Origin of the sequence: Paenibacillus segetis, from assembly GCF_014639155.1 — a bacterium.
Lineage (GTDB): Bacteria > Bacillota > Bacilli > Paenibacillales > Paenibacillaceae > Fontibacillus > Fontibacillus segetis.
Genome location: NZ_BMFT01000001.1, coordinates 519,044 through 634,386 on the forward strand (window position 1 = coordinate 519,044; position 115,343 = coordinate 634,386).

The 115,343-nt window shown below is 42.8% G+C and carries 101 protein-coding genes and 2 riboswitches (2 of these 103 running past the window's edge); of the genes, 71 read left to right on the forward strand and 30 right to left on the reverse strand.

Annotation, left to right across the window (positions count from 1 at the left end; genetic code table 11):
• Window positions 1–711, forward strand: partial view of a response regulator gene (locus IEW05_RS02180; protein WP_188535379.1) — the final stretch only. 948 nt of this gene lie to the left of the window's left edge; 711 of the gene's 1,659 nt are visible here — the last part of the coding sequence; the start codon falls outside the window, past its left edge; its stop codon occupies window positions 709–711.
• A gap of 107 nt (window positions 712–818) precedes the next feature.
• Complete coding sequence (locus IEW05_RS02185; RefSeq protein WP_188535381.1) at window positions 819–2,105, forward strand: Gfo/Idh/MocA family protein; 1,287 nt, start codon at window positions 819–821, stop codon at window positions 2,103–2,105.
• A gap of 27 nt (window positions 2,106–2,132) precedes the next feature.
• Here IEW05_RS02185 and IEW05_RS02190 read toward each other — a convergent pair whose 3' ends face one another.
• Window positions 2,133–2,750, reverse strand: coding sequence for a histidine phosphatase family protein (locus IEW05_RS02190; protein ID WP_188535383.1), 618 nt, complete (start codon window positions 2,748–2,750; stop codon window positions 2,133–2,135).
• 109 nt (window positions 2,751–2,859) lie between these two features.
• Between IEW05_RS02190 and IEW05_RS02195 the strand changes: the two genes are divergently transcribed.
• Window positions 2,860–3,777 carry a LysR family transcriptional regulator gene (locus IEW05_RS02195; RefSeq protein WP_188535385.1) on the forward strand — a complete coding sequence of 306 codons (918 nt, stop codon included), beginning with the start codon at window positions 2,860–2,862 and terminating at the stop codon, window positions 3,775–3,777.
• Between the two features lie 18 nt (window positions 3,778–3,795).
• Window positions 3,796–4,308: an NAD(+) diphosphatase gene (locus tag IEW05_RS02200; RefSeq protein WP_188535387.1), complete on the forward strand. Its 513-nt coding sequence runs from the start codon at window positions 3,796–3,798 to the stop codon at window positions 4,306–4,308.
• A 19-nt stretch (window positions 4,309–4,327) separates the two neighbouring features.
• On the opposite strand, the gene IEW05_RS02205 is transcribed toward IEW05_RS02200, so the two are convergent.
• Genes IEW05_RS02205 through IEW05_RS02215 form a run of 3 tightly spaced genes read right to left on the reverse strand, consistent with a single transcriptional unit; the run spans window position 4,328 to window position 8,708 of the window.
• Window positions 4,328–5,287, reverse strand: coding sequence for a sugar ABC transporter substrate-binding protein (locus tag IEW05_RS02205; protein ID WP_188535389.1), 960 nt, complete (start codon window positions 5,285–5,287; stop codon window positions 4,328–4,330).
• Window positions 5,262–6,905, reverse strand: a complete 1,644-nt coding sequence (locus tag IEW05_RS02210) for a response regulator (RefSeq protein WP_188535391.1) — start codon at window positions 6,903–6,905, stop codon at window positions 5,262–5,264. Before IEW05_RS02210 ends, IEW05_RS02205 begins: the two co-directional genes overlap by 26 nt.
• Window positions 6,906–6,908: 3 nt before the next feature.
• The gene (locus tag IEW05_RS02215; RefSeq protein WP_188535393.1) at window positions 6,909–8,708 is read right to left on the reverse strand and encodes a sensor histidine kinase; all 1,800 of its coding nucleotides are present in this window, start codon (window positions 8,706–8,708) and stop codon (window positions 6,909–6,911) included.
• A 245-nt stretch (window positions 8,709–8,953) separates the two neighbouring features.
• On the opposite strand from IEW05_RS02215, the gene IEW05_RS02220 reads away from it, so the two are divergent.
• The 11 genes from IEW05_RS02220 (at window position 8,954) to IEW05_RS02270 (ending at window position 25,208) form a co-directional block, all read left to right on the forward strand.
• Window positions 8,954–9,988, forward strand: a complete 1,035-nt coding sequence (locus IEW05_RS02220) for an ABC transporter substrate-binding protein (protein WP_188535404.1) — start codon at window positions 8,954–8,956, stop codon at window positions 9,986–9,988.
• 93 nt (window positions 9,989–10,081) lie between these two features.
• Window positions 10,082–11,593, forward strand: a complete 1,512-nt coding sequence (locus IEW05_RS02225; RefSeq protein ID WP_188535406.1) for a sugar ABC transporter ATP-binding protein — start codon at window positions 10,082–10,084, stop codon at window positions 11,591–11,593.
• A 2-nt stretch (window positions 11,594–11,595) separates the two neighbouring features.
• Window positions 11,596–12,624 (forward strand): ABC transporter permease, encoded by a 1,029-nt coding sequence (locus IEW05_RS02230; RefSeq protein ID WP_188535408.1) that lies wholly within the window; start codon window positions 11,596–11,598, stop codon window positions 12,622–12,624.
• The gene (gene yjfF / locus IEW05_RS02235; RefSeq protein ID WP_188535411.1) at window positions 12,617–13,579 is read left to right on the forward strand and encodes a galactofuranose ABC transporter, permease protein YjfF; all 963 of its coding nucleotides are present in this window, start codon (window positions 12,617–12,619) and stop codon (window positions 13,577–13,579) included. Before IEW05_RS02230 ends, yjfF begins: the two co-directional genes overlap by 8 nt.
• A gap of 160 nt (window positions 13,580–13,739) precedes the next feature.
• Complete coding sequence (locus tag IEW05_RS02240; RefSeq protein ID WP_188535413.1) at window positions 13,740–14,789, forward strand: ABC transporter substrate-binding protein; 1,050 nt, start codon at window positions 13,740–13,742, stop codon at window positions 14,787–14,789.
• Window positions 14,790–14,899: 110 nt separating this feature from the next.
• The gene (locus IEW05_RS02245; RefSeq protein ID WP_188535414.1) at window positions 14,900–15,904 is read left to right on the forward strand and encodes a LacI family DNA-binding transcriptional regulator; all 1,005 of its coding nucleotides are present in this window, start codon (window positions 14,900–14,902) and stop codon (window positions 15,902–15,904) included.
• 346 nt (window positions 15,905–16,250) lie between these two features.
• Entirely contained in the window at window positions 16,251–17,663 is a 1,413-nt protein-coding gene (locus tag IEW05_RS02250) for an ABC transporter substrate-binding protein (protein WP_188535416.1), read from the forward strand.
• 136 nt (window positions 17,664–17,799) lie between these two features.
• Window positions 17,800–18,882: a carbohydrate ABC transporter permease gene (locus IEW05_RS02255; RefSeq protein WP_188535418.1), complete on the forward strand. Its 1,083-nt coding sequence runs from the start codon at window positions 17,800–17,802 to the stop codon at window positions 18,880–18,882.
• Window positions 18,882–19,973, forward strand: coding sequence for a carbohydrate ABC transporter permease (locus tag IEW05_RS02260; RefSeq protein WP_188535420.1), 1,092 nt, complete (start codon window positions 18,882–18,884; stop codon window positions 19,971–19,973). The genes IEW05_RS02255 and IEW05_RS02260 overlap by 1 nt, the downstream gene beginning before the upstream one ends.
• Before the next feature lie 57 nt (window positions 19,974–20,030).
• Entirely contained in the window at window positions 20,031–22,406 is a 2,376-nt protein-coding gene (locus IEW05_RS02265) for a glycoside hydrolase family 65 protein (protein WP_229753227.1), read from the forward strand.
• Window positions 22,407–22,628: 222 nt separating this feature from the next.
• The gene (locus tag IEW05_RS02270) at window positions 22,629–25,208 is read left to right on the forward strand and encodes an ABC transporter substrate binding protein (protein ID WP_188535422.1); all 2,580 of its coding nucleotides are present in this window, start codon (window positions 22,629–22,631) and stop codon (window positions 25,206–25,208) included.
• Window positions 25,209–25,601: 393 nt separating this feature from the next.
• Here the strand turns inward: IEW05_RS02270 and IEW05_RS02275 are convergent, their stop codons facing one another.
• Window positions 25,602–26,747, reverse strand: coding sequence for an amidohydrolase (locus IEW05_RS02275; RefSeq protein ID WP_229753228.1), 1,146 nt, complete (start codon window positions 26,745–26,747; stop codon window positions 25,602–25,604).
• A gap of 179 nt (window positions 26,748–26,926) precedes the next feature.
• Between IEW05_RS02275 and IEW05_RS02280 the strand changes: the two genes are divergently transcribed.
• Both IEW05_RS02280 and IEW05_RS02285 read left to right on the forward strand, forming a co-directional pair.
• The gene (locus tag IEW05_RS02280; RefSeq protein ID WP_188535426.1) at window positions 26,927–27,214 is read left to right on the forward strand and encodes an ArsR/SmtB family transcription factor; all 288 of its coding nucleotides are present in this window, start codon (window positions 26,927–26,929) and stop codon (window positions 27,212–27,214) included.
• A complete protein-coding gene (locus IEW05_RS02285; RefSeq protein ID WP_188535428.1) occupies window positions 27,215–29,725 on the forward strand; it encodes an FAD-dependent oxidoreductase in 2,511 nt (836 codons plus the stop codon).
• A 71-nt stretch (window positions 29,726–29,796) separates the two neighbouring features.
• Here IEW05_RS02285 and mgtA read toward each other — a convergent pair whose 3' ends face one another.
• Both mgtA and IEW05_RS02295 read right to left on the reverse strand, forming a co-directional pair.
• Window positions 29,797–32,451 (reverse strand): magnesium-translocating P-type ATPase, encoded by a 2,655-nt coding sequence (gene mgtA, locus IEW05_RS02290; protein WP_188535430.1) that lies wholly within the window; start codon window positions 32,449–32,451, stop codon window positions 29,797–29,799.
• A 345-nt stretch (window positions 32,452–32,796) separates the two neighbouring features.
• Window positions 32,797–32,976: riboswitch (M-box (ykoK) riboswitch) on the reverse strand.
• 70 nt (window positions 32,977–33,046) lie between these two features.
• Window positions 33,047–33,700, reverse strand: coding sequence for an S-layer homology domain-containing protein (locus IEW05_RS02295; protein WP_229753229.1), 654 nt, complete (start codon window positions 33,698–33,700; stop codon window positions 33,047–33,049).
• A 271-nt stretch (window positions 33,701–33,971) separates the two neighbouring features.
• Here IEW05_RS02295 and IEW05_RS02300 point away from each other — a divergent pair, with 271 nt between their 5' ends.
• From IEW05_RS02300 to IEW05_RS02400, 21 genes are all read left to right on the forward strand, one after another.
• Window positions 33,972–34,727 carry a methionine ABC transporter ATP-binding protein gene (locus IEW05_RS02300; RefSeq protein ID WP_188540685.1) on the forward strand — a complete coding sequence of 252 codons (756 nt, stop codon included), beginning with the start codon at window positions 33,972–33,974 and terminating at the stop codon, window positions 34,725–34,727.
• Entirely contained in the window at window positions 34,727–35,407 is a 681-nt protein-coding gene (locus IEW05_RS02305; protein ID WP_188535434.1) for a methionine ABC transporter permease, read from the forward strand. The genes IEW05_RS02300 and IEW05_RS02305 overlap by 1 nt, the downstream gene beginning before the upstream one ends.
• 24 nt (window positions 35,408–35,431) lie before the next feature.
• Window positions 35,432–36,271 carry a MetQ/NlpA family ABC transporter substrate-binding protein gene (locus tag IEW05_RS02310; RefSeq protein ID WP_188535436.1) on the forward strand — a complete coding sequence of 280 codons (840 nt, stop codon included), beginning with the start codon at window positions 35,432–35,434 and terminating at the stop codon, window positions 36,269–36,271.
• Between the two features lie 178 nt (window positions 36,272–36,449).
• Window positions 36,450–36,601: riboswitch (FMN riboswitch) on the forward strand.
• 124 nt (window positions 36,602–36,725) lie between these two features.
• Window positions 36,726–37,700 (forward strand): DMT family transporter, encoded by a 975-nt coding sequence (locus IEW05_RS02315; protein ID WP_188535438.1) that lies wholly within the window; start codon window positions 36,726–36,728, stop codon window positions 37,698–37,700.
• 142 nt (window positions 37,701–37,842) lie between these two features.
• A complete protein-coding gene (locus tag IEW05_RS02320) occupies window positions 37,843–38,637 on the forward strand; it encodes a YwaF family protein (RefSeq protein WP_229753230.1) in 795 nt (264 codons plus the stop codon).
• A complete protein-coding gene (gene yfcE / locus IEW05_RS02325; RefSeq protein ID WP_188535442.1) occupies window positions 38,637–39,188 on the forward strand; it encodes a phosphodiesterase in 552 nt (183 codons plus the stop codon). Before IEW05_RS02320 ends, yfcE begins: the two co-directional genes overlap by 1 nt.
• Window positions 39,189–39,252: 64 nt before the next feature.
• Window positions 39,253–40,077 (forward strand): sugar phosphate isomerase/epimerase family protein, encoded by an 825-nt coding sequence (locus IEW05_RS02330; protein WP_188535444.1) that lies wholly within the window; start codon window positions 39,253–39,255, stop codon window positions 40,075–40,077.
• Window positions 40,078–40,272: 195 nt separating this feature from the next.
• Window positions 40,273–41,049, forward strand: a complete 777-nt coding sequence (locus tag IEW05_RS02335) for an ABC transporter permease (protein WP_188535446.1) — start codon at window positions 40,273–40,275, stop codon at window positions 41,047–41,049.
• Entirely contained in the window at window positions 41,046–41,846 is an 801-nt protein-coding gene (locus IEW05_RS02340) for an ABC transporter permease (RefSeq protein WP_188535448.1), read from the forward strand. Before IEW05_RS02335 ends, IEW05_RS02340 begins: the two co-directional genes overlap by 4 nt.
• A 30-nt stretch (window positions 41,847–41,876) precedes the next feature.
• Window positions 41,877–42,854: an ABC transporter ATP-binding protein gene (locus IEW05_RS02345; RefSeq protein ID WP_188535450.1), complete on the forward strand. Its 978-nt coding sequence runs from the start codon at window positions 41,877–41,879 to the stop codon at window positions 42,852–42,854.
• A gap of 207 nt (window positions 42,855–43,061) precedes the next feature.
• Window positions 43,062–43,607 carry a MarR family winged helix-turn-helix transcriptional regulator gene (locus tag IEW05_RS02350; RefSeq protein WP_188535452.1) on the forward strand — a complete coding sequence of 182 codons (546 nt, stop codon included), beginning with the start codon at window positions 43,062–43,064 and terminating at the stop codon, window positions 43,605–43,607.
• Window positions 43,608–43,637: 30 nt separating this feature from the next.
• Window positions 43,638–45,098 carry an aryl-sulfate sulfotransferase gene (locus tag IEW05_RS02355; RefSeq protein ID WP_188535454.1) on the forward strand — a complete coding sequence of 487 codons (1,461 nt, stop codon included), beginning with the start codon at window positions 43,638–43,640 and terminating at the stop codon, window positions 45,096–45,098.
• Window positions 45,095–46,099, forward strand: a complete 1,005-nt coding sequence (locus IEW05_RS02360; protein ID WP_188535456.1) for an ABC transporter substrate-binding protein — start codon at window positions 45,095–45,097, stop codon at window positions 46,097–46,099. Before IEW05_RS02355 ends, IEW05_RS02360 begins: the two co-directional genes overlap by 4 nt.
• 12 nt (window positions 46,100–46,111) lie before the next feature.
• Window positions 46,112–46,888 (forward strand): ABC transporter ATP-binding protein, encoded by a 777-nt coding sequence (locus IEW05_RS02365; protein ID WP_188535459.1) that lies wholly within the window; start codon window positions 46,112–46,114, stop codon window positions 46,886–46,888.
• Window positions 46,889–46,902: 14 nt separating this feature from the next.
• Window positions 46,903–47,679: an ABC transporter permease gene (locus IEW05_RS02370; protein ID WP_188535461.1), complete on the forward strand. Its 777-nt coding sequence runs from the start codon at window positions 46,903–46,905 to the stop codon at window positions 47,677–47,679.
• 85 nt (window positions 47,680–47,764) lie between these two features.
• Window positions 47,765–48,283, forward strand: a complete 519-nt coding sequence (locus IEW05_RS02375; protein WP_188535463.1) for a mismatch-specific DNA-glycosylase — start codon at window positions 47,765–47,767, stop codon at window positions 48,281–48,283.
• 142 nt (window positions 48,284–48,425) lie between these two features.
• Complete coding sequence (locus IEW05_RS02380; protein ID WP_188535465.1) at window positions 48,426–49,196, forward strand: amino acid ABC transporter substrate-binding protein; 771 nt, start codon at window positions 48,426–48,428, stop codon at window positions 49,194–49,196.
• Between the two features lie 79 nt (window positions 49,197–49,275).
• Window positions 49,276–49,935, forward strand: a complete 660-nt coding sequence (locus IEW05_RS02385) for an amino acid ABC transporter permease (RefSeq protein WP_188535467.1) — start codon at window positions 49,276–49,278, stop codon at window positions 49,933–49,935.
• 15 nt (window positions 49,936–49,950) lie between these two features.
• A complete protein-coding gene (locus IEW05_RS02390) occupies window positions 49,951–50,694 on the forward strand; it encodes an amino acid ABC transporter ATP-binding protein (RefSeq protein WP_308420365.1) in 744 nt (247 codons plus the stop codon).
• A gap of 57 nt (window positions 50,695–50,751) precedes the next feature.
• Window positions 50,752–50,985, forward strand: a complete 234-nt coding sequence (locus IEW05_RS02395) for a hypothetical protein (RefSeq protein WP_188535469.1) — start codon at window positions 50,752–50,754, stop codon at window positions 50,983–50,985.
• A gap of 115 nt (window positions 50,986–51,100) precedes the next feature.
• Window positions 51,101–52,300, forward strand: a complete 1,200-nt coding sequence (locus IEW05_RS02400) for an SGNH/GDSL hydrolase family protein (protein ID WP_229753231.1) — start codon at window positions 51,101–51,103, stop codon at window positions 52,298–52,300.
• On the opposite strand, the gene IEW05_RS02405 is transcribed toward IEW05_RS02400, so the two are convergent.
• Together IEW05_RS02405 and IEW05_RS02410 are read right to left on the reverse strand one after the other, a co-directional pair.
• Window positions 52,301–53,923: a response regulator transcription factor gene (locus tag IEW05_RS02405; protein WP_188535471.1), complete on the reverse strand. Its 1,623-nt coding sequence runs from the start codon at window positions 53,921–53,923 to the stop codon at window positions 52,301–52,303.
• A gap of 8 nt (window positions 53,924–53,931) precedes the next feature.
• Window positions 53,932–55,740, reverse strand: a complete 1,809-nt coding sequence (locus IEW05_RS02410; protein WP_188535473.1) for a cache domain-containing sensor histidine kinase — start codon at window positions 55,738–55,740, stop codon at window positions 53,932–53,934.
• Window positions 55,741–55,863: 123 nt separating this feature from the next.
• Between IEW05_RS02410 and IEW05_RS02415 the strand changes: the two genes are divergently transcribed.
• From IEW05_RS02415 to IEW05_RS02430, 4 genes are all read left to right on the forward strand, one after another.
• Window positions 55,864–56,745 (forward strand): carbohydrate ABC transporter permease, encoded by an 882-nt coding sequence (locus IEW05_RS02415; protein ID WP_188535475.1) that lies wholly within the window; start codon window positions 55,864–55,866, stop codon window positions 56,743–56,745.
• Window positions 56,745–57,578: a carbohydrate ABC transporter permease gene (locus IEW05_RS02420; RefSeq protein WP_188535477.1), complete on the forward strand. Its 834-nt coding sequence runs from the start codon at window positions 56,745–56,747 to the stop codon at window positions 57,576–57,578. Before IEW05_RS02415 ends, IEW05_RS02420 begins: the two co-directional genes overlap by 1 nt.
• 69 nt (window positions 57,579–57,647) lie before the next feature.
• Complete coding sequence (locus IEW05_RS02425) at window positions 57,648–58,952, forward strand: ABC transporter substrate-binding protein (RefSeq protein WP_188535479.1); 1,305 nt, start codon at window positions 57,648–57,650, stop codon at window positions 58,950–58,952.
• Between the two features lie 354 nt (window positions 58,953–59,306).
• Window positions 59,307–61,283, forward strand: a complete 1,977-nt coding sequence (locus IEW05_RS02430; RefSeq protein ID WP_188535481.1) for a GTP-binding protein — start codon at window positions 59,307–59,309, stop codon at window positions 61,281–61,283.
• A gap of 95 nt (window positions 61,284–61,378) precedes the next feature.
• Here the strand turns inward: IEW05_RS02430 and IEW05_RS02435 are convergent, their stop codons facing one another.
• The 3 genes from IEW05_RS02435 to IEW05_RS02445 form a co-directional block, all read right to left on the reverse strand.
• On the reverse strand, window positions 61,379–62,104 hold the full coding sequence (locus IEW05_RS02435; RefSeq protein WP_188535483.1) for an HAD family hydrolase: 726 nt from the start codon (window positions 62,102–62,104) through the stop codon (window positions 61,379–61,381).
• A gap of 101 nt (window positions 62,105–62,205) precedes the next feature.
• The gene (locus tag IEW05_RS02440; RefSeq protein ID WP_188535485.1) at window positions 62,206–63,033 is read right to left on the reverse strand and encodes a TPM domain-containing protein; all 828 of its coding nucleotides are present in this window, start codon (window positions 63,031–63,033) and stop codon (window positions 62,206–62,208) included.
• Complete coding sequence (locus tag IEW05_RS02445; RefSeq protein WP_188535487.1) at window positions 63,030–63,668, reverse strand: LemA family protein; 639 nt, start codon at window positions 63,666–63,668, stop codon at window positions 63,030–63,032. Before IEW05_RS02445 ends, IEW05_RS02440 begins: the two co-directional genes overlap by 4 nt.
• Window positions 63,669–64,116: 448 nt before the next feature.
• Between IEW05_RS02445 and IEW05_RS02450 the strand changes: the two genes are divergently transcribed.
• A complete protein-coding gene (locus IEW05_RS02450) occupies window positions 64,117–64,308 on the forward strand; it encodes a hypothetical protein (protein WP_188540910.1) in 192 nt (63 codons plus the stop codon).
• A gap of 92 nt (window positions 64,309–64,400) precedes the next feature.
• Here the strand turns inward: IEW05_RS02450 and IEW05_RS02455 are convergent, their stop codons facing one another.
• From IEW05_RS02455 to IEW05_RS02470, 4 genes are all read right to left on the reverse strand, one after another.
• A complete protein-coding gene (locus IEW05_RS02455; RefSeq protein ID WP_188535489.1) occupies window positions 64,401–65,324 on the reverse strand; it encodes an AEC family transporter in 924 nt (307 codons plus the stop codon).
• On the reverse strand, window positions 65,302–65,823 hold the full coding sequence (locus IEW05_RS02460; RefSeq protein ID WP_188535491.1) for a threonine/serine exporter family protein: 522 nt from the start codon (window positions 65,821–65,823) through the stop codon (window positions 65,302–65,304). Before IEW05_RS02460 ends, IEW05_RS02455 begins: the two co-directional genes overlap by 23 nt.
• Window positions 65,824–65,850: 27 nt before the next feature.
• Window positions 65,851–66,609 carry a threonine/serine exporter family protein gene (locus IEW05_RS02465; RefSeq protein ID WP_188535493.1) on the reverse strand — a complete coding sequence of 253 codons (759 nt, stop codon included), beginning with the start codon at window positions 66,607–66,609 and terminating at the stop codon, window positions 65,851–65,853.
• Between the two features lie 65 nt (window positions 66,610–66,674).
• Window positions 66,675–67,013 carry a L,D-transpeptidase gene (locus IEW05_RS02470; protein WP_188540692.1) on the reverse strand — a complete coding sequence of 113 codons (339 nt, stop codon included), beginning with the start codon at window positions 67,011–67,013 and terminating at the stop codon, window positions 66,675–66,677.
• A gap of 214 nt (window positions 67,014–67,227) precedes the next feature.
• On the opposite strand from IEW05_RS02470, the gene IEW05_RS02475 reads away from it, so the two are divergent.
• Together IEW05_RS02475 and IEW05_RS02480 are read left to right on the forward strand one after the other, a co-directional pair.
• Entirely contained in the window at window positions 67,228–68,295 is a 1,068-nt protein-coding gene (locus IEW05_RS02475) for a GGDEF domain-containing protein (protein ID WP_188535496.1), read from the forward strand.
• A gap of 204 nt (window positions 68,296–68,499) precedes the next feature.
• Window positions 68,500–70,488, forward strand: coding sequence for a methyl-accepting chemotaxis protein (locus IEW05_RS02480; protein ID WP_188535498.1), 1,989 nt, complete (start codon window positions 68,500–68,502; stop codon window positions 70,486–70,488).
• A 78-nt stretch (window positions 70,489–70,566) separates the two neighbouring features.
• Here IEW05_RS02480 and IEW05_RS02485 read toward each other — a convergent pair whose 3' ends face one another.
• Window positions 70,567–70,881, reverse strand: a complete 315-nt coding sequence (locus IEW05_RS02485) for a hypothetical protein (protein ID WP_188535500.1) — start codon at window positions 70,879–70,881, stop codon at window positions 70,567–70,569.
• A 360-nt stretch (window positions 70,882–71,241) separates the two neighbouring features.
• On the opposite strand from IEW05_RS02485, the gene IEW05_RS02490 reads away from it, so the two are divergent.
• The gene (locus tag IEW05_RS02490; RefSeq protein ID WP_188535502.1) at window positions 71,242–73,176 is read left to right on the forward strand and encodes a sensor histidine kinase; all 1,935 of its coding nucleotides are present in this window, start codon (window positions 71,242–71,244) and stop codon (window positions 73,174–73,176) included.
• Between the two features lie 15 nt (window positions 73,177–73,191).
• Here the strand turns inward: IEW05_RS02490 and IEW05_RS02495 are convergent, their stop codons facing one another.
• The 3 genes from IEW05_RS02495 to ytaF form a co-directional block, all read right to left on the reverse strand.
• A complete protein-coding gene (locus IEW05_RS02495) occupies window positions 73,192–73,434 on the reverse strand; it encodes an NHLP leader peptide family RiPP precursor (protein ID WP_188535504.1) in 243 nt (80 codons plus the stop codon).
• A 121-nt stretch (window positions 73,435–73,555) separates the two neighbouring features.
• Window positions 73,556–74,494: a hypothetical protein gene (locus IEW05_RS02500; RefSeq protein WP_188535506.1), complete on the reverse strand. Its 939-nt coding sequence runs from the start codon at window positions 74,492–74,494 to the stop codon at window positions 73,556–73,558.
• Window positions 74,495–74,638: 144 nt separating this feature from the next.
• A complete protein-coding gene (ytaF, locus tag IEW05_RS02505) occupies window positions 74,639–75,250 on the reverse strand; it encodes a sporulation membrane protein YtaF (protein ID WP_188535508.1) in 612 nt (203 codons plus the stop codon).
• Between the two features lie 146 nt (window positions 75,251–75,396).
• On the opposite strand from ytaF, the gene tatA reads away from it, so the two are divergent.
• From tatA to IEW05_RS02520, 3 genes are all read left to right on the forward strand, one after another.
• Window positions 75,397–75,594 carry a twin-arginine translocase TatA/TatE family subunit gene (gene tatA, locus IEW05_RS02510; protein ID WP_229753232.1) on the forward strand — a complete coding sequence of 66 codons (198 nt, stop codon included), beginning with the start codon at window positions 75,397–75,399 and terminating at the stop codon, window positions 75,592–75,594.
• A gap of 218 nt (window positions 75,595–75,812) precedes the next feature.
• Window positions 75,813–76,196, forward strand: coding sequence for a DivIVA domain-containing protein (locus IEW05_RS02515; protein ID WP_188535510.1), 384 nt, complete (start codon window positions 75,813–75,815; stop codon window positions 76,194–76,196).
• Window positions 76,197–76,466: 270 nt separating this feature from the next.
• Window positions 76,467–76,931 carry a Dps family protein gene (locus IEW05_RS02520; protein WP_188535513.1) on the forward strand — a complete coding sequence of 155 codons (465 nt, stop codon included), beginning with the start codon at window positions 76,467–76,469 and terminating at the stop codon, window positions 76,929–76,931.
• Between the two features lie 72 nt (window positions 76,932–77,003).
• Here the strand turns inward: IEW05_RS02520 and IEW05_RS02525 are convergent, their stop codons facing one another.
• Both IEW05_RS02525 and IEW05_RS02530 read right to left on the reverse strand, forming a co-directional pair.
• Window positions 77,004–78,698, reverse strand: a complete 1,695-nt coding sequence (locus tag IEW05_RS02525; RefSeq protein ID WP_188535515.1) for a methyl-accepting chemotaxis protein — start codon at window positions 78,696–78,698, stop codon at window positions 77,004–77,006.
• 169 nt (window positions 78,699–78,867) lie between these two features.
• Window positions 78,868–80,034, reverse strand: a complete 1,167-nt coding sequence (locus tag IEW05_RS02530) for an MGDG synthase family glycosyltransferase (RefSeq protein WP_188535517.1) — start codon at window positions 80,032–80,034, stop codon at window positions 78,868–78,870.
• A 327-nt stretch (window positions 80,035–80,361) separates the two neighbouring features.
• On the opposite strand from IEW05_RS02530, the gene IEW05_RS02535 reads away from it, so the two are divergent.
• The 15 genes from IEW05_RS02535 to IEW05_RS02605 all read left to right on the forward strand — a co-directional run bounded on the left by IEW05_RS02535 (window position 80,362) and on the right by IEW05_RS02605 (window position 102,071).
• Complete coding sequence (locus tag IEW05_RS02535) at window positions 80,362–80,940, forward strand: TetR/AcrR family transcriptional regulator (RefSeq protein WP_188535519.1); 579 nt, start codon at window positions 80,362–80,364, stop codon at window positions 80,938–80,940.
• Between the two features lie 71 nt (window positions 80,941–81,011).
• Complete coding sequence (locus IEW05_RS02540; RefSeq protein ID WP_188535521.1) at window positions 81,012–83,192, forward strand: YhgE/Pip domain-containing protein; 2,181 nt, start codon at window positions 81,012–81,014, stop codon at window positions 83,190–83,192.
• A gap of 281 nt (window positions 83,193–83,473) precedes the next feature.
• Entirely contained in the window at window positions 83,474–88,069 is a 4,596-nt protein-coding gene (gene gltB / locus IEW05_RS02545) for a glutamate synthase large subunit (RefSeq protein WP_188535523.1), read from the forward strand.
• 171 nt (window positions 88,070–88,240) lie between these two features.
• The gene (locus IEW05_RS02550) at window positions 88,241–88,912 is read left to right on the forward strand and encodes a helix-turn-helix transcriptional regulator (protein WP_188535525.1); all 672 of its coding nucleotides are present in this window, start codon (window positions 88,241–88,243) and stop codon (window positions 88,910–88,912) included.
• Window positions 88,913–88,959: 47 nt separating this feature from the next.
• Window positions 88,960–90,123: a MalY/PatB family protein gene (locus IEW05_RS02555; RefSeq protein WP_188535527.1), complete on the forward strand. Its 1,164-nt coding sequence runs from the start codon at window positions 88,960–88,962 to the stop codon at window positions 90,121–90,123.
• A gap of 40 nt (window positions 90,124–90,163) precedes the next feature.
• Window positions 90,164–90,553, forward strand: coding sequence for a RidA family protein (locus IEW05_RS02560; RefSeq protein ID WP_188535529.1), 390 nt, complete (start codon window positions 90,164–90,166; stop codon window positions 90,551–90,553).
• 129 nt (window positions 90,554–90,682) lie between these two features.
• Window positions 90,683–92,449: a sensor histidine kinase gene (locus IEW05_RS02565; RefSeq protein WP_188535531.1), complete on the forward strand. Its 1,767-nt coding sequence runs from the start codon at window positions 90,683–90,685 to the stop codon at window positions 92,447–92,449.
• A complete protein-coding gene (locus tag IEW05_RS02570) occupies window positions 92,446–93,996 on the forward strand; it encodes a response regulator transcription factor (protein ID WP_188535533.1) in 1,551 nt (516 codons plus the stop codon). Before IEW05_RS02565 ends, IEW05_RS02570 begins: the two co-directional genes overlap by 4 nt.
• A 91-nt stretch (window positions 93,997–94,087) precedes the next feature.
• Window positions 94,088–95,368, forward strand: a complete 1,281-nt coding sequence (locus IEW05_RS02575; RefSeq protein ID WP_188535535.1) for an ABC transporter substrate-binding protein — start codon at window positions 94,088–94,090, stop codon at window positions 95,366–95,368.
• Between the two features lie 12 nt (window positions 95,369–95,380).
• On the forward strand, window positions 95,381–96,256 hold the full coding sequence (locus IEW05_RS02580; protein WP_188535537.1) for a carbohydrate ABC transporter permease: 876 nt from the start codon (window positions 95,381–95,383) through the stop codon (window positions 96,254–96,256).
• Window positions 96,256–97,086, forward strand: coding sequence for a carbohydrate ABC transporter permease (locus IEW05_RS02585; RefSeq protein WP_188535539.1), 831 nt, complete (start codon window positions 96,256–96,258; stop codon window positions 97,084–97,086). The genes IEW05_RS02580 and IEW05_RS02585 overlap by 1 nt, the downstream gene beginning before the upstream one ends.
• A 138-nt stretch (window positions 97,087–97,224) precedes the next feature.
• On the forward strand, window positions 97,225–99,570 hold the full coding sequence (locus IEW05_RS02590) for a glycoside hydrolase family 65 protein (RefSeq protein WP_188540695.1): 2,346 nt from the start codon (window positions 97,225–97,227) through the stop codon (window positions 99,568–99,570).
• 1 nt (window position 99,571) lies between these two features.
• Complete coding sequence (gene pgmB, locus IEW05_RS02595; protein ID WP_188535541.1) at window positions 99,572–100,240, forward strand: beta-phosphoglucomutase; 669 nt, start codon at window positions 99,572–99,574, stop codon at window positions 100,238–100,240.
• Between the two features lie 153 nt (window positions 100,241–100,393).
• Window positions 100,394–101,302, forward strand: coding sequence for an ABC transporter ATP-binding protein (locus IEW05_RS02600; RefSeq protein ID WP_188535543.1), 909 nt, complete (start codon window positions 100,394–100,396; stop codon window positions 101,300–101,302).
• Window positions 101,286–102,071 carry an ABC transporter permease gene (locus IEW05_RS02605; RefSeq protein ID WP_308420366.1) on the forward strand — a complete coding sequence of 262 codons (786 nt, stop codon included), beginning with the start codon at window positions 101,286–101,288 and terminating at the stop codon, window positions 102,069–102,071. Before IEW05_RS02600 ends, IEW05_RS02605 begins: the two co-directional genes overlap by 17 nt.
• A 55-nt stretch (window positions 102,072–102,126) precedes the next feature.
• Here the strand turns inward: IEW05_RS02605 and IEW05_RS02610 are convergent, their stop codons facing one another.
• On the reverse strand, window positions 102,127–102,528 hold the full coding sequence (locus IEW05_RS02610) for a bactofilin family protein (protein ID WP_188535545.1): 402 nt from the start codon (window positions 102,526–102,528) through the stop codon (window positions 102,127–102,129).
• A 30-nt stretch (window positions 102,529–102,558) separates the two neighbouring features.
• A complete protein-coding gene (locus IEW05_RS02615; RefSeq protein ID WP_188535547.1) occupies window positions 102,559–103,548 on the reverse strand; it encodes a M23 family metallopeptidase in 990 nt (329 codons plus the stop codon).
• 159 nt (window positions 103,549–103,707) lie between these two features.
• Here IEW05_RS02615 and cls point away from each other — a divergent pair, with 159 nt between their 5' ends.
• Window positions 103,708–105,138 (forward strand): cardiolipin synthase, encoded by a 1,431-nt coding sequence (gene cls, locus IEW05_RS02620; RefSeq protein WP_188535549.1) that lies wholly within the window; start codon window positions 103,708–103,710, stop codon window positions 105,136–105,138.
• On the opposite strand, the gene ligD is transcribed toward cls, so the two are convergent.
• Window positions 105,130–106,032: a non-homologous end-joining DNA ligase gene (gene ligD / locus IEW05_RS02625; protein ID WP_188535552.1), complete on the reverse strand. Its 903-nt coding sequence runs from the start codon at window positions 106,030–106,032 to the stop codon at window positions 105,130–105,132. The two genes, cls and ligD, sit on opposite strands and share 9 nt — an antisense overlap.
• Window positions 106,033–106,183: 151 nt before the next feature.
• Here ligD and IEW05_RS02630 point away from each other — a divergent pair, with 151 nt between their 5' ends.
• A complete protein-coding gene (locus IEW05_RS02630) occupies window positions 106,184–107,131 on the forward strand; it encodes an ATP-dependent DNA ligase (RefSeq protein ID WP_188535554.1) in 948 nt (315 codons plus the stop codon).
• On the opposite strand, the gene ku is transcribed toward IEW05_RS02630, so the two are convergent.
• On the reverse strand, window positions 107,132–108,058 hold the full coding sequence (gene ku, locus IEW05_RS02635) for a non-homologous end joining protein Ku (RefSeq protein WP_188535557.1): 927 nt from the start codon (window positions 108,056–108,058) through the stop codon (window positions 107,132–107,134).
• Between the two features lie 285 nt (window positions 108,059–108,343).
• Between ku and tsaE the strand changes: the two genes are divergently transcribed.
• The 4 genes from tsaE to tsaD are packed head-to-tail and all read left to right on the forward strand — an operon-like array spanning window position 108,344 to window position 111,276.
• The gene (gene tsaE, locus IEW05_RS02640) at window positions 108,344–108,832 is read left to right on the forward strand and encodes a tRNA (adenosine(37)-N6)-threonylcarbamoyltransferase complex ATPase subunit type 1 TsaE (protein ID WP_188535559.1); all 489 of its coding nucleotides are present in this window, start codon (window positions 108,344–108,346) and stop codon (window positions 108,830–108,832) included.
• A 6-nt stretch (window positions 108,833–108,838) separates the two neighbouring features.
• Window positions 108,839–109,669 carry a tRNA (adenosine(37)-N6)-threonylcarbamoyltransferase complex dimerization subunit type 1 TsaB gene (gene tsaB, locus IEW05_RS02645; protein WP_188535562.1) on the forward strand — a complete coding sequence of 277 codons (831 nt, stop codon included), beginning with the start codon at window positions 108,839–108,841 and terminating at the stop codon, window positions 109,667–109,669.
• Window positions 109,670–109,681: 12 nt separating this feature from the next.
• On the forward strand, window positions 109,682–110,206 hold the full coding sequence (rimI, locus tag IEW05_RS02650; protein ID WP_268238717.1) for a ribosomal protein S18-alanine N-acetyltransferase: 525 nt from the start codon (window positions 109,682–109,684) through the stop codon (window positions 110,204–110,206).
• Window positions 110,206–111,276, forward strand: coding sequence for a tRNA (adenosine(37)-N6)-threonylcarbamoyltransferase complex transferase subunit TsaD (gene tsaD / locus IEW05_RS02655; protein ID WP_188535564.1), 1,071 nt, complete (start codon window positions 110,206–110,208; stop codon window positions 111,274–111,276). Before rimI ends, tsaD begins: the two co-directional genes overlap by 1 nt.
• Window positions 111,277–111,365: 89 nt before the next feature.
• Here the strand turns inward: tsaD and IEW05_RS02660 are convergent, their stop codons facing one another.
• Entirely contained in the window at window positions 111,366–111,830 is a 465-nt protein-coding gene (locus IEW05_RS02660; protein WP_188535566.1) for a bactofilin family protein, read from the reverse strand.
• Window positions 111,830–112,855: a M23 family metallopeptidase gene (locus IEW05_RS02665; RefSeq protein WP_188535568.1), complete on the reverse strand. Its 1,026-nt coding sequence runs from the start codon at window positions 112,853–112,855 to the stop codon at window positions 111,830–111,832. The genes IEW05_RS02660 and IEW05_RS02665 overlap by 1 nt, the downstream gene beginning before the upstream one ends.
• Window positions 112,856–113,115: 260 nt before the next feature.
• Here IEW05_RS02665 and IEW05_RS02670 point away from each other — a divergent pair, with 260 nt between their 5' ends.
• Window positions 113,116–114,204 carry a ParM/StbA family protein gene (locus tag IEW05_RS02670; protein WP_188535570.1) on the forward strand — a complete coding sequence of 363 codons (1,089 nt, stop codon included), beginning with the start codon at window positions 113,116–113,118 and terminating at the stop codon, window positions 114,202–114,204.
• Between the two features lie 55 nt (window positions 114,205–114,259).
• On the opposite strand, the gene IEW05_RS02675 is transcribed toward IEW05_RS02670, so the two are convergent.
• On the reverse strand, window positions 114,260–114,640 hold the full coding sequence (locus IEW05_RS02675) for a rhodanese-like domain-containing protein (RefSeq protein ID WP_188535572.1): 381 nt from the start codon (window positions 114,638–114,640) through the stop codon (window positions 114,260–114,262).
• A gap of 36 nt (window positions 114,641–114,676) precedes the next feature.
• A protein-coding gene (gene cysK / locus IEW05_RS02680; RefSeq protein WP_188535574.1) for a cysteine synthase A crosses the window boundary here: on the reverse strand, window positions 114,677–115,343 show its 3' portion. 254 nt of this gene lie beyond the right edge of the window; 667 of the gene's 921 nt are visible here — the last part of the coding sequence; the start codon falls outside the window, past its right edge; it ends in the stop codon at window positions 114,677–114,679.

A 115,343-nucleotide genomic window follows, 5' to 3' on the forward strand; every position in this document is an offset into this window, starting at 1 on the left:
ATGACGGATAAAGATATTCATGAGCATGATAGCCATGAGATGGGGAATCATCATGATTTTTTCTATCATACCCGAGTACAATTGCTTATGACTTGTCTGGAAAATAATCACCGGGAACAATTCTCCAAGCTATATGTCGAGTTGACGGCCATATGGGGTGATTCCCTGACTCCTTATGAGCGCAAAATAGAATTGTATCATTCTCTTTCTGCTGTGTTTCTGTCGCACATGAATAAAAATCGTGAGATTCGTGATTACATGAATACGCTGCTTGACTTGGATAAATTGTTTCAGCAAAGTGATTCGACTTCATGGTCGGATTTGACTCAATATTTTTGGCAAATGGCAGAGATTCTGTTCGATTGGAATGCTTCACATGGCATGCAATTGCCAGATGAAGTTATTACAAAAGTCCACCGGTATATCGAAGAACATATATCCAACGATATTTCATTAACTGCATTGGCGGATTATGTAGGGTTAAATCCGTCTTATTTATCCAGATTATATAAGCAAATTACCGGGGTTGGGTTATCTAAATATGTAAACGATTATCGTAACCTGTTGGCTAAGGAAATGCTGTTGAATACATCGATGAAAGTCAACGAAATTGCGGGTGTCTTAGGTTACAATTCGGCACTTGCTTTTATTCGCTTTTTCAAGAAGCAAAACGAAAAGACACCTCAAGAATATAGAATGTTGCGTTCATAGAATGTAGGTCAATAAATGTATATGTATGTCAGTAACAATCTCTTTCATGTTGAACATCATTCCTATTAAATTGAAATAGGAGCCGAACATGATGAGGAGGAGAAGTATTGAAGAGGATAACGGCGGTTTTATTAGGTGCTGGCAGTAGAGGACGATATATTTATGGGCCTTATGCAGAAAAGTTTCCAAATGAATTAAAAATTATTGCGGTAGCGGAACCTGACGATGAACGAAGAAAGCGGTTTGCGGATATTCACCAGATTGCTTCGGAGTATGTCTATGACTCGTGGGAGCAAGCATTCGATCAAGGGCGTATTGCGGATGTAATGATTATCAGCACGCTCGACCAGATGCATTATGTACCGGCAATGAAAGCGATGGAGCTAGGTTACCATGTCTTGTTGGAAAAGCCGATGTCACCTTCCAAGGATGAATGCGTCCGTCTTGCGCAAGCTTCGCAAACCTATAAACGTCTGCTCGTTGTCAGCCACGTCTTGCGATATTCCCCTTTTTGGGCGGGGATTAAAAAATATATCGAACAGGGAGAATTGGGGACAGTTGCGACGATCCAATTAACCGAAAACGTTGGTTTTCTACACATGGCACACAGCTACGTGCGTGGTAATTGGCGTAAATCGGAAGATACAAGTCCAATGATTCTGGCGAAGTCATGTCATGACCTGGATATTATATCTTGGCTCATGGGGCAGTCCTGTACAAGTGTAAGCTCATACGGATCGCTGCTTCATTTCAGAGCGGAGAATGCCCCGGAGGGCTCAACCGACCGCTGCATCGATGGCTGCGAGGTGGAGAAGGAATGTCCTTTCTCTGCAATGAAGATGTACATCCAGCCTCCACACCACCCCTGGGCCCGTTATATGACAAATGATTTATCGCCGGAAGGGATTCTGAAGGCGATTAAGGAGAGCCCGTTCGGGCGTTGTGTTTATCGGTGCGATAACAATGTTGTCGATCATCAAGTCGTCAATATGGAATTTACCAACGGAGCGAACGCATCGTTTATCATGTCGGGACTAACGCAAACCGGTGGCCGCAGGGTGCAGATTATGGGCACGCAAGGTGAGATATTAGGGAATATGGATGAAGGAAAGTTCACGCTATACCGATATGCAACAGGGGAGAAACTTGATATTCATTGCTCTATTGGTGGAGATGGTCAAGGAGGTGCTGATGGTCATGGAGGTGGTGATGAGCGAATGGTGGGTTCGTTTCTGCAGAACGTCAATCGATTCGACAGTAATCCGTCGTACGGTTTGACTTCTGCGACCGCTTCTCTCCAGAGTCATCTGATGGCGTTTGCAGCGGAACATTCCAGATTGCACGGCGGTCAAGCAGTAAAAATTACGGATATGCAGCAAGAAATCTCAGTTTAACATGTAGGCATTATTACACGGCATGTGTTATTCCCGATAATGGGCAGTATCACCATACAAATCAATATTCGCGACTTCATCATGAAAAGTAATCTTACACAGAGCAGTTGGGTGAATATCGGGCATGGACCCGATTTCATGCAGCTGTTTTTTCATGAAATAGCTCATTATAGCTTTGAGTGTGATCCGGTGAGTTACAATAAGAACTTGTTTACCTTTATGTTTAGTTAAGATATTTTGAATCGTGGGAAGTGTTCTTGTCATTAATTGACTATAGCTTTCTCCCTGACCCGTAGGTTGGTATAAATGAGGTTCGCTGAAAAATTGATTGAATTGAGTAGGGTAATCTTGTGTAATTTGCTCTATGTTTTGGCCTTCCCAAAGTCCCATGTTAATTTCTTGTAGCGCATCAAGCTTCAGGATCTCAGTTAACCGATTACCTGAGATAATGCATGCTGTTGTAATCGCTCTGGGACTGGAACTGCAATATATAGCATCAAATGAAACCGTGGACAAGCGCTCTCCTAACCACTGCGCTTGCTGAACACCGGTTTGTGTAAGAGGAGAGTCTTTATGTCCCTGCATTTTCTTTGCCAGATTCCATTGAGTTTGTCCGTGACGAGTCAAATATAAAGTTGTTTCCATCCAGTAATTCCTCCTAGTCGTAAAGTAAGTCTAGTATAAAGTGCAGACACATAAATTAATAATATATAATATCTAATATGTATAAAAAAAATATATAGGTGGGATGCAGTTGAACCTTCATGTGCTGAGATTATTTTATTATGTTGCGTTAACCGGCAGTGTAACTAAGGCCTCAGAAAAGCTGCATATTAGCCAACCAGCTATTTCGGCGCAAATACGCAAATTTGAAAAAGACAACGATATTAAATTATTACAAGTTCAGGGTAGAGGCCTTGTTCTTACTTCATTAGGAAACAAGTTGATTAAGCCGTTGGAGAAATTATTTACTATCGAGGAACAGGTAAGGAATCTAATCGAAGACTATCATAACTATCCCGAAGGAAAACTAAGGATTGTGGGAAATTATCTTGCAACAAGTGTACTCATTCCGAAGTGGGCTTCTTTATTTAAGCAACAATTTAGTGGAGTTGAAGTACATATTTCAACGGTTAACTCGCTCAATGCTATTGAAAAATTAATCAACTTTGAGGCAGATGTAGCAATTTATAGTGATATTGGGGTGCCCTTAGCTGATTCGGACTTATTCGAATGCAGAGAGTTGTTTAGGGATGAGTATTTGTTCGTAGTAGCCCCCGGACATAAGTATTCATCGCAAGTGGTTTCACTTGAAGAAATTATAGCTGAACCTTTTATTATGAGAGAAGAAGGAAGCGCCGCGAGAGAAAGATTATTTCAGCAATGCCGGGAGCTGAAGGTCTCACCTCCAAAAATTGAATTGCAATTTAATGGACTTAATGAGACGATTCAAGCTGTCATGGCAGGGTATGGGGTAAGTTTTGTTTCCTCTCTGATAGCTGAACCATCATTGAAGCGGGGAGTACTTACTAAAGTGGATGTGCCGGGGGTTTCTTCAGCGAACTCCATATTGTTAGGCACGAGAATAAGGGAGCATCAAGAGGAATTTGTTAATGAATTTGTCTCTTTAGTCTATAATAATTTGAATATCAATAAGTTATTTATTTCATAGAATGCAGGTGGATTCGTGATGAAGTATTGTTATGCTTGTGGAACGGAGTTACATATCAATGAATGTGAAGGAGAGGGATTGATCCCCTATTGTGATTCATGTCAGGTATTCCGTTTTCCTATCTTTAGTACGGCGATTAGCACAGCTGTGTTGAACAAAGAAAGGAACAAGGTACTGCTAATAAGGCAATATAATATGAAAGATTATATCTTGCTAGCAGGATATATCAATCGTGGGGAAACAGCAGAAGAGACGCTAATTCGCGAAGTACAAGAAGAGGTAGGCCTGCATGTGGATGAATACAAGTACATGAGAAGTAAGTATTTCGAGCGTTCCAATACGCTGATGCTGAATTATGTTGCTGTTGCACATGATGAGACACTACTGAGAACTAATCAAGAAGTTGAGCATGCTGAGTGGTTCACCTTTGATGAAGCCAGAAAGGTTATTATGAAACAAAGCTTAGCGGAGTCTTTTTTACTGACGATTCTTGAACAAGCGGAAGCGATGAAATTAGAACTGACAATCTAACCCTCACTTGGTTAGATTGTCAGTTCTTTATCTCAATAATCCCCGTATCAATAAATGAAGGAATGGCTTCCTTTTTGGCTGCTTTCAACAGATTGTCGATCAGTAAATGCCCCCAATTTTGTTCGTTTTGGGAAATGACAGATGTGATTTGGCCATTGTGAATCGCTTCATTCATCTCGGGGGTCATATTGAAAGAAACGGCATAGCGGTTAAGTCCTTTGGCTTTCCAAACGAGCACGGATGTTGAACTAGAGATCAAGTCCACAGATACCAAAGTGTCGAAATGAGGGTGACGATCGATCATACCCTCCATATCAGATAAGGCTTTGTCGCTGCTTCCTTCATTATATTGAATTTCTAATACCTGAATATTCGTATTGTGATTCAGATATTGAAGCAAACCATTCAGTCTTTCCTCATGGATTTTCATTTCTTTTATCCCGGATTGGATCAGAATCATGCCTTTATTCTTCTGTAACTGCTTAATGACATCGCCCATTCGTGTGCCGGCTTCGAAATTGTCCGTGCCGATAAAGGAAAGACGCTGGCTGTCCGGTGAATCCGATTCGAAGCAGATGACAGGTATTCCGGCTTGAATAGCCTTATTGATAACTGGAAGAAGCGCGGAGGCATCAATGGGATCTATGGCGATACCGTCGACTTTTTGATTAATCATCGTTTCCATCATATGAATCTGTTGTTCTGAATTAATTCCTTCTGGCGCTTTAACGATGAGTTTAATCGAATAGGGATGCGCAGCTTCTTCCGCAAGTCGAGTAATCTCCTCATAGAATGAATGTGCCATCGGATAGATAATTCCAAAGGTAAAGAGAGGTGTTTGCTCTTTGCTTGGATCCGTAGATGCTTCTAGAGATAACGTAACTTCAGAACGAGATGAGGTACAACCAGTTAAGGTAAGAAACACTAGAAGAACAAAGGCAAGGGACCAAATTTTAGTGAATAGAGTGTTTGATCTCATAGTGCTCCTTATCAGTTTTTGACGTTCCCTTTTTACGAAACTCTGTAGTCGTCATACCTGTGATCCGTTTGAATAAATTGGAGAAGTAATGGGCGTCGTTGTAACCAACTTGAAAGGCAACTTCGTATGTCCTTGCTTGAGTCGATTGAAGCAGTTCCATCGCTCTACGTATCCGTTTTTGTGTTAAGTAGTCAATGAACGTTTGACCCGTTTCTTGACTAAATATTTTACTTAGATGGCTAGGACTCACATTTACATACTCGGCTGCATCTTGAAGTGAAATGTAGTTCTTATTGTAATTTGCTTGGATGTATTCTTTAACCTTAATCAATAGATCGGCGTACCGATCAGAGGATTTAGAGCGCCACAACCAAAATTGTTCTACAAGCTTGATTAAGTAAGTACAGACTTCTTCCCAAGTTCGAATGGATTCGATGGACTTTTGAAAATCATGGAGTATTGCTTCAGTCCCTTCGGGGCTCCTATATAATTCTTCAGCTGTTCTGAACACTCCTAATGTAATATCGTTCAATATATAATAGCCTGTTAGCGATGAATTCCAATCAATCTGCTCTAATCCAGCCGCAAAATTTCTGATGAAGCTTTGGGTTTGTGAGGGTGAACCCACCTTTAAAAACCCGATAATCACATTGCGGTCCAAGAAGATATTCTGATTCATTGAACTGCGATTAGCCTCCCATAGATTCTGGCTATTCTGTCTGGATAATCGCTGCCAGTACATATCTTCTTCGGCATCTAAGAACGAGATGTGTATCCCCTGAATTCGATCCTGAATGGATCCGATCCCAACTGATATAGTGAAGTTACGTGATTGTTTATAAGAGTTCTCTTGAATGACGTGTAAAGATTCTAAGTAACCCTCAAGAGCTTCCTGACTATCTCCTTTTATAATCCAAACGCTCTTGGTTCGGCTTGGTTTAAACTCCAATACATCTGCATGATTGGTTGTGAAGGTTTGTTGCAAAATCAAGGATTCTTCCGCGATAGTATCTGAAACTTGCGGATCGAAGGGGGACAGGTCTTCCGAACAACGGATGTCGATAACTGCTACGGCATAATAGCGGGCAATCAATGGAATGGAAAGTATCGATGCGGCATGGATCGCCTCTGTCGTTGTCAAGAAGCCACTGCATAAGTCATTCAGCAATTTATCAAAAGTGAGACTTTTTCGCTCATTTTCGCTTTGTTTCAGTTGTTCAATGTGTTCCTTTTCGCTACGCTCCCTGTCAATTTTCTCGCTTACCCTATGAAGTAAGCCTATGAGGTCGGAAGAGCTAATGGGTTTAAGGCAATATTCTTCAATATCCATACTAAGTGCAGCCCTGGCATACTCGAATTCACCATGTCCACTCAAGATAATAATCTTAATCTCAGGCATTGCCCTACGGACAATAGTACATAATTCTAGACCATTCATAAAAGGCATCTTAATATCCGTAATTAAGATATCTGGTTTCATCTGTTCGATCATAGGTAATGCAACTTCTCCATCAGATGCATCCCCGCAATATAGAAATCCTTCCTTCTCCCAATGTATACAATCTCGAATTGTTTCCCGAATGAGAATTTCGTCGTCGACTAATAGCACCTTTTTCATCGGTTATTCACTCGCCTTCATTGGAATTGTAATCTTCACAGTAGTTCCTTCCTGCTCGATACTGTCCACCTGAACTCCGTATTGTTCGCCATAGTATAGTCTAATTCGCTGATGTACATTGTGCAGCCCAAATCCACCTGAGACTTCTTCACCAGTCTCTTCAGGAATGTGATAATTCTTTAAATTCCTATGAAGTTGTTCAAGTTTTGACGGTGGTATTCCGTAGCCGTTATCTTGAACGATCAGCTCAATTTCTGTGTTATTTATCGCACGTCCAGTGATACAAATAAGTCCTTTACCTCGCTTATTCTTTATTCCATGATATAGAGCATTCTCAACGATCGGCTGCAACATCATTTTTAATGTCGGTATGGCAAGGATTTCTGACTCCACTTCAATTTTATATTCCAAAATATCGCGATATCGCATTTGTTGGATGACTAAGTAGCTGTGAACATGTTCAATTTCCTTCTCGAGGCTAATCCAATCGCGTCCTTTACTTAAGCTAATCCGAAATAAACGAGAGAGTGATTCGACCAAGGAGATTACCTTATCCTTCTTCCCGGCTTCCGCCATCCAGAGGATGGAGTCCAGCGTATTATATAGAAAATGAGGATTGATCTGGGCTTGTAATGCCCTGAGCTCGGCCTTTTTCATTTCTTCTTGTTCTCTAGTATTTTGCTCAAGTAAAGTCTTGATTTTTCCAAGCATGATATTAAAGCTCTTGCCGAGATCAGCAATTTCATCCTTGCCTGTAGGTGTTACTTTTGATTCCAAGAAACCAGAAGCAGCCAGTCTCATCTTGTTCTTGAGTAATTGGAGAGGGCGTGTGATCCGAGTTGAAAGATAGAAATGGAGTGCAACGGTAAAAAGGATACTTAGAACCACACTGGCGATGATTAATTGTCGAATAGAATTTGCTTCTTTAATGATCTCTTGTAAGGGCACTTGCCCAATAATTCTCCACCCCGTGGCATCGGAGGTAGATGTGAAGATGAATTTGGGACTGCCTTTGGAATGATCCACATAGCTGGATAGAGTGCCTTGAGCTAAGTCTATGAGAACATTTTGATCTGGGAGTAAGCCGTTTCGATCCAGTCCAGAAGGTGTGAAGATAGGTTGGCCATTATGATCTAGTACATAGAAGAATCCAGTTTCCCCAATGGTGACATGATCGCAGAACTGATTGACTACGGAATCGTCTAAGTCAATTACGATGAATCCAATCACTTCATGTGTGATTCTTTGTTTGACGGCAGCCATGATAGAGATGATATGTTCATCTTGGAATCCATCTAGTCGATCTAGGGGTATAGCTTCTAATGGAGGAATGTTAAGCACAGTGTCTGGGTTATGGAGTAAATATGTAAGGTGTGGGTTTCGCAGCGGATTCTTGTCTAATTGGAACACACCTCTACGTTCGCTAATCCCTCTTCCATACAAATTAATCATGGTAATGTTAAGCACACTCTCATATTTGTAGGTTTGTCGATAGGAATCCATCAGCTTCAATATTTCTTTAGCATCGTCGTAGGTGTCGCTCTGTGAAGATAGGAAATGAAGCACGTTAGGATGATTTCCGAGTTCCAATAATTTTCCCGAATCAGTAAAAAGTGTTTCCAGATTCTGAGCGAGTTGCTCAGCTATCAATACCGCACTAGCTTTACTGTTCTCATATACCGTGTTGTATGACTTCTGATAAGAGACCAGTCCGATCCCTATCAATGGAATGACAGTCAAGAATACGAACATGGCCAATAGCTTGGCACGTAAACTGGAGGAGATCCAATGGATCAGCTTCATCGGTTTCTGACCTTTCCATAAGAAATAATGTAATCAAAGTATGAATGATCCCTTATGAAAACGCAATCAAGAATAAAAAAATTAAACCTTAGTCACATAAAAACAAATGAAAGGTCAGGCTACTGCGGAAGAAGCGAAAAAATACGCAAATAACGGCGATAATACTCCGTATTCAACAAAATTGAAAGCGCTCTATAATCAAAGCACACCAACAAAGTGGTGACTGAAAAGGGGATGAAGAAAATATGAAGGTACTCAAAAGGTCAGGATTAATACTAGCTGCATCACTTATGCTATTGATTTCGGCAGCTTGTGGCAATAGTGGCGCTGGTGACAACACTTCAAAGAATGCAAACAAAGCTGGTGACACTAAAACGGAAGTAAAAGAGACTGCTGTCGATAAGAAAATTACGCTCGGATTCTCGCAAGTTGGAGCGGAGAGTGGCTGGAGAACCGCAAATACGATCTCGGTTCAAGATTCTGCCAAGGAGGCAGGGATAGAGCTGAAATTCTCTGATGCCCAGCAAAAGCAAGAGAATCAAATCAAGGCTATTCGCACTTTTATTCAGCAAAAGGTCGACGTTATCGCATTTTCACCGGTAGTTGAATCGGGTTGGGATACTGTATTGAAAGAAGCTAAGGAAGCTGGAATTCCAGTTATTCTAACTGACCGCGCAGTGGATTCGAAAGACACGTCGCTGTATAAGACATTTATCGGTTCCGATTTTGTTGAAGAAGGAAGAAGCGCTGGAAAGTGGCTTGTCGAAAAGTTCAAAGACGCTAGTGGCGATATTAACATAGTAGAATTGCAGGGTACGACTGGCTCGGCGCCAGCGATAGATCGGCAGAAGGGTTTTGCCGAAGAAATTGTGGCTAACCCGAACTTGAAAATTATCGCATCGCAGACAGGTGACTTTACCCGCGCTAAAGGGAAGGAAGTTATGCAAGCTTTCCTTAAGGCGAATAAGAAAATTGATGTGCTCTATGCACATAACGATGATATGGGACTTGGAGCTATTCAAGCGATTGAAGCCGCAGGTCTGAAACCAGGGGAAGATATAATTATTATTACTGTTGATGGTGTCAAGGACGGATTTGTCGCCGCAAGTGAAGGCAAAATTAACTTTATCGTCGAATGCAATCCTTTACTAGGACCTCAATTGATGCAGGCTGCACGTGATGTACTTTCAGGTACTGAAATTCCGCAACGGATCGTAACAAAAGAAGGTGTATTTACATCAGAAGATGCTAAGCGAGAATTGCCAAACCGGAAGTACTAATTCGTAATTGACAAGAGAAGAGCATGCAGCTCTGAATCATTCAATTATCGGATTTGGAGCTGCTAACTCTCTTGAAGGGAGGGGACTTGCTAGATGTCAGAATTACAGCCTGTGTTACAAATGAGGGACATCCATAAGCAGTTTACAGGTGTAAAGGCGCTATCGGGCGTCAACCTTCGCTTATTTCCTGGTGAAGTACATGCGTTAATGGGGGAGAATGGAGCGGGGAAATCCACGTTAATTAAGGTGTTAACAGGCGTATATTCCATTGACCAAGGCAGCGTAGAAATGAACCAATTAGCGATTACGGTTCATAATCCGCAGCTTGCACAGCATTTGGGGATTAGTACGGTGTATCAGGAAGTGAACTTATGTCCTAATCTTTCTGTAGCAGAGAATATCTTTATTGGTAACGAGCCACAACGTTTTGGACGTATTAATTGGAAAGAAATGAACAGAAATGCTCAGCATTTGCTTAAGGAAAGATTACAGTTGTATTTGGATGTTACCCGGCCCCTGCAATTTTATTCAGTTGCGGTGCAGCAATTAATTGCGATTGCACGTGCTTTAAGTATTTCTGCTCAAGTACTTGTTCTGGATGAACCCACTTCGAGTTTGGATCAAAGTGAGGTTAAGCAACTCTTCACCGTTATGAGGAAATTAAAAAGCGAAGGGCTGGCTATTTTGTTTGTTACTCATTTTCTGGATCAAGTCTATGAAGTTTCTGATCGAATAACCATTCTCCGTAACGGAGAATTTGTAGGGGAATATAAGGCGCAGGAGCTCCCTCGGATAGATCTGGTATCTAGAATGATTGGTAAAGAGCTTGACATGCTTGAACAATTGCCGAAACAGAGTCATGAAAACAAGTTGAATAATGAAGTGCTGCTGGAAGCTATGGGGTTAGGTAAGCAGGGTGCGATCGAACCGTTTGATCTGCAAATTCGCAGGGGAGAGATTCTGGGTATTGCAGGATTACTTGGTTCTGGACGGACGGAAATGGCCAGATTGTTCTTTGGAGCCGACCGTGCCGATCAAGGCAGTCTTCAGTTATCTGGTTTGAATAGTATCATAAATACTCCCCGGCAAGCCATTGATTCAGGGATCGCTTTTTGTTCGGAGAATCGGAAGCTTGAAGGGATAATCGATGATCTAACTGTCAGGGAGAACATCATTCTAGCTCTTCAAGCGACAAGGGGATGGTTTCGAACAATCTCCAGAAAACGTCAAGATGAGATGGCCGACGAGTATATCCGGCTTCTGAATATTACTCCCTCAGACCCCGAACAATTGATTCGAAATCTTAGTGGCGGGAATCAGCAGAAGGTGTTGTTAGGCCGTTGGCTCTTGACTGAGCCGAAACTGCTTATTCTAGATGAGCCTACCCGAGGGATCGATATTGGAGCTAAAGCGGAGATTCAGCGATTGGTGTTATCACTAGCACAAAAGGGGATGTCCGTCTTGTTTATTTCTTCTGAGCTGGAGGAAGTACTTCGGGTCAGTGATCGGATTGCCATTCTACGGGATCGCCGAAAAGTAAAAGAAATTCAGGGTCAAGAAATGCAGCAGCACAATGTAATGCAGGCCATCGCAGGAGGAGAATAGAGATGATCAAGCATCGTTTGTTTTGGCCACTTTGTGTGCTCTCGTCACTATTGTTATTTAATCTGATATATTCGCCGGACTTTTTCTCAATCAAAATGAAGAACGGTCATCTTTATGGAAGTCTAATCGATATATTGAATTTTGGATCACCATTGATTCTAGTTGCCATCGGAATGACACTAGTTATTGCAACAAGTGGAATAGACTTGTCCGTTGGTTCTATCGTTGCGATTACAGGAGCAATGGCTTGTCTTAGCATTAGTAAAAGCACGGATCAGAATGGATGGGTAATCTTGTTAATTGCTGTAGGGGCCTCATTGGTGCTATCAGCGCTGCTCGGTTTATGGAACGGATTCTTGGTGGCTAGAATCGGAATTCAACCCATTATTGCTACACTTATTCTGATGGTGGCTGGTCGTGGGATCGCGCAGTTAATCACAAATGGGCAGATTATCACGATTCTTAGTCCGAAATATCAGTATATCGGATCGGGTTCCTTGCTGACACTGCCCGTTTCAATCTTTATTGTAGCGATCATGTTTGCAATTGCTTCTCTCTTGACTCGTAAGACTGCACTTGGGCTGTTTATTGAATCCGTCGGTTGCAAGCCGACAGCCAGCCGGCTGGCTGGAGTTCGCTCCAAAACAATCATACTTATGGTTTATATGTTCTGTGGTTTGTGTGCGGGGATCGCCGGACTCATTCTAAGTTCCAATGTGTCGAGTGCGGACGGAAACAATGCAGGTTTATGGTATGAACTAGATGCTATTCTAGCCGTTGTCATTGGAGGTACCTCCTTGAATGGGGGTAGGTTTAATTTAACGGGGACGTTGATCGGAGCGCTTATTATTCAAACGTTGACAACAACAATTTATATGGTTGGTGTTCCTCCAGAAATTACACTTGTAGTTAAGGCAGTGGTCGTATTGGCCGTATGCTTAATACAGTCGGAAAACTTTCGAGACATGTTACGTGGACGTCGGAAGCCAAGAAGCTATTCCTCCAAACATGAGGTGAAACAGCATGGTTAAACGTCAATATATCCCGCTGTTGGTGACCGTAGGGTTGTTTATACTAATATTTATTACAGGTTCTTTCCGCTACACTGGATTCTTCTCATTACAGGTGTTGTTGAACCTTCTTATCGATAACTCTTTTCTATTAATTGCGGCGGTAGGGATGACATTTGTGATCGTATCAGGCGGGATCGATCTGTCAGTGGGTTCGATGATTGCCTTGACGACGATGGTATCCGCTAGCCTCCTACATCAGGGGTGGCCACCTATCATCGTAATTCCGGTTGTATTGATGATAGGGATTTTATTTGGGTCTGTTATGGGAGCTATCATTCATTATTTTGAAATTCAACCATTTATCGCCACATTAGCTGGGATGTTCTTAGCTAGGGGTCTTTGTTACATTATAAGTATTAATACAATTACCATTGATAATGCTTTCTACACCTCGATGGCACAGACGAAGATCAAATTAACAGGCAACAACTTTATTTCGATTAGCGTCATTATTGCCTTATTCATTGTTGTGATGGGGGTATATTTGGCTCACTATACGAAGTTTGGCCGCAATACTTATGCCATCGGTGGGAATGAACAATCATCTTTACTGATGGGTTTGCCGGTTGCACGGACCAAAATTATGGTATTTGGTTTTAGTGGTTTTTGTTCTTCGTTGGCAGGTATCGTATTTACATTCTATATGTTATCTGGGTATGGTCTGCATGCGAATGGGATGGAGCTCGATGTCATTGCCGCGGTTGTTATCGGTGGCACTTTGCTCACGGGTGGCGTTGGATATGTTGTAGGTACATTCTTTGGGGTTATGATTCAAGGGGTTATTCAGACGATAATTAGTTTCGAAGGTACGCTTAGTTCGTGGTGGACGAGAATTGTGATTGGTGTACTGTTATTATTATTCATCTTACTGCAAAGGTTACTTAGTGAACACAGGTTTACCAAGCGAAGATAAGCGGGAGAGGAGGGAGAAAATTTGAAGACATCGTGAATGTCTCAGATCTTCTTTCTCTATTTTTATTATGTGAAAAAATAGAAAATCATATGATAGACTTATTAATAGAATAACGTATATATCTTACATTGATAACATATTTAAGCATGGGGGCGATTGAATGGAAAATCGAATGAAGTGGGGAATATGGGTATTGATTTGTTTGATTCCTCTTGTATTCGGTTGTGATTCGGCTCGTTCTGCAGATACTTCAGACAATCTAATCCCCAGTGAACGTTATTCTGATAATAGTTCAACGACCCCATTAGGAGAATCAATAACTCTTTCACGTCCTATCGTATTAGGATTCTCTCAATTGGGCTCGGAAAGTGATTGGCGGAATGCTAACAGTCTGTCCATTAAGGAAGCAGCGAAGGAAGCTGGAATAGATCTGTTATTCGAGAACGCGGAGCAGTCACAGAAGAAACAGTTCGAAGCGATTCGATATTTTATTGAGCAAAAGGTAGATGTTATCGCAATTGCTCCAGTCATTCAATCAGGCTGGGATTCCATTTTAAACGAAGTGCAGGAGGCGGGAATTCCAGTCATTATTGTTGATCGAGTTGTTGATATTGAGGATATTTCGCGATATGTCACATTTATTGGTTCTGACTTTTATGAAGAAGGCCGAAAGGCAGGGAAATACTTAATCGACAAAATGGCAGGCACGAGCGACCCTATTGGCTTCGTTGAATTAAAAGGAACCGCAGGCTCTACTCCTTCAATCGAAAGGGGCAATGGATTTCAGGATACAATTAAGCAGCAGGACAAATTTGTTATGTTAAAAAGTCAGTATGCTGACTTCACTCATGAGCAAGGAAGAGACGTCATGAGATCAATCTTGCAGGAAATGGGAAGTGAAATTAAAGTTCTATACGCACATAATGACGATATGGCGCTTGGGGCGATTGAAGCAATTGAGGAGTATGGCCTAGAGCCGGGTAAGGACATTATTATTATTTCGGTAGATGGAACGCGAAAAGCACTCGAAAAAATGATCGAAGGAAAAATTAACTTTGTGGTCGAATGTAATCCGCTACTTGGTCCGAATTTGATGCAAGTGGTGAATGAAATAATTGAAGGTCGTACACTCCCTAAACGGATTGTTACCGCGGAGAGTGTCTTTACAGAGGTTACGGCTGAGCGGGAAGTGAACAATCGAAAGTATTAGAAATAACACGTAACTTTATATTGAAATCGTTTTCAAAATACTATTGTCAATTCGCCTAACCCTTGATATAATCGCTTTGAAAAGGTTTTCTAAAAAAAGGAAGTTATGCGATGAAAGCAACGATTCGAGATGTCGCCAAGTTGGCGGGGGTATCCATAAGTACCGTATCACGTGTAATGAATGCACCGAATGCGGTGGTCGAGAGCAAACGTGAACGCGTATTGGAGGCGATTGAGCAACTCAAATATCAACCCAATGCGTTCGCACGTGGTCTGATTTATAAGAAATCTTTTACGCTGGGCCTGCTTATTCCTGATATTGAGAACCTGTTCTACGCAGGGGTTATTCGGGGAATGCAGGATGCGTGCATTAAACTCGGGTACAGTCTGATGATATGTAATACGGACCGAGATAAGGAACGTCTGCTGTCGTACATTGATACATTTCATGAGAAACAGGTGGATGGAGTCGTGTTAGCCAGTGATATACTTTATCCTGAGTATTATGACAAATTAATGGGCTGTCGGATTCCTTTTGTGCTTGTGTCATCCCATTCGGATGAGTATGACATTCCTAGCGTAGAAATTGATGATGAAGTTGCTGCTTACGATGCGGTGAAATTCCTGATCGAGCTAGGTCATAAGCAAATCGGGATGATTGGCTTCAATCATGATAATTCGATAGCGGGACCACCTCGTTATGAAGGATTCAAAAGAGCTCTAACGGAATTTGGTCTCGAACATAATATCGAGAAGATCAAATACGCTAACCATCGTTATGAGCATGCATATCATGCAGCTCATGAGTTGTTTACCGAATTTCCTGATTTGACGGCGGTATTCTGCGTTGCTGACGAGTTCGCAATGGGGACGATTTCTTATTTGAAAGACCTGAATATTCTTGTGCCAGGGCAGGTATCTGTTGTGGGCTTTGATAACCTGCGGATGGCGAGTATGTTTATTCCGAAGCTGACGACGATTGCGCAGCCGATCTATGAACTAGGATACCGTGCTGCTGAGAAGCTACATGAGTTGCTCACTACCGGAACTGTCGAGGTAATCAGAGAGAAGATGGAACATAAGTTAATTGTAAGAGAATCATCACGAGAAAAATGAGTGAAGCTCATTTCTTTCTACTAAGTTTGAAAAGCTTTTCACAAAGAATGCGCCATTAAGGATATTTGTAGTATGAAAATCGTTCGAAAAAGAAAAATATCCTGAATTTTAGGAAAAAAAGTGAATAAACCATATTGGAAACGCATACAAAATATGATAAGGTATGGATGAAAACGCCAATATTGAGCTAAATCATATTTGATCACTGTGATATCGATGAATTTGAAAACCTTTGCAAAAGGAGGTGGTCCGCACTCAACATGCATAAAGTTTAACAACTAGACCCTCAGATGAAGATGAATGAATGCTGTTAATCTAAATTTGATTAAAGGGGATGTATGAAGAGATGAGAAAAGCTACAGGACGCAAAATGTCATTAGCTTTAATGCTTTGTCTATCATTCATTATGGTGTTGAGTGCGTGTGGTGGAGGAAATAACAGCGCGGCAAAGACAGATCCTCCGGCAACCCAAGCTACAAATAACAATCAAGATAAAGCTACTGCCGCTCCTGTTGAGGCGACTGGGTCACCACTGGAACTTGCGATGAAAGGTGAGTATAAAGGGACAAAAGTAACAATGTTTGGACCGTTCGTAGATGCCGATCAAGTGAAATTTGAGACCAGTATCAAAGAATTTGAGGAAAAAACAGGTATAGATATTCAATATGAAGGTTCTAAGGAATTTGAAGCTACGATTAATATTCGTGTTGATGGTGGTAACGCCCCGGATATCGCTGATTTTCCACAACCGGGTCTGTTAGCATCCATTGCTAAGACAGGTAAGGTTATTGATCTGACTAGTATTTTGGATCAGGCTAAATTGAAAGCTAACTACAATCAAAGCTGGCTGGATATGGCAACAATGGACGGAAAAGACGGCAAAATTATGTCAGGGGTTTGGAACCGCAGTAATGTGAAGAGCCTCGTATGGTATCCGAAGAAACAATTTGATGAAGCAGGCTACAAAGTTCCTGAAACTTGGGATGAATTAATGGCACTAACTGAACAAATTGCTAAAGATGGTGATCCTGCATGGAGCATTGGTATTGAAAGCGGCGCTGCAACAGGTTGGCCTGCAACAGATTGGGTTGAAGATATTATGCTTCGTACAACAACTCCAGAGAACTATGACAAGTGGGTAAAAGGAGAGCTACCGTTCACCTCCCCTGAAGTTAAGCATGCGATTGAGGTTATGTCTGATATTTGGATGAATAAGGACTATGTATATGGTGGAACTAAATCCATCGTAACGACTGCATTCGGTGATGCTGCGCTCCCACTGTTCGATAATCCACCGAAAGCTTGGCTCCACCGTCAAGCTAACTTTATTACAAGCTTCTTCCCTGAGACAGCCAAAGTAGATGAAGATTACGCTTGGTTCTACCTTCCGTCGATTGACTCACAATACGGTAAACCTGTACTTGTAGCTGGTGACATTTACGCGATGTTCAATGACCGCCCTGAAGTACGTGCGGTAATGGAATTCTTCACTACGGGTGAATCGATCAAAACTTGGGTTCAATCGGGTGGTGTCATCGCTCCAATGAACGATGCTTCTCTTGATTGGTACACCTCTGAATCCGACCGCCGTATGGCGAAGCTGGTTCAAGATGCTTCCACACTTCGCTTTGATGGTTCAGACCTTATGCCTGGTAAAGTAGGCGCAGGTACCTTCTGGAAAGGTATGACCGACTATGTAAGTGGAACAGCTTCCTTGGATGATGCATTGAAACAAATTCAATCTGGCTGGGATAACTAAACATCATGAAGAAGTAACAAAGGAGGGGCAGCCTAAATGACAAGAACTGCCCCTCCTTTTTTGTTTCATTCCGCAAAACTAGACCTATGCTTACGAAGTAAGTTTTGCTACGCAAAACTTTAAGGGGGAAGCGATGATGAGTTCACAAGCAAAGCAAAGAATCAGCATGAGGGCAGTGCTCTTATCCATTGGCGTATTGATTGCTAATATCGCCGTTAATGGTTTGATCTTCATGTTCTTTCGGGATTCAACGCTTAATCCGCTGATTACGGCTGTTCTTGCCGTCCTTTGGGGTGTTCTGGGTGTATATCTGATTTACTATACCCTGACATGGGCGGTTGAACAGTACCCTGATGATATTGGAAAAAGAGTTCTACCTTTTATTTTCATTGGGCCGGCGGTCATTTTACTAGGTTGGTTATTGGTACTACCCGCATTACGTACACTCTATTTGAGCTTTTTCAATGCAAGTTCGGAGAAGTTTGTTGGTCTAAGTAACTATGCTGCCATTTTCAGCGATCACCTGATGGCAACAGCACTGCGTAATAACCTCCTCTGGGTTTTTGTAGGAACACTAGCTTGTGTAGCCATGGGGTTATTAATTGCTATTCTTGCGGATCGAAGTAGCTATGAGAAGATTGCCAAGTCCATTATCTTTATGCCGATGGCGATTTCATTCGTAGCGGCAGGTGTCATCTGGAAATTCATTTATTACTATCAACCAGGTGATGAGCAAATAGGACTTCTCAATGCGATTGTTACTTTCTTTGGCGGTGAACCTCAGGCTTGGACGAGTATGATTCAGCCATGGAATAATTTCTTTTTAATTATTATCTTGATTTGGATGCAGACGGGCTTTGCGATGGTTATTTTTTCAGCAGCAATCAAAGGCGTTCCTGAAGATATTTTGGAAGCGGCACGTGTAGATGGATCGAATGAAGTGAAGATATTCTTCCGTATCATCATACCCTACATTTCAACCACAATCCTGACAGTCACAACGACGATCATCGTCTTTACCTTGAAAATATTTGACGTCGTCATGGTGATGACGGGAGGTCAATACGATACAGAAGTGGTAGCAACACAGTTCTATCGGCAGTTCTTTATGTACCGTAACTTCGGTTATGGTTCGACGCTCGCTATCGTCCTGCTGATTGCGGTCTTGCCAGTCATCATTATCAATCTGCGTCAATTCCGTAAGCAGGGGGGATTCTAATGGCCTTGAAGAGGAAGAAAAAAGGGAAAAAGACGCTGGTGAATATCATACTCGGAATTATATGTTTCATTTGGCTTCTCCCGACACTTGGGCTGTTTGTCTCATCCTTCCGTCCTGCAGCGGACATACTGCATACCGGTTGGTGGAAAGTATTACCTCACCAGGCATGGAGTGCGGGTGAGACGATTCAGCTTCCCAAGGAAGTGGATCTTCGTGAACCGATTGCAGTAAACGGTACGAACTATAGTGATGATCAGTTAAAAGCGGGGGTTACAGTAGACGGTAAACGTCTGTTATGGGAGAACCGCAGAGCACGTACCATTAACGTGCAGGAGAAAGCATGGGAGTTTAAGCCTGCTCTTACATTACAGAACTACAAGAATGTGTTGTCTGGCAAGGAATACAAGCTTAAGGAAGCTGACGGTAGTGAAACGTTGCAGAAAGGAACAGGGCTGTCCCAAGCTTTTTGGAATACCCTCACGATTGCGGTTCCAGCAACCGTAATTCCGGTCTTGATCGCGTCTTTTGCTGCATATGCCTTTGCTTGGCTACGATTCCCGGGACGTAAAACCTTGTTTGTCATGATAATCGCAATGTTGGTTATACCGCTTCAGGTCGCACTGATCCCTGTACTGAAGGACTATACCTCACTTGGACTGAACGGAAGTTATTTGGGAATTTGGCTGGCACATACCGCCTTTGGTTTACCATTGGTTACGTATTTCATGTACAACTTTATTAGCCAATTGCCTAAGGATTTGTTTGAATCGGCATTCATGGATGGAGCGAGTCATTTTACGATCTTTGCTAAATTGATTCTTCCTTTATCCGTACCTGCATTGGCATCGATCGGGATCTTTCAGTTCTTATGGGTATGGAATGACTATCTCGTCTCGCTCATTTTTATTGGTAATCAACCGAGCGTGCAGGTCATGTCGATGAAAATTGCCGATCTGGTGGGTTCGCGCGGTAACGACTGGCATTTGTTAACTTCTGCTGCTTTTATATCGATGTTGATGCCACTGGCTATTTTCTTCCTATTACAAAAGTATTTCGTCAGAGGACTGATGGGTGGATCGATCAAAGGGTAACGACTAGTAAGGTATAAGAATAGAAGAAATCTATGATTTAAAGGAGTTATAAATGAGATGAAGATGAGACCATACGAACATCCAGAAGCGTTGTACCCTTATCATGATTGGAGTCTTCTTGAAGATTCCTATCAGGATGAGAACAATCAGCGAAGCGAGAGCGTATTCGCACTAGGGAACGGGTACATCGGGATGCGGGGTAACTTTGAGGAAGGTTATCACGGTACAAGCGGAACGTCGGTTACGGGGAATTATCTTAATGGATTTTACGACTCTGAGCCCATTGTCTATCCCGAAGGTGCATACGGGTATCCTTTGAGAAATCAGGCTATGCTCAACGTTACCAATGCTCAAATAATGGAGCTTATTATTAATGGTCATACCTTTCATATGAATACAGGGAAGGTTCACCGTTATAAGCGGGAACTAGATATGAAGGGCGGGATCCTACATCGAATGGTGGAATGGGAGTCGCCTGCAGGCCACCTTGTATTGATCCGAATTCAGCGTATGGTGGCCTTGCAACACAAGCATCTGGCGGCGATACATTATGAGGTAACGGCACTAAATTTTGAGGGGACAGTGGTAATTACCTCTGTAATGGATGGTGAAGTTATCAGATCAGAGGCTACGGATGATCCTCGGTTAGGTGGAGGAAACACGGAACCTAACCTCCTAATTGAGGATGTCCAGCATAGTGAATCATTGGCTTGGATGAAACAGCGAACTCGGTATACCAATTTTGTGCTTGCAACGGCAATGAGTCATACATTGCATTCGCTATCTGAAAGCCGAGTAACGAAGAAGTTGGACGGAGAGCGCATATCAGTACAATTTGCTCTCCCGGTATTACAAGGAGAAAAGGTTGCTCTTACGAAATATATTTCTTATCATACTTCCAAGGATTATGACGAGAGTGAACTGATGAATAGAGCAAGCGATGTACTGCAGATGGCGGAGGGGAAAGGCTTTGAGGAACTGGCACGTGAACAGCAGGTCTTCCTGGAGAAATTCTGGCGCCATGCTGATGTGGAAATCGGTGGTGATCCAGCGCTACAGCAGGGGATTCGCTTCAATGCGTTTCAGTTGCTTCAATCGGTAGGACGCGATGGAGTTACGAATATTGGAGCAAAGGGCTTGACTGGAGAAGGGTATGAAGGCCATTACTTTTGGGATACAGAAATGTATATTCTGCCTTTCTTTACGTATACCCAGCCAGAGATTGGTAGGGCGCTGTTAGAGTTCCGCTATAACACACTTGATAAGGCCCGCGAGAGGGCGGCAGTGATGTCACAGAAGGGGGCGCTCTATCCATGGCGCACCATAGATGGAGAAGAGAATTCAGCTTTCTTTCCAGCTGGTACAGCACAGGCCCATATCAACGCTGATATTGCCTACGGAATTAAACAATATGTACAAGCGACGGGGGATGATGAGTTCCTCGTGACGAAGGGCGCGGAAATTTTGTTTGAGACTTCTCGCTTCTGGGCAGATCTGGGTCATTTCAATCCGACCCGCGGGGGAGCCTTCTGCATTGACGCCGTAACGGGTCCAGATGAATACACAGCAATCGTCAATAACAATGCCTATACGAACTTGATGGTACAGGATCAGCTACGTTATTCTTATGAGACCGCAGGGTTTCTTCGAGAGCAATATCCCGAGCACTATCAACGGCTAGCACTAGAGATAGGCTTAACAGAAGAAGAAATCAAGGGTTGGCTTCATGCCGCGGACCATATGTTTGTTCCCTTCGATGATGAGCTCGGTATTTATGCACAGGATGATACGTTTCTAAGCAAACAGAAATGGGATTTCGATAATACTCCGGCAGATCAATATCCACTGTTATTGAACTTTCACCCGCTGGTCATTTACCGTCATCAGGTGCTCAAACAGGCGGATCTGGTCATGGCATTATTTTTACTAGGAGAACAATTTCCATTAGAAGATAAAATCCGGAACTATAACTATTACGAACCGCTCACTACCCATGATTCATCGTTATCTCCGTGCATTCATAGTATCGTGTCTGCGGAAATCGGGGACTTGGAAGGAGCGTACTCCTATTTCGATCGTACGGTTCGCATGGATCTTGATGATATTAATCGTAATGCTAAGGATGGACTACACACTGCTGCCATGTCAGGTTCATGGATGTCTATCGTAAATGGTTTCGGTGGGATGCGTCTGTACGATGGTATGCTGTGTTTCAGCCCTACACTTCCGTCACAATGGCAAAGCTATCGATTCAAAATAGTGAACAAAGGGCAACTCCTCGACATCTTCGTCACCCGTGAAGGCGTGGAATATACGCTGCTCGAGGGTTCTGAATTAGAAATCAGGCATAAGGGGCATAAGCTGACCTTGTCTCCGCAGACCTCTATCAAGGTTCCTGCTGAGGTAATATTAGGGAGAGCTGCCCCACAATAAGCTGGAAACATTAAGGTGCACCTGAAGGATTTCTTCAGATGCGCCTATTTCATTTATCGATTGTAAAGGTGCAAATTATCGGATTATAAAAAAATAAAATACAACTACTGCAAAAAAAGAGGATTTAGGAATATACGCAACGAATTAAATAAATTGTCGAATTTCCCCATTTTTAAAATTGAGAATATGGCTGTGAGCATAGATGAATGGGAGAGTGTACATATGATCTACGAGAGGGTTCGTCTCAGGTTGTCAAAAGGTTGGATTGCTATATTACTGATTGTAGTTGTATTCAGTCTGACACTTGTTCATCCAGCAAAAGCCAATGCGGAGAAAACTGCACCTAAGAATGTACTAATTATTAATTCGTATCATAAGGGATTTACTTGGACGGATAACGAGAATGATAGTATTGAGGCGCAGTTAAGAGATGTACCGAACGCTCCGGTTATTTTCAATGAATATATGGACTGGAAACGATATCCTACAGATGCGAACCTCAACAATTTTTACGACATGATCAAGGTCAAGTATGCAAATGTATATATCGATGCCATTGTAGTTACAGACGATAACGCGCTTAGTTTTGCGATAAAATATCGTAAGGAGATTCTCAATGATGCACCCATCATTTTTTGTGGAGTTAATTGGATAGGCGCATATGATATGATCAACGAGAATAATATTACAGGTGTGCTCGAACAGGTAGACCCCTCAGAAACGATACATATGAGTTTAAAGATTAATCCTTTAATTAAGAATGTTTATCTGGTGTTTGATAATTCAGAGAGTGGAATATCTACGGGTGAACTTGTTACAGATAAGATCCAAGCCTTGAATCTTGGATTGAAGGTTATTCCAATGAATAATCTATCTAATGAAGAAATGATGGCCACCGTATCGACGCTTTCTTCGGACAGCATGATTTTATTGACTACATATTATAGTGATTCCACGGGAACTATCAATGAGTTTGATCGTTTTGCAAGTGAACTTAGTTTAAATAGTAGCGTACCTGTATACGGTATTTATGATTATGCATTGAATCATGGTGTAATCGGCGGGAGTCTTATTTCCGGTGAGATTCAAGGACAGCTTGCGGGGGATATGGTACTACAGGTTTTGCAAGGAACAGATCCTGACGATATCCCGATAGCTTCGAGTAATACGAGCCGGAAAGTGTTTGATTATAATGAGCTGAACAGATTTCAAATTCCGATAAAAAAACTGCCCGAGGGTAGTGAAGTAATTAATAAGCCATTCTCTTTCTATGAAACATATAAAGGATTTGTTCTTAGTATTATCGGGGCTTTTGTTGTACTGATTACCCTCATTGCTGTTCTTGTATTTTACATGCAGCAGTATAAAAGAATGAGAAAAAAACTACAAGTGAGCTACGAAGAACTGGAGATCACCTACGAGGAACTTACAGCTTTGCAGGACGAATTACAGGAACAATATAATAAACTACTGGACAATCAATCGCTTTTACGAGCTAGTGAGGAGAAATACCGTCATCTGGCCTACAACGATGTATTAAGTGGTTTACCTAACCGACTGTCATTGTCAGAAGTACTAAGAACGTTTATTGAGCAGCGATCGGGTGATCAAGCGGCGTTATTCTTCCTAGATATAGATAATTTCAAATATATTAATGATACAAAAGGACATCCCTTTGGTGATCAATTGCTAGTTAAAGTAGGAGAACGGCTACAAGAGCAGCTCGATGATAGAAGTCTTCATTTCCGACTCGGTGGTGATGAATTTGTTATTTTACTAAAGGATATTAAACATTGCGACGAGGTTATAGAGTATGCTGAATCGATCGTTCATTGCTTTATGGAACCTTTTGAACTAAATGAGAGTCTGGTACATATTTCTGCAAGCATAGGGATAGCAAGGTATCCGAAGAATGGATTAAACGTGGAAGAACTGATGAAGAATGCAGATATCGCCATGTATAAAGCAAAGGAGGCCGGTAAGGGAACTTATGTCATATTCGGTGAAGCACTGCAGCAGCATTTCGATGAACGGATGATTATTGAGAACCAGCTGCGCAATGTAATCACTAATGAGGAGCTTTCTCTCCATTACCAACCGTTGGTGGATCTCGATACGGGAGAGATTTGGGGCTTTGAAGCTTTAATACGTTGGCATAGTCCTGTGCTCGGATTTGTGTCTCCGTTATCTTTTATTAAAATTGCGGAGGATTCTCGTCTGATCGTTCCTATTGGTGAATGGGTATTACGAGAGGCATGTCAGTTTATTAAAGGGCTTCACGAGCAGGGTTACGAAGGGTATCATATTTCGGTGAATATTTCGGTCGTTCAATTAATGATGGAAGATTTCACGAATATGGTGCTTAAGATTCTGCATGAAACAGGTCTTCCTCCACAATATTTAGAGATGGAAATTACAGAGTCTATCTTTATGGAGTCATTAGAAGACATAAGTAGAAAGTTGGAGTTCTTGAAGCAGAAGGGAATTGGAATTGCGCTTGATGACTTTGGAACGGGCTATTCTTCCTTGAGTTATTTGAAGCAACTACCGATTACTACGCTGAAAATTGATAAGTCGTTTATCGATAGTATCGGCGATGCATCTGACAATAGCTCACTTGCTAGCGCGATTGTAACCATTGGTCATGATATGGGACTGCATGTTACCGCTGAGGGAGTTGAGACGATAGAGCAACTAGCCTTCCTCGAACGAACGAAGTGTGACAAAATTCAGGGATACTACATCAGTAGACCGATTCCGAAACACGAGGTTATGAGTTGGATTTTGGATAGAGTCGGGTAGGGCGGATTTTCTCGTGGTTACAAATACGAGTGGGTGTAGAGAAAAAGAATAGCCGAGGAACCCTCAGGAGTGTAACAACTCGATGAGGGTTTTTTAGCGTTGACAGTTAATGATGCAAGTCCAACCCCAGCACTATACTCAGCACACTTGTGTCGATCTCATTTAGATGGAAAATCTCCAGTTAGTTGTTGCGGGTGTCCATCACATTGTGGTAATTAACTGGAATAAGTCCTGTTAAATTAGCCGAAAGCGAGTAAATTGCTTCAAAACTAAAGATTAGCTGGAGAAATTCCAGTTAAGTTACACATACGTTGGATACAGCTCAAATTAACTGGAGAAATTCCATGTATTTTGTTAGCCATATCAATCAATAAGGCGGCTGAACAATTTCTACTACTGTTCTCTTAATCGTTCCAACGCAGCAAATGCCAATTTTACAAAATAAGTGCAAGCAGGATAGAGTGCAGTATCATCAACTTTGAATTTAGGGTGGTGTAGATCGTATGGTCCACCGGAGCCAATCATTACGAAAGCTCCGGGAAACTTCTCTTGATAGAAGGCGAAATCTTCACCAACGGAAGTGACAGGGATGGTCTTCGCATCATAGCCATGCCCTGCAGCAATCTGAAGTGACAAGTCAGCCCATTCGGCCGTGTTCATAACGGAAGGGGGACCTGGATGCCAAGTTAGCGTGACTTCTGCATCAAACGACTCGCCGATGCCATGCAGAATTTGCGTCATTCGCTTCTGAATATAGGCACGAGTTTCGCTGCTAAAAGTACGTACGGTTCCTTCCAAATAGGCAGCTTCCGGGATGACGTTCCAAGTTGAGCCGCTATGAACTTGGGTGATGCTGACCACGGCATTATCAGCAGACGATACATTTCGGCTGATGATACTTTGGAGTGCTCCAATAATCGCCCCAGTAATTAGAATTGGATCATTTCCTTCATGAGGTTTGGCAGCATGTGCGCCAACGCCTTTAACATGGATTTCGAAACGATCCACCCCAGCAGTTAAAGCCCCTGTCTTTGTTCCGAATTCGCCCACCTTGAGCGTAGGATCATTATGTAGTCCAAATATAGCGGTGACGTCATCGAGAATGCCCGTGTTCAAAATGTTTTTTGCCCCGTGTCCGGTTTCTTCAGCAGGTTGGAAAAGAATACGCACCGTTCCAGGTAAGGTGGTCTTCTGTTCATTGAGCAAGATGGCGACACCTAGCATTACTGAGGTATGAAAATCATGACCACAAGCATGCATAACACCTTCACGAAGAGATGGAAAGGACACATCAGACTGTTCCAGAATCGGTAATGCATCAATATCTCCACGTAAAGCTATGACTGAACCTGGGAGTTCTCCTTTAATTTCAGCAACCAGCCCTGTGGTTAAAGGTAGATCACAAATGGTAATTCCATGTTCTTCAAGTGCTCTCCGAATTTTGGCCGTTGTTTCAAACTCTTGATTAGATAATTCAGGATACGTATGTAGGTCGCGTCGAAATTGTATCAATTGATTTTCTAATGAATTTCTAGTCATGAGCATACTCCCTTTCTAATTCCTTCATAATAAATGACTTAAAAAGGAGAAGTCAATGAAGCTGGTATTTAGCATGTTCAGGAACTATCAGGATGAAAATTCATATGCGGGTTTGCTTTATATATCGTTATATCGTAATATAGTGATATATAAATATTTTGATGAGGAGTTGGCACCACTTGGATAATAATTTCAAGGCTTATGAAGAAGCTTCCGAACTACTCAAAGCTTTGGCTCATCCTGTCCGCTTATGCATTGTTAAAGGCCTGCTGGAGAAAGGTCGCTGCAATGTATCGCATATGCAGGAATGTCTCGACATTCCGCAGTCTACCGTGTCTCAGCATCTGCAAAAGCTGCGGAATGCAGGAATCGTTGAGACCGAGCGCAATGGGTTGGAGATTAACTATAGGATCAAAAATGATGTTGTCATTAAACTAACTAGAGCTATTTTTGGGGAGGAACTATAAGTGAGTAAAAAAGTATTAATTGTTGGAGGAGTTGCTGGAGGAGCTTCAGCAGCCGCTAGATTACGCCGTTTGGATGAGGATGCACATATTGTCATGTTTGAACGGGATAATTATATTTCTTTTGCTAACTGCGGTCTGCCTTATTATATCGGAGATACGATCAAGGATCGCTCGAAGCTACTCGTTCAGACACCAGAAGCAATGTACAAACGTTTCAATATTGATGTGCGGATTGAAAGTGAAGTCATTTCACTTGACCCAGCGTCCAAGACCGTCAGAGTTCGAAGTAAAGAACGTGGTGAATATGATGAATCTTATGATGCAGTGATTCTGTCACCGGGTGCTCGTCCGATTAAACCACCTTTACCAGGTATTACGGGACCTCGAATTCATTCGCTTCGTAACATTCCCGATACAGACCGGATCAAAAAGCTGGTAACGGAACAAGCTTGCCGCACAGCTGTCGTTATCGGTGGGGGCTTTATCGGCGTAGAAATGGCCGAGAATTTACAGGAGTTAGGGATGGCTGTGACGCTGGTTGAAGGAGGCCCTCAATTACTAGCTCCATTTGACTATGAAATGTCCGGTAAGTTGTCCAAGGAATTGGAACAGCATGGTGTAAATATTATTGTAAATGATGCTGTTGCCTCTTTTGCTGAACAGGGCACACAAACCGTAGTTAGCTTAGCCAGTGGCACAGCACTCGTAGCAGATATCGTTGTGTTGGCGATCGGAGTTGCACCAGATACTTCATTCTTATCAGGAAGTGGGCTGGAACTGGGACCAAGAGGGCATATTGTCGTCAACGAGCGGATGGAGACCAACCTTGATCAAGTGTACGCTGTTGGTGATGCAATTGAAGTCATGGATTTCGTGAGTGGGTTCAAAACCGCAGTTCCACTAGCGGGCCCAGCCAATAAACAGGGGCGAATTGCTGCTGATAACGTCGCAGGGTTGCCTACAACTTACAGAGGAACTCAAGGAACATCTATTATCAAAGTATTTGGAATGACCGGGGCTGCAACAGGTAATAACGAGAAGACGTTATCCCGTTTAGGCGTTCCATATCATGTGACTTATGTTCATCCCAATTCACATGCCTCCTATTATCCAGGTGCCACGCCGATGTCCATCAAGTTATTGTTTGATGAGCAGGGGACAATCCTTGGTGCACAAGCTGTCGGATATGAAGGTGTGGACAAGCGTATTGATGATATCGCAACAGTTATACATTTTAAAGGTAACGTGAGTGATCTTACGGAACTGGAATTGGCATACGCGCCACCATACTCCTCCGCAAAGGACCCGGTCAACATGGCTGGTTATACAGCAGAGAACGTGATAAGTGGTAGGACTTCCGTCTTTTTGCCAAAAGATTTGGAGTCTCGCAATACGGAAAGTACGTTGTTAGTTGATGTGCGTTCGGAGATTGAGCATGCAAACGGACATATACCGGATTCGCTGTTAATTCCTGTAGATGAATTACGTGGGCGACTCCAGGAGCTTGATAAAGATAAGGAAATTTGGGTATATTGCCAAGTCGGATTGCGTGGGTATACTGCTTCTCGGATCCTAAGCCAACATGGCTTTAAGGTCAAAAATTTGACCGGTGGATTCAGCACTTATTTGATGAGCCAATACCAACCTGCTGGTCTTACGAAGGATACAGATATGGAAACTCCTAATGGAGGGCAAAGCACCACATCTAATGAAACCGCAGAACAAGAAGTCGCTACAGCCATAGACATTGAGACTTATGAGGCACATGTTACACTTGACGCTTGTGGGCTCAGTTGTCCGGGACCATTAATTGGGGTCAAGAAGCAAATGGACCAAATGCAGGATGGGAACGTTCTAAAGGTCACAGCCTCCGACCCTGGATTTTACGAGGATATTAAGGCGTGGGCGAGAATGTCTGGATCTGAAGTACTGCATATTGAGAGAAAGCCAGACGGCATGATCGAGGCGCATTTGCGGAAAAAAGCTGCCCCTGTTCCAGCAGAGAATGCAGCAACATCATCCTCTCAAGGCACTCCAACTAAGGAAGGTAGCACGATGGTTGTGTTTAGTGGGGAGCTTGATAAAGCAATTGCTTCATTCATTATTGCCAATGGCGCTGCTGCTAGCGGTAAGAAAGTCACGATGTTCTTCACGTTCTGGGGTCTTAATATCCTGCGCAAACCAAACAAAGTCGATGTTCCAAAAAGCTTCATCGGTCGTATGTTTGGGGCTATGATGCCGCGAGGAAGTCGCAAATTAGGTCTGTCTAATATGAACATGCTAGGTGCCGGCTCCATTATGATTCGTAAGGTGATGCAGTCTCGTAACATTGCTTCACTTGAAGAACTCATTCAATCTGCAGTTGACCAAGGCGTAGAAATGGTTGCCTGCCAAATGTCTATGGATGTCATGGGAATCACACAAGAGGAACTGATCGACGGAGTGAAGATTGGTGGTGTTGGCTACTATTTAGGCCAAGCCGACCAGTCGGGCCATAATTTATTTATATAGAAGGATGAACAGGGGGGTACAGATCCATTCTCTTAGAATGACTGTATCCCCCCTTTTTTTTACTTATACGCCTATAACCACTCATTGAATCTACGGATGTACCATTTTTTAGCCACTTGCGTCAATATACAGTAGCTTAGTAACGTTGCTACGAGCCAAGGGAAATAGGACAACGGTAGAGGTTGCAGACCGATATTTGCCCCGAAACCGCTGAAGGGCAAGTAGATACCAATGGTCATAATTAAACTTGTCAAAAGTACAACAGGCTTACTTGCGATGCTCTGAATAAATGGAATTTTCTCCGTACGAATCATATGCACGATAAGTGTCTGTGATAGTAAACCTTCAATAAACCATCCGGATTGAAACAAGGTTTGATGATCCACTGAATTAGCAGAGAAGACATACCACATTAATGCATAAGTGGTAATATCAAAAATCGAGCTGATCGGACCGATGAAGATCATAAATCTTCCAACCGATTTGGCACTCCATTTTTGCGGCTTACGTAAATATTCTTTGTCCATCTTATCCCAAGGAATGGAGAGCTGTGAAATATCGTAGAATAAATTTTGCACAAGCAGATGAATCGGGAGCATCGGTAAAAATGGAATGAAGGCACTTGCAACGAGCATGCTGAACATATTACCGAAATTAGAGCTTGCCGTCATCTTAATATATTTAATGATGTTGCCAAACGTATTGCGCCCTTCAATGACCCCTTGTTCTAGAACCATCAAGCTCTTTTCCAGAAGAATGATATCGGCCGATTCTTTGGCAATATCTACAGCAGTATCAACGGAAATACCTACATCGGCTTCCTTCAAGGCGACAGAATCATTGATTCCGTCACCCATAAAGCCTATTGTATGTCCCTTGCTTTTAAGAACAGAAACAATCCTTGCCTTTTGCAGTGGATTTATTTTAGCAAAAACGGTTGTGATTTCAGCGATATTAGCTAACTGTTCATCTGTTAATGCATCGATAGAACTTCCCAATAGCAGGTTATTTACATTGATCCCGACATCTTCACAAACTTTACGTGTAACCGCCTCATTATCCCCGGTAATAACCTTGACGTTCACTCCGTTTTCTTTCAAGGCTTGAAGCGCCATTTTTGCTGTTTCCTTTGGCGGATCCAGAAAGGCAAGGTAACCGGTAAGAACAAGGTCTTGTTCGTCAGCCAAGCTATAGGCTTCGTCCCTGGCTTCCATTTGTTTGACTGCAACAGCAAGCACGCGTAGACCCTGAGTATTCATGTTATTGCTAAGCTGAAGCACTTTTTTAGATATTTCAGCTGTGAGTGGGATTACCTGTCCGTTGTCAGCTACATGAGAACAAATGCTAAGCACTTCTTCCATAGCACCTTTACAGATTAAGGTATGTCCATTATCCCTTTTTGCTAATATGACAGACATCCGTCGGCGATTGAAATCAAAGGGGAGTTCATCAAATTTAGTGTAGTTTTTCTCAATGCCTAAAGTATGGGTTAGCTCGGCATGCTCCAGAACGGCGACATCGAGTAGGTTTTTTAGTCCGGTTTGATGGTAGCTGTTCAAATACGCATATTCTAATACCTTTCTATCCTCATGACCATGGATGTTAAGGTGTTCCTCCAGAATAATTTTATCTTGCGTCAGCGTTCCGGTTTTATCTGTACATAAAATATCCATGGCCCCGAGATTTTGAATCGCATTGAGTTGTTTGACAACAACTTTATGGCGGGCCAACGATGCTGCTCCCTTAGCCAGATTACCAGCCACAACTACAGGCAGCATTTCTGGTGTCAGGCCGACTGCGACCGACAAACCGAACAAGAGAGCTTCCCACCAATCTCCTTTGGTAAAACCATTGACTAGAAAAATGACTGGAACCATGATGAACATGAAGCGGATCAATAGAAAGGTGACACTTTGGATGCCTTTGTCAAAGCTAGTGAGCGGTGGTTTGCCAATGAGAGTGCTGGCCATAGATCCGAAATAGGTGTTAGAGCCAGTGGAAATAACGACGGCTGTCGCTGAACCACTAATAATATTGGTGCCCATATAACACATATTATTCAATTCAAGTGCATTTTGGGCTCTTTGCTGCTGTTTTCGCTCTATTTTTGATCCCGTACGCGGTAAGGTATCTAGTTTCTCAACGGGCATCGCTTCCCCGGTTAGCGCAGATTCACCGACGTATAAATCCTTTGAAGTGATCAGTCTAACATCGGCTGGGACCATGTCGCCGGCTGAGAGATGAATAATGTCTCCCGGAACTAGCAGTTCCATATCGATTTCTTTTTGCTCTACGCGGGCGGAGGCTTTACGACTTACAGATGCAGTTGATTTCACCATCGCTTTGAGTTTTTCCGCAGTTCGGACTGAACGGAATTCCTGGGTAAAAGTAATGATGACACTAACCGTAACCATCGTTGTGATGATAATAACAGCACCAATATCATTATCGACAATATAAGAAAATGCCGCTAATGACAGTAAAATTAGGATAAATGGATTTTTAAAGCACGATAATAACTGGATGTACAAAGCGGGCGTTTTTTCATGGGCAATTTGGTTTTTTCCGTATTGTTCTATTTTTTTGATTGCTTCATTTTCTGTGAGGCCTTGAGGACGAGTCTGCAAATCTTCCATGACATCCTCTTCTAGAGAAATGGATGCTTGAATGAGACGTTCTACAATTTCTTGCGTTAATTTTTCTTTGTTTTTTTTTGTTTTGTTCATTGTGATTCCTCTTTTCTATCATTTGAAATGAAACACAAAAAAAGCTCTCCCTGTGCACCAGAGAGAGCGGATATAGAAACTCACAATGAACTCTTATGTTATATACGCATACTTAAATAGACCCGCTTGGAGCATATTTTTTGAGCGGGAACAGGGTATGGTATACACTGGAGAGCACCTGAGAACATAAATCTCCCTCTGAAACACAATCTGAATTGAAGTGACGCGATCGATATTTCGGATTACTCGGACTACTATCCATGTGGAACCACCCCTTTCCCTTATTAGCTATAATAAAAACCCTCTAGAATGAACTAGAGGGTTAAAAAAGCGCACAAAAACACTTTCGGCTCCCCCTAGTCGAGTTTTGGCACTATACAACGTAAAGAGAGAAATAAAAAGATTCTCTTAGCCACCTTATGAAAAGCCTTAATCCGGCAATTCCTGTTCTACCCATGGGCATCTTTCGATATTTCTGGGCAGTGGCCTATGTTTGTATAGGAGCCTCACCTAACGAGGACTTATTTGATTCCCTGTCATAATAGGCTTAGTTTTTTCATTTGTCAAGCCCAAGAATTTTATTAGTTAGCTATTCCTATTCGATTGCTGGAGCCGGATGAGCATCCAGATATTCCAATGCGTGCTGTGTCAGCTCAGCTGCTTCAGCACGCGTAATTTCAGCCTTGGGATGGAATTTATCTGCTGCATCCAATTTGGCAATACCAAGTACGAGCGCACGTTGGACGGTTCCCTGATAAGAGCTATTCAGTTCTGTATCATCTTTAAATTGAATCGGTGCCATTTTGAACTTAGGTAGCTGCCCCTGATGCTCCATGGCCAAGATGAATTGATGGGTGAACTCCTCACGGGTCATTTTATGATCTGGATCGAAGTCAGTAGGTAAATCGAATCCATGAACCGATGCAATGATCAAAGCGTTGGCATACCAAGCATCATTCTTAGCTATTGTGAAATAATCGGTGACTTCAGGCATTTTTACAAACGAGATAGCACTTAGATTTAGATTAAGAGCATTCACGATGAGCTGCACACTTTGTGCGCCTGTCAATGTCGTATCTGGTGAAAATTTGCTGTGACTTATCCCTTGTATGATCCCTTTCTCCTGCAATGCGATGATACTGTCTTTGGCAGTTGTATTGCTAACATCGTCAAAAGATTCCAAGGCGGCATAACTTTGCCCTGCAAAGGACAGAATCAATACGGCTACCGAGGACACAGTTGTTGACATTAGTTTACGTTGGAATGTCATTGGAATCACCCCACCCTTGTTGGATTTTATAGTTCTATTTATTTTGACGAGGTAATTAATGGAATGTTGCAGGAGACCCTATGACAGCTGGCTTTTTTGTGTTTGAAAATGAGTGGTGCGTTGAATAGATAATAATAATTAGTGACACAGAGGGGTGAACGGTCTATAATCTAAAGGAATTAACTGAATAAACAGATGCTATAAATAATTAGTACAGTTTTTCGTAACAAAGAGTAAGGGGGAGTTCTTTATCATTTCGCTGCAACAGGTAAGTAAAAGTTACTCTCTGCGAGAAGGCTATCATCACGCGGTTCGATCAGTATCTCTCGATATTAAGGAGGGGACAATTTACGGGATTATCGGTGAAAGTGGTGCGGGTAAATCGACACTATTACGCATGATGAACGTTCTGGAGATACCGGATGAAGGTAGGGTGTTAGTTCATGGTTCTGACTTGACGCAAATGACGGAGACGCAGCTTCGTGAGGCGCGGCGATCGATCGGCATGATCTTTCAACAATTTAATTTGCTACATAATCGGACAGTTAGTGGAAATGTGGCAACTCCCCTTGAACTTGCGGGTGTCCCTAAAAAAAGGCGAGCTGAGCGTGTAGCCGAATGTTTGAGCTTTGTTGGTCTGCTAGATAAGGCAGAGCAGTATCCTGCTCAGCTAAGTGGGGGGCAGAAGCAACGGGTAGCTATTGCGAGAGCTCTAGCAAACCAACCGCGGGTGTTACTGTGTGATGAACCGACTTCGTCCCTTGATCCCAAGACTACGGTGGAAATTCTTGAGGTACTACGTCATATCAACCAGACTCTAGGCGTCACGATCGTCATTGTTACGCATGAAATGGAGGTTGTGAAGGGCATTTGCCAAGCGGTATCCGTAATGGAGAATGGAACACTAATCGATTCCTTCGCTCTCAAGGAACGTAGCACACAACCTGAACTTACTCGCCCACCATCGTTCAGGGAACAACTGTTAGGTAAAGCGGGGGATGTCTAATGTTCGATTTGTCCGTCATGCTGGACCAAGTGGTCAAATATCAGTCGGAAATCGTGGAAGCAATCGGGGAGACCTTTGTGATGGTGGGGATCTCCATCGCAGCAGCTATCGTGTTGGGACTTCCAGTTGGTACGCTGCTGTATTTGAGTAGGAAGGGTCAATGGTATGAGAACCGCTACGTATCTTTTGTATTGAATAATTTGGTGAATATCATTCGGTCGTTTCCGTTCTTGTTACTCGTTGTATTCATGATTCCATTAACTCGCCTTTTGATTGGAACAGCGATAGGGACTCTAGCAGCCTCTGTACCCTTAGCGATTGTAGCTATTGCTGTCTACTCCAGATTAGTTGAGCAATCTTTGCTTGAGGTTCCGCGTGGGGTTATTGAATCAGCTCAATCTATGGGAGCATCCAAACTGGAAATTATCATCAAATTTTTGTTTGTGGAAGCACGTTCTGGTTTGGTGTTAGGCTTGACGACCTCAACGATCAGTTTTATTTCTTACTCAACTGTGATGGGGATAGTTGGTGGTGGTGGAGTAGGTGATTTTGCCGTCCGCTACGGGTATCAACGTTTTGAGACAGAACTCATGGCAGCCATGATTATTTTGATGATCATCTTAGTACAGGGTATTCAGTACGCTGGAGGTTTTATTGCACGAAAGCTAGATAAGAGATAAATAGAGATAGGGAGAGATACGAATATGAATAAAAAAATGATTTCTATGCTTGTATTGCTGATGGTTGTTCTAGCTGGCTGTGGGAACAATCAGGCTAAAGTCAACCAAACGGAGCAGAATAATAATAGTGCTGCTGTAGATTCTGAAGTGACCTTGAAAATAGCTACACTGATCCCACCAATGACGGAAATTCTGGATATTGCTAAACCGCTCCTTAAGGAGGAAGGTATTAATCTGGAGATTGTTGTATTATCCGATAATGTACAGCCTAACGATGCGCTTGCTAATAAAGAAGTAGACGCTAATTTTTTTCAACACGTTCCGTACATGAATCAATATAATGAGAATAAACATAGCGAGCTAGTTCCGATTCAACCGATCTACAATGCGGTATATGGTGCTTATTCTAAACGTTACAAGGCAATTGAAGAATTACCTGATGGCGCAACGATCGCAATTGCCAATGATCCTACAAATATCGGCCGTTCGCTTGTCATGTTAGATAAAGCCGGAATAATTAAACTCAAAGATGGTGTTGGTATTCAGGCTACACAAGGCGATATTGTTGAGAATGACAAGAAATTCAAATTCGAAGAGGTTGACCTGCTTATGCTTGCCCGCATGATGGATGATGCCGATCTGGTACTGATGACACCTGCATATGCTAGTCCACTTGGATTAACACCGAAGAAAGATGCTTTGCTTACAGAGACAGGTGATTCTGAGTTCGTGATTACGTTAGTAGCGCGTGCTGATAATCAAGATTCTGAACCCATTCAGAAGCTGGCGAAGGCGATGACAAGTCCTGAAGTGAAACAGTTCTTGGAGGAAAAATATAGCGAGATTGCCCTTCCGGCATTTTAAAGTAGAGGACAAAAAAGCGAAAAGGTGCTATATTAATGTAAGTGGATTTGTATTTGCATGAAACCATAGCATTTTATGTGCTTGATGTGACTTTTTTAACAGAGAGCGGATATTTGTCGCAGTACAATAAGTACAGTTCACAAGATGTGATTAGATCACACTACAATATAAATTGAATATGGATCTTCGGGGTAAGGTGAAATTCCTGACCGGCGGTGAGGTTCGTTCCGAATGAACGAACTATAGCCCGCGACTCGTCATTGAACAAATGACGACTGACTTGGTGTAATTCCAAGGCCGACGGTAAAGTCCGGATGGGAGAAGATCAATAATTGAGCATGTCACAGTTTTTTTTCCTGTGCAAGCTTATTTGATCAGCCCCTGTTTATGTCGATTCAAGTCGATAACAGGGGCTTTCTGCTGTAGACCCCATATTCAAGAAGGGGATAGGAATATGGAGAACGTAAGTGTCAATGTTAAACCAGCATTATTGCAAAAAGATCGTGCTAGAGGTGGTTTTTGGTTAGTCGTATTAGGAGCGGCGTTATGGGGTGTGGATCCTTTATTCCGGGTCCTGCTCCTGGAGACACTCACCTCAGCACAGATTGTACTACTGGAGCATGTGATTATCGGTTTGGTGATGTTTCCAATCATATGGAAGAATCGCAAGGAATTGCTTGGTTTAGGATGGAAACAGGTAGGTGCTCTGCTCTTTATATCTTGGGGCGGATCAGCAATCGCAACCGTACTATTTACGATGGGACTAACGAATGGTAATCTCAATGCCGTTCTTTTATTACAAAAGCTACAGCCATTATTCGCTATTATTCTTGCAAGATTGTTACTGAAGGAATCATTGCCACGTCATTTCTTTTTCCTGATGTTAATGGCATTAGGTGGCACATATTTGTTAACCTTCGGCTTTACGTTACCAATTGGACATTGGAAGGATTTCGTGCAAGTAGGTAGTTTGTTGTCGCTGGGGGCTGCTGCTCTTTGGGGTGGATCAACCGTGATGGGACGGATGATGGTCGGTCAAATGAAATATGAGACGGTGACATCGTTGCGTTTTATTCTCGCTTTGCCGCTACTGCTAGCATTCACTTGGAGCGAAGGAGCAGCTTGGAACATGCCGTCAGGTACAGCTGCCATCGCTGGCGTCTCACTAAATCTACTTGGTCAGGCGTTGCTACCCGGATTACTTAGCTTGTTAGTCTACTATAAAGGTCTGACCACAACGAAAGCTTCCGTTGCTACACTAGCTGAACTCAGCTTCCCGATGGTTGGGGTGCTCATTAACTGGATCGCGTTCCAAGAGGTTATTACTCGTCCGCAAATTGTTGGTTTTGTACTCATTTGGGCTGCATTGTTCGTTATTTCTAGGCAAGGACAGAATGATGGGGCAGGGAAAACTACTATTCAACAGTAGCACATAAATTTTAAGTCTAGTCTCGAGTAACATTACATGTGACATTAGATGGAGAAATATTTAATAGCGTGTTACCCTGTATTTATGGATACAGCGGTAGCACGTTTTTATTTGGGGATTCATATCTCGGCTTAGGTTAAAGTTGATCAATAGAAAGGAAGACACGATGCCTTTATTTTCTTTCTTTGGCCCCAACAGCTCGCCCAAATTCATCATGTTCTCTACACCACATGTTAGTGCAATCGGGGTATTATTATTATTCATATTTGCTTTGTATTTATGGAAACGTAGGATCAGGAGTAACCGGGTTGCCTCATCGGCGATTCGTTATGCTCTCGTTGTTCTGCTTGCGCTTACGGAGCTCGGACTTAACACCTGGTATTTCACTAATCATTTATGGGATGTTCGTTATACACTACCACTTGAATTATGTAGTGTGACACTAATACTCTCGATCATCATGCTGCTCACCAGAAGCAAGAAGCTGTATCAGATACTGTATTTTGCCGGAATTGCCGGGGCATTTCAGGCTTTAATTACACCTAATTTAGCATATGGTTATCACCATTTTCGTTACTTCGAGTACTTCATAGCCCATGGTGCCATTGTTCTGTCTCCGCTCTACATGACATGGGTCGAGCAATATAAGCCGACGTGGAAATCAATCGGTTGGAGTTTGTTGTTTTTGAACGCTCTGGCTGTAGTGGTTGGTTCTGTGAATTATGTTCTGGGTTCGAATTACATGTTTCTTAATCATAAACCGGATACCGCGTCCGCACTTGATCTATTGGGACCCTATCCTTATTATTTACTTGCTGAGGAAGGGGTTGCACTGTTATTTTTCGTAGGCATGTATACCTTATTCTTCGTGTTTCCAAATAGGCGTAAAAAAAGACTAGCTTTAGAATCTATAACTACAAAAGGAGTCGAATCATAATGAAATTCATGTTCATTTCGGACATCCATGGGTCCGCGCACTGGTTAGAACGGGCATTGGACAAAGTAGAAGAAGAACAAGCCGATTATATCATCTTGCTTGGTGATTATTTGTATCACGGTCCGCGTAATCCATTGCCAGAAGGTTATGATCCTCAGAAGACCGCGGCTCTACTCAATGGCCAGAAAGATCGTGTCATAGCGATTCGGGGGAACTGTGATGCTGAAGTGGATCAAATGCTGCTTGAGTTTCCCATGATGGGCGATTATTCGGTGTTGTTCTACGAGGGACGTCGGATCTTTGTTACGCACGGACATGGTTTCCATATGGAGCAATTGCCACCGCTAACTGCAGAAGATATCTTTATTCAAGGGCATACACATATCCCAGTAGCCGAGAAGCGAGACGAAATTTATCTGCTTAATCCAGGGTCCATATCATTACCCAAAGGAAACTATCCTTCGTCTTATGGTGTGTTAGAAGGGAATACATTTGTGGTCAAGGATTTCGATGGGGGTACTGTCAAGGAAATTGTGTTTGATGAGGTATAGGGAGTTTAGAGAATAGGCAGCACAACTAGCAAATAACGAGAAATGAACAAGGGAGAGTATTTCATTGATTAGAGGGTTGAGTAGAGCTGGAATTGGTTCAGTTAGTGATGAACAGTTTATTACCTTAGCGGCGAAATATGGCTTTGGCGCTGTGGATCTTGAAGCAGAGGCGTTAATTGCTAGTCATGGGCTTGAAGGAGCTAAGGAGCTATTAGAGCAACATCAGATGTTGATTGGTTCTATCGGTTTGAATGTGGAATGGCGCGGCTCTGAGGAGCAGTTTCTTGAAGGTTTGAAGGGATTGGCAGCATCAGCTTCTGCTGCTTCGTCTTTAGGCTGTAAGAGTTGCTGCACCTACATTTTACCAGCTACTGATCAGAATCCGGCGCTATTTATGGCGCAGACGGTTTGCCGCTTGCGGATCATATCAGAGGTGCTAGGGGCATACGGAATTAAGCTTGGTCTGGAATTTGTGGGTCCTCATCATCTTCGGACGGCATGGAAGAATCCATTCATTTGGACCGTACATGATACATTGACATTAATCGATGCGATTGCACAACCTAATGTTGGGCTCTTGGTTGACGCTTATCACTGCTATACGACAGGGTATACGGCGGATGATATCCGTAAGCAGTTACTACCCGAGCAAATTGTTCATGTTCATATCAACGATGCCTATGATCTTCCTGTAGAGCAATTACTAGATAATGATAGACTATATCCGGGGGAAGGCGTCATCGATTTACAAGGTTTTGTACAGAGTCTAGGCGATATCGGGTACCGTGGGGTTGTTGCTCAGGAAGTGATTACTCCAGCTATATCGGCTGGAAGTCCTGATGACTTATTTCAGCGGTCCAAACTTGGGTTTGATAAGGTATTTTCATAGAATTTATAGTCATTTAACTTCCTAGCCTCAGAGGAATCTGAGGCTTTTTTTTGTTGTTAAATAGAAAGAATATAGTGCGACAATAAACTGTTGCTAAACATGTAATCGTTTGCTATGATATAACCCTTCTCTCAAAATTTACCTTGTCTGAAGTAGACAGCAGAGGCTGTCACTCACACTTATCGGAGGTGCTGCATGCTTTATTTCACTTTGGCTTCCAAAGCCTATGCCCGTAATCTTCAGTATCGCGGTGCACACATGGTACATAATATCGCAAGTGCGATGTTTGGCTACATGTATGCCTGTATCTGGATCGGGCTTGGCAAGGACCACACACTTGGAGATTACGGAACACAAGGGATGATAAGCTATATCGCTTTCACCCAATCGTCATTGTGGATTTCCGGCTTTATCTCGAACGGTCTGGGTATCCCACAAGCGGTGCGGACCGGTCTCATTTCACTCGATTTGCTACGTCCTGTCCATTTGTTCTCACATTTGATGGCCCGGGAATGGGGGCAGATCGCCTACCAGTTTCTGTACAAGTCCCTCCCTATTTATCTGTTGTTTGTTGTCGTTTTTCGGTTACAGCCTCCTGATCATTGGCTTACGCTCTTATATGCTGGTGTAGGTCTGGCTGGAGCTGCATATTTAGCTATTTGTATGAATTTCATAATTGGTGCAAGTGCGATGTGGACCACGGAATCATCATGGCTGTATTGGGGAAACCATGCATTGATTAATTTGCTAGCTGGATTCTTTATTCCGTTGGAATGGCTGCCGGGTTGGCTGGAGCAATTTGCATGGTTAACACCGTATCCTTATCTTCTCTATGTCCCTACGCGAATATTTCTTGGTTTCGGTGACGTTTCTTTGCTGTGGGGAACGTTGTTTTGGTGTGTACTTATGACATGTTGTTGTCTGTTAGCGACTCATTGGCTTAGGAGGAAAGTAGAGGTGCAGGGCGGATGAAGTTAGCATCATGGTTTTCTTTATATCGTCTGTTGATTCGTACAAGTATCCGAAGTCGGATGCAGTATAAGTTAAACTTTGTAATGGCCTCTGTACTAGCAGCGCTGATTCAAATTTCAGAATTTTTGATGGTGGCGATTGTGTTGAACAAGTTCGGTGCCATTCAGGGCTGGTCACTATATGAAATTGGATATCTCTTTGCGGTCATTACTTTGTCTAAGACGTTGTACCGAACGTTTGCTGATGAAGTTCATCACCTGGAAAAGTATCTGGTGGGTGGTGAACTGGACCAATTACTGACTCGGCCTCTTCCCGTGCTGCTAACGCTAATGCCACAGAACTTCCGGATTATGCTGGGTGAAGTACTGCAAGGTGGGTTCTTGCTCTGCTGGTCGCTTGGCAGCATGATGAGTCGTGGTCAGATTAGCTGGGTAGCTATTCCACTGACTATACTAGCGATTTGTACCGGGGCCGTTATTATGTTCTCGATCGGATTAGCTACCGCAACGCTTGGTTTTTGGACAACACGTATTTCGGAATTGCAGAACATTACGGAAGATGCGGCCCGAACTGCAGCGCAATATCCGTTGACCTTATATCCTAAATGGTTGTCTTCGTTATTGTTAATCGTGATTCCGGTAGGACTTGTAAACTATGTACCGGCTTTATATATTTTGCGTGGTGAGCTTGGGCCTTGGGTCCCAGCAGTAGTGGCATTGGCCGCAGGTCTATGTCTGTATGGAAGTCTACGTTTCTGGCAGTTCGGTATAACCAAATATCAGAGTACAGGAAGCTAGGCGATATCTAGATAAAAGGGAGGGACTCACATGAATATTGAGGTAACTGAGATCCGTAAGCAGTTTAAAACTCCGGTACCTAAGGAGGGACGATTCGCCGGATTACGTACATTATTCTCTCGGGATTATACTGTTAAAGAAGCTGTGCGCGGTATTTCATTTCAGGTGAATAGTGGGGAGTTCATCGGCTATATCGGACCGAATGGGGCGGGTAAATCAACAACGATCAAAATGCTCACGGGCATCCTACATCCAACCTCAGGTAAGGTGCTGCTTGGTGGCATGGACCCACATAAGGAACGACGTCAAACGGTTCGGCGGCTCGGAGTTGTGTTCGGACAGCGTAGCGGGCTGTGGTGGGATTTGCCTGTGAAGGATTCCTACGATATTTTGACCGAAATGTATGGTGTTACTCCTACGGATAAAAAACGACGTCTTGACCAGTTCGCCGAGCTACTTGATTTGCATGAATTTTGGGCTACTCCGGTACGTAAGCTTTCGCTAGGACAGCGAATGCGTGCTGACTTGGCGGCAGCCATGCTGCATGACCCGGACTTATTATTTCTTGATGAACCGACCATTGGTCTTGATGTGAATGCTAAACGGAATATCCGTCAGTTTCTGAAAATACTTAATGAGCAATTTGGCAAAACCATCCTGTTAACCACACATGATATGGACGACATTGAACAGCTGTGCAAACGGGTTATGGTAATTAACGATGGTGAATTGTCTTATGACGGAACAACGCAGGGACTCCGTGATAGTATTGGCTTACCCACCTTGATTCGGGTCACATATAGGGGAGTATTTCATATCCCAGAGCACTCTCAGACAAACATGCCAATCCACGCTACCAAGGTACAAGATAATATTGTCACGGTGGAAGCTAACCGCCAGGAGTGGAGTACGATGGACATCCTGCGTGAGCTGGAAGGTTGGGGTGAAATTGACGATATCGATATGGCAGAACCAGATTTTGAGGACGTTATCCATCGGGTGTATTAATTAAATCAGCGAGTGAAAATCATAAATACCCACTTGACTGATATGAATAAGTGGTTTAATATGTGGCTAAGAAAGATCCATGAATATTCATTATCTTAGTGTTAAACAATTAGGCAGCCGATTGGTTCACCAAAGGCTCTTGCTCTCTTTTCATTGTGAAAAGAGGGTGGGAGCCTTTTTGTTTAACCAAAATGAGAAAGGAAGCGCATGAAAAACGAAGATTGGATTCTACAAGAAGAAGCGGATTGGTTATTTCGTAAAGTAGTCAGAAGATTTGTGAAGGAACGAGACAAGATTACGATTGAAGGAATCTCGCTCCCGGGTGTGCTTATGCTGAACATCATCAATCAAGATGGTGCGCAGCGACTGGGGGATTTGGCAGAGCAACTGGATTTTACTTCAGGAGCGGTCACAGCCCTATGCGATAAGTTGGAGGAAGGTGGATTCGCAATTCGGAAGAGGAGTGAGGGGGACCGAAGGACGATTGTGCTAGAGGTTACGGATGAAGGTAAAGAAATGCTTCAGCGAAACAATAACATTGGTATTTGTAGTATAACGACGCTATTTGAGGGGTTTTCTATAAAGGAATTATCGGATCAAATTAGCTATTACCGGCGCATGATCGACAATATTGAGGGCTTTTCTACTAGAATGCTGGCTCTAGCGAAACAAAATACAGAGCGTAGTGAGCAAGCTGAGAACAACAGCTCTGAGGGAGAGAAGCGGAAATCCGGTCGATTTGTAGGTTACTGAAGATAAATTAAAAATAAAGGAGCATGAATAATGGGACACCCAACTATATACCCAACAGGAACGACTGTTTATAACCCTAAGAAAGCGTGGAGCGGATATACGATTTATCAGGCAGCAGACTTGGGGGCATTATTGATCGATATGAATGGAAGAGAGGTACATTTGTGGAAAGGACTTCGAGGTTTTCCTAACAAAATACTTCCTGGAGGTTATGTGCTTGGAAGTACGGCAGAGAGAGATCCTAACTATGGATTTCAAGATGAAGCCAATCTGGTACAGGTAGATTGGGAAGGCAATATCGTCTGGAAGTTTGACCGCTATGAGTATATTGAAGACCCGGGGCATCCAGCACAGTGGATGGCGAGAGCTCATCACGATTATCAACGGGAGGGTAATCCGGTAGGGTATTTCGTTCCGGGGCAGGAACCGAAGGTGGATTCGGGAAACACACTGATTCTTGCTCATAAAAACGTGAAGCGCCCCAATATATCAGAGATCGAGCTCTTGGATGACACGATCATCGAGGTGGATTGGGAAGGCAATGTCCTATGGGAATGGACGTGCAGCGATCATTTTGATGAACTGGGTTTCGATGATCACGCGAAGAAATCGCTCAGCCAAGATCCGAATACGAGATATTTCGGGAACAATGCAGGTGATTGGATGCATATTAATTCCGCTTCTGTGCTGGGTCCGAACAAATTCTACGATCAAGGAGATGAACGATTCCACCCGGATAATATTATATGGGATGCTCGCGAGACCAATATAATAGCGATTATCGACAAAAAGACAGGGAGCATCGTCTGGAGGCTAGGACCGAATTATAACGAGCCTGAGACGGAGCATCTAGGCTGGATCATCGGTCAGCATCATGCTCATCTCATCCCGCAGGGATTACCCGGGGAAGGGAACATACTTATTTTCGATAATGGAGGTTGGGCTGGTTATGGCCTCCCAAATCCCTCTTCGCCTGATGGTGTAAAAAATGCGCTCCGCGATCACTCTCGTATATTAGAGATTAATCCAGTCACCCTGGATATTGAGTGGCAATATACACCTACAGAGGCCGGATTCCAAGCGCCACTTGATTCCTATCGCTTCTATAGTCCATATATTAGTTCCGCTCAACGGTTGAGTAATGGCAACACATTGATTACGGAAGGTGCGGACGGTCGGATTTTTGAAATAACTAGAGAGCATGAAATCGTGTGGGAGCACATCTCACCTTACAAAAATAAACGGAATTCAAATATGGTATATCGCGCTTATCGTGTGCCTTATGATTGGGTGCCACAATTAGAACAACCTATAGAGCAGGAAATCGCAGCCATTGATGTGGCTGATTATCGTTTGCCAGGAGCCGCGGGTAGAGGAGCACAGTCCGTTGTTGAGATCGATGGAACGATATCTTTTGGTGAAGGTGCCTTGTGTGTGGCAAGAATTGATGAGGTGAAGATAGATAAATACTCTGGAGGAGATGACTTATGAGAAATTATAGTCTGACAAGAATCGGAGTGTACGGATTGGTCATAGCGATGTTGAGTGCATTACTGGCGGGGTGTAGTGCAGATGCCAAATCAGAGGGTACCTTAAAGCTAAAAATAGCCGACATTACCACAAATCCCGTATTTAGAGTTGCAGTAAGCAAAGGGATATTCAAAAAACATGGAATCGAAGCCGAACTCATTACATTTGCTACGCCAGCTGAAGGGATTAATTCTTTATTTATTAAACAAGTGGATGTAGCTTATGGAGCTGATTTCCCGCTTCTAAATGCGGTTAGTAAAGGCAATTATTCAATTATTTCTTCAACGGGTACAGCAACGGATGCTAACGCAAGTGAATGGAAACTATTTGTGCGAAACGATATCCAAAGCGCAGCGGATTTGAAAGGCAAGAAACTTAGCTTCTCTCGCGGCACATTCATTCCTTATTTATGGGATGTATATCTAGGCGAGAATGGTATTGCTCTAAAGGATGTAGAGTTAATCGGGCAAGGTGGTTTCGATGAATCTTATGTAGCTTTGAAAAAAGGGGAAATCGACGGTACTTGGATTTATGGGTCCGTATTAAAAGAGAAGTTCGGGGCACTGCAAGAAGCACATGAGCTGACGGACATGTCAAAAACCCCGGTTCGCTTAGGGACTGGTCTCATCGTATCTGATGAGCTTATTGACAGCAATAGTGATCAACTTGTGGAATTTTTGAAGGCGCTAGACGAAGCCTCGGAATACGCTCAAGCTCACCCTGATGAAACGGCGGATATTCTATTCAAAGAAGTGAAGCAGCCGCGTGAAGCAACGCTGAAGGATTTACCGAACAATCCTTGGAGTATCGGCTTTACTGAGAAGGCATATAACGGTTTAGTGGGTCAGAAGAAATACATGATAGACAATAAAATTATTGAGCAGGATTTTGAGCTGAAGGATAAGTTGAATCTGGATCTTGTGCGCAAGGCATTTCCAGATCGAGTAATTGAACTTAAGTAGGGAGGTGCTCCAATGGCAGTTACATCACCAGCAAACACGATCTTTATTGAAAGCTTGAATAAGAGTTATTCTCAGCACACCGTGGGAGAACTCCATTACATTATTAAGGATGTGGACTTGGTCGTCAAAGGAGGAGAATTCTTTGTTCTCCTTGGACCAAGCGGATGCGGCAAATCAACGCTGCTTAATATGGTAGCTGGTTTTGTATCTAAATCATCAGGGAATTTGCGGGTAGGCGAAGCTGAAGTGGGGCGTCCTGGTCGAGACCGGGCCGTAGTCTTCCAACAGGCAGATTCCTCGTTGTTTCCTTGGCTCACCGTAAGGGAGAATGTCGAGTTCGGGCTACGTATGAAGCGAATTCCAAGGAAGGAACGTACAGCGATTTCCGATAAATACATTGGTTTGGTGGGATTGACCGGACATGAGCAGAAGTTTCCCCGCGAACTTTCGGGAGGGATGAAGCAACGGGTACAATTAGCCCGCGTATTATCGAACGACCCCGCCATTCTGCTGATGGATGAGCCTTTTGGGGCACTTGATGCCATGACAAGGAAGACGATGCAGAGGGAACTAGCTAGTATTTGGCGGAATACGGATAAGACCGTCATTTTCGTGACGCATGATATTCAAGAGGCGCTTATGCTCGGACAGCGGATCGGGATTATGTCGGCAGGACCTTCATCTAAGATAACGGACATCTATGAGGTTCCGCTACCTTATCCTCGGGATATCTACGCTCCCGAATTCCATGCACTGTATGATCGTATTCAGTCTCATTTCGATGAATAGTGAGGGGGAGTCAGATGAGTTTTCTACGAAAAAAATGGGTGATCCTACTATTGCTATGGGGAGTGGGATTGACCCTATGGCAATTACTCTCACTTTTATATGGTCCCGAGGTATTACCAGGACCGATCTACACAGCCAAAGGAGGACTTGAACTTCTGGAGGATGGTTCCATCCTTAGATATATCGGGATCAGTTCTTTCAGAGTGCTAATGGGTTGGTCCCTGGGGAGTCTGTTGGCTATTCCGGTTGGATTAATCATTGGTAAAGTGGATATTGTTCGTACATTTGCGGAGCCATTTCTTAATTTTATACGTTTTATTCCGCCGATTGCCTTTATTACTTTGTTTCTGGTCTGGTTCGGGATCGGAGAAACGTCGAAGATCGCTTTGATATTATACGCTACCTTTTTCATTGTCGTATTGAACACGCTAACTGGAGTACTCTCTGTAGAGGAGGATAAAGTTCGATCAGCCAGGAGCATGGGTGCTTCAGAGTGGCAAATTCTCGTCCATGTTATTGTTCCAGCAACAGTTCCCTATATATTTACCGGGATTCGGCTCGCAATGGGCACTTCGTATATGGCGATCATAGGCGCTGAAATGATTGCTTCAAACGAAGGCGTTGGTTATTTAATCTGGAACTCACGTCTGTTCTTCCGTACAGATTGGATATTTGTTGGACTGATTTCTTTGGGTTTAATGGGTTTTTTAACCGATCGTGCAGTTGGGTTCCTTGGACGAAAGTTATTGTTTCGTTATGGCGTTGTCAGTTCGACTTCACTTAGAAGGTAGTTCGATATTTGTAAATCAGGGTCTCTTTCTGTACAATCGATTCCATCAATATTCGTAATCGATTATACGGAAGGAGACGTTCCTGATGGAGGGAATACCGGATCATCTAGATTATGGCTTAGCCATCGTTTTTATTGGATTTAATCCCAGTCTACGATCGGGAGAGACAAGGCATCATTATGCGAATCCACGCAATAATTTCTGGAGGATCTTGCACTTATCGGGGCTGACTCCACGTTTATATAACGCCTCCGAGGACCAAGATTTGCTGAAGTTAGGATACGGGTTCACGAATATCGTGGCTCGCCCGACACGTGGTGCAGAGGATATTACTAAAGAAGAATATGCTGAGGGCAGGGAGATTCTTCGTGATAAGCTGAGGAAGTATCGCCCACAGGTATCATGTTTTGTTGGCAAAGGAGTATACAGTGAATTTAGTCGTAGAGCACACGTTGAATGGGGATTTCAGCAGGAATCAATTAATGAAGGTGTTCACGAATTTGTCGCTCCTTCGTCTAGTGGACTGGTACGCATGAAAATGGATGAAATCATAGCGATCTACCGGCAATTGAGCCTATTTACGAGCAAGGACGATCATTTATAGAGTTAAATCTCAATATATAATACGTGTTGAGCTCCTTTCAACTCTCGACTCTTCTAAGGCAATATGTTATCATAGGACTCTGATAACGTATTAACGAACTAAAGTGAAATGAGAGTTTGCAGATAAGAGGGAGAGATTTACGATGAAGAAAATAGCACTTATAGGTTTGGTATTAGCAATGATGATTCTAGCAACAGTTGGATGTTCTAGCTCTAGTAAGGACGACAACAAATTAGTGATTGGGATAGACGATAAGTTTGCTCCACTTGGATTTAGAGACGATAATAACGAAATTGTTGGTTTTGACATCGATTATGCAAAAGCGGCAGCGGAGAAAATGGGGATGGAAGTTACTTTTCAACCAATCGATTGGAAAGCAAAAGAATCCGAGCTGAATAGCGGACGAATTGATCTTATATGGAACGGTTATACCATTACGGATGAACGTAAAGGCAAAGTGTTGTTCACCAAGCCGTATTTATCGAATAGCCAAGTCGTTGTTACATTGGCTGATTCAGACATTGTTGCTATATCTGAACTAGCGGGTAAGGTCATTGGTTTGCAATCATTGTCTTCTGCAGCGGATGCGTTGGATGCAAATCCAATCAAAGCAGAAGTTAAATCAGTCTCTGAATTTCCTGATAACGTACTTGCACTCAGTGATTTGAAGACGAAACGTTTGGATGCGGTGGTCATTGATGAAGTTGTTGCTAGGTATTATATGTCCAAGGAACAAGGGACATTCAAGTTACTTACTGAATCACTTTCTCCTGAAGAGTACGGCATTGGCGTGAAGAAGGGCAATGAGAAATTGCTAGATAAGCTACAGAAGGCGCTCGACCAACTGAACGAGGATGGCACAGCAGCGACGATCTCTAAGAAATGGTTTGGCGAAGACAAGGTGCTGAAGTAGAACGAGAATCTAGAAAGTATCATTGTATAAAACCGGATTCGTCAAAAAATCCGGTTTTTGTTATTGAGGAGACGAGTATATGAGCTTGGAATATTTAATCAGAATTACAGGACCCATGTTAGAAGGAGCACGAACGACTATTTTGTTATTCCTGCTTGCCATTGTGACCTCGATTCCACTTGGATTCGTATTTACACTCATGGTGAAGAGTGCAATCAAGCCGTTAGCTTGGCTAGCGAATGGGTACATCTACATCATGCGAGGAACACCACTGCTCCTGCAGATGTTATTCTTCTGTTTTGGACTCCCGGTTATTCCAGTGATTGGTGAATATTTAGTTATGGACCGTTTTGTTGCAGCTTGTCTGGCGTTCACACTTAATTATGCTGCATATTTTGCTGAAATTTTCCGAGGTGGTTTGTTGTCCGTAGATAAAGGCCAATATGAAGCCGCGCAAGTGCTTGGTCTAGGACGCTGGCATACGATGACTCGAATTGTGCTGCCACAAATGTTCAGGGTTGCCTTACCTGCCGTGTCTAACGAATCTATTACAATGGTAAAAGATACAGCACTACTCTATGCCGTAGCTGTACCGGAGTTACTGCATTTTGCACAGACTGCAGTGAACCGTGATTTTACAATTATGCCGTTCTTTATCGCCGGAATTATCTATTTACTCATGACTCTCGTATTAACTCTATTATTCAAATGGCTTGAGCGAAAATTCAAATTTCAATAAAGGGACTGGCTTAATATGGCGATCATCGAAGTTACGAATCTCAAGAAATCCTTCGGAAATCTTGAAGTGTTAAAGAATGTTTCTTTTGAAGTCCAGCAAAGTGAGGTTGTGGCCGTTATTGGTCCATCAGGTTCTGGTAAAAGCACGATGTTACGTAGTCTGGTCCATTTGGAAGAGGTAAACGGTGGCAGTATTAAAATTGATAACGATTATATTGTCAAAGAAGGACACTATTCCAGTGTGCAGCAAATCAAAGGGATTACGGCTCGTATGGGCATGGTATTCCAACATTTTAATCTGTTTCCGCATCTGACCGTACAAGACAACTTGGAGCTGGCTCCGAAGCTAGTGAAGGGACAACCAGCAGCTGCGTTACGCAGTAAGAGCTCTGCTCTGTTAGAGAAGGTAGGATTGTCAGATAAAAGGGAAGTGTATCCACACCATCTTTCAGGTGGTCAGAAACAGCGTGTGGCGATTGCGCGGGCATTAATGATGGACCCTGAAATCCTGCTGTTTGATGAACCTACCTCAGCACTCGATCCCGAATTGACTGGTGAAGTATTAGAGGTTATGAAGAGACTTGCCGAGGAGCAGATGACGATGGTCATCGTGACACACGAGATGGGATTCGCGAGAGAAGTTGCGGATCGAGTTGTATTCATGGCGGATGGCCAGTTTATCGAATCTGGTACACCGGAACAGTTATTTGGCCATCCTAAGCATGAGCGAACGAAGGCGTTCTTGAACCGAATCTTGTAATTTATAAAAGATAGCCTGCTTTCTGTCGATATAAGAAAGTGAGGAGGAATTAATAATATGAGAGTTAAGAAAATAAATCGTAAGAGATTAGTGGATGCTCTGTTGCTGGCTGCTCCAATTGCTGCAAAAGCAAATTATGAATGGCCAAAGCATACATTCGATTATGACATCGGTGAAGATCTGAAACTTGAAGTAGAGTTTTTGAAAGACTTATTTGAGCACAATACGGATTACATCATGGAGAAATGGTACGGTGGAAAAGAACTGACGGAAGGCCTATTGGATAAATAACAATGTGAGAAACGATACATGGCGACGCCTCTTGGCGTCGCTTCTTTGAATTATTATAGGTTATCAGCTATATTGAAAAAGTGTTATATACATACTCAACTATGGAGGACTTACGATGGATATCAATGGAGCTATAAGCGGTCGCGGGCAAAATAATGAATTAATTATGCGGGGGGACTATACTTCAGCAACCGTTGTTTCTACGACAACAAATTATATTATGAACAAGGATGGTGCATTTACGCACACCTATCGGACTTATATTAAACTCAGAGAGAATGGACCACTGAATCTGAAATTTTGGCACAGTAATGCTATAGATTCGACTTGGGATATGGGAGAAATTGCTAGAGGCAGTCAGTTAGGGGGAGAATGGCTGATCGAGGCTGCTTTTGTGGCAGATGGTGGGAAAACCCCTAGTGGTGATGTAGTAGAGGGCTCTCAAATTCCAGTCACTTTTGCAGGTCATGATACCAAAAGAGTAACACCCGGTGAGAAGTTCTGGAGTGATGAAGTTTGTATTCATCTACCCGAAGGGCATTATCTATCCTTTACTTGGACGATTAGTACAAGTTCACCTGAAATGACGGTTCCGTATAACGTAGAGCAGATGCTCGTAACGGCTTATGATGCTCCAGGAAATGTAGCGCATCAGGAGTCTGCTGTTTCATTTACGGAATCAGACAACTTGTTGGTACTCCCTAGTTATATTGGCTATAAGAAAGATGTGGCGGAGCATATTGTATTCTTGGGCGATTCCATAACACAGGGCGTTCGCACTACCAAAGACGCATATGAATATTGGGTTGCGAGGATTGCAGAAGAAATGGGTACAAATGTTGGGGTATGGAATATTGGTTCAGGATGGGGTAGGGCCTACGATACGGCATCGGATGGATCATGGCTATTTAAAGCTAAGCAAGGGAACAAGGTGATCATCACCCTTGGTGTTAATGACATTGATATCGGCAAACGGAGCGCAGAGCAACTATTAACAGACCTGACAACGATTGTGTCCAAAATAAAAGAGCAGAACCCGAAGGCAGAAATTATTATGTTCACAGTGCCAACGTTTAATTTTAGAGATGAACAAGAGGATGTATGGCGCAAGGTAAATCAAACGATCCTTACGAATCCACCTGAAGGAGTAGGTCAGGTATTCGACGTTGCTAATGTTCTCTCTCAGGCTGCGCCCAACGATAACCTGCTGAAGCCTGAATACATGAGTTCAGAATATGATCCACATCCAAATGGCGTAGCAGGTAAAGCGATTTGTGAAGCATTTATGAGTTGGTACCTGAGAGAGAGTAGGTAATTAGGGTATTAATTTACTTCGATAGGTCTTAGGTGAGACGCCTTCTTGTTTCTTGAAGACCTTACTAAAGTATTTTACATCGTGAAAACCAACCATCTCGGAGATTTGCGATAATTTGAGATGGGGATTTTGCATAAGCAGCTTTGCTTTATCAATTCGATACTTTCCGATGTAGTCCGAGAAGTTGATGCCAAACTCTTGTTTGAATTTACGCGATATGTATTCGCGGCTAACGAAGAACTTCCCTGCGATCTCTTGTAGTGACAGGTCATCTTGGTAACGCTGTTCAATATACTTGACGATATTATTCATCGTATTCTTCTCTTTGACTTGGCATGCTGATATCTTCAGCATGATGCGCTGCATCAACTCAAAGGACCAGTCACGCCAAGCAAATAAGGAGAAAGAATAACCATTTGCATGCGGTGCCGGATGTTCAAGGTCGGCGCGTTCAAGCTCAGCTAGAGCCTGTTCTGCATCCCCACCCAAAGTTTCACGCAGCAGTTGTGAACGGAATAGGAGTGCATCATCCTTCCAGGTGTATAACATTTCTGGTGTTATTACGCCTCCCTTACTAAGTTCGTTTATCCAACGCTGTGCGGTGGTTGCCAATGCTTCGGATTGCCCGCTCATGATCGCCATCTTCCAATCCTCTTTCACAATAGAAAAGTACGTTTGGGAACCTGGAATAGTTCCAGGTTCTTTGGTCGTGAAGTGATGATATTCTTCCGGATGAAGCAGATTCCGGCGTCTGAGAGCTTCGGCAGCATCTTTATATTGAATAGGTAGACTAGTAGGTAACACTCCTGGATGACTGATTCCAAAATGCATTCGTCTTTGTAAGGTATGGAAGATACCTTCATTGATTTTTCGTACGATCTCAATCGGTGATTCGTGAAGGTCCCATAATAGTACAGCAATTTCCGGGGCATTCCAATAATGAAAAGCAACTCCAAGCCTAGAAGGCTGAAGAAACTCATTACAAATATTAATGATGGAATACTGCAAAAGCTCAATGTCTCCACCGAATCTTGTCAGGAGCGGACTGTCACTAATATCGATTTGCAACAATAGGAGTTGGCAGATGCCTGCTTTGTCTGGGATAACTCCTTCAATTCGCAAGCGACGAAGTGAAGCCTCAGCAGTTACCGGATCATCAATGAGTGCAGAGAGTAGTTTTTCGCCATAAATCGGTCTAAATTCGTTAATACGAATGTTCTGTAATTGTTGATCCTTTCTTTCTTGTTCTTCATTACGCCAAGCAGCTACCGCATTGGCAACGGCGGTGTTGATAGCATCTGGTTCAATTGGCTTTAAGATATAATCGATCCCACCATGACGTAAGGTTTGTCTAACAAATTCAAAGTCATTATGTCCACTTACGACGATAAATTTAGTTGTTCCAGAAAATTCACTGACCCAAGATATGAGTTCCATACCATGGCCTAAATCCATCATCATGTCCATAATGACCAAGGCAGGCTTACTTTGCCGGATAATTTCAATAGCCTCGTTTCCACCACTTGCCTCGATAATTTCATCGATTCCATGGGTTGTCCAATCTACGAGTAAGCGTACAGCCTTCCGTACACGTGCCTCGTCATCCACAATGAGTGCCTTCATCTACAACCTCACGCTCCACTCCTGATGTCAAATTCTAATCTGATCATAATACCCCCGGCTTCCAAGTTGTCGATTTCCAGAGAAGCATCCTCACCGCATACTAATTGCAAACGAGTGAGTACATTCGTAAGACCGATACGTGGACCTGGAGTTTGTCTAAGACTTTCTGTATCGTCAGTTGGACTAATATCCCTAAGATTAGCTTGCTCCAATTCCGTGCGAAGGGATTCTAACTTAGCTAGAGGAATCCCCGTACCATTGTTAACGATGCAAATTTCTACACGATTTGCTGGAAGCGGCAATGCCTTCAATTCTATCGCTCCATTTGATGTTCCACGGAATCCATGCTTGAAATAATTTTCAACAATGGGTTGAAGAATCATTTTAGGCATCGGGACGGACAGAAGAGATTCTTCCACATCGTAACTGAAACTAAATTTATTTTCAAACCGTTCCTTTTGTAGCTCGATATAAGCTTTTACATGCTCCAATTCATCGTGGAGAGTCACTGTCTGATCATTATTGTGCATACTGTAGTGCATCATTTTTGCTAGCGCCGAGAGTAGCGCATATATTTGTGGCACCTTGAGCTCAAGTGCGAGAGTGCCAATAATTTGCAACGTATTATTGAGAAAATGCGGGTTAATCTGAGCTTGTAGCGCACGTAGCTGGTTTGTTTTGTTCGAAAGTTCCAATTTATATTCCTTCAGAATTAAGTTGTTGATGGTATCCATCATGCTACCAAATCGCCGTGTCACGATACCGATCTCATCGTTACCCGCAGGAGTAATATTTACGTTAAGGTTACCGGCTTCAATCTGATTCATATACCGTGTTAGCTGTTTGATTGGTGCGGTTATTTTGATAGAGATCAAAATAATAGCCGTAATGATGATGATAAGTGAAAGTGCCAGCAGTAAGAGGTTAATCTTCACCGCTTCGTTTGCTTCGCGTAGCAGGTAAGGAACGGGAATCTTCTTGACTAAGGTCCAGTCGGCACCGGGTCCTATAATTTTTTGATAAATGAATACAGCTTTGTCCATTTCAAAATATCCCTGTTCTTGGTCGCCCTTCAAAATTTGGTTGTCATACCATTTCGCTTGTAGCTTGTTCCCGATTACATCCGACTGATTTGTATACACAATATTACCTTGATGGTCCACAAGAAATAGGTCCTCTTGGTTCTGATCATATAACTGTTCAAGGATTTCAGTAAGGGCAGATAGTTTTAAATCAATAGATAAATAACCTAAAGCTTGGTTGGATGGTATTCTCTCGATACGTCGGTGTAGCGAAATTACTTGATCTTTAGTTGCTTGTGGTAAAGGAGAAGTCAGACCATAGTTATGGCTTATATGAGTACTCTGAATCTCAAGCGGTTGGGTCCCTGTTATATTTGAGTCTACGTAAGGGGCAATCCCTTGCCAACGTCTTGAAACATTTTGCGCAAATAGCGTAGCTTTCTTATCTTTTACACCATACAAATACACTTGAAAAATGTCCGGCATTGATGAAGAAATGAAATTTAGTGACGAATAAATCTCAATATTGGACGACATATCATCGTAACCACTTTCGAGCAGTCGATAAAAATCAGAATCAGAATAGACCGAGAGCGAAATCCGATTGAGCTCTTCCAAGAGACTATTTATATTACGGTAACCTTGGTATAGTAGATCCTTATTCTCTTCGACGGCTCTAGTTCTAAGGGATTGTGTGGTATGGGTATAACTGACGATCATTGTAGCTACTATACATAGAATTGTAGGAAGTAGCATGAAAACAATAAGTTTGGTGCGAATGCTGTTCCATTTCATATGGAGTCACTTCCGATCAATATATTACACCTTAGTGGTCATTTACGTCGGTGTAAGATGAGTTGTTTATTGTACATAATAACAGTATACAACAAAGCTTGATATGGAAAGGGGGGGGCTATTATGCGTGGTAAAAAATGGTCCCAGTTTGGTCAACAGCTCTTTTTTGTTGGTCCAGCTACCGTGTTCTTTACCTTAATGATGATAGTTCCATTTTTGATGGGGATGTATTATTCCTTTACAGATTGGAACGGAGTTTCCGGGAATGTCATTTGGGTTGGATTTGATAATTTTCGTAATATATTTACAAACGACGCTGACTTTTGGTCTTCATTTTGGTTCACTTTACGATTTACTTTACTTGGCGTAGTTCTGACGAATCTTGTGGGCTTCTTTCTGGCTTACTTTCTGACTAAACCACTTAAAATGAGAAATGCTCTTCGAACAATTTTCTTCATGCCCAATGTAATTGGGGGCTTACTATTAGGGTTTATATGGCAGTTTATCTTTATTAAAGGCTTCTCAACCTTAGGAGACCTTACAGGATGGTCCTTCTTCCAACTCCCATGGTTAGGTGATGCGACCACAGGCTTCTGGGCAATTGTCCTTGTCTTCATTTGGCAGTCTTCAGGATATTTGATGGTTGTCTATATTGCTTCACTCAGTAATGTTTCCAAGGATGTGCTGGAGGCAGCGGAAATTGACGGAGCTACTCGCTTCCAGGTTCTACGTAGTATTATCGCTCCTTTAATTATGCCAGCTGTGACGGTGTGTCTATTCCTTTCGATATCTTGGTCCTTCAAAATGTTCGACCTTAACCTTTCACTGACAAAAGGTGGTCCATTCAAATCGACCGAATCTGTAGCACTTAATATTTATAACGAAGCCTTTTTAAATAACCGATACGGTCTAGGTACAGCTAAGGCATTATTGTTCTTCCTGATCGTGGCTATTATCACCATCATTCAGGTGCGTATTACGAAGAGCAAGGAGGTCGAAGCATAATGGAGACGAAAGCCAAGAGCAGATGGAACATTGCGACAGAGATCATTATGGTCGTCATTGCTTTTATTTTCCTAGCTCCGTTCTACTTCTTGTTCGTGAATTCGGTGAAATCATTCGGTGAGATCCTGAGTGATGCTGCTAGTTGGCCAACTAAATTCAGCTGGGCTAACTACGCCAAAGCCTGGGACCTAGCACGCTTCTCGGAAGCCTTTGTCAACTCCTTGACCATTACCATTATTAGCGTTCTATTGATTTCGTTAATTAGTGCAATGGCCGCCTACCGAATGGTTCGCGCGGATTCCAAATTCAATAGAGTTTTGCTTCTATTGTTTGTGGCAGCAATGGTCGTTCCTTTTCAAACGATCATGATACCTGTACTGAAGATTGTAAACGTCTTAGGTGTTAACAACAGCATGATCGGCTTGTTGATAGCTTACCTAGGTCTTAACGTTCCAATGGCAATCTTCTTGTTCCACGGCTTTATTAAATCCGTACCACTTGAGATCGAAGAAGCGGCTACGGTTGACGGATGTAATCCAATTACGGTATTCTTCCGAATTGTACTGCCTTTGCTCAAACCCATGTTAATGACCATTATCGTATTGAATGCTCTAGGAATATGGAATGATTACTTACTACCGTCACTCATTCTACAGAGTCCAAACTTAAGAACGATTCCACTAGCTACATTCTCATTCTTTGGGCAATATACGAAGCAGTGGGATTTGGCTCTACCGGCGCTCGTGCTTGGTATTGCACCGATCATTGTGTTCTATTTGTTCATGCAGCGTTACATCGTTGAGGGAATAGCGGCAGGCTCGGTGAAGGGTTAATCCCTTCACCAGAGGACACCGTTCCAAATAAATAAGTTAGAATAAAAACTACAAGGGGGAAGATCAGAAATGACGAAGAAACGGCTTGGAATGTTCTTATCAGTTATGTTGGTAATGAGTATGCTGCTTGCAGCTTGTGGTGGTAATAAAAACACGGATACATCAAACTCGGCTGGAAATGGAAGCGCTGGCAAAACTGGTGAAGTTAAAACAGTTAAAATATTTCAGTTCAAAACCGAAATTGTTGAAAGTCTGAATGAGCTAAAGGTAGAGTTTGAAAAGGAATATCCGAATATTAAGCTTGATATACAAACGATAGGTGGCGGTGCCGACTACGGTGCAGCTTTGAAAACGAAGTTCGCTTCTGGTGATGCACCTGATATTTTCTCCAATGGTGGATATGCTGAAATGGATACCTGGATGGACAAGCTAGAAGATCTGTCCGATCAACCATGGGTAAAAGATCTAATTCCTTTGGCTGCAGAGCCTATGACGAAAGACGGCAAAGTGTATGGTATGGCCATGAACCTTGAAGGTATTGGATATGTATATAACAAAGATTTGTTTGAGAAGGCTGGAATTACCGAAACTCCAAAAACAATCAGTGAGCTTGAAGAAGCTGCTAAAAAATTACAAGCCATTAACGTAATTCCTTTTGGTAACGCATATCAGGAATGGTGGTTGATCGGGAACCAAGGGATCAGCGTTGCATTCTCACAACAAGATGATGTGGACGCCTTTATCAAAGGTCTGAATGAAGGAACGACAACCATCGTTGGTAATGAACGTTTCAAAGAATGGAGCAACTTGCTTAACCTTACTGTGAAATACGGTCAAAAGAATCCTTTGACCACAGATGCTAACACTCATTTAGCGATGTTCGCCAATGGTGAAATTGCCATGATGCAAGAAGGTAACTGGTCGCAAACCCTGATCGACAACATTAATCCAGATATGAACATCGGTATGTTCCCTATGCCAATTAGTGATGATGCTGAGAAGAACGACAAGTTGACCGTGGGTATTCCAGCTAACCTTGTTGTGAATAAAGATTCTGGCTCGAAGGAAGAAGCTAAGATATTCCTTAACTGGTTGGTAACTTCTGATATGGGTAAAGAGTACATTGCGAAGAAATGGAAATTCATCCCTGCTCTATCTACAATTCCGGCAACTCCTGAAGATATCGGTATGTTAGGTGCAGACGTATGGGAGTATGTTAAAGCAGATAAAGTGTATGGCTTGCAATCCTCTAAATTCCCTGATGGTGTTACTCAGGAATTCGCCAGCGTAATTCAACAATTAATTGCTAATAAAGTGGATGTGAACGGCTGGATGCAAGGTATGCAAAATGCTTGGGATAAGCTCAAAAAATAAGGTTAAATAAGATAGAACAACATGATTCTATATCTCAGTGTGTTCAATCTTGAATGAAGGCTGTGAATGAGGGGTGCTTCTGCATATTTCATCTTAATGGATGAAGCAGAGGCAGCCTTTTTTCTATTCGGGGACAGAGGGAATAGATTGGAATTTCTCCAGTTAGTTGATTATATACATCCTTGCTAAGAGAAAAGAGAAGTTTTATTCCTACCCCAGTGTGCTGTATGGATGCTCCAGAGAAAATATATTGGACATGGAAGCCTATGGCGTCGACATTCTGGAGATTCCGTCTTAGTATAAGTATACTAGGCAGTTCATTTATTGGACTTATACGATAGGAGTTAATCATCGATGACACTTTCAGGCGCCAAACGGCTTAATGTGGGTATTTTTGCCCATGTAGATGCGGGTAAGACCACAACGACCGAACATATTCTATACGAAAGTGGACGAACCCGGGCTTTGGGTAGTGTGGATGCAGGTACCGCGGTAACGGATTCAATGGATATTGAAAGACAGCGGGGAATTTCTGTACGGGCGGCTATGACTTCATTTACTTGGAAGAACGTTCAAATCAACCTTGTGGATACGCCAGGTCATGTCGACTTTCTCTCGGAGGTCGAGCGTTCACTAAGAGTGATGGATAGTGCTGTATTAATCATCTCAGCGGTGGAAGGAGTGCAGCCGCAGACCGAATTGATCTGGAATGCACTGCGGAAGCTTAAAATACCTACATTGATTTTTGTGAATAAGATGGACCGGATTGGTGCAGATTCGAAGCGAGTGTTGGAGCAAATTAGAACTTATCTGTCTCCGGATGTTCTACCGATCCAATTGCCACTCGGACATGAACAAGATTTTTACACCGCAGTAGATTTATGGTCCACTGATGCTGATCCTGATGCTCAGCAGTCATTGTTTGAAAGTTTGGCTGAACGGGATGAATCCCTTTTAGAGTCATATATTAGCGGCGAAGATATTTCCTTGGAACAATGGCGAGAATATGCGGTGAATTGGTCAAAATCTGCAAACATATTTCCATTGCTGTACGGATCGGCCGCCAAAGGAATTGGAATTACCACGTTATTGGACGCGATGGTCGCTTATTTACCTGAAGCGGGCGGTGATGCAGAGTCGCCATTGTCCGGGATTGTCTTCAAAATTGAACGAGACAAGAGTATGGGCCGGATGGCATTCGTTCGTTTATACGAAGGTACCTTGCGGAATCGAGATATGATCATCAATCACACACAGAGCATCCAAGAAAAAGTTACGCAGATTCGCAAAGTAGATGGGGGTCAAAGTGAGGATCTGGGATTATTAATGGCGGGAGATATTGCAGCCGTTTGTGGATTAGCTCATGTTCGCATTGGTGATGTGCTTGGGGTACCCGATTCAATTCCCGCTGAAGCAAAGTTAGCCATCCCACTATTGACCGTTCGGGCGCACTGGAACAACGAGGTGGACTATCCCAAGGTTGTGCAGGCACTTCAGGAATTATCCGATGAAGATCCACTCTTGGATGTCCAGTGGTTACAGGATGAACGGGAACTACATGTAAAGGTAATGGGACCTATTCAACTTGAGATATTGAGTAGTGTACTGGAGACAAGGTACGGTCTGCAGGTGACTTTTGGTAAGCCGTCGGTTATTTATAAAGAGACACCGAAGTCGGTGGGGGAAGGATATATTGCTTATACGATGCCTAAGCCGTGCTGGGCGGTTCTTCGCTTCCGCATCGAACCAGGGCCGCGGGGCAGTGGTCTACAATATGATGCTCAGGTAAGAACAGATGACTTGTTGCTCCAATATCAGAATGAAGTAGCAAGGCGCGTACCCGAAGCCTTACAGCAAGGATTATTGGGATGGGAAGTTACGGATTTGAAGGTGACTTTGATCGAAGGACAGCATCATGTATGGCATACTCATCCACTTGATTTTGCTGTCGCTACTCCGATGGGCATTATGGATGGTTTGGCAAACGTAGGGACTATATTGCTTGAACCTATCCTGCGGATTCGGATCGTTGTACCCGAGGAGAATGGGGGGCGGGTCATGAACGATTTGGTACAAATGCGGGGAACGTTTGAGCCACCAGTACTTCAAGGAGATCGAATGGTAATCGAAGGCTATTTGCCAGTAGCAACCTCCATTGATTATCCAATTGAATTAAGCTCATATACAAAGGGTCGAAGCACGTTTACATCTTTTTTCGCTGGTTATGAAGAATGTCCTAGTGATGTAGTAGCTGAGCGAACTCGAAGAGGGGTTAACCCGTTAGATCAATCAAAGTATATTCTAAGCGTTCGTAAAGCACTGCTAGGGTAGGGGAAAAGGCCTTGAATAAATATAAGAGACTGGTTTCAAGTAGATCGATCCTACTTGAAACCAGTCTCTTTGAGCTTTCACAAAGAATAATGACCTTAGTTCTTCCCAAGCAAACAAGCCGTCAAATCAGCATAGCTAGCGCAGCGATGATGGGGGCGATGTGCGGATTCAGGTTGTACCCCTCGGTGGTTGAACCAAATAACGTTCCATTCAGCACTTGAGGCACCAACGACATCGTTGCGCCAAGAATCACCAACATAATAGCAGTTGGAAGCGATCAATCCAAATTTATTGGCGACATGATCAAATAGCTTACGGTCAGGTTTTGTTATACCGAGTGCACCTGAGATAAAGATCTGTTCAATTGGAATGATGTTCAAGAGATCTAGCGCATGGATTTTGTTCATCTGGTGTTCAGGGGGACCATTTGTAATGATTCCAACGAGAACCCCTTGAGTTTGCAACTGTTGTATCAATTGTAGTGCTCCATCGAACATTTCGATTTCGAATTGTTTACTAAGATACTCGGCTTGTATAGCTGCAGCCTGCTCTGTAGGAATTGTAATATCGAACTCGGCGAGCGAGAGCTGGAAGCGGCTATTACGCATAGCTTCCAAATCACGCTCCAGTGTTGGTGTTCCTCCGTACTCTGCGGATAGCTTATCGCTGTAATAGCGCATCCGGTGATAAGCGGGTTCGTAAGGGAAATCATCGCCAGTCGACAGAATAGTTTGCAGTGCAAGGCGAAAAGGGATTAAGTGATCGTAAAGTGTATCGTCTAAATCAAAAAAAACTGCTCTTTGTGTTGTGTTGGATTTCATAAGATGCAGACTCTCCCCTTTAAGCGGAGAATATAGTTTAAGCCTCCGCATGGTATGTACGGACCATTATACCGGGAGGGGGTGTTATTGGACAAGATCATTTAGAATCTTCGACTTGCACCGCCACCACCAGAGGAACCGCCTCCTCCTCCGCGACCGCCACCGCCAAATCCGCCACCACCACCGCGTCCACCGCCACGACCAAGTATACTGAAGAGGAAGAACGTTAGAGTACCGTGGAAGAAAATGAAGTCTATCGCGAGAAAGATGACAATTAGGATGATCCAGCCAATCGGTAGATCTCTTTTTTGGTTATCTGTGGTTTGCGGTACCGAAATATTCTGCGGAGTTAATTGGTCTTGTACACCATATTCTTTGGCTACTTCGTTATATAACGTCTTATAGGTTTCTACAATGGCTTCACCAGGCTGATTATTCACCAAATATGGGATAGTTACATTATCTAGAATTCGACCTACTTTACCGTCGGGTAAGGCTCCTTCTAGTCCATATCCTACCTCAATGCGAAGCGGGCGATTACCAGGTTCCCCGTCTTCCATCGATAATAATAGGAGTACACCGTTGTTGAGCTTCTTGTCACCTAGTCCATATTTTCTAAGCGCCTGTAGGGCATATTCTTCAACCGTGTAACCATCTAGTGTCGTTACGGTTAGTACTCCAATTTGCGCCTTTGTACGATCCTCAAGTGCTCTACCAAGTCTGATAAGTTCATTAGTTTGCTCTCTGGACAGTAGATTCTCGAAATCCTGAACGTAGATATCACCACGAGGCTCAGGGATGGCCGGAGCCGCACTGACCATTGGGGCAAGCGACAGGAGCAGGACGAGCATCAGGGTCAATACCCTGAGGTATCGCCCATGACGCCGGACTATGTTCTGAATGAAAGAATCAAGTCTCAAATGATTCATGCCCCAGTTCTCGCCGAAACGGCTGTGTTGTTATTGAAGCGTAGTGAGGTATCCTCCGTTCCGAAATCTACTTCAGGATTATTTCTCGATTCTGGAGTCGTTTCGAAGTAATCTTTTTTGTCGAAGCCAAGTATACCGGCCATTAAATTCCCTGGAAAACGCTTGATCAGTTTGTTGTAATCAGCTACGACATTGTTATAGTCCACTCGTGCCACCGCGATCCTGTTCTCTGTACCAGCTAGTTCATCCATTAATTGAGTGAACTGAGCGTCAGCCTTCAGGTTCGGATAATTCTCCACAACAACTAAGAGTCGACTCAGAGCATTTTGAAGTTGTCCGTCGGCCTCAGCTATTTCATTCGGGGTACGTGCTCCTCCTAGTGCAGCCCGTGCATCGGATACGGATTTGATGACATCTTTTTCGTGTGCTGCATATCCTTTTACCGTATTGACGAGGTTGGGGATGAGGTCATATCTACGCTGTAGTTGTACTTCAATTTTGCTCCACTCCTGGTCTACTGTCTCTGAAGCGGTAACGTATTTGTTGTAGTTGCCTGCAAATACCGCTATGAGAATGACAATGAGCCCTATGACGATGACGAGTGGTATCAGACAGCCTTTTCCTTTGGAATTCATAGTTGATTTCCTCCCTTTAAAATAAATAAATAGCTTTCGTTGTAATTTCTAGTTTAAATACTTTGTGTAGTATTCCCAGAAACTAAACGATCAAGAAGTGAACAATTCGAAACATAATAAACGATACGATCTGAGTAGCGAAAGGTTTCAATAACCGTAACATGACATCATTGAAACAATTTTACCCCAAAGTTCTTTAGTTGTACTGTAGCTATAAATGTAAGGAACGATATGGGAGGATTACAGAGGATGTTTAAGAATCATTCCGGTGAGGGCCTCAGGTTAAGAAGGATGCCCGTTCATCTAGTCTTAAGAGCCTTCAGCATGTTTTCCCTTAAGAAATAATGTCTATATACTTATAGAGGTAGTTCAAAAGATCAATATGGATCACACAATAACTTTTGGACACACATCAGCATGACTATAAAGTATAGAGGAGTTGGCTTACTTGGCTTATGATGACGTGTTGGTACGTCGGAGTGAAATGTTGAAACGACGGATTGGTGAGATGGTCACCAGGGAAAACCAATATGGACTGGGAAATCAAGAGAGTCATTTTCTTCGCCGAATGGTTCGAGAGCTTTATCAGACGGAATTTGAGATGAATGGGAAGCCGGGGGTTAACGTCGGCGAGTCATAGTAGTTAACGATTTAAGGAGATGGCCTGCGATTCGCAGGTCATCTCCTTTTATGTATACATAAGTTGTACGTTTACTATGCCAAGCCTATAGATTAACCTACGTATTTCGCCAAAGAAATGATAATCGTGATCGTAATAACGTTCAGAATAGTAGAGAGAAGTACGGTTTGTGCGGCGAATTCAGGTTCATTATTGTACTCTTCAGCCAAGATAGCTGTGTTGACTCCAACGGGCATACTGGAGGCAATCAGTAGAGCCTGAGCTGGAATTCCTTTTAGACCAAGTAGTAATACAAGCATAAAACCTATGATTGGACCGATCAGCAGACGGAGGAACACACTGAAATATACTTCAATCCGGTCCAGTTGAAGTGGGTATTTAACGATTTGGGCTCCCAATGTGAGCAGTGCGATTCCGACCATCGAGTCAGCTATATAGCCGAGAGGCTTTCCGATGAATTCTGGCAATGGAATGTCTAGCCAGTGAAAGGCGATACCTAGAACGAGGGCATAAGGGACCGGCATTTTCAGAAAACCAATCAAGGATGCCTTGAGGTTAGCGCCAGACTTGGCCCTTTGCACGGACATGACACCATAGGTGAAGGTGACCAGACTTTGAAATGACATGATCAGTGCCTGAAGTGAGGTAGCTAGGGGATCACCCTTGAATACTAGGTTATTTATTGGTAATCCATAATTACCGGAATTATCAAGAATCAGACTGTTCGTGAAGGCTGCTCTCATTCCCGGAGACATGTTAAGCTTGCGGCTGACAAGCATGCTGACGCAATATAATAGAAGTATGTATAAGACATAAAAAAGAGTGACGTTTCCCAATAGTTCGGGGGACATATCAGAATGATAGAGACTCAGGAATACAGCTGCTGGCGTCACATAATAGAAATTAATTTTGGCCAGTGTATATAGATCGAGGCGAAAGGCGCGTTGCATCAATGCTCCAAGTCCAATTAGTACAAAGATAGGTAAGACTACATCAAGTAATATCTCCAGTATCATCTTGTATTTCAGCTACTTTCTGTTGTGAATCGCCGTTTGAAGTAATAGGTCCTGATCCCATTTTAGGTCGCCTTCTTATGGTTTTGGTAATCATTTGATTCATAACCTCAGATAATACAAGACCAATAGCAATTGAACCTGAGATCAGAAAGGCTTGTGCCGCAAGCTGAACGGCTGTGTTATATTCATTCTCAACAAACTTCCGCATGGCATCATAGGCGAGACCACCTGGGACTAGCGGGATAATTCCTGCGACACTAAACACGATTACAGGTTTCTTAGATAATCGTGCAAATAATTGGCTGACGACACCAACGATAAAAGTGGCGATTACAGTGGAATACAGTGAGTCTAAGTAGAACCCGACCATGATGTAAGTCATCCAACCTAACATGCCGGATATACCACACTTGAATAAGGTTCGTTTCGGAGTGTTAAATAACATACCGAAAGCTGCAGATGAAATAAAGCTGGCTAGAAACTGCACGGCAAGTGCCATATTGATCTAAGACCGTCCTTCCATATGTCAGAAAAATGTGAACATGACTGCGATACCTGCGCCAATGGCGAAGGCAGTGAGAAAAGCTTCAGCACCACGAGATAAACCGGAAACTAGATGTCCAGCCATGAGATCTCTAACTGCATTCGTAATGACAAGTCCAGGAACGAGCGGCATAACCGAGCCAATAATAATCTTATCTAACGAGACTCCGATCCCAAGGGTTACTAGTAGCATAGCCAATAGCCCGACTAATAACGAGGCGGTAAACTCAGCAAAGAATTTAACCTTCACGAGGCGGTGGAAGAGAATAAATGCCGAGAAGGCAAGTCCACCGCAGAGGACACCAGGAATAAAATCAGGAAAACTTCCCTTGAACATTAAAGTGAAGCAACCACTCGCAATCGCAGCACCAGTAATCTGTAAAAAGACAGGATAAGCATGTGTGGATAAATCAATTTCGATGAGCATTTGATGAGCTACAGCGACCGAAAGATCCCCGCTACTCAGTTTGCGCGAAACGTCGTTGACTGCGGAAACTTTCTGCAAATCAGTCGTTCGATCAGCAATCCGGACCAACTTAGCGGGTTCTGTCTCCCCGGATTGAAATATAATCATGGTTGGAGTCACGGAACTATGGGAGGAGACTAGTCCCATAGCCGTTGCCATCCGACTCATCGTGTCTTCGACTCGGTAGGTCTCCGCTCCACTTTGCAGCATGATTTTACCCGCCAGGAGGCATAGCCTGACGGGTTCTTGACCGGTGGCTATCGCACCGTTGCTCATCGTTGTTCACCCTTTTCAATATTCTCATGACATTATATCACGTGGAATAGATAAAGGAGAATCATTCAGGGACGGATTGTTACCCTAGTTCCGATGGGAACAAGAGCTGCCAGTGTTAGAACATCTTCATTGTGCATTCGGATACAACCGTGCGATACTTCTTTCCCAATTGAGGAAGGATCATTGGTACCATGAATGCCATAATGAGGTTTGGACAAGCCCATCCAGAATGCCCCAAAGGGTCCTCCAGGATTAGGTTCCTTATTAATGATAACGTAATCCCCTTCGGGGGTTTGAGTTAGCATCTTGCCAATTCCAACGGGGAATGCTCTTACGACAACATTATTGTCGAGTAAATATAACTGTCGATCTGACAAATCAACAATGATCCTGTAATTGGGAATTGTAATCCCCTCCTGATTGAAGTTATAGTTACTTATGTATATTCGGCGTATTATTTCTGCGAACCATATACGCAGTGTGGGAAATTTTGTATATGTCATCGAGTAATGCAGGCTACTTCCGTTGTGTGATATGCTTGTACAGAGTGTGTTTCTATGATTAGCGGGTTAGTAGTAGTTTGCTAACCCTAATTCACTAGCTGAGAGGTATATCATCATGTTTGAGGGCTTGGTTAATAATTTTACTATTCTAACTACCTTCTTGTTTTTTGGGAATATGGTAAGGAGTAAATACCTGAATGAGGATAGGCTGAACAGAGATTCTAATTCTCTGATTTTGGGTATTGTGCTGGGATTGTTTGGCGTTGTTCTAATGTATTTTTCCTTTCCTATTAGTGAAACTGTTTTTGTCGATTTTAGGCAACTACCTATTTTGATTTCTGTTTGCCTCGGTGGTGGGACAGCCGGAATTGTAACTACGGTCATCATATCCATTTATCGGTTATTTTTTCTTAGTGGAGTGAACTTCTCTTCTGAACTTGCGGCAATTAATGCATTTGTCTCTTTTGGAATTGCAATCATGATGCTGCGCGGACGGAAGTTATCTTTTAAGAGATGGAATTGGTCGCTAGGTTTAACGATGGTAACTGCGGATATATTGTTTTTGATCACCTTAGAAGAGGATAATAAATGGTTTTCGATTGCTTTATTTAGTATTGTCTATGTTTTAGGTGGTGTGTTTACCTATTTTATGCTGCAATATTTGAAACGATCGGATGATTTGTTGCGGTTGATGAGTGAAGCAGCAAATCGTGACTTTCTTACGGGTTTGTTTAATTTAAGAGCATTTGAAGCCTTTATGGAGCAGAAATCGATACTAAGTCTCCATTCAAGAACGCCCTTTACACTCCTTATGATCGATATTGATCATTTCAAATGTGTGAATGATACCTATGGACATCCTGCAGGCGATTTGGTTCTAACTGAGCTAGCGGAAGTTCTCAGAGATTCTTTTCGGCCGAATGATCATATAGCTCGGAAAGGTGGAGAGGAGTTCGTTGTTGTTGTAGATCGATGCAATCGCGAACAAATCGTGATGATCGCCGAGAGGTTACGTCGTAATGTGGAGGATCATGTGTTTCATCTGCCAGATGGAACAGATATACGTATTACGGTCTCTGTGGGTTGTGCAACTTACCCTGACGTTATGTTGGATCAGTTAATAGAACGGGCAGATCAGGCACTCTATCAAGCCAAAGAATCAGGCAGGAATCGTGTGTGTTAAATGGGGAATGAGAGAGAAATAAAAGCAGGGGAGTTGTCCTCTGCTTTTATTTTGTTGAATAAATGGATCAATCCTGATTAATTTCATTGAACAAATTAGTATTTTCATATAAATAGCTAGTGTTGCTAATTTAAAAAATACACTACAATACCGATAATAAATAAAGAATATAAATATATATTTATGTATTTTGGGGGTGTGGTAATGAGAAAAAAGACAATGATATCGATTAGAAACCGCATGTGGGCTTCATATTTAATCGTACTGTTAGTTCCCAGTATCATTATAGCTACAATTACTTATTCGGTGGCTAGTAATCGGGTAGAGAATGAATTGATGGCAAGTGCGCTAGAGAGCGTTAATTCAGCTGATGCTATTATTAACCAAGTTATTGAGAGCAAACTGATAGACATTTCATATTATGCAACACTATTCACTTCCGACGATGTAAATAAAGAGGTCGCTGAAGGTGGACGAATCATAAAGGATAAATTTAAGGAATACAAAACCATACATAAAGATGTTCTAGATATGTATATTGGGACAAGCACAGGGAAAATTGTTCGTTCGCTTGATGATGCGTTAGCAGCGGATTTTGATCCAAGAAAGCGTGATTGGTATATATTAGCTTTCAAACAAGGCGCGAAGCCGGTCATATCTCCAGCGTTTCGTTCGGTCGATGGGAATATAGCGGTATCCGTTTCGCAAGTGCTTCCAGATGGGAAGGGCGTCATCTCACTCAATTTGGACCTCCAAAAGCTAACCCAGATGACGGATATGAAGGTTGGCGAAGAAGGGTATATTCTCATTCTAGATAATAGTAAAAAGTTCCTTGTAAATCCTGAAGGTAACATCGGAGAAGAATCTAACGAAGAATTTGTTAAAGAGATGTTTGCGAGTGATGTTGGTGAGTCGAGTTATACTTTAGAAGGTAAAAATTATAAAATGGCTTTCTCGAAGAATGAACTCACGGGCTGGAGAATTGGGGGGAGCTTGAACGAAGAAGAAGTGCTAAGTAAGACAGAGAGTATACGGAATACAGCAATCATTGTTGTCGTTACTTCTATCTTGGCAGCCGGTGTTATCATATTCTTGAATATACGTTCAGTGACTCAGCCCCTTCGCAAGTTGAATGAAGCGACAACCGTCTTGGGTAAGGGGGATTTAACTAAACGGTTGGATCATTTCCGTCAGGATGAGATTGGCGATTTGGCAAATAATTTTCAGCTTATGGTTGATAATTTAAGGCACATGGTTGGTGGTGTCATGGAGATGACGGATAATATGTCAGCTTCAGCGGAAGAACTATCCGCAGGTGCAGAGCAGACAACAAGAGCGATTGAACATGTGACTGTAGCTATACAGCAAGTAGCAGCGGGAAGTGAACAACAGCTGCAAAGTGTCGAAGGAGGCAAAGAGAATATCGACTCCATGGCACAGAAGGTAGAGGATATTTCCGGGCATATGCGGGAGGTTACAAAGACAATGTCGCAGACGATGTTCTCGGCTGATCATGGTACTACTACGGTTGTTAGTGCCGAGGGGAAAATCCGCAGCATTAGTCAGACGGTTGAAGAGCTTGCAGTGGTAATTCAGTCCCTGAGTCAAAGGGCAGAACATATCGACGGGATTGTTGGTGTTATGGCGGGAATCGCAAAGCAGACGAACTTACTTGCACTAAATGCTTCAATTGAAGCTGCAAGAGCTGGCGAGCAGGGGAGAGGTTTTGCTGTCGTAGCTAACGAGGTTCGCAAACTTGCGGAAGATTCGTCTCATTCTGCAGAGCAAATCAGAGAGTTGATTGGACACGTCCAATCTGAGATGAAGCAAACGGCAAGCACAATGGAGGAAGTGAAGGATAAAGTTGCTGAGGGGATAGAAGCAGTGGATAACTCCGGTAAGTCCTTTACTCTCATATCTCAATCGATTACATCAGCCGCTGTGGTGATTCAATCTGCGAGTGATGCGATCCATGAAGTAGCGGATGAGGGCATCATCGTAGGGCAAGCGATCCAGCATATACGAAGTCTTTCTCAAGAGGTGGCAAGTTCAACGGAGACGATCTCTGCGGCTGCAGAAGAGCAACTGGCTTCAGTCGAGGAAATTGCTTCATCATCAACAGATCTTAGTCACCTTGCGGAGGAACTGCAAAAATTAATTGGTAAGTTCAAAATTTACGAAGACAAAATTTAAACGTACTACATGAGAACCCTGGCTTAGTTGAATGATTGCCAGGGTTCTTTGTATGTCATGCATCATACTGATATCGATTCATTCTGTATCTTCCCCGTTATAACCATTAAGTAGATCTATGCCATGCATAATATCTGAATCAGGGGCGGCGGGGTCAACTGGAGTGTTCTCCATGATATCATCCGCACTTGGTACATCTTGAAGTCCCTCTATAGAACTATGGTCCTCGTAGGTGGCAGTGGAAGACTCATCCTCTTCACTAATGCCTTGTGTAACTCGAGTATCATGTGGCAGTAAATCGGCATCTGGAATGTCGTTCTCAGGACGATATCCTTTTAACAATACATATCTCTCATATTCATAATCTGCGGGTGTTTTGTAGTCATCCACCATGCTTGTCGTCCTCCTGTTTTGAATATTACACATCCACATCAAAGGTTCTTACTTGGAGTTTACCCCCAACATCACGAGATCAAACGAGGAAATAATGGATGGAATTCAAAAACCAATGCACAAATTTTAAATAAATGATATGATTCTCTATTCATGTCTTTTTGATGTAGAATGAGTATCGTATATGAATAAAGAACTATGACTGTAAAACTATGGATGGCGTTCATAAGTTAATAACGTTAAAATAACGATGGAACATAAAATGATGAAATATGATAATTTCCAAATTATTGAAGGTTTATTAAGTGAATGTATCGAATTTTATAGAGTAGCTCTTATTTTATTGGCAGGGGTGCTGTAATGAAAGTCTTGTTTAAAGGCATAGCCATTTGCATAGCATTATTCACGGTTGTTTGCTCTATTTTTTTATTGGAAGGTTATCGTAATGAGAGATCATATGACACGGCGATTGATCATTGGGAATATATACAGAGTAATCAATTAGATTTACAGTTCTCCAAAGACCAATTGGCGCTTCTTGATGGATGGATTGAGGAAGGTGTGAACTCACCGGCTTCTGAAAGACCACTAGGAGTCACAACAGAGTGGATCAAGTTTGAGCTTCCTCAGTTAAAAGGGGATTCCAATGCTATTTTATTTGATAAAATATACGGTCAGCACATCAAGATCCGTATCGATGAGACTACGGTTTATGAATCGAATCGAACAATCAATTTCGAAACGAATAGTATTCTTATTCCTCTAAGCCAATCAGATTCTTCTAAAACCATGTATGTAGGCATGACTACTGACAGTAGGATTGGAATTCAGAAACTGATAAAGATTGGTGACTACCAAGAGCTGAATAAGGGATTTATCAGAGGTAATATTACTGATTTTATTGTAGGTAGTGCTCTTATTTTTATTGCTTTAGTGATGATTATTTGCACTATATTTTTAAATTATGAAAACTTGGCAATCTGGTTATCCCTATGCTCCGTCTTGTTATCAAGCGGTGTTATTGTTCTTACTTATTCTTCGTTTACTTATTGGTTGTTTGAGGATTACGGGAAATGGTTCGTTACCTTGTTTGATCTGTCACTGTTTATTCTTCTACCGGCCTTCACCTTATTTTTCGAAAAAACTTTTGGGGTAGGCTATCACGCATTAATTCGCAAATGTCGTAAATTTCAGATTGGATATTCCATTTTTTGCGTCGCATTTATGATCGTAAACGAACTGGCTTCGAATAAACTATATGATCTTTATAAGATAGCCTCTATGGATATATTGGGTATTCTTATGATTGTTCAATTTGTCGTGTTAATTGTTACTGCACTCATCTATGGAATTAAGGGAAATAAGGATGCCATCATTTTCTCGGCTGGTTTTATCATATTTGCCATCCTAGGTGTTGGAGAACTTATCATGTTCTTTTCAAAGGGCACCTACTATGATCTGTATTTATGGAAATGGGGAGTTGTTAGCTTCCTAACGGCATTAATTGTGATATTGGGCAGAAGATTTGCTGAAAATCATGAGCAGGTTGTGGAATACTCCAAACAATTAGAGGTCTTTAATAATGATCTTCAACGTTCGGAGAAAATGGAAATTATCAGTGAATTGGCAGCTTCGGTTGCTCATGAGGTACGAAATCCGTTACAGGTAACCCGTGGTTTTCTACAGCTTCTTGCTGAGAAGCAAGAAAATTCGGATAAGGTTTACTTGAATATGGCCTTAGAAGAGTTAGATCGAGCATCAGGGATCATTACAGATTTCCTTACTTTCGCCAAGCCGGAAGTGGGCAATGTGACAACCTTGGATATTTTGGAGGAATTCATTCATATTGAGGGTATATTGGTGCCTATGGCTAACCTGCAGGGAGGAAAAATAACGGTTCATGTTCCTAACAATCTTTTTATCACAGGGAACTCATCCAAGTTTAAGCAAGCTTTTGTGAATATAATCAAGAATAGTATTGAAGCACTTCATGATGAAGGGGATATTCAAGTCTGGGCTTACGTTGAAAAGGATCAAGTGTATATACATATTAAGGATAACGGCGAAGGAATGGATCAAGCTGTACTGGAGCGGCTAGGTGAACCGTATTTTTCCAATAAAACAAAAGGGACGGGACTTGGCCTAATGGTGACTTTCCGAATTATCGAGGTCATGAATGGAAAAATTACATTTAGAAGCGAAAAAGGGGTAGGTACAGAAGTTACTATCCGATTCCCAGCAGCGAAAAAACCTGAAGGAACTTCCGAGATAATACTTCTGAAACCTACCTCTTAGTTAATAAATTTGGGGTTATCCCCAGATTGCTTTGGGTTCTACATCTGCCTTAATGACGCCTGACGGATTCGGAGGAAGAACAAGATAAAATTCATCAGAATTCTCTTCTACAGCCTTGATTGTGATATGATCCGGGAGAATTACGCCCAGTGCCTCCTGGATTGCAGCTTTTGGATTAGTTAATAGCTTAGCTTTGAAACTGGGATCTTGCCATGCTCTTTGGATAACTTGACTTTGAAGAGACGCTCCTGATGTCATAAAATCACCCTTTCCTCATAAAATTGATTTGTTTTACCGAGCAAGTATAACATGAAAAACGGCATTAATCCATATTATTTCCATATCGCTTCCAAAAATATTACAAAATTTTCTTGTTATGTTATATATTTTTCGACAACCAATATGCCAGTCCGCCTTGTTGTAGCAACTGTCTTTCCGCTTCTATTTGTCTAGCGGCTTGTTTCACATTGTCACATAGATATCCATGGAATTGGTATAAATATGGAACTATAGGCTTAATCGCTTCCAGTGTCTCATGATTGCTCTCAGCCCGCTCTGCATAACGCAATAGAAGGTCAGTGGAATATAGAGCTTGTTCGATCTCCGCATGCGTTGGACGTCTATCCTTTGGAATATGTAGCTGAGACTGCACCATGGAGATGAGACAATTGTAGCTTCCTTCTTGCAAGTCCTTCTTCCAATCTTGCCAATCATCGACCATTTGGAGCGTAACTAATACTGTATCAACTGCATCCTCTAGTTGGGTAATTAAGTCTTTATCTTCCTCACCTGTAAGTAAGATCGAGCTTACAATCGAAAGTTTTACTGGGGCTGCTTTGTGAGCAATGGCATTGGACTTCTCTTGGAAATAGTCCTGATGCTGCTCATGAGTGACCGCTTCGGCCCATTCTGTAATGTACTTTTTGAAATAGTACCAGAATGGAGATTCTGCAGGGAAATAGCCATTATAAATTTGAATGAATTCAAGGTGAATTAAGTTGGCAAGAGGAAGCTGTTGCGTGGATTTAGCGTTGGGCTCGTCCATCATTTCATCGATCAAATGGTAATACATCATTCCAAAAATATTGGCTACTGCAAAATTCTGACTGTCTGTCATGTGTACTTCCACGTGTTCACCTAACCAGTAGGGAAGAAGATAGCATATGTAATTTTTCGAGCGTCCGTCCTTCAGTACATGAAACTTGTCGAGGTAAGCCAGAGCAGGACGGTTAAACGTAACGGGTAGCTTTGCTAGTATGTTCTCAGCTTTCGTGAATGCTAGTTCCAATTCTCCTTCAAAATTGGAGAGCCACTGCATAGTAGATATCTCCCATCTTTTTAAAATAATCTAGTCTAATATATTATAGATTAGAATTCACAAAAAAAATACAAATGGTCTGTCAATTACCTCCACCCCGGAATGGTGTCATTATGTATCGATAACCGGGGTAAAGGCGCGTGATTAGAACATTTGATTTAGGCCAATGACGATAAGCAGTAAGCCCGAAACCACGGTGGCGGTATTGCCAAATCGCTCTGCGGCGTATTTTTTGCCGAACCCAGCACATAGCAATAATAATAGAAAGCTAAACACCCCTACAGATAAAGATGTATACCATATGTCTAGATTGGTGATGCCAGCGTTGAATCCACCAGCAAGTGCATTCATAGCTAATGCTGCACCTAGCAGGATAGATTCTGGTAGACTGATTGATTTAGAACTGTCCTTATCGGCCTCTTCTGGATTACGAAGTAGCCTGGTAAATGAATTGGTATCGCTCTCTTTCGGAGCGTGTTTTTTTTCTATAAATGGTTGCAGCAGCACCCAGATTCCGACTCCAACAATGACGACAGTTCCGATGAATTGACCAACCCAGGGATGAATATAAGTGGAAATCCAATTACCGAACAATCCTGACATAAGCGTGGCGAGAAATGAAATGGTCGAAATAGCTAAATTTGAATACCACGGAATACGAATTTTCCGGACCCCATAAGCAATTCCGACCCCTGCATTGTCAAGGTTAGAAGCTAACCCAATAACGATGATCGCCCACAGACTGTATGAATCCATGATGTTCTCTCCTTTGCATTGCTTTGATGACACAGCATATGCCCAGAAGTAAGTTTTGGTTTATGGTAAATTTATTGAGAAAGATTCCCTTTATTCTGTAAAAAGTAGTATAATTTTTACTAAGATATACCTAAGGAGTGATAAATGTGCTTGAAAACTTGTTGCGGCCGACACATTTACTGTTGTTGGTAATTGCGGCGCTCCTATTATTTGGACCTAGCAAATTGCCGGAACTCGGACGTAGCTTTGGCACGATGTTGAAAGAGTTCAAAAAAGGTGCCCGTGGGGACTATGTGGAAGAAGAGAAACCACAGGAAATTAAACCAATTGAAGATAGTAAGTGAAAGTAAATAGTCCTTTCATGCAGGCGCCGAGTGTAGGCGCCTTTTTTGTGTGATGGCATCTGACTATAATTTATGTGATATGAATATCATAATAGTAGAACGGCTACTGCCAAGGGTAGAGAAAAGTGATGACATCGAAATTAAGTTATGAATGTGTTACATTATATCTTGAGTTATATCAATAACATTTTTGTCAGCTTATGTACGGAGGGATACCAATGCAAGACGATTATTCACGTAAATTAGAGGACCAGAAGGGTCTATTCAAGCAATTGGGCATCAAGTTGGATGCACTTGGCATTCATGAGAAGGATTTTGATGTAAAAATGCGCGGTTATGAGAAAGAAGAAGTCGATCGATTTCTTGATGATGTCATCGTTGATTATGAGCGCTTCTATGATATTATTACGGATTTGCTGGATAAATACAAAGAAATACAGCGCCGTCAGGCATTTTGGGAAGAAGAGAAGAAGCTCCTTGCACACAAACCTAAGCTGGACACAGAGAACGTAGTCAACCGGCGTGTAGTAGAAGATGGGCTTCGGCAAATCGAACGCAGTCTGGAACAATTTAAACTTCATCTCCGTGAGAGTGGAGTGTAATTTAAACTTTACTCGATCAACAGACTGGCGCTTTGCGCCGGTTTATTTTTTTTGGATAAACGGACTTTAAATGGCGCAAACTTATTTTAAGAAATGAGAGGATTCTTCAAAAGATTGTAACTATTTATTACATACTAAGTTTGCATATAGGCAAGTTAAGTGGTATGATATTAACAGGATTTAGATTTAGTCTAAATTTAAAGTATCTCATTATTTAGTTAGCTACACGTATCAACTTCATATTAACATTTCTGAATGGAGGAAAAGAAAATGGCAAATCAAATTCTAACTCAAGGTGAACAAAAACTACAAGGTAAACTGAATGTGCAAATCGCAAACTTAACGGTGCTGTACACTAAACTTCATAGCTTCCACTGGTATGTAAAAGGTGCTCATTTCTTTACACTGCATGAGAAATTTGAGGAATTGTACAATGAAGTTACAGCTAACATGGATGAAATTGCTGAGCGTTTGCTTGCTATCGGTGGATCACCTGTTGCTACACTGACAGAATCATTGTCTCTGGCTACCATTAAAGAAGCAAGCGGTAAGGAAAGTGCAGAAGAAATGGTATCTGCTGTAATTGCTGACTTTGAGACTATAAGCGAAGAGCTTAGACAAGGTATGGAAGCAGCGGTAGAAGCCGAAGATGAAGGAACTGCGGACTTATTTCTGGGCATCTTGACTTCACTCGATAAACACAGATGGATGTTGAATGCTTACTTAGGTAAATAAATGGTTTGATTAGAAACGCCCCTTGTCCATGTTAATGGATAGGGGGCGTTTTGTTGTGATTATGAAGTGAAATCAGACCTTGAATCGTACGATCAGATCATGCAGATTGTCAGACATTTTGGCTAAGAAGTCGGCGGAAGCGTCAACCTCTTGAATGCCAGCGAGTTGTTCCTGAGAAGCTGCCGACATACTCTGCGCGTTATCAACAGTGCCATTTGCCACTTCGACAATTTCACTGAGGGATTGCACCATCAACTCTGAGTTGGTGGATAGAAGTCGCACAGTATCCGAAAGATCATTTATTGCTTTGGATGTATATTGTGCAGAACTTTCGATTTCAGTAAGTGAATGACCAACACTACGTACAAGCCCTGTTCCATAAGCAACTTCTCTTGCAGCCTCGTCCATTGTATTGCTGGTTTGTTCCATTCGATCCACGGTAAAATCGATCAATGAAGCAATTTGTCTCGCCGATTCAGTAGACCGTTCAGCAAGTTTGCGGACGGAGGACGCTACGACAGCAAATCCACTACCTTGTTCACCGGCATGGGCCGCTTCAATAGCAGCATTGATCGCGAGAAGGTGAGTTTCGGCAGAAATCCCCGTTATGATATCAAGAATGCTTTGAATCTCCTTGGAATGGCTACTCAATTCCTGAACATTGTTAGAGAGTAAGAGCATTTTCTCTTCCATTGTATTCATTTGCTCTACTGTAAGCTTGATGGATTGACTGCCTTGTTGTGAAGCAGATGAGGAAGTGGAAGCTGCTTGAGAGACATTTTGTGCGTTCTGAGCAATTTGGTTGATGAACTGTGACATCTCATAAAGAGATCTTGAACTTTCCTCCAGATTCCTTAGTTGCTTTTCTGCACCATCAGCCAGTTCTTGGGTAATTTGCACAGTCTGTTCACTTGCCTTACCCGATTGCTCTGTGCTGGCCGATAATTGCTGTGAAGAAGAGGAAACTTGAAGAGACATTTCATTAACTTCCGTAATGAGCTGCCGTAGATTTATCGTCATATTTCCGAAATCACGTGATAATCTACCAACTTCATCCTTCGTTTGTATGGACAAAGGTTCCACGGTTAGATCACCTTGGGCAACTTGATTCACTTGAGCAGATAATTTCTCGATTGGGCGTATCATCCAATGTAGGAAGAAGTAAAGCGCAATGGCTGCCACTAGGAACACAATAGCTCCAATGATAAATGGTAAGGTAATAATTTCCCATGTACGATCACGGATAATGGAAGCATCAAAGTTGATTGCCATAAGTCCAACGATTTCTTTGTTCTGATCGTTATCCTTATAAATGGGAGCATAGCCTGTTAACAGATTAGTTCCATCGTATGTATAAACCTTGGAGTAAACGGGATGGTTCATGGAGATAATCATATTTTTATCATTTTGATCAAAATAAAATGGTTGACCAGCGGAGTAACCACGTTGTTTGAGATGTTGGTCAGCAGCTAGAATGTTGCCATCAAGTGAAAGTAGGAATACTTCTTTGAACAGCGATTTGTGGGCTACCGTCCAATTTAGTTGTTCTTCTACTTTAGCGAGATCTGAGGTGTCACCAGTTGCCAACTTCTCAACATCACTTGGTTGTACTAGTCCTGTGGTAATATTGGCACAACCTACCACTTCAATACCCACGGATTCTTGAACCTGACGATGAGCTGTTTGGTAACTGAACACACCGATTAATGCACCAACAAGCATAAGAATTCCAATAACCAATGCCGTAATTTTTCTTGCAAATCCCATATAAACCCCCCATAGATCCTCTTATAATGAAAATTAAATCCTTAGACCTAACCTACATTATAGTTCTGCAATGTCATTAATATTGAGACATTTATCACAAAAAAAATGGGGGTTATTTAAAAATAGGGATATTTAAATAAAAGGAATATTATTACAATTTATTAATTTTCTAATTTGCCCTTTGAATAACGATATCTGAAGGCTGATTCTTCATTTGAACCGCTGAGTGAAGTAATTCCATTACCTCCGTGGCACAACGTTTCGGTTTATATAAAGGCTGTAGGGAAAAGGTGTTGACTGGGTATTCATTAAACACGGTTCCAGTCGAAATCCGCTCAAACCATTTGTCCAAAATATCCCCGGAGTCCAAATCCTCTCCGTATCCTCTTCTTACAAAGTACTCACGGTTCTTCTCTTCTTGTCCAGGAATCGATTCATAGAACAACATGGGCAGACCTTTAGATAGTCCTTCCGTACAGGTCATTCCTCCAGGCTTGGTAATTAACAGATCTGCGGCATCCATCCATTTACTAATTTCCTGTGTGTAGCCAACCACGGTAATATTGTGATGGCGAAGTGAGGGATGATTTTGTAGTTTGGCAGCTAGTTTCTCGTTGCTTCCCATGCAGAATACAATTTGGACGTTATCTTTCCAAGCACTGAGTCTATTAATGAGATCTTCCTTGAAGAGTAATCCCCAACCTCCTCCCATGACAAGTGCTGTAGGCATATCTTTAATTCCAAGTTCTCTTCGTGCGCTTTGTTTGTTCTGCGCATTCCAGAACTTAGGGTGTACAGGGATTCCTGTCACTTGTATGGATTCAGGCTTTACCCCTCGTTTTAACAAAAGATCACGCACTTCTAAGGTAGATACAAGGAATTGGTCTACTTGCGGAGTGATCCACGATCCATGTGCATCATAGTCGGTAATGAGCGTATATAAAGGAACTTTTAGTCCAGAGGCCTTAAGTCTTGAGATAATCGTATTGGGTATGGGATGTGTACATATAATAAGGTCTGGTTTCAATTGACGTACCACCTGGACAGCATGGTGATAGAACATCTTATGAAGGGCTAAGGTAGCGACACGGCCTAATGGTTTCTCATAATTCTTACGATAGAGCAAACCGACCAGAGAAGGACTTGTATTAACGGTGATGCGGTAAGCGGACAGAATCCATGGGGCTACCGTTGGATTAAGAAATGAGCCTAGTTCCAATACTTTGGTATGAACTTGTGGACAAATCTGCTTAAGACCAGCAGCCAGTGCATAACCAGCTTGAGTATGTCCGCTTCCGAAGCCTTCAGATAAGATCAATACTCTTTTCTTCGACATAATGGTATCACCTGCTTCATATTTTATCCGACCACTTAGGGGTTCGGTTTAATTATAGTCTTCGATATAAAAATTAGTACGGGTTATCACTCTTTATTCTAGTTTAGTTTTTTTGAAACGTTAACGTAAGAGCCCCCAGACGGGTCCTTAGCTGGACTTAGGTCGGGGAATAATTTGTGAAATGAAACACAATGAAAACGATCTGAAAATATGCTTGCATTACATTCAAGGGCGTGTTAAAGTGATTTATGACCAAATGACCAAAAATGTATTTTAGTCATTTTTTATTCGAATAACGAATAAATAACAGAAGGGGAGGTGCATAAGATGGCTGTGGTAGATCGCCGGAAACAAGTAGTCGAGGCAGCAGCAAAATCTTTTGCGCTGTTCGGTTACAAAGCGACGACGATGGACCAGGTGGCGAGAATTGCGAATGTGGCCAAGGGAACCATTTATACGTTTTTCACAAACAAAGAGGAACTGTTTGATGAAATTCTTCGCTCAATCATCGCGGATATGAAGCGGATATCGGAGCAGAAGGTTGACGAGAATAGACCCTTCTTCGAGAACTTATACCAAAGCATGGATGCACTTTTGGTATACAGAAGAGAGCATGAGCTATTAATCAAACTTTTTCAGGAAGTGCGTGATTTTGGTACACCGCAAGCTAAGGAGGGACTTGAGAAGATTGAGAGTGCGATTCTCGACTACTTGGAACGCCAAATTTCTCGTGCTGTAGAGCGCAAAGAAATCCGTTCTTTTGATCCAAAAGTCATTTCCTTCGTTTTATTGAAGCTATACATCGCACTTGCATCGGATTGGAATAAGGTTCATGAGCCTTTAAGTGAAGAACAAATCAAGGAATTTGTTCGGATCTTTCTAGCTGGTGGATTGTCCCCAGAATAAGATGTCGGCCCACATGGGACCCACACGGTAAAGGGATAGCAGATATTTTGTTAGTACAAGGAGAGAAAAAAATGAAATCGTTGTCGGTATTTTTTAATGATTTGAAGGCTTCATTTAAGAAGCCTAAGGTGTTTATTCCTATCATCGTAGTTTTGTTTATTCCCGTGTTATATAGTGGGATGTTTCTAACGGCGTTTTGGGATCCTTATGGCAAAATGAATGAACTTCCTGTAGCGATAGTCAATCAGGATACAGGTGCCAACTATGAAGGTAAGTCACTTGAGGTTGGTAAAGATTTAGTTGAAGAATTAAAGAAAAGTGATGATTTCTCCTGGAGATTCGTTACCCGTGAAGAAGCGGACAAGGGTATGGAGAATGATGAATATTATATGACCATAGTTATCCCGGAAGATTTCTCTTCCAAAGCGACAACTTTGATGAATGAAACTCCGGAACCAGCTCAACTTATTTTTGAGCCAAATGAGGGCTATAATTTCTTAGCTGCCCAAATCGGTGGTACAGCGGTTAAAGAGATCAAAAGTAAAGTTTCTGCTAAAGTAACAGAAGCCTATACTGAAACTCTGTTCGACCAAGTACAAGAGATCTCCGGCGGATTAGGTGATGCTGGAGATGGGGCAAACACCCTGAAAGAAGGGGCTGTGAAACTCGATGATGGTGCGCTTAAGCTGAAAGAGAACTTGGCTAAACTAGTTGATGGAACAACCCAGTTGCAATCGGGTATTTCTCCTTTAAAAGATGGTGTTGGTTCACTTAGCCAAGGTGCTCAGGAACTACAAAATGGTTCTTCTACTCTAGCGAGTGGGTTGGATCAACTAACAGCGGCAGGTGCTCAACTTGAGGAAGGCGCTGTGAAAGCTAATGCTGGTGGTAAGCAATTACAAGCAGGATTACAATCTTCTTTAGAAGGTGCTAATACTTTAAGTGCGGGATTGAAATCTTCGGAAGAAGGTAGCGCCAAATTAGTCGCGGGTCTACAGTCTTCTGTTGACGGAACAGGCAAAGTTAGTGAAGGTGCCAAAGCCGTAGCTCAAGGCTTGGAGCAATTAGCGAAAGCAAGTCCTGAACTTGCAGAAAACCCTGCCGTACAGAAATTGTTGGCAGCAAGCCAAGCGGTAGCTACGGGTAGTGAACAGGTGTTGCAAGGTCAACAGCAACTACTGCAAGGAAGCAAAGAATTAAATGGAGCACAGAAACAATTGCTGCAAGGTAGTCAAAAGCTTGCTCAAGGACAAGAGCAGTTAGTGCAAGGTGCAACGCAAGTGACTGCCGGACAAGAACAGCTCGCAGCTGGTTTGAAGCAGTTTAACGGCAAATTGTCTGAAGCTGCAACCGGAGGTAAGAAACTTGCCGAAGGTTCTGGTAAGCTCAATAGTGGTGCACAGCAAATTCAAAGTGGTATGGACCAATTGTCTGGTGGTGTAGGTACGATCGCTAGTGGTTCTAAACAATTAGATAGCGGTGCTGGCGAATTGAAAGACGGTATGGAGAAGCTTACTGAAGGTTCCGGAGAATTGGCAACCAAGCTGAACGAAGCTGCTGATCAAACTTCAAGTGTGAAGAAAACAGATGCACTTGTAAACATGTACGCGCAGCCGATTGAAATTCAGGAGCATAAAGTCGATCCAGTACCTAACTATGGTACAGGATTCTCTCCTTACTTCTTATCTTTGGGACTGTTTGTAGGAGCACTGATCTCCACACTCGTTGTTCCAATTCGAGGATCTTCCACCCAGGAAGCAACGGGATGGAATCGTTTTGTTAGCAGAATGCTGGCATTTTCTTCAATGAGTTTGATTCAAGCTCTTCTAGCAGCTTTCGTAACATTGTATGGATTAGGGCTTGAAGTACAAAGTGTTCCTCTGTTCTATCTATTCACTTTCGTCACAAGTTTGTGTTACATGTTCATCATTCAAGCGCTTGTAACTTGGCTTGATAATCCAGGTCGTTTCATTGCGATCTTGATGCTGATCTTCCAATTGACAACCAGCGCAGGTACGTTCCCAATCGAACTGATTCCTAACTGGATGAAAGTGTTTAACCCATGGTTACCAATGACATATAGTGTCAGCGGGTATAAATCAGTTATCTCTAGTGGTCAATTCGGTATTACTTGGAGTCACATGGGTATTCTTATGATATTCGGACTCGTCTTCCTAGCGTTAACATTGGTATACTTCTTGCGTCATGATCGCAATGAAGAAGTTGGCAATGAAGCGGTATTGAGTGCATAAAGTGTAATAAATCTATAGAAGATTAACGGATTTCAAAGAAGCCTGTTCTCTGGTGTTGCAGCCAGTGAATGGGCTTTTTTGTATACCAAAAATTCATGACTTTTCCAAATGAATGACGATAGGTTGTACTTAGTGAAATTTGTCATAATATTCATCGTAAATTTGTAGCTATTAGTGCAAAAGAAAGAGAATATAGTGCAAAAACTCTGAGGGTATTTTCCGTTAGAATTAAAAGAAAAGCATATCGGATTTATTTGAAGTTTAGAAAGGTTGTGTATTCAATGAATCATACCGTTACTCCATCACGACAGGGACTTTATGATCCCGTATTTGAAAAAGACGCCTGTGGTATGGGTTTTGTCGCTCACATTAAGGGTCGGGCTTCCCATGATATCGTTAGCCAGGCACTGAGCATGTTAAGTAACATGGAGCACCGCGGCGGACAAGGTAGTGAACCTAACTCGGGTGACGGTGCAGGTATATTACTGCAAATCCCTCATCGCTTCTTCGACTATGAAACGCAAAGGCTTGGATTTACTTTACCTGAGCCAGGTCATTATGGAGTTGGCATGCTGTTCTTGCCACATGACGAGACTACACGTAAAGAGCAAGTAGCACAGCTAACTAAGATTATTGAAGCGGAAGGGCAACAACTACTAGGTTTCCGTACGGTTCCAACCCAAGACGACATGCTTGGTAAGTCAGCGAAGGAAGCGAAGCCGTTCGTTAGCCAAGTATTTATCGGTCGTGGTGAGGGGCTGAATAGTGAGCTTGATTTTGAACGTAAGCTATACGTCATTCGTCGCCAGGCGGAGCTGGCGATCAGATATGGTGGAGCTAATCAAGGGGATGCTTTTTACGTATCAAGTATTTCATGCCGAAAAGTGGTATACAAAGGGATGTTAACCACGGAACAGGTAGGAGAGTTTTACCTTGACTTACAAGATGAAAAGTTGGAGTCGGCAATTGCCATGGTTCACTCCAGATTTAGTACGAATACGTTCCCGAGCTGGGAACGGGCACATCCCTATCGTTTCATGATTCATAACGGTGAGATTAATACGCTACGTGGAAATGTGAACTGGATGCACGCACGTCAATCGATGTTCGTAAGTGAAGCTTTTGGAGATGACTTGGATAAAATCAAACCAGTTATTAACCCAGATGGCTCGGATACTGCGATGTTTGATAATACATTTGAGTTTTTATATCTCAGTGGGCGCTCTCTCCCACATGTGGCAATGATGATGGTACCTGAACCATGGGGCACTCATGATGATATGGATGAAGATAAGAAGGCATTTTATGAATATCACAGCTCGCTGATGGAACCGTGGGATGGACCAGCTGCGATGGGCTTCACCGATGGAGTGCAAATTGGAGCTATTCTGGATAGAAATGGACTTCGTCCATCACGTTACTATGTGACAAAAGATGACTTGATTGTGTTGTCATCCGAAGTTGGAGTACTCGATATTCCAGCGGAAAACGTGTTATATAAGGACCGCCTGCGTCCAGGCCGGATGCTGCTTGTCGATACGAAAGAAGGCCGGATTATATCTGACGCAGAAGTGAAGGCCTCTATCGCCAAAGAAAATCCATATCGTCAGTGGCTAGATGAGCACCTTATCACGCTAGAGGATTTACCTGAAGCACTAGAACTTCCCAAGGAAGCGCATGAGGATATCATTCGTCGTCAAATGGCATTTGGATACACGTACGAGGATTTACGTAAGGTACTGGAGCCGATGGCACTTACTGGGGCCGAAGGTCTGGGTTCCATGGGATATGATGCACCTTTAGCTGTTTTGTCTGATCGTCCGCAGCGGCTTTACAATTACTTCAAGCAGATGTTTGCGCAGGTGACAAACCCTCCAATCGATGCGATCAGAGAGGAGCTAGTTACTTCAACAGTAACGACGATTGGTCCAGAAAGAAACCTACTTAACCCGGAACCAGAGAGCTGCCGACAAATCAGATTAGAAGCACCCATTCTATCCAATGAGGATTTCGCCAAGCTACGGCATGTTCATCGTCCAGGTTTCAAATCGATGACTTTCCCGATTCTGTTTCCTGCGGCTGAAGGAGCTAAGGGACTGGAGCAAGCTATCGATACACTTTGCGCAGCTGCGGATCGTGCCATTGCTAAGGGACATAACATTCTAATCTTGTCCGACCGTGAAGTGGATAAAGAGAATGCGGCGATCCCTGCTTTGTTAGCCGTATCTAGCTTGCATCATCATCTCATTCTCCAGGAAACACGGACCAAAGTTAGTATTTTGCTCGAAACCGGTGAGCCACGGGAAGTTCATCATTTTGCGCTATTGTTAGGTTATGGAGTCAGTGCGGTGAATCCTTATCTCGCATTTGAGACATTGGGCGATATGATCGCACAAGGGATGTTACGAGGTATTTCCCATGAAAAGGCGACGAAAAATTTCATAAAGGCCGCAACGAAGGGGGTCATTAAGACTCTTTCCAAAATGGGTATTTCGACAATCCAGTCTTATCGGGGCGCACAAATCTTTGAGGCAGTTGGTCTCAATGAATCATTTGTGGATAAATACTTTACCTGGACACCAACGCGTATTGGTGGCATTGGCCTTGAAGAAGTGACGGTAGAGACATTGAATCATCATTCCCGGGCTTTTACAGATAAAGATGGAAATGATAAAGTGCTAGATTCCGGTGGGGATTATCAATGGAGAAGTGGCGGGGAGGAGCATTTATTTAATCCGCAAACCGTCCATTTACTACAACAGTCTGTTCGTACAGGTGATTATGGATTATATAAGAAATTCTCAACGCTTGTGCAAGGTGAGAATGAAAAGTTCTTGACGCTTCGTTCATTGCTTGAATTGAAACCTGTTGGACCTAAAGTACCACTTGATGAAGTGGAGTCAGCGGCTTCGATTATGCGACGCTTTAAGACGGGCGCGATGTCTTTTGGATCGATTAGTAAAGAAGCACATGAGACGATAGCGATAGCGATGAATCGTATCGGAGGCAAGAGTAACACGGGTGAAGGTGGGGAAGATCCCGCACGATTCATACCTGATAGTAACGGTGATTTACGCCGAAGTGCGATTAAGCAGGTAGCTTCTGGTCGATTTGGTGTTACGTCGCATTATCTAGTGAACGCAGATGAGATTCAAATCAAGATGGCACAGGGAGCGAAACCGGGTGAGGGCGGGCAACTTCCTGGCCAAAAGGTATACCCTTGGGTAGCGGAAGTGCGAGGTTCCACACCAGGCGTTGGGTTAATATCACCTCCACCTCATCATGATATTTATTCGATTGAGGATTTGGCTGAGCTGATCTTTGATCTCAAGAATGCGAATCAACACGCTCGTATTAATGTGAAGCTCGTGTCAGAAGCAGGAGTTGGTACGATCGCGGCTGGTGTAGCTAAAGGTCGTGCAGATGTGATCTTGGTAAGTGGTTACGATGGAGGAACGGGTGCCTCACCACAGAGCTCGATCCGTCACGCTGGATTACCTTGGGAACTTGGTCTGGCAGAGACACACCAGACACTTATGATAAATAATCTTCGTGATCGCGTCGTATTGGAGACGGACGGTAAAATGCTTAGTGGTCGTGACTTGGCTGTTGCTGCGCTGCTCGGAGCAGAAGAATATGGATTCTCGACTGCACCGTTAGTTGCCGTAGGCTGCATTATGATGCGCGTGTGCCAATTGGATACTTGTCCAGTTGGTGTGGCGACGCAAAACCCGGAACTGCGGAAGAACTTTGCTGGAGATCCACAGCATGTAGTTAATTTTATGACCTTTGTTGCTGAAGACTTAAGGGAATGGATGTCAGAGCTCGGCTTCCGCAGCTTGCAGGACATGATTGGTCGTACGGATTGTCTCGATACCGTTAAGGCCGTCCAGCATTGGAAGAAACGCGGCGTGGATCTTACACCACTTCTACATGTGCCAGTTCAACCAGAAGGAAGTAGCCGTTATTGTACACAACAACAGAATCATGCGCTAAATGAGACGCTCGATGTGACCCAGCTGCTTGATCTGGCTAAGCCGGCTTTGGAACGTGGAGAAGTCGTTAATGCTACATTGCCGATCTGTAATGTGAACCGAGCAACGGGTACGCTGCTAGGCAGTGAAGTGACACGTATTTACGGGGCCGCAGGACTACCTGAAGATATGATTCAATTTTCTTTTGAGGGATCAGCGGGTCAAAGCTTTGGGGCATTTGTGCCAAAAGGAATGACGCTCACCGTAATAGGGGATGCGAATGATTATATAGGCAAAGGATTATCAGGTGGTAAGGTGATCGTACAACCTTCGCCGCTGGCTACATTTGCTGCAGAAGATAATATCATAGTTGGTAATACCTCGTTCTATGGTGCGACTAGTGGCGAAGCTTATGTCCGTGGCATTGCGGGGGAACGGTTTGCTGTACGTAACTCAGGAGCTAACATCGTCGTCGAAGGCGTTGGTGACCATGGCTGTGAGTATATGACAGGTGGAATTGTAGCTGTTCTTGGTGGAACGGGACGTAACTTCGCAGCGGGAATGTCCGGTGGTATTGCCTACGTATTGGATACAGAAGGGGATCTAATTAACCGTTGCAATCTAGAAATGGTATTGCTGGAGCAAATTCAAGATACTGCTGAAGCTGATCAATTGCAGACATTGATTAGTCGCCATGTGCTCTATACCGAGAGTTCAGTGGGTCAGCAGATATTGGAGCATTGGAACGAATATCTTCCGAGGTTTGTACGGGTTATTCCAAAGGATTATAAACGAATGCTTCAGCAAATTCGTAAGGTTGAGGAGGAAGGATTACAAGGCGAAGCTGCTCTGTTGGCTGCTTTCGAAGCGAGTACCCGTGAACTAGCCCGCACAGGAAAATGAGAAATCTTTGCAAGAGCTGCATTGGGGGGGAATCCCGACAAGCAGCTCTTTTTTTTGTTTGTAATTATATCCCATTTGATAATTTTATATCAGATTGATAATATATTATCACGAATGGTTTTGGGTTGAAATAGTATTAGCTTGATTATAGTTAGGGAGTTGTGAAATTTCGTGGATGAACAGAGAGCAATACTTGAAACGTATTTTCCAATCGCCTCGTTAATAACATCAATCGTGGGTCCGAAATGCGAAGTTGTGATCCATGATATTTTCAATCCGGAGCAGTCTGTCATTTATCTTACGAATGGCCATATCAGCGGGCGCAAAGTCGGAGACGGGGCTACGGATTTGGTCTTGAAGCTATTGAAAGGAAATTTGAATCAAGATCAGCCGTTTATTGCCAACTATATCGCAGAAGGTCCAAATGGGCAGAAATTTCGATCATCCACCTATTTTATTCGCAATCACAAGGGGGAGTTGATCGGTTTAATGTGCATTAACATCGACATTACGCAAATGAAAATTGCCGAAGAGTGGATTCAGCATTTGCTATACGGTGACTCATCTGTAACGCCTCAGGTGAAAGAGGATCCTCCCGAAGAAAAGCAGGTTACGGAATACCTGCAAGGAAATGTCGAAGATTTATTGCGGCATATGATCAAAACGGTGCTGGGCAAATTGGATGTCACGAAAGATCGACTTACGTCGCATGAAAAGCAAGAGCTGGTGAAAGCATTGAATAATCAAGGTGTGTTCTTACTGAAGGGGGGCGTGTCTGAAGTCGCGAGGTCTTTAGGAATTTCGGAGCCTACGGTGTATCGGTATTTACAAAAGCTAAAGTGAGAACATGAAGCAACATGACGAAGGATGCAACTGGAGGTTTTAAAAGCATGACTAACTTTGATGAGATCATTAATCGCTATGGAACCAATTCTGCCAAATGGGATGGAATGGCTCAAGGAATGGACCGTGATATGATTGCGTTATCTGTAGCCGATATGGATTTACGTGCCCCACAAGCCATTATCGAAAAAATAGATCAAATGGCCCTGCATGGAATCTACGGATATACGGAGTTATTTCCGAAGTATTATGAAGCGACCCGTCACTGGCTCAAAAAAGCTTATGATTGGGAAATTCCAACCGATTGGATCGTGTTCTGTCCACGTATTGTTCAAGCTGTGTCTTTAATCATTCAGCAATTTACGGCTGTGGGCGACCGAATTCTGATGCATACCCCGGCTTATCAACCCATTGCGAATAGCATCACGGTTAATAACCGCGAACTGGTGGAGAGCCAGCTGCGACTGGAGAACGGCCGTTATGAGATTGACTTCGTCGATATGGAAGAGCAGATGAAGAAAGGCGTTAAGATGGTTATTCTCGTATCGCCTCATAATCCGGTTGGACGCGTATGGAGTATCGAGGAATTGACACGTATTGTTAAGCTTTGTGAGCAATATGATGCATGGATTGTTTCCGATGATATCCATGCCGATTTCGTATACGGGAACAATCAACACACAATCATTGCTACAATATCAGAGCAGGCAGCGGCAAGGTCTTTTGTCTGTACTTCTCCTGCAAAGACATTCAATTTGGCGAGTCTTGAAATTGCGAATATTGTTATTCCGAACCCTGTCCTACGTGAACAATTTCGACGTACACTGCTGCAATCAGGTATACATAACCCAACCTTCTTTGCAGTTCCAGCCACAGAGATAGCGTATACAGCATGTGATCAATGGTTAATGGAGCTACGAACTTACATTGTGGATAATATTGAATTTACGAAGGCATTCCTAGCGCAGCACATGCCAGAATTGAATGTGATTGAGCCAGAAGGCACTTATTTGTTATGGATGGACTGCAGGGCGGTTAGTCCTCATGATGAAGCTCTGCGACAATGGCTGATCGACGATGCGAAGGTGAATGTGAGTTTCGGCGCTTCCTTTGGGGCGGTAGGTGAAGGATTTATCCGGTTAAATGTAGCGACACCTAGAGCACTACTTCAAGAAGCATTGCACCGTATGAGTATGACTTATCCTCTTTGAAAAATTACAGAATACATAACCCTTAAAGGAGATGTTAAGAATGACTAATAATTCATTTCAAGTGATTTCTACAACCGAGGCACCGGGTGCAATTGGACCCTATTCCCAAGCGATTCGTATCGGTGGCCTCTTGTTCACATCCGGTCAATTAGGCATTGATGCGGCAACAGGGACAATGCCTGCAACCGTTGAAGAACAGGCGGAATGCTCCCTACGTAATGTAAAGTCGATTTTGGAAGCTGCCGGAACCGATATGAGTCATATCATCAAGACAACTGTATTCTTGCAAGATATGAATGATTTTCAAAAGGTAAATGATATCTATGCGAAATTCTTTACACAGCCATACCCTGCTCGAAGTGCAGTTCAAGTAGCACGTTTGCCGAAGGATGGTCTTGTAGAGATCGAGGTCATAGCAACGATCGAATAGACGATTCTTGTTAATGTTTGTTGACAAAGTATATATCCCTCTTTTGCGATCAGCTGTCCTGGAAGCTGTGAGCAGAAGGGGGATTCTATGTATCAGCCGCTAAAAACCCGATGTGCTAGGAGGAAAATGATGAACTGGCTGAAAAAAAGTTTGTTTCGAAAACTGTTAATCGGAATGTTGTTCGCTACGGTTGTTCCACTTCTCTTATCCAGTATAATTGCCTATTACACAACCTCAAACTCCATGAAACAACAAGTGATCGATTTGAATCACAATGCGATGGAAATTATCTCAAATAACCTCAAAATTTATTTTCAAGACCTGAATATGTTGACGGGTTCATTCTACGTTGATCCGGAGCTCATGAGTTACTTAAGATCAGAGGAAACCCCTGCACTTCAAAAAATCAGTATTTACAATAAGGTCAATGCAATGTACATCAGCCGTCTAGAGTTTCATGGTGTCCGTTATTTTAGCAATATGAAACAGCAATCCTTTACATCCTCGGATGTAGGGAATCGTGAAATGGATAAAATGCTAGAAGATTATGATGAGATTCAGGGTGAGTCTATTGTTTATAGCGTAAAGAGTCTAGGGGACAAAAGAATTCTACTCATGCAGAAAAATTTGATCGATTATCCGGAATCCACTATTCTCGGTACTTTGAATATTTATGTAGGACTCGACGAAATTGATAAATTGATCCAGTCTCAGGTATTGAAGGATAATGCCTACTTTTTGATGATAAACAATCAAAAGCAGCTTTTGTATACTTCCGTGGCAGACTCCGTAGCGGATACCGCAGAGGTCAGGGACATTCAAAGTAATTTACTAGTTAATAAAGGTTCATTTGAAGGAGAGATGGACGGTAAGAAGGGTGTATTTATATATATAAACAATACAAATGAAAACTTACCCTTTACCTTGGTGAAGTTTGTATCCGATTCAGTCATTAATGAATCAGCTTACAAAACGCTGAATCGTTCTACAATGATTCAATTGATGGCAGTTATTTTTGTAGTTATACTGGCCATTATCCTGTCATACTTCATCATTCTTCCAATCAAGCGATTACTTCGCAGTATGGCACGCGTCGAGCAAGGAAACTTTGATATTCGGAAGGATAGCCAAAGAGTAGATGAGCTTGGTATTTTAGAAGATCGCTTTTATATCATGGTTCGAAATCTGGATGATTTCATGAACCGGGAATATCGGAATCGTTTGGAATTGTCTACGGCGCAACTTAAGATGCTACAGGCTCAAATTAATCCTCATTTTTTATACAATACCATGCAATACATAGGTACGATCGCGTTAAAAATGAAGGCTTATGAAATCAGTGACAAAATCTCTGAACTCGGCTCAATTCTGCGATATAGCATGGATTTTCATACTGAAGTTGTGATGTTAGGAGACGAAATTAAACATATTGAAGACTACATGTCTATTCAAATGGGCCGATTCAAGAATAAATTATCCTACACCATGACTTGTTCGCCGAAAGCGATGTCCATAGAAGTTCCTAAGATGCTGTTACAGCCGTTTATTGAGAACAGTATTGTGCATGGCATTGAACAGGGACGCGGTTACGGGAGTATCCAGCTAGAAATTGACACCATACCTGACGAAGCTGTCTCTCCAATTCTTCGTATCCGCATTACCGATAACGGAAAGGGAATTAAGGAAGAGAAGATGGACGCGATTCGCAAGGAATACATGGAGGACAAGCTCCATTACGGACAAAACGGAATCGGAATTATTAATGTATTACAGCGATTGCGACTATCCTATGGTTCTGACTTCACATGGGAAATTACAAGTATTCCTTACGAGGCAACGACTATCTCTTTGTTCATTGTGTTGAATTCGCAGGAAATCATGGAGGAGATCCAATGAGAGTATTAATTGTCGACGATGAAGAACACGTTAGGGAGGGAATTGAACTCGCAATTGATTGGGATCAGTTCGGGATCAAGCAGCGATTTCAAGCGGAGAATGGATTGCAAGCCTTAGAAGTGATGAAACAACATAAACCGGAAATCGTGTTCTGTGATATGAGTATGCCAAAGATGAATGGAATTCAGTTGCTTGACCAGCTGAGGGGGGAATATCCAGATACGCATATTATCGTTGTTAGCGGATATAACGACTTTACGTATACCCGCGCAACGATCCGCGCGAATGGTGTGGACTACATCCTAAAACCTTTTAAAAGGCGAGACCTCGAGCAAGCATTGTCCAAAGCGGTAGCGCTTTGCAAGCAACGAGAAGATAGTATGCGCATGCAGCGAGATACAGAATTTCTTGTGCAGCAGGCAGATTATGTTGTCATGGAGCAAAAGATATCTCAGTTGATGAAGGGTGACAACACATACTTTTCGGAAATAAAAAAATATTGTGAGAAATCAGGCATCCCTACGTCACATTTACGTACGACTTTGATCTTGATGAGAAACGACTCACGATTGATCGAACAACGGTATAACGCCGAAGGAGGCCTATTCTCTTTTGCCATTAAGAACATGGCACAGGAGGCTTTCTCAGAATATGGGAATTATCTTTTGTTCCGCTTTGACGACCATTTGTGGATTTTAATGACGGGGGAAAAGCTCGATTACGAGATGACAAATAAATTAAAGCACTATGTTAATCATTTGACAGCGGCATGGAACTCGACCATTGGTTTGGACACTTTAGTGGGGTTTAGTGAGCGTGCATCTGATCTACATCATATTCAACAGCAGATCGTTAGTGCGCGGATTGCATTACTCCAATCCCCGATTTCTCCGGACCATCGACTAGAAGAACAAAAGCCGCTGTTGTCGAGTAAGGAAATGCTACTCAATATCGCCTTGGAGAATCGTAACAAGCTGTACGTTGAAGAAATCATACATCGCTTTGCTGAAGAACTCAGACAATGCGGGGATTTACGGCTCAAGGATCTCCAACTGTACACCAAGGAAGCGAATTACATGCTGGAGCGGGCAAGTCGTCAGATGAATAAGGATTTGGAAGATCTGTCTATTCCAATGTGGATAAGCGATATCACGGAGTGGGGGATGGCATGGATACAGCAGTGGTGGAGGTTAATTGAGGAATGCGGAGACAGCGGTTATGAGGGGCGCGGAATCCAAGTGATTCGTGAATATATTGAACAGCATTTTCATGAGAAAATTTCTTTAACTGGACTATCTGAACTATTTCATTTTAGCCCGCAATACATTGCCAAAAGATTCAAAGAAATGTACAACACCACCGTGATAACCTATCAAACGGAACTACAGATGCAAAAAGCCAAGTCGCTGCTGGAACATTCGGACATGCCGATTATTAAAATTGCAGAGGCGATCGGCTATCAGGATGAGAATTATTTCAGCAAAGTATTTCGTAAGCAGCATGGAATGCCTCCGTTAAAATATCGAAAGACTCTACGAGATTCATAAATTACTCTTTTTAGCGAAGATAATCTCTGTTTCCGTCATGTCGGAATTTGTAGAATAAAAGTGTAGCAAACAAAAAATAGGGGGAATACAGATGCGTAAGGTTATGTCAATGCTTCTTACAAGTGCTGTTGGTTTATCCTTAATCAGTGGATGCGCTGGAGGTACTGCAAGCAAGAATGAAGGTACAGCTAATGGTACCGGTACTTCTACTGAAGGAAAAGTAACGATTAAATTAATGGATTTCAAAACAGAAATCACCGATAAAATCAAAGCGATGGCAGCTGACTACATGGCTGAAAACCCTAACGTCAATATTGAAGCCCAAGTTACCGGCAACTATGACACATTGTTAAAGACACGCTTTTCAGCCGGAGATGGTCCAGATATTTTTATGACGAGAGCCTACACAGATATTCAAGGCTGGTCAGATCGACTCGTTGATCTATCCAATGAACCGTGGATGGACAAGGTGCTTCCTTCTTCTGAAGCGGGAATGACGGCCGATGGTAAGAAACTAGGTTTCCCACTTGCGGTGGAAGGATACGGCTTTATTTATAACAAAGACATCTTCGCAAAAGAAGGAATTGATAAATTACCTACGACGTTAACAGAACTCAAAGCAGTAAATGAAAAGTTAAAAGCAGCAGGTATTTCTTCTTACACAGAAGGTTATAAATCGTTCTGGGTACTTGGTCAACATTTATTCAACCTACCATTTGCATTTGAAAAAGATCCGGCAGCAACGATCGAGAAAATGTATGCAGGTGAAGTTAAAATGGCTGATATTAAAAATCTAGATGGATTCTTTGATGTACTAGATATGACGGTCGATTATGGTAAAGGTACAGATACAATTGGCCTTAGCTATGATAATCAGGTATCCGACTTTGCCTCTGGCAAAACAGCGATGATGCAACAAGGGGTATGGTCAATTGATGCGATCACCAAGATTAACCCGAACATGAATATCGGAATGTTTGCGATTCCGCTGAATGATAATCCAGAAGATACGAAAATGCCTGTTGGCGTATCAACGTACTACTCCATTAATAAAGATTCCAAAGTTATTGAAGAAAGCAAGAAGTTTTTGACTTGGTTGCATGAAAACGGACAGAAGTACATTGTAGATTCTTACAAAATGATTCCTGCTTTCACAGATTTGAATACTACACCTGAGTTAGGACCTTTGGCAGAAGATCTTGATAAGTATCTGAAGGATGAAAATACGTACATCTGGGCTTTCCAATTATGGCCATCCGGAATTGCAGAAGACTTCACAGTACCACTTCAAGCATATGTTGGCGGACATTTTGATAAAGAACAAACTATCACAGAATTACAGAAAATCTGGGATCAAAAAGTCAAAAAATAGGAATGATTGAACATGACAAATATAGCACGTGGACGCTGGATTTATGCCGCGTTTGTAGCACCTGCGATCATTTTCTTTACTTTAATTATTCTTATTCCATTCCTGAGAGCGATCATCTTCAGCTTTCAGGATTGGGATGGAATTAGCAGCAATATCGCTTGGATCGGTTGGGGGAACTACGAACGGTTACTTCATGATGAATCCTTCTGGAATTCCTTTAAATTTACCGTCAAATATGTTTTGGCCACGACCATTTTCTTGAATGTATTTGGATTAATGCTTGCTTTAGGTTTGAATCGCGCAATTAAAGGTAGAAATCTGTTGCGCACGGTCTTCTTCTTACCTTACGTGATGGGATCGGTTATCGTAGGTTTCATCTGGCAATTTATTATTACGAATTTATTTAATGAGATCGGGGTCTCGACAGGATGGGCTCTGTTTCAGAAAAACTGGTTGAGTCTGCCTGACTATGCGTTTTGGTCTATTGTGATGGTTGCGGTCTGGCAGTCCGTTGGGTATTTCATGATTATCTACTTGTCCGCGCTTCAAGGCGTATCTAAAGACTTGGTAGAAGCATCCGAGATCGATGGGGCAGGCTATTGGAGCAGAATGCGAAATGTTGTATTCCCATTAATTCGCCCAGCGATCACGATTAATTTATTCTTAGCGATTGCTAACGGTTTTAAGGGTTTCGACCTGAACTACTCGTTAACAGGCGGGGGACCCTTCGGAACAACACAATCCTTAGCGTATCATATCTATACTGAAGGGTTTGGAAGAAACTTGTTCACTTACGCTTCGGCGAAGGCGGTTATCTTCTTCCTCATTCTTGCTACTGTCACTATCGTTCAGTCAGCTGTGCTGAAACGTAGGGAGGTAGAATTATAATGCATCAACGTGAAAAGAGACTGAATTGGATTGTATTCACTGTATTAACGGTATTTGCAATTATTGTATTTTTTCCTTTGTATATCACGCTCGTCAATTCGATCAAATCCTATAATGAGGTTGTTTCATCCGTAGCATCGCTGCCAAGCACGTTCCGTTTTGAGAACTTTAAGACCGTGTGGAATCAGCTTAATTTTGGCGGCGTCCTAATGAACTCGCTTATTATTACGGTTGTTTCGGTGGTGGGAATCTTGGTAATCAGTGCACCTGCTGCTTATCAGTTTGTCCGCCGTCCGGGCTGGGTGAGTACGTTTTTGTTTATGCTCATCTTGTCGGCCCTAGTCATTCCGTTCCAGTCATTAATGATTCCACTTGTTAAAGTAGCGAGTGACTTGCACATTATGGATTCCATACCTGGAATCATCATCATGTATTGGGGCTTCGGAATTCCACTTGCCGTATTTCTATATCATGGTTTTGTTAAATCGATCCCACGTGAACTTGAAGAAGCGGCGATGATCGATGGTAACGGTGTAGTTGGTGCGTTCTATCGTATTGTCCTTCCGTTATTGAAACCGGTAACCACAACGATTGCGATTTTACATTCTTTATGGATTTGGAATGACTTCTTGCTTCCGTTGATTACGCTCAGCTCGGAGAAGAATCGCACAATACCGATCGCATCATCTGTATATTTTGGTCAGTACACGAACGAATGGCATTTGGCTATGGCAGCCTTAACCATGGCATCGATACCGGTCATTATATTCTTCATCTTTATGCAACGCAATATTATTGATGGGATTACGGCTGGTGCGGTCAAAGGTTAAGGGATAGCATCTCTATATTCTGAATTGTGAAATGCCCGTCACCCTTCTTTTTCGATGGGTGGACGGGCATTTGTTTGTTAGAAACTATCTTAGGATGCGAAGTAGATTTCGCAACCGATATGGGAGGCTTATATTGTGGTGATGAAATACGATTTAGGTACGGGCGATGATAAGAACTGGATCGTCGCGGAATCTTCATTCTCGAAGAATTTGCTGGGGAAAGCGGAGGCCATCATGTCCCTCGGCAACGGCTATATGGGATTAAGAAGTGCGACGGAGGAGCCTTATGTAGGTGAAGTAAGGAATTTATTCGTGGCCGGTACGTTTAATAAATCTGATAATTTGGAAGTATCCGAGCTCCCAAATGCAGCAGATGTGACCCGCATGGATATCCGTATTGACGGTGAACGCTTGGATGTGTCTTCCTCTCGAACGGTTGATTATATCCGTGCTTTAAATTTGAAAGTGGCAGAACTGACAAGATCATTTGTTTGGACGACGTCTTCAGGCAAGGACGTAGCATTGAAATTTAGAAGGTTCGTATCACTGGATAATTTGCATGTCATTGGCATGAAGATGGAGCTGGAGGCACTGACGGAGGCGATAGAGCTAAGTGTTGAGAGTGGTGTGAATGCACAAGTCTCCAATAGTGGTTCGCAACATTTTTATGAAGGTGAGAAACGGATTTATGATAAAAAGTATGTTGAGATGGTTACGAAAACCGTGGAATCTGAGATTGATTTCATGTTTCATACCGTTCATCATGCAAAAGTTGGCGAAATAGAACTGAATCAGCCGTTCATGCGGATGGATCGGAGAATCATCAATCTAACCTATAAGTGTTCTGTCACCAAGGGACAGAAGTTTTCGCTCGAGAAAATAACGACTGTGCATACCTCACGGGACCAATCTTTTGCAGGAATGATTCTACAGGAAATGCGTGACCAGGCGTTATCGACGTTGAAGGCTTGTGCTGCTGAAGGGTATGATTCATTGCTCCAGAAGCATGCAATCGCATGGGAGCGCAAGGTTTGGAGTTTGTACAAGTTAAACATTGAATCGGATAATGAATTCGACATGCTTGCAGCCAGATTTGCCCTATATCACTTAACGGTCATGGCTCCGGCACATGATGAGCGGATGGGGATTGCGGCCAAGGGACTGAGTGGAGAAGGGTATCAAGGTCACTCCTTCTGGGATACAGAGATGTTCATTCTGCCATTCTTCATTTATTCGAATCCAGAAGTAGCTCGTTCCCTATTGACCTATCGCTACCTGGGTTTGGAAGGTGCAAGGAAGAAAGCGGAGAGTAATGGTTACGAAGGAGCCATGTATCCTTGGGAGGCGGCATGGCCAAGTGATGGTGAGATGGCCCAGGAGTGGGGTCGTGTAGATATCGTTACTGGGAAGCAAACCAAGATTTGGACAGGCTTTATTGAGCAGCACATTACTGCCGATGTTGCATTTGCAGTGTGGCAATATTACATGGTTACAGCCGACCAGGCATTTATGGATATGTACGGTTATGAGATCATCTTTGATACGGCAAGATTCTGGGCTAGCCGATTAGAATGGAATGACAACAAGCAGCAGTATTGCATTAATGATGTGATCGGCCCTGATGAATACAAGGAGCATGTAGACAACAATGCGTTTACGAATTACTTTGCGCATTTTAACATGGAGCTTGCAATGAAGTATTATAAGGAGCTTAAAGAGAGCAACCCCGAAGTATTCCAGAAATTAAATGAAACCTTGAAGTTGGATCAGGCAATAACGGAATGGCATGATCGTATTGATAAAATCTACTTGCCGCAGCCAAGCGACAAAGATCTTGTTGTCCCACAGGATGATACCTATTTGACGAAGGAAATTATCGATTTAACGAAATACAAGAATCAAAGTCATGTGAATACAATCTTTGAAGATTATAGTCTGGAGCAACTAAGTGACATTCAAGTTTCGAAGCAGGCCGATTTAATGATACTCTTCTACTGGCTAGAGGATAAGTTCAGTAAGGAAGTGAAAATTGCCAACTACAATTATTATGAACCAAAGACGATTCACGACTCTTCACTAAGCTTATCGACGCATAGTATTCTTGCGAATGATCTGAATGATCAGCCGCTTGCCTATCAATTATTTAAACAAGCCTGCGAGATTGATTTGGGACCGGAAATGAAATCTTCCGATTTAGGTATGCATACGGCTTCGATCGGGGGCATTTGGCAAGTGATCGTAATGGGTTTCGCGGGAATGCGTATGATGCATGGAGAACTTAGAATGAATCCGAAGCTTCCAGCCCATTGGAACAAGCTAGAGTTCATGGTCAACTGGAAAGGACAACGGTTAGAAGTTGTGATTACAAAGGATCAACTATTAGTTACGGCGATGGACCGCAAACCTGTCAAGCTTGAAGTCTATGGCACCGAGTATCGTTTTGATCATATGCTAACGGTTTGTCTGGCAGAGGGGGATAACTAGCATGAAGCTTCAAGCTGTTTTGTTTGATTTAGATGGTGTCATTACCGATACCGCAGAGTACCATTTCCTGGCGTGGAAGCAGATGTCTGACCAGATTGGGATTGAAATTGATCGTGAGTTTAATGAAAAGCTTAAAGGAATCAGTCGTATGGAGTCCCTAGAGCGTATTTTAGTGCATGGAAAGAAAGTGGACGAGTTTACTTCTGAGCAACGCGAGCAATTGGCGAAAGCAAAGAACGATCATTATGTTTCATTGCTAATCCACCTTACGCCTGAGCATACCTATCCGGGCATTACAGAACTGCTGGAACAGCTTCGTGAGCACCATATTCCGGCCATACTGGCATCAGCAAGTAAGAATGCGCCCCAGATTCTAGCATCTTTAGGACTGGCAGATAAGTTCCAGTACATTGTGAGTCCTGACGGAATTCCTGGCAAACCGGCTCCAGATATATTCTTAAAGGGAGCTGAAGCGGTTGGGGCTGACCCGTTATATTGCATCGGCATCGAAGATGCGCAAGCGGGTATTGAAGCGATTAAGGCGGCTGGCATGTACGCGGTTGGGATTGGCGAGCATGATCTATTACAATCCGCAGGGGCGGATATCGTGTACAATAGTACAACACATTTAAATCTGTCTTCATTGCTACAAATGGCGGGGATGAAGTAATAGAAGACCCGGTTTATTCGCGATAATGATTGTTTCATGAAAGAGGGTGTTCGTTTACGAGCACTCTCTTTATTGTTTTTCCTGGTTCCAAATATGGTAAACTGGCAAAAAAGGACATTAACAAGTCTTCTCTGAATAAGGAGTGTGAAAGAAATGAACCAGGAACCAGTCGTTCGAATTATGGGCGTCAGCAAAAAGATCGGATCCAAAACGTTAATTGATAATCTAACGCTAGATATTCCGGCGGGTCAGGTATTTGGTTTTCTTGGTCCTAACGGATCTGGAAAGACGACGACGATTCGCATGATGGTCGGGTTAATGTCGATTACCAAAGGAGAAATTCTGATTCAAGGTTCTAGTATAAAAAGCCAGTTTGAGCAGGCCATTTCTCATGTCGGTGCTATTGTTGAGAATCCGGAAATGTATAAGTTTCTTACGGGGTATCAGAATCTGCTGCACTATGCCCGAATGTCACCAGGAGTTACTGAGGAGAGAATCATGGAAGCAGTAAAGCGCGTTGGAATGGAGCATCGCATTCACGATAAAGTGAAGACGTATTCACTTGGAATGCGTCAGCGCCTGGGTGTAGCTCAAGCTATTTTGCATCGTCCTCGGCTTCTAATATTGGACGAGCCTACGAACGGTCTTGATCCACAAGGAATCCGTGAACTCCGTGATTATTTACGGGAGTTATCTCGGGAGGAAGGGATAACTGTATTCGTATCAAGCCATCTGCTGTCTGAAATGGAGCTTATGTGCGATACGGTAGCGGTTATTCAACAAGGACGTCTTATTGATGTAAGAGTGCTTAAAACGGGGGATAAAGAAGGAGAACAGCGGGAAATCGCCTTTGAAGTCAATGACCCGCAGCGAGCAAAAGCTATTATTGGAGAAGGAAGAATTGAAGATAGCCGTCTTATTGTGAATGTGAACCGGGAGAAAATCTCGGAAATCAATGCAAAGCTAGTGATGTCGGGTATTTCTGTATATGCCATTAACAACGTAACACGTTCACTCGAAGATCAATTTTTGGAGATAACAGGGGGTGGGCATATTGGGTAGTTTCCTACAGCTTGTCCAAAACGAGAATATGAAAATATATCGAAGACTGCGTACCTGGATCATGTTCGGGCTTACTGCTTTGTTAACGGTAATGTTCGGCGTGTTGTTCTCTCTTGAAGGCGGAAAGAGTGTACTGAGCCATTGGGATGTCTTGTCTCAGTTATATTTTCTGTATTTCCTCGTTACTATCTTTGCGGTCATTGTTGCTGCTGACATTGTGGCCGGCGAGTTTACTTGGGGAACGATAAAGTTACTGTTAATTCGCCCTTGGAATCGCACCAAAGTACTATTGTCCAAGCTGATCGCAGTGATATTATTTTCGTTAGCTTTAACTGCGGTATTTATGATTGCGGCGACGGCTATTTCGTTTCTTCTTTTCCATAAAGATTCCTCTGATATCTTTGCTCAAGGAGACAGCCCGTTGCGATATATCATGGAGAGTTTGCTATATAAATATATCGACCTCTTGGTGATTACCGTATTCTCGTTTATGATCTCCACGGTATTTCGGTCGGGAGGGATCGCGATCGGGCTATCGATGTTTATTTTATTTGCTGGGAACATCTTTACCATGTTGTTTAGTCCAGAGCGCTATTCGTGGGCGAAATATATCTTATTTGTTAATATGGACTTAAGCAAATATATGAATGGAGGCAATGTACCAGAAGGTATGACACTTGCGTTCTCCTCATCTGTCCTGGCAATCTATGTGGCATTGTTCTTGATTATTTCATGGATAGTGTTTCAAAAGAGAGATGTGGCGGCTTAGTCTTTCTATTCATATCTAATTGATCCGATTTGACCAGTACAGCCCGAGGCGAGGATTATCCAGCTTCGGGCTGTACTACTTTTTTTACCTTTTCTTTGACGACAGATACCGGTGCTTTCTCCATCTTGCTATTTCCGTTGAGAATGCCACCTTCCATAATGATGAGATTGACTACATGCACACTTCCGTCGACTTGACCGTTACTTGTAATGGTCAATTTACCGTGTGAGATGATATCGCCGATCACCTTGCCAGCAACGATAACTTCCGATGCTTTGATGTTTGAACTGGCTTCGCCGCTCTCTCCGATAATGAGTTCACCAAGACAATGAATCTCACCATGAAATTTCCCCTCGATCCGCAGATTTGCTTCGCAATGGAGGTTCCCTTCAACTACAGTACCTTGGCCGATTAATGTATCTGTTGTCCGGAATACTTTTTTATTATTTTTTAACATAATGGATTATCCTCTCTTGATAAAGTGAATTTATTGTTTAAGGTAGGGAAGCGGATCAATGGGTTTATTCTGTTTAACAATTTCGAAATGCAGATGTGAGCCAGTGCTTCTTCCTGTGTTTCCTACGCTACCGATGGTTTGACCCTTGGTAACGGTGTCTCCCTCTGAGACCTTGATTTCACTGAGGTGTAAATACCAGCTTTCTAGGCCATCGGGATGTTTGATGATAATGTACTTTCCGTGAGAGCTGTCTTTGTCCGTAGTCACAACTTGACCAGCACCAGCTGCATATACGGGATCTCCAATCTTGCCTGAGATGTCGATACCGGCATGAAAAGCAGCTTTTCCAGTGAATGGATCGGTACGATAGCCAAAGTTAGATGTCAGTCTTTTGGATGGTGTAGGCCATTCCGAAGGAGTTCCTGACAGGGAGTACTGTGTTTGTGTGGCTCTATTAATTGTCACGGGAACGTTTTTCTCCATCTCATCCAGCAATGTGTTCATAGCCTGTAGATCAGCGCTGGTCTCTTTGGCTAAGTTATCAATTTCGTTGTCATGCACAGCGATATATTCTCCGCCGACACCTAGTGAATCATCGTCATAACTATCACTATCTAACGAAATGGATGATAAATTGCTGAGTTCTTCTTGATTGCCGTATTTATTAATAAATTTTTGGAGTTCAGCCTCAAGCTCCACGACACGTTCCATCCGGTCCATCATTCCTTTCGATTGCCCGGAAAGAGTGACAACTTCGTTCTGGAGTCTCTGTATCGCTTCGTCTCTGTCCGATACCAAGGCTTCAAATTGTATATTCTGCCCCATAAGTTGCCCCTCAAGCTGTGAGATGGTCCGAGTAGAATTTATGTGCATACTGACGATCAGACCTGAAATAGAAAGTAGGGCAACCATCGGGACAGCGACAATAAGCGGCTTGGATATTCGAATTTGTTTGACGGGCTGATTTGCGTCCCTAAGGACAAGAAGCGTCATCTGATTACATAAACTAGCACTTTTCATGGCATCTCCTTTCCATACTTTAATAGCTTCTATAACTTATCTATTCTTAGTTCTCTTAAAACATGTCAAAAAAAAGAGTCATTGATGGCCTGGTTTAGCGGGAAAGATGAATAATTTGCATACCGTATGGTTAATGCTGATTGAAGGGGAGGCGGAGGTATGGTTTGGTTGTTCATCATTTTACTCGGATTTATATTTCAGATTGCTACGATACTTATCTTGGAATTTCGCAATCCCACGAAGGCAATGGCTTGGATGTTTATTCTGTTTCTCTTTCCCATCATCGGTTTTATCCTCTACTATTTCATCGCCCAAGACTATAAGAAACGGAGAAAATTACGTCGCCGTGGGACGAGAACATTTCAGGAGATAAAATCTAAACTGTGGAAGCAGTCTAGGATCGTGACATCGCTCGATGAAATGACTAATCCTGATTTTACAAGTCAAGGACGGTTGTTTGGACTATTAACTCATATATCAGAAAGTCCTATTACGGGATGCAATGAAACACAGATTCTTAGTCATGGCGAGAAGGCTTATGCCGCTATGTTTGCTGCGATGGAGACAGCTAAGGACCACATACATCTGGAGTTCTATATTTTCCGTCATGATGGAATGGGTACCCGTTTTAAGGAGATTTTGATTCGTAAGGTAAATGAGGGTGTAAAGGTTCGGATGATATGTGATGGATTAGGAAGTTATAAATTAAAGAAATCTTTCATCAAGGAACTTCAGGAAGCTGGTGTAGAGTTCTATTTATTTCTACCTCCTTTAATTGCGACGCTTGATCGCCGGGTGAATTACCGTAATCACCGTAAAATTCTTGTGGTAGATGGAAAGGTTGGATTTGTAGGGGGACTTAATGTTGGAGATGAATATTTAGGTCTTTCTTCAAAGTTAGGTTATTGGAGGGACACCCATCTGCAAATGAAGGGGGATGCTGTGTATTTTCTGCAAAATACTTTTTTGGCGGATTGGCGACTTGCTTCTGGGCAGAAGGTGGATTCCCAAGGTTTATATCCTCAACACCAATGTACTAGTAGGGAACAGACACAAATCTTGACCAGTGGGCCAGATCAACATTGGGACGCCGTCCAAGAGTTAATCTTTGGGGCGATTAATGCCGCGAAACGGCGTATTTGGATTACTTCGCCTTATTTCATTCCAGATCCTAGCATTCGGGCTGCTCTGAAAGTGGCGGCTGTGAGTGGAGTTGAAGTGACCATCATCATACCGTACCACTCAGATAGCCGATTGGTTCACCTAGCTTCTCTCTCTTATGTAGAAGAGTTACTACAAGCAGGGGTGAAATTTTACCAGTATACCAAAGGATTTATTCATGCCAAGGTGATGATCGTGGACGAATTGATGGCTTCCGTAGGAACCGCCAATTTGGATATGCGGAGCTTCTTCTATAACTTTGAGATGATAGCGGTTCTATTCGATGCAACTCCGATAATGGAGCTGGTTAAGGATTTTCAGAACGATTTGGCCGAGAGCCGTCAAATTAAACTTCGCGAGTTCTCTCGCCGTCCACGTAGGCAGAAAAGTTCGGAATTGCTGGCACGTTTGTTGTCCCCGTTATTGTAACGAATGTTTTGCGGTAAGGTGCTTCAAAATGAATTCTACCGACTGGGGCTGTACGGTTTGAAGTAGATCCCCGTGAGTTCTTATTCGATCTCCAATATTGAGCAGATTATAATCAGCAGGACGGGGATTTCGCCTAACTTCTTCCCATGATAATGGGGTTGAGACGCTTGCGGCGGTACGAGCACGGGGGGTATAGGCCGAGGCTATTGTCTTGCCCGCATAATGCTGTAAATAGTCGAAGTAGATTTTGTCCCCGCGATCCTTTTTGAGCCGTTCAATGGTAAACAGCTCGGGATATTTCTCAGTGACATAACGAGCGACAAAATGGCCGATGGATCTAAGCTCGTCAAAAGTAACACCGTACTGAATAGGTACGATAATTTGTACACCAGTAGCGCCTGAAGTTTTGGGTACCGAGTGTAGGCCAAGTGAAGATAGAATTTCGCCGACATGAGTGGCCGCTTCCATGATTCGCGGCTCTTCCTCCCTCGAAGGATCCAGATCAATCACCCACTCACAAGGGAGATTCTCCCCTACATAATGAAGCGATGGATGAAATTCAATCGAAGCTAAATTTCCGAGCCACAGCAGAGTTGGAAGGTTGTCCATGACGACATATTGGATATTCTCATGCATGACAGTCTTTACGTAGAGTGGTAAGGGTTCCGGCGCATTCTTCTGATAGAAAAATTTACCGTGGATTCCTCCAGGATAACGGATTGTCGTCAAGAGTCGATTATGGCAGTAGCGCAGTAAATAAGGAGACAGCTCAGCTAGCTTCTCCAAATATATCTTTTTGGTGATTCCTGCTTCTGGCCATAACAGCTTGTCTGGATTTGATACCGACACCTCTTCTCCCTCTACAGTGATCGTACCTTTAATATTTCTAGGCATGTGGCAGACTCCTTTGGTTGATTTCGAGATTTTAGCAGCTCTGAAGTTAGGTTGCCTCTTGTTCGAAAAACTATGAGCCAAACCGTAGGTAGGAATGGAAAATAAGGGGTATGGGCAAACTTGGGGGAAAAGTGGATGAGATAAGAGGTGGATGATGCTTAAGACAGTAACTCCTTTTGAGCCGATTCGGACTGAGGTAATTCCTATGGGAGATCAATGGGTAGCCCAGGTTAAGTGGGATGGCGTTAGAATGTTAACCTATTATGATGGACTTCAGACGAAGCTCATTAATCGTAAAGGGAATGAGCGCAGTAGACAATATCCAGAGTTCTTAGATGTGTCAGCTTATTGCCATGCTAATTCCGTCATTTTAGATGGAGAGATGATTGCATTATCAGGGGGGAAGCCAAGCTTTCATGAGATTATGCGTCGTGACAGCTTGCGAAGGGAGCAGGAGATTTCTTTTGCCGCTAGTCATATTCAAGCGATCTATATGATTTTTGATATTTTGTATTATAACGGACAATGGGTAACAAATAAGACCCTTACGCAGCGTCAACAGCTTCTGCAAGAGATCATCTCTCCACATTCCACACTTCAACTAGTTCCTAATATCGAAGATGGTGAGTCTCTGTTTACCGTCATGAAGGAGCGAGGTTGGGAGGGGATCGTCTGCAAGAGACTGGATAGCACTTATGCTATCGGTGGGAAGGATTCCAGATGGCAGAAGCTAAAGATTGGCTACGATTTGTATGCTGCAATTGGAGGTGTGACTTATCGTGATGGGATTGTTAATGCACTGTTGCTAGGATTATACGATCTAGAAGGGAACTTCATTTATATTGGACATGCTGGTGGCGGGAAATTAAAGGTAGCTGATTGGCGTGAACTGACGCGGATTACAAAAACAATGATTAGAGATACTTCTCCGTTTCATCGTCTGCCCCAGCGCAATAAAGAAGCCGTATGGTTGCAGCCACAGCTATGTGTAAAGGTGCAATTTATGGAATGGACTCCCGGTGGAACGATGCGACACCCTGTGATCCAGGGAATGGGCAACGTACCACCGGAGATGTGTGTTATTACGCAACTGGAATGACTAAGAGATTGTTTTTTTAGTGGCTTTGCTACTCGTTTTTCGTTTGGGCTTGGAAACGATGGTAGCTTCAGAGCTATTATTGCTGGTTTCCTTGGCTTTAGTTGCAGCAGGTTTGCGAGTTCTTTTTTTCGTAGTCGGACCAGGGTCAGTTGCAATAACGGGTTTAACTGCCTCAATGCTAGCCTGTAGCGCTGCCATCAAATCAATGACGTTAGTCTCTGGCTTGGTTGGTGCTAGGCTGATCTCTTCACCCGCTACTTTCTGTTCTATGAGATTTAGCAGACTATCTCGATAATCATCTGTATATTTTTCGGGTTGAAACGGTGTTGATAATTGTTCTATCAATAGCTTGGCCATGGTAAGTTCTTTATCATTGACGGCCACACCCTCAGGCAGATTAGGCACTTGTGAAATAGGTCGGATTTCGTCTGGGTAGAATATCGTCTCCACCGCTAGACAACCCTCCATTACACGAATAGCAGCTAGACTACTTTTAGATCGAATGGCAATTTTGGCAATGCCAATCTTACCGCTTTGCCGCATGGCTTCGAGTAGAAGTAGATAGGCGTTTGAACCTGCCTGATCGGGTGCCAGATAATAGGTCTTCTGAAAATAAATTGGATCAATTTCCTCCAGGTCCACAAAATCAAGAATCGTGATACTCTTCTGAGTTTGGGCGGAGAGCTGCTCTAGTTCTTCTTTCTCAAACAGTACATATTTCCCCTTTTCATACTCATATCCCTTAGAAATTTCTTCCCAATTAATATCGACATCACAGGTTGGGCAACGTCTAACATAGGAAATCGGGCTACCACACTTCTTATGGATATATTTCATCGAAATATCCTTATCTTCGGTGGCGGAGAACATCTTTACGGGGACGTGGACCAACCCGAAGCTGATGGCTCCTTTCCAGACTGTATGCATATATGAAACTCCCTTCTAAATTTAGAAATTGATTAATGAAGCGACTTCTCTTGTTATTAGTATGGTTACAAAATGTATTTCTATGTTTAGAGGTCGTTCAAAAAGTCATTTATTGATCACGAAACATATCAAGGAGCTGATTCGGCATCGGATTAAGAATATCTTCGGTCCTTGCGGGTCCAGCGGTGGACCGATATAATGGGGACATACGTTTTTAGTAAGGGCGGTAAGCATTCGGTAGATCGTTCGAAGGTTAGATTGGTCGATAAAAGGTGGTAAAATGAAATGGCATTAGATTATAAGGCTTCGGCACAATTTGTATATGAAGCTCATGATTTGAGTGGAACGGACAAGCTGGCTTCATTTCTTGCTGAAAAAGCGGGGCGGGGCACTGTCATTGCGTTAGATGGGGATTTAGGAGCTGGTAAAACAGCCTTTGCACAATTGTTCGCCAAGCATTTAGAAGTTCGAGGTACGGTAAATAGTCCAACGTTTACGCTAATTAAGGAATATGAAGGTCGATTACCTTTTTATCATATGGATGTCTATCGGCTGTCCCAGATGGAAGCAGAAGAGCTTGGACTGGATGAGTATTTTTATGGAGACGGTGTGACGTTGGTGGAATGGGCAAGTCTCATTGAGGATATTCTTCCGCCGGAGTTGCTCCATATTTATGTGGAGACGGTGACTGGAAGCCAGCGGCGAATGTATCTACATGGGCGTGGTAAACGCTATGAACAATGGACTACGATTCTGAAAGAGAATGGAGTTTAACGACAAATGAATAATAACGAACAAGGGCCGCGGCAGCGGTTATTGGCGTTCGATACATCGACGTCTTCATTAGCAGTGGCTGTTATGGAGAATGACAAGCTGTTAGCACAAGTAAATATTCTTGCTGAGCGTAATCATTCGGCATATTTGGTTACGGCGATCCAAGAATGTCTGGATGCAGCGGGTTTGTCCCGAGGTGATTTGGATGGAATCGCTGTAGGATTGGGACCTGGTTCTTACACGGGGATTCGGATTGCTGTAACTACAGCTAAGACACTGGCCTGGGCACTAAATCTACCTGTGGTTGGGTTCTCAAGTTTGGAAGCAACGGCGATCGGAGGTTTTGCAAATGGTACAGAGCAAAATGCTGCGAACATCAAGTCACTTCCTGCTGCTTCGCGATCGGGAGAGGGAGTCATTCTACCATATGAACACTGGATCATACCGTTAGTAGATGCTCGGCGTGGACAAGTATACACAGCTCTTTTCGCTGCGGCGGAAGGATCATTACCTCGTCGTTTGGAGCCGGATGCGATTCGATTGATGGATAACTGGTGTCAGGATATTGCCACGCGACTAATCTCATTGGCCCCAGAGAACAGGCCCCAAGCGATATGGTTTGTTGGTGAGACAGGACAGCATGAAGCTGCTGCGGAAGAGCTACGTCCTTTGCTAGGGGAGAATCTTCATATTATTCCTTACGAGCTGGAGGGCGTATGGGTTGGACTTTGTGGTGCCGACCACTTCCAGATGGGTGAACGAGACGATGTACATGCTTTGGAACCGAACTATACTCAACTGGCTGAAGCGGAAGCCGTACGGCTTCGCAAAGCGTAAGGGGGTTGCAGGGTGGCTGCACTAAGGACTAGGGAAGTAGATCCGGGGAAAATAATATTACGTACCATGACAATGGATGATATACCGGATATTATGGTCATCGAGCATGAATCATTTTCACTTCCTTGGAGTGAGGAAGCCTTTCGTAATGAGTTGACCCTTAATCATTTTGCCCGTTATCTTGTGATGGAATATGATGGTGGGTTGATTGGATATGCAGGAATGTGGAATATCGTCGATGAATCTCATATTACGAATATCGCCATACGTATGGACTATCGTGGAATACATTTGGGAGAACGGTTGTTTAAAGCTTTGATGGATTGGGCAATAGAGTTAGGCATGCAACGGATGACGCTAGAGGTTCGCGTATCCAATATTGCGGCTCAATCGCTGTATAGTAAGTTTGGTTTCTATCCCGCGGGCACACGGAAAGGGTATTATTCTGATAATCATGAAGATGCCATGATCATGTGGTGTGAGCTACCAAACCAGGAGAACGAAACGGGTGAAGAGGAAGGAAGCGAAGAGGACTAATGAATCTGGGATCAGACGTTGGGATAAACATAGATGAACAACAAGACTGTTATATTCTAGCAGTCGAGACAAGCTGTGATGAAACTTCAGCCGCCGTCGTTAAAAATGGCAAAGAAGTATTGTCAAATTTAATTGCAAGTCAAATTGAAACGCACAAGGCGTTTGGTGGTGTTGTACCTGAGGTAGCTTCACGTAAGCATGTAGAGAGCATTACGCTGATGCTGGAGGAAGCGATCAAAGAGGCGGGAATCCCTCCGGAGAAGTTGTCGGCGATTGCCGTAACCGAAGGTCCGGGGCTAGTGGGAGCACTACTCGTTGGAATTATGGCCGCTAAGAGTCTCGCGTTTGCATTGGATAAGCCCCTCATAGGAACGCATCATATTGCTGGACATATATATGCTAACCAGCTAACCAAGGATATGCAGTATCCTTGTATGGCGCTTGTCGTGTCGGGGGGACATACGGAGCTTGTGTTGATGGAGAAAGAAGGAAGCTTTGTTCTCATTGGCCGGACACGGGATGATGCTGTAGGAGAAGCTTATGATAAAGTAGCTAGGGCACTTGGATTTCCTTATCCAGGTGGTCCGTATGTAGATAAGCTAGCAGGCGAATCTGAAGAAGTGGAGAACTTACCAAGAGCATGGCTGGAGCCGGGTAGTTATGATTTCAGCTTTAGTGGTCTGAAATCCGCTGTATTAAATGCGGTTAATCAGCATCAGATGCGTGGTGATAGTCAATTTCAGGCGGCTATAGCACGAGGGTTTCAGGAATCTGTAATCGAAGTGTTAGTGGAAAAAGCTATTCGTGCGATGAGAGAAACCAGCGCAGTACAGCTTCTACTCTGCGGAGGGGTTGCTGCAAACCGGGGATTACGTGCGGCATTGGCCGAGCGTTGTCAGCGGGAAAATATCACATTACTGATTCCACCGCTGATCTATTGTACGGATAACGCCGCTATGATCGGTGCGGCGGCTTACTTGAAATGGAAGAACGGCGAGTTCTCAAATCTTGCATTGAAAGCAGAGCCTTCATTATCTTTGGAGGATTGGTCAGTGGCTGCTTCAAGCTAGGAATAAGCAGTATAGAATAATCTAACAAGAGGCCTGCAATCTGGTTCATTGAACTAGGTTGCAGGCCTCTTATATATCGTAAGGTACTTCTACCAGGTTTTATATGCTGCTTCTTCTTCCACTCTTTGAGCGCTATCCTTAACAGCAGAAGCCTTGGAATTTGGAGCGAGTTCTACCTTGGCTGCTACGGATTCCGTAGCACTTCCCATTTGACTGTTTCCTTCAAATATACTTCCTTCTTCTATGCTAAGGGTTGTTGCTTTGATATTTCCGTATAGCTTACCTTTGGCTGTAATGGTTAATTTACTTCTAGCTTGTACATTACCGTTCACTGTTCCTGCAATAATAACGTTTCTGGCAACAATGTTGGAGTGAACATGTCCGTTGTCGCCAATGGTGACATCGCCCTCACATTCGATATCCCCAGTAATTTGTCCCTCAACTCGGACTCCTGCATCCGATTTAATAATCCCTTCAAATATACTACCTTCACCAATAATCGTATCTGTAGTATTTGGATCTAGTTTGACTGTCTTACCTTTACTCTTAAACATTACAATCCATCTTCCTCTCTAGGCATTGTTAGGTATATTTCGGGATCAATCGTGTTTCCATTCTTAACAACCTCTATATGCAAGTGCGGTCCTGTGCTTCGGCCAGTTGAACCAAGTTCACCAATGGTGTCACCTTGCTTGACCTCAGCTCCAATGGTGGTAGTTACCTTTTTCATATGCAGATAGTTTGTTTGCAAGCCAGAAGGATGTGAGATCGTCACGTAATTTCCGCGGGCACTGCTATATCCAATGTCGATAACTTTTCCATTTGCTGCTGCGTAAATGGGGTCTCCTAGTTGTCCTCCAATATCCAGACCACTATGTAGCCGGAGTTTTCTAGTAAAGGGATCTTTACGACTTCCAAAGTCCGAAGTAATTCGTGTTGAAACCGTTGGCCATTTGGTAGGAAGAATCATCATCATTTCTTTGTAATCTTCAATCGTTATTTTTGTTTCCTCTAATCTAGATTGTAAATCGGGTATTTGCTGTAGCGAATGGGTAATGCTCTCTTTCGTATCTTGGATAAGATCAAGGATATCTTCATCGGATAATGGAATGGATTCACCGCCCATACCCTCACTTTGTTCAAGAGAGTCCTGAGAAGGCTCTGATGAGAGAGGTGACTTAGATTTGGACTGCGTAGCCTCAGTATTGTCTCCTGTGATGGATTTCAGATCAGTTTCAAGTTTCTCCAACTCAGTCATTTTGGCTTCGATACTCTTTGACTTCTCGGAAAGAACAAGTAGCTCTGTGAGTAATTTATCGATGGTCTCATCTTTGTCGTCAACCGTAGTTTGAAGACGATTTGAGGAGTTTGAGAGTTCTGCTTCCAGTGTATTAATAGCATTGGAATTACCTCTGTTAATCGTGAATAAGACCATAATCATAATGATCAAAAATATAACTGCGAAGGAACTCACTAATAGAGTGGCCAAACGCAGTTTGAAACGGAATACCGGATTTGTACCTTCCGGCACAATCATAATGGTATACCGCTTATTGGTAGGCTTGAATCGAAATTTCATACTAACTTTCCTCCTAAATATTCCAATCATGAATCTGAGATAAATACTGAAAGATGCGATAAGAATACGGAAATATTGTATTAATGTTTTACTGCCACTTGATTTAATTCGGCAAATAATTCCAAATACCTTCTACTTCGAAATATTTCTTCAAGTTTTATAGTCTTAGGAGGAATTTGTCGAAATAAAGCGAAATATATGATTTATAAGTAATAAATTTACAGCACTTATAGAAATTAATTATCGTAAGGAGGGAATTTATGATTAGATTTGCCGGAATTGATGTTGGAAATGATAGCGTCAAATTAGTGGTTGACGGATCACAGCAACCTATAATTATTCCGAGTGTAGTCTCACCAGGGTATGATCGGCATGTGTTACAAGAGGAGGACTCTCCGATAAAGGCTCTGGACGTAAGAATCTACAGCCCCAAATTGAAGAAGAAAAATGAGCGTTATTTTGTTGGCCTGCTGGCTATGGAGGATCAGGATAACTCAGAGCTTGAAGAGACGGATAATAAGGCTACCAGTGATCAGTCGCTCGTTGTAGCGTTAACAGCACTCGCTTTTGCTGCACTTACGGGCAAGACTTATTCTTCTACTGAAGGTGGAAAGGAAGAAGTAGAATACATAATCGGTACGGGTTTACCTGTTCGCACCTTTGTTTCATTCCATACAATCTTCGAGGAACGTCTCGTAGGAGAACATGAAGTGACCTTCTTATCCACCCCTGAACTTCGTGGAAAAACCGTACGAGTGAATATTCGCCGTGCGGTTGTTTCAGTTGAAGGAGCGGCAGCATTATTCCATTTGGCAACAAATGATAATTTGCAGATTAGAAATGAAGAGTTACACAGCGGGGTCATCGGGGTTTGTGAAATTGGTGCTTTGACAACGGACTTTCCAGTTGTGAAGCGAATGAATATTGATAATCAATTTAGTACAGGTGAGCAATTCGGGCTTGCGACTTATTTGGATGCTATTATTCGTGACGTTGAGGATCAATTCGGATACCGCTTTGCAAGTCGGGCGAAATTAATTCAACGAATCCGCAACCGCGAATTCACGATTCAACGTGTGGGAGAAGGAAAGGCTGATATTCGGCCGATTGTTGATGTGTATTTTGGACGAGCAGCTCAGAAACTTGTTGATTTGATCAAAAAACGGTGGAAGAAGTACCCGGATATTGAATGCTTCTATGTACTCGGTGGTGGAGCGGCAGCGCTACGGACCTATATGGTCGATTCAGCTGGAAATATGCGCCTTCGATTCGAGGAGAATAGCGAGTTATTGAATGTACACGGATATTTAAAATTGGCTAAGAACAAGGCAGTTCCAGCGGTAAATTAATATATTGCGACCCTATTGGATCAACCAATAGGGTCCTTTATATTAATGTGAGTCATTATTTTTTTCTTTCTAGCTGCATTGGGTCGAAATTAACTATAACATTCTCTGCCCCTGAGGTAACTTCGTAATTCCAGTTCAACATGCCACCCTCGTAGTTATGAACTTGTTCGAATCCGTAGTGTTTGAAAAAGTTTGCTACTTCAAAGCTTCTACGCCCACTTCGGCATATAAACACATATTCTCTGTCTTTAGCGAAATCTTCGATATACCGGGCAATTTCCCCCATTGGAATGAGAGGGATACCAGGAATATGTGCCTCAGTATATTCGTCATACTCCCTAACATCAATGATCAGAGTGTCATCATTAGGGTCTTGAATTAGTTGATGAAGTTCGTCACTGTTAATATGAGATATGCCACCGATAAGAATACCCATTTACAATACACCTCGCTTTAATAATCTTAGTTTTACTTAAAATACATCCATACTAAGGTATCGTTCTCCTGTATCAGGAGCGATGCAGAGGATACGTTTACCCGTACCGAGTTTACGAGCAAACTGAAGTGCTGTCCACACGGAGGCTCCGGCAGACGGACCGACTAGGATTCCTTCTAAGGCAGCAAGCTGGCGCGTAGTTTCCAATGCATCTTCATCTGTGACTTGGACTATCTCGTCATAAACTTCAGTATTCAGGACGGAAGGGATGAATCCAGGACTTGTTCCAACAAGTTTATGTGGACCTGGTTGCCCACCAGATAAGACAGGGGAACCTTTTGGTTCAACGACGATAACAGAAATACCGGGAATGTGTTCACGGAGATATTCACCTGTTCCGGTTACCGTTCCGCCCGTTCCAGAAGTGGCGACGAACATATCCAAATGTCCCTCCATTTGCTGGTATATCTCCGGACCTGTAGTAAGTCGGTGAATTTGTGGATTCGCTGCGTTCTGAAATTGTTGTGGCATGAAGCTACCCGGAATTTGCCCTAGTAATTCTAGTGCTTTCTCGATGGAACCAGGCATCCTTTTTGCGGCGGGAGTCAAAATGACCTCTGCACCATAGGCTTTAAGAATGTTAATTCTTTCTTTGGTCATATTATCTGGCATAACGAGAATGGCCTTATATCCTTTGGCGGCA

Coding starts and splice junctions, on each gene's coding strand:
- IEW05_RS02190 (WP_188535383.1), bottom strand. CDS start 2,750: ATGGAAACAACTTTATATTTGACTCGTCACGGACAAACTCAATGGAAT.
- IEW05_RS02200 (WP_188535387.1), top strand. CDS start 3,796: ATGAAGTATTGTTATGCTTGTGGAACGGAGTTACATATCAATGAATGT.
- IEW05_RS02205 (WP_188535389.1), bottom strand. CDS start 5,287: ATGAGATCAAACACTCTATTCACTAAAATTTGGTCCCTTGCCTTTGTT.
- IEW05_RS02210 (WP_188535391.1), bottom strand. CDS start 6,905: ATGAAAAAGGTGCTATTAGTCGACGACGAAATTCTCATTCGGGAAACA.
- IEW05_RS02215 (WP_188535393.1), bottom strand. CDS start 8,708: ATGAAGCTGATCCATTGGATCTCCTCCAGTTTACGTGCCAAGCTATTG.
- IEW05_RS02220 (WP_188535404.1), top strand. CDS start 8,954: ATGAAGGTACTCAAAAGGTCAGGATTAATACTAGCTGCATCACTTATG.
- IEW05_RS02225 (WP_188535406.1), top strand. CDS start 10,082: ATGTCAGAATTACAGCCTGTGTTACAAATGAGGGACATCCATAAGCAG.
- IEW05_RS02230 (WP_188535408.1), top strand. CDS start 11,596: ATGATCAAGCATCGTTTGTTTTGGCCACTTTGTGTGCTCTCGTCACTA.
- yjfF (WP_188535411.1), top strand. CDS start 12,617: ATGGTTAAACGTCAATATATCCCGCTGTTGGTGACCGTAGGGTTGTTT.
- IEW05_RS02240 (WP_188535413.1), top strand. CDS start 13,740: ATGGAAAATCGAATGAAGTGGGGAATATGGGTATTGATTTGTTTGATT.
- IEW05_RS02245 (WP_188535414.1), top strand. CDS start 14,900: ATGAAAGCAACGATTCGAGATGTCGCCAAGTTGGCGGGGGTATCCATA.
- IEW05_RS02250 (WP_188535416.1), top strand. CDS start 16,251: ATGAGAAAAGCTACAGGACGCAAAATGTCATTAGCTTTAATGCTTTGT.
- IEW05_RS02255 (WP_188535418.1), top strand. CDS start 17,800: ATGAGTTCACAAGCAAAGCAAAGAATCAGCATGAGGGCAGTGCTCTTA.
- IEW05_RS02260 (WP_188535420.1), top strand. CDS start 18,882: ATGGCCTTGAAGAGGAAGAAAAAAGGGAAAAAGACGCTGGTGAATATC.
- IEW05_RS02265 (WP_229753227.1), top strand. CDS start 20,031: ATGAAGATGAGACCATACGAACATCCAGAAGCGTTGTACCCTTATCAT.
- IEW05_RS02270 (WP_188535422.1), top strand. CDS start 22,629: ATGATCTACGAGAGGGTTCGTCTCAGGTTGTCAAAAGGTTGGATTGCT.
- IEW05_RS02275 (WP_229753228.1), bottom strand. CDS start 26,747: ATGACTAGAAATTCATTAGAAAATCAATTGATACAATTTCGACGCGAC.
- mgtA (WP_188535430.1), bottom strand. CDS start 32,451: ATGAACAAAACAAAAAAAAACAAAGAAAAATTAACGCAAGAAATTGTA.
- IEW05_RS02295 (WP_229753229.1), bottom strand. CDS start 33,700: ATGTCAACAACTGTGTCCTCGGTAGCCGTATTGATTCTGTCCTTTGCA.
- IEW05_RS02305 (WP_188535434.1), top strand. CDS start 34,727: ATGTTCGATTTGTCCGTCATGCTGGACCAAGTGGTCAAATATCAGTCG.
- IEW05_RS02310 (WP_188535436.1), top strand. CDS start 35,432: ATGAATAAAAAAATGATTTCTATGCTTGTATTGCTGATGGTTGTTCTA.
- IEW05_RS02315 (WP_188535438.1), top strand. CDS start 36,726: ATGGAGAACGTAAGTGTCAATGTTAAACCAGCATTATTGCAAAAAGAT.
- yfcE (WP_188535442.1), top strand. CDS start 38,637: ATGAAATTCATGTTCATTTCGGACATCCATGGGTCCGCGCACTGGTTA.
- IEW05_RS02335 (WP_188535446.1), top strand. CDS start 40,273: ATGCTTTATTTCACTTTGGCTTCCAAAGCCTATGCCCGTAATCTTCAG.
- IEW05_RS02340 (WP_188535448.1), top strand. CDS start 41,046: ATGAAGTTAGCATCATGGTTTTCTTTATATCGTCTGTTGATTCGTACA.
- IEW05_RS02345 (WP_188535450.1), top strand. CDS start 41,877: ATGAATATTGAGGTAACTGAGATCCGTAAGCAGTTTAAAACTCCGGTA.
- IEW05_RS02350 (WP_188535452.1), top strand. CDS start 43,062: ATGAAAAACGAAGATTGGATTCTACAAGAAGAAGCGGATTGGTTATTT.
- IEW05_RS02355 (WP_188535454.1), top strand. CDS start 43,638: ATGGGACACCCAACTATATACCCAACAGGAACGACTGTTTATAACCCT.
- IEW05_RS02360 (WP_188535456.1), top strand. CDS start 45,095: ATGAGAAATTATAGTCTGACAAGAATCGGAGTGTACGGATTGGTCATA.
- IEW05_RS02365 (WP_188535459.1), top strand. CDS start 46,112: ATGGCAGTTACATCACCAGCAAACACGATCTTTATTGAAAGCTTGAAT.
- IEW05_RS02370 (WP_188535461.1), top strand. CDS start 46,903: ATGAGTTTTCTACGAAAAAAATGGGTGATCCTACTATTGCTATGGGGA.
- IEW05_RS02375 (WP_188535463.1), top strand. CDS start 47,765: ATGGAGGGAATACCGGATCATCTAGATTATGGCTTAGCCATCGTTTTT.
- IEW05_RS02380 (WP_188535465.1), top strand. CDS start 48,426: ATGAAGAAAATAGCACTTATAGGTTTGGTATTAGCAATGATGATTCTA.
- IEW05_RS02385 (WP_188535467.1), top strand. CDS start 49,276: ATGAGCTTGGAATATTTAATCAGAATTACAGGACCCATGTTAGAAGGA.
- IEW05_RS02390 (WP_308420365.1), top strand. CDS start 49,951: ATGGCGATCATCGAAGTTACGAATCTCAAGAAATCCTTCGGAAATCTT.
- IEW05_RS02395 (WP_188535469.1), top strand. CDS start 50,752: ATGAGAGTTAAGAAAATAAATCGTAAGAGATTAGTGGATGCTCTGTTG.
- IEW05_RS02400 (WP_229753231.1), top strand. CDS start 51,101: ATGGATATCAATGGAGCTATAAGCGGTCGCGGGCAAAATAATGAATTA.
- IEW05_RS02405 (WP_188535471.1), bottom strand. CDS start 53,923: ATGAAGGCACTCATTGTGGATGACGAGGCACGTGTACGGAAGGCTGTA.
- IEW05_RS02410 (WP_188535473.1), bottom strand. CDS start 55,740: ATGAAATGGAACAGCATTCGCACCAAACTTATTGTTTTCATGCTACTT.
- IEW05_RS02415 (WP_188535475.1), top strand. CDS start 55,864: ATGCGTGGTAAAAAATGGTCCCAGTTTGGTCAACAGCTCTTTTTTGTT.
- IEW05_RS02420 (WP_188535477.1), top strand. CDS start 56,745: ATGGAGACGAAAGCCAAGAGCAGATGGAACATTGCGACAGAGATCATT.
- IEW05_RS02425 (WP_188535479.1), top strand. CDS start 57,648: ATGACGAAGAAACGGCTTGGAATGTTCTTATCAGTTATGTTGGTAATG.
- IEW05_RS02430 (WP_188535481.1), top strand. CDS start 59,307: ATGACACTTTCAGGCGCCAAACGGCTTAATGTGGGTATTTTTGCCCAT.
- IEW05_RS02435 (WP_188535483.1), bottom strand. CDS start 62,104: ATGAAATCCAACACAACACAAAGAGCAGTTTTTTTTGATTTAGACGAT.
- IEW05_RS02440 (WP_188535485.1), bottom strand. CDS start 63,033: ATGAATCATTTGAGACTTGATTCTTTCATTCAGAACATAGTCCGGCGT.
- IEW05_RS02445 (WP_188535487.1), bottom strand. CDS start 63,668: ATGAATTCCAAAGGAAAAGGCTGTCTGATACCACTCGTCATCGTCATA.
- IEW05_RS02455 (WP_188535489.1), bottom strand. CDS start 65,324: ATGATACTGGAGATATTACTTGATGTAGTCTTACCTATCTTTGTACTA.
- IEW05_RS02460 (WP_188535491.1), bottom strand. CDS start 65,823: ATGGCACTTGCCGTGCAGTTTCTAGCCAGCTTTATTTCATCTGCAGCT.
- IEW05_RS02465 (WP_188535493.1), bottom strand. CDS start 66,609: ATGAGCAACGGTGCGATAGCCACCGGTCAAGAACCCGTCAGGCTATGC.
- IEW05_RS02475 (WP_188535496.1), top strand. CDS start 67,228: ATGTTTGAGGGCTTGGTTAATAATTTTACTATTCTAACTACCTTCTTG.
- IEW05_RS02480 (WP_188535498.1), top strand. CDS start 68,500: ATGAGAAAAAAGACAATGATATCGATTAGAAACCGCATGTGGGCTTCA.
- IEW05_RS02485 (WP_188535500.1), bottom strand. CDS start 70,881: ATGGTGGATGACTACAAAACACCCGCAGATTATGAATATGAGAGATAT.
- IEW05_RS02490 (WP_188535502.1), top strand. CDS start 71,242: ATGAAAGTCTTGTTTAAAGGCATAGCCATTTGCATAGCATTATTCACG.
- IEW05_RS02495 (WP_188535504.1), bottom strand. CDS start 73,434: ATGACATCAGGAGCGTCTCTTCAAAGTCAAGTTATCCAAAGAGCATGG.
- IEW05_RS02500 (WP_188535506.1), bottom strand. CDS start 74,494: ATGCAGTGGCTCTCCAATTTTGAAGGAGAATTGGAACTAGCATTCACG.
- ytaF (WP_188535508.1), bottom strand. CDS start 75,250: ATGGATTCATACAGTCTGTGGGCGATCATCGTTATTGGGTTAGCTTCT.
- IEW05_RS02515 (WP_188535510.1), top strand. CDS start 75,813: ATGCAAGACGATTATTCACGTAAATTAGAGGACCAGAAGGGTCTATTC.
- IEW05_RS02520 (WP_188535513.1), top strand. CDS start 76,467: ATGGCAAATCAAATTCTAACTCAAGGTGAACAAAAACTACAAGGTAAA.
- IEW05_RS02525 (WP_188535515.1), bottom strand. CDS start 78,698: ATGGGATTTGCAAGAAAAATTACGGCATTGGTTATTGGAATTCTTATG.
- IEW05_RS02530 (WP_188535517.1), bottom strand. CDS start 80,034: ATGTCGAAGAAAAGAGTATTGATCTTATCTGAAGGCTTCGGAAGCGGA.
- IEW05_RS02535 (WP_188535519.1), top strand. CDS start 80,362: ATGGCTGTGGTAGATCGCCGGAAACAAGTAGTCGAGGCAGCAGCAAAA.
- IEW05_RS02540 (WP_188535521.1), top strand. CDS start 81,012: ATGAAATCGTTGTCGGTATTTTTTAATGATTTGAAGGCTTCATTTAAG.
- gltB (WP_188535523.1), top strand. CDS start 83,474: ATGAATCATACCGTTACTCCATCACGACAGGGACTTTATGATCCCGTA.
- IEW05_RS02555 (WP_188535527.1), top strand. CDS start 88,960: ATGACTAACTTTGATGAGATCATTAATCGCTATGGAACCAATTCTGCC.
- IEW05_RS02560 (WP_188535529.1), top strand. CDS start 90,164: ATGACTAATAATTCATTTCAAGTGATTTCTACAACCGAGGCACCGGGT.
- IEW05_RS02565 (WP_188535531.1), top strand. CDS start 90,683: ATGAACTGGCTGAAAAAAAGTTTGTTTCGAAAACTGTTAATCGGAATG.
- IEW05_RS02570 (WP_188535533.1), top strand. CDS start 92,446: ATGAGAGTATTAATTGTCGACGATGAAGAACACGTTAGGGAGGGAATT.
- IEW05_RS02575 (WP_188535535.1), top strand. CDS start 94,088: ATGCGTAAGGTTATGTCAATGCTTCTTACAAGTGCTGTTGGTTTATCC.
- IEW05_RS02580 (WP_188535537.1), top strand. CDS start 95,381: ATGACAAATATAGCACGTGGACGCTGGATTTATGCCGCGTTTGTAGCA.
- IEW05_RS02585 (WP_188535539.1), top strand. CDS start 96,256: ATGCATCAACGTGAAAAGAGACTGAATTGGATTGTATTCACTGTATTA.
- pgmB (WP_188535541.1), top strand. CDS start 99,572: ATGAAGCTTCAAGCTGTTTTGTTTGATTTAGATGGTGTCATTACCGAT.
- IEW05_RS02600 (WP_188535543.1), top strand. CDS start 100,394: ATGAACCAGGAACCAGTCGTTCGAATTATGGGCGTCAGCAAAAAGATC.
- IEW05_RS02610 (WP_188535545.1), bottom strand. CDS start 102,528: ATGTTAAAAAATAATAAAAAAGTATTCCGGACAACAGATACATTAATC.
- IEW05_RS02615 (WP_188535547.1), bottom strand. CDS start 103,548: ATGAAAAGTGCTAGTTTATGTAATCAGATGACGCTTCTTGTCCTTAGG.
- cls (WP_188535549.1), top strand. CDS start 103,708: ATGGTTTGGTTGTTCATCATTTTACTCGGATTTATATTTCAGATTGCT.
- ligD (WP_188535552.1), bottom strand. CDS start 106,032: ATGCCTAGAAATATTAAAGGTACGATCACTGTAGAGGGAGAAGAGGTG.
- IEW05_RS02630 (WP_188535554.1), top strand. CDS start 106,184: ATGATGCTTAAGACAGTAACTCCTTTTGAGCCGATTCGGACTGAGGTA.
- ku (WP_188535557.1), bottom strand. CDS start 108,058: ATGCATACAGTCTGGAAAGGAGCCATCAGCTTCGGGTTGGTCCACGTC.
- tsaE (WP_188535559.1), top strand. CDS start 108,344: ATGGCATTAGATTATAAGGCTTCGGCACAATTTGTATATGAAGCTCAT.
- tsaB (WP_188535562.1), top strand. CDS start 108,839: ATGAATAATAACGAACAAGGGCCGCGGCAGCGGTTATTGGCGTTCGAT.
- tsaD (WP_188535564.1), top strand. CDS start 110,206: ATGAATCTGGGATCAGACGTTGGGATAAACATAGATGAACAACAAGAC.
- IEW05_RS02660 (WP_188535566.1), bottom strand. CDS start 111,830: ATGTTTAAGAGTAAAGGTAAGACAGTCAAACTAGATCCAAATACTACA.
- IEW05_RS02665 (WP_188535568.1), bottom strand. CDS start 112,855: ATGAAATTTCGATTCAAGCCTACCAATAAGCGGTATACCATTATGATT.
- IEW05_RS02670 (WP_188535570.1), top strand. CDS start 113,116: ATGATTAGATTTGCCGGAATTGATGTTGGAAATGATAGCGTCAAATTA.
- IEW05_RS02675 (WP_188535572.1), bottom strand. CDS start 114,640: ATGGGTATTCTTATCGGTGGCATATCTCATATTAACAGTGACGAACTT.